123 protein-coding genes, 1 pseudogene and 1 riboswitch (1 of these 125 only partly in view) are annotated in these 109317 nt (G+C 62.4%); of the genes and pseudogenes, 68 read left to right on the top strand and 56 right to left on the bottom strand.

Annotation, left to right across the window (positions count from 1 at the left end):
* The 5 genes and pseudogenes from K3174_RS09860 to K3174_RS09840 form a co-directional block, all read left to right on the top strand.
* Positions 1-1426: the 3' portion of a recombinase family protein gene (locus K3174_RS09860; protein WP_221558099.1), read on the top strand. 194 nt of this gene lie to the left of the window's left edge; only the last 1426 of its 1620 coding nucleotides appear in the window; the start codon falls outside the window, past its left edge; it ends in the stop codon at positions 1424-1426.
* Positions 1416-1571 (top strand): hypothetical protein, encoded by a 156-nt coding sequence (locus tag K3174_RS09855; RefSeq protein WP_221558098.1) that lies wholly within the window; start codon positions 1416-1418, stop codon positions 1569-1571. The genes K3174_RS09860 and K3174_RS09855 overlap by 11 nt, the downstream gene beginning before the upstream one ends.
* 1700 nt (positions 1572-3271) lie before the next feature.
* Positions 3272-3946 carry a recombinase family protein gene (locus K3174_RS09850; RefSeq protein WP_221558097.1) on the top strand — a complete coding sequence of 225 codons (675 nt, stop codon included), beginning with the start codon at positions 3272-3274 and terminating at the stop codon, positions 3944-3946.
* Between the two features lie 541 nt (positions 3947-4487).
* Positions 4488-5252 carry a hypothetical protein gene (locus tag K3174_RS09845; RefSeq protein ID WP_221558096.1) on the top strand — a complete coding sequence of 255 codons (765 nt, stop codon included), beginning with the start codon at positions 4488-4490 and terminating at the stop codon, positions 5250-5252.
* 654 nt (positions 5253-5906) lie between these two features.
* Positions 5907-6788: pseudogene (locus K3174_RS09840) on the top strand (YifB family Mg chelatase-like AAA ATPase); the annotation flags it as partial.
* Between the two features lie 36 nt (positions 6789-6824).
* Here K3174_RS09840 and K3174_RS09835 read toward each other — a convergent pair.
* Positions 6825-7667, bottom strand: a complete 843-nt coding sequence (locus K3174_RS09835; RefSeq protein ID WP_221558095.1) for an ABC transporter six-transmembrane domain-containing protein — start codon at positions 7665-7667, stop codon at positions 6825-6827.
* Positions 7668-7938: 271 nt separating this feature from the next.
* Positions 7939-8289: a hypothetical protein gene (locus K3174_RS09830; protein ID WP_221558094.1), complete on the bottom strand. Its 351-nt coding sequence runs from the start codon at positions 8287-8289 to the stop codon at positions 7939-7941.
* Between the two features lie 288 nt (positions 8290-8577).
* On the opposite strand from K3174_RS09830, the gene K3174_RS09825 reads away from it, so the two are divergent.
* Entirely contained in the window at positions 8578-9324 is a 747-nt protein-coding gene (locus K3174_RS09825) for a hypothetical protein (RefSeq protein ID WP_247712062.1), read from the top strand.
* A gap of 42 nt (positions 9325-9366) precedes the next feature.
* Here the strand turns inward: K3174_RS09825 and K3174_RS09820 are convergent, their stop codons facing one another.
* On the bottom strand, positions 9367-9921 hold the full coding sequence (locus K3174_RS09820; protein ID WP_221558092.1) for a winged helix-turn-helix transcriptional regulator: 555 nt from the start codon (positions 9919-9921) through the stop codon (positions 9367-9369).
* A 182-nt stretch (positions 9922-10103) separates the two neighbouring features.
* Between K3174_RS09820 and K3174_RS09815 the strand changes: the two genes are divergently transcribed.
* Positions 10104-10448: a DUF8200 family protein gene (locus K3174_RS09815; protein WP_221558091.1), complete on the top strand. Its 345-nt coding sequence runs from the start codon at positions 10104-10106 to the stop codon at positions 10446-10448.
* Positions 10449-10521: 73 nt separating this feature from the next.
* On the opposite strand, the gene K3174_RS09810 is transcribed toward K3174_RS09815, so the two are convergent.
* The 9 genes from K3174_RS09810 to hisB all read right to left on the bottom strand — a co-directional run bounded on the left by K3174_RS09810 (position 10522) and on the right by hisB (position 15169).
* The gene (locus tag K3174_RS09810) at positions 10522-11127 is read right to left on the bottom strand and encodes an HAD family hydrolase (protein WP_221558090.1); all 606 of its coding nucleotides are present in this window, start codon (positions 11125-11127) and stop codon (positions 10522-10524) included.
* A gap of 89 nt (positions 11128-11216) precedes the next feature.
* Positions 11217-11342, bottom strand: a complete 126-nt coding sequence (gene ykgO / locus K3174_RS09805) for a type B 50S ribosomal protein L36 (RefSeq protein WP_050599643.1) — start codon at positions 11340-11342, stop codon at positions 11217-11219.
* A gap of 127 nt (positions 11343-11469) precedes the next feature.
* Positions 11470-11865, bottom strand: coding sequence for a histidine triad nucleotide-binding protein (locus K3174_RS09800; protein WP_221558089.1), 396 nt, complete (start codon positions 11863-11865; stop codon positions 11470-11472).
* Complete coding sequence (locus K3174_RS09795) at positions 11865-12179, bottom strand: phosphoribosyl-ATP diphosphatase (protein ID WP_221558088.1); 315 nt, start codon at positions 12177-12179, stop codon at positions 11865-11867. The genes K3174_RS09800 and K3174_RS09795 overlap by 1 nt, the downstream gene beginning before the upstream one ends.
* A gap of 33 nt (positions 12180-12212) precedes the next feature.
* Positions 12213-12374 (bottom strand): hypothetical protein, encoded by a 162-nt coding sequence (locus K3174_RS09790; RefSeq protein ID WP_221558087.1) that lies wholly within the window; start codon positions 12372-12374, stop codon positions 12213-12215.
* A gap of 73 nt (positions 12375-12447) precedes the next feature.
* On the bottom strand, positions 12448-13218 hold the full coding sequence (gene hisF / locus K3174_RS09785; RefSeq protein ID WP_221558086.1) for an imidazole glycerol phosphate synthase subunit HisF: 771 nt from the start codon (positions 13216-13218) through the stop codon (positions 12448-12450).
* Positions 13219-13231: 13 nt separating this feature from the next.
* Positions 13232-13960: a 1-(5-phosphoribosyl)-5-[(5-phosphoribosylamino)methylideneamino]imidazole-4-carboxamide isomerase gene (gene hisA, locus K3174_RS09780; RefSeq protein WP_221558085.1), complete on the bottom strand. Its 729-nt coding sequence runs from the start codon at positions 13958-13960 to the stop codon at positions 13232-13234.
* The gene (gene hisH, locus K3174_RS09775; RefSeq protein ID WP_221558084.1) at positions 13957-14583 is read right to left on the bottom strand and encodes an imidazole glycerol phosphate synthase subunit HisH; all 627 of its coding nucleotides are present in this window, start codon (positions 14581-14583) and stop codon (positions 13957-13959) included. Before hisH ends, hisA begins: the two co-directional genes overlap by 4 nt.
* Positions 14576-15169, bottom strand: a complete 594-nt coding sequence (gene hisB, locus K3174_RS09770; protein WP_221558083.1) for an imidazoleglycerol-phosphate dehydratase HisB — start codon at positions 15167-15169, stop codon at positions 14576-14578. The genes hisH and hisB overlap by 8 nt, the downstream gene beginning before the upstream one ends.
* Positions 15170-15281: 112 nt before the next feature.
* On the opposite strand from hisB, the gene K3174_RS09765 reads away from it, so the two are divergent.
* From K3174_RS09765 to gmk, 3 genes are read left to right on the top strand one after another with little or no spacing between them, the layout of a single operon-like run.
* Complete coding sequence (locus K3174_RS09765) at positions 15282-15785, top strand: SspB family protein (protein ID WP_221558082.1); 504 nt, start codon at positions 15282-15284, stop codon at positions 15783-15785.
* A gap of 33 nt (positions 15786-15818) precedes the next feature.
* Positions 15819-16268 (top strand): hypothetical protein, encoded by a 450-nt coding sequence (locus K3174_RS09760; protein WP_221558081.1) that lies wholly within the window; start codon positions 15819-15821, stop codon positions 16266-16268.
* Positions 16269-16323: 55 nt separating this feature from the next.
* Positions 16324-16971, top strand: a complete 648-nt coding sequence (gene gmk, locus K3174_RS09755; RefSeq protein ID WP_221558080.1) for a guanylate kinase — start codon at positions 16324-16326, stop codon at positions 16969-16971.
* A gap of 40 nt (positions 16972-17011) precedes the next feature.
* On the opposite strand, the gene K3174_RS09750 is transcribed toward gmk, so the two are convergent.
* The 4 genes from K3174_RS09750 to K3174_RS09735 all read right to left on the bottom strand — a co-directional run bounded on the left by K3174_RS09750 (position 17012) and on the right by K3174_RS09735 (position 21407).
* On the bottom strand, positions 17012-17968 hold the full coding sequence (locus tag K3174_RS09750) for a hypothetical protein (RefSeq protein WP_221558079.1): 957 nt from the start codon (positions 17966-17968) through the stop codon (positions 17012-17014).
* A gap of 159 nt (positions 17969-18127) precedes the next feature.
* Positions 18128-18922, bottom strand: coding sequence for an SDR family NAD(P)-dependent oxidoreductase (locus tag K3174_RS09745; RefSeq protein WP_221558078.1), 795 nt, complete (start codon positions 18920-18922; stop codon positions 18128-18130).
* Positions 18923-19075: 153 nt separating this feature from the next.
* The gene (locus K3174_RS09740; RefSeq protein ID WP_221558077.1) at positions 19076-20215 is read right to left on the bottom strand and encodes an acyl-CoA dehydrogenase family protein; all 1140 of its coding nucleotides are present in this window, start codon (positions 20213-20215) and stop codon (positions 19076-19078) included.
* A gap of 4 nt (positions 20216-20219) precedes the next feature.
* The gene (locus K3174_RS09735) at positions 20220-21407 is read right to left on the bottom strand and encodes an acyl-CoA dehydrogenase family protein (RefSeq protein ID WP_221558076.1); all 1188 of its coding nucleotides are present in this window, start codon (positions 21405-21407) and stop codon (positions 20220-20222) included.
* A gap of 177 nt (positions 21408-21584) precedes the next feature.
* On the opposite strand from K3174_RS09735, the gene K3174_RS09730 reads away from it, so the two are divergent.
* From K3174_RS09730 to K3174_RS09685, 10 genes are all read left to right on the top strand, one after another.
* Positions 21585-22445, top strand: coding sequence for an SDR family NAD(P)-dependent oxidoreductase (locus K3174_RS09730; RefSeq protein ID WP_221558075.1), 861 nt, complete (start codon positions 21585-21587; stop codon positions 22443-22445).
* Positions 22445-23920: an MFS transporter gene (locus K3174_RS09725; RefSeq protein ID WP_221558074.1), complete on the top strand. Its 1476-nt coding sequence runs from the start codon at positions 22445-22447 to the stop codon at positions 23918-23920. Before K3174_RS09730 ends, K3174_RS09725 begins: the two co-directional genes overlap by 1 nt.
* An 80-nt stretch (positions 23921-24000) precedes the next feature.
* On the top strand, positions 24001-25338 hold the full coding sequence (locus K3174_RS09720) for an acyl-CoA dehydrogenase family protein (RefSeq protein WP_221558073.1): 1338 nt from the start codon (positions 24001-24003) through the stop codon (positions 25336-25338).
* Positions 25339-25477: 139 nt separating this feature from the next.
* A complete protein-coding gene (locus K3174_RS09715) occupies positions 25478-26563 on the top strand; it encodes a Zn-dependent alcohol dehydrogenase (RefSeq protein WP_221558072.1) in 1086 nt (361 codons plus the stop codon).
* 14 nt (positions 26564-26577) lie between these two features.
* A complete protein-coding gene (locus K3174_RS09710) occupies positions 26578-27648 on the top strand; it encodes a phosphotransferase family protein (RefSeq protein ID WP_221558071.1) in 1071 nt (356 codons plus the stop codon).
* Between the two features lie 49 nt (positions 27649-27697).
* Positions 27698-28522: a 2,3,4,5-tetrahydropyridine-2,6-dicarboxylate N-succinyltransferase gene (gene dapD, locus K3174_RS09705; RefSeq protein WP_221558070.1), complete on the top strand. Its 825-nt coding sequence runs from the start codon at positions 27698-27700 to the stop codon at positions 28520-28522.
* A 76-nt stretch (positions 28523-28598) separates the two neighbouring features.
* Positions 28599-28910, top strand: coding sequence for a hypothetical protein (locus K3174_RS09700; protein WP_221558069.1), 312 nt, complete (start codon positions 28599-28601; stop codon positions 28908-28910).
* A gap of 19 nt (positions 28911-28929) precedes the next feature.
* Positions 28930-29157 carry a hypervirulence associated TUDOR domain-containing protein gene (locus K3174_RS09695; RefSeq protein WP_221558068.1) on the top strand — a complete coding sequence of 76 codons (228 nt, stop codon included), beginning with the start codon at positions 28930-28932 and terminating at the stop codon, positions 29155-29157.
* Positions 29157-29348: a DUF3008 family protein gene (locus tag K3174_RS09690; protein ID WP_221558067.1), complete on the top strand. Its 192-nt coding sequence runs from the start codon at positions 29157-29159 to the stop codon at positions 29346-29348. Before K3174_RS09695 ends, K3174_RS09690 begins: the two co-directional genes overlap by 1 nt.
* Positions 29329-29772 carry a DUF1810 domain-containing protein gene (locus K3174_RS09685; protein ID WP_221558066.1) on the top strand — a complete coding sequence of 148 codons (444 nt, stop codon included), beginning with the start codon at positions 29329-29331 and terminating at the stop codon, positions 29770-29772. Before K3174_RS09690 ends, K3174_RS09685 begins: the two co-directional genes overlap by 20 nt.
* Before the next feature lie 39 nt (positions 29773-29811).
* Here K3174_RS09685 and K3174_RS09680 read toward each other — a convergent pair whose 3' ends face one another.
* Positions 29812-31044, bottom strand: coding sequence for a dipeptidase (locus K3174_RS09680; protein WP_247712061.1), 1233 nt, complete (start codon positions 31042-31044; stop codon positions 29812-29814).
* A 110-nt stretch (positions 31045-31154) separates the two neighbouring features.
* Here K3174_RS09680 and K3174_RS09675 point away from each other — a divergent pair, with 110 nt between their 5' ends.
* From K3174_RS09675 to K3174_RS09665, 3 genes are read left to right on the top strand one after another with little or no spacing between them, the layout of a single operon-like run.
* Positions 31155-31445 carry a DUF427 domain-containing protein gene (locus K3174_RS09675; RefSeq protein WP_221558064.1) on the top strand — a complete coding sequence of 97 codons (291 nt, stop codon included), beginning with the start codon at positions 31155-31157 and terminating at the stop codon, positions 31443-31445.
* On the top strand, positions 31442-31879 hold the full coding sequence (locus K3174_RS09670) for a cupin domain-containing protein (RefSeq protein WP_221558063.1): 438 nt from the start codon (positions 31442-31444) through the stop codon (positions 31877-31879). Before K3174_RS09675 ends, K3174_RS09670 begins: the two co-directional genes overlap by 4 nt.
* Positions 31876-32274, top strand: a complete 399-nt coding sequence (locus K3174_RS09665) for a DoxX family protein (protein ID WP_221558062.1) — start codon at positions 31876-31878, stop codon at positions 32272-32274. Before K3174_RS09670 ends, K3174_RS09665 begins: the two co-directional genes overlap by 4 nt.
* A gap of 6 nt (positions 32275-32280) precedes the next feature.
* Here K3174_RS09665 and K3174_RS09660 read toward each other — a convergent pair whose 3' ends face one another.
* Both K3174_RS09660 and K3174_RS09655 read right to left on the bottom strand, forming a co-directional pair.
* The gene (locus tag K3174_RS09660; RefSeq protein ID WP_221558061.1) at positions 32281-32532 is read right to left on the bottom strand and encodes an SWIB/MDM2 domain-containing protein; all 252 of its coding nucleotides are present in this window, start codon (positions 32530-32532) and stop codon (positions 32281-32283) included.
* 25 nt (positions 32533-32557) lie between these two features.
* Positions 32558-33142, bottom strand: a complete 585-nt coding sequence (locus tag K3174_RS09655) for a YbhB/YbcL family Raf kinase inhibitor-like protein (RefSeq protein WP_221558060.1) — start codon at positions 33140-33142, stop codon at positions 32558-32560.
* Between the two features lie 241 nt (positions 33143-33383).
* Here K3174_RS09655 and K3174_RS09650 point away from each other — a divergent pair, with 241 nt between their 5' ends.
* A complete protein-coding gene (locus K3174_RS09650) occupies positions 33384-34799 on the top strand; it encodes a S41 family peptidase (RefSeq protein ID WP_345719620.1) in 1416 nt (471 codons plus the stop codon).
* Positions 34799-35134 carry an Mpo1-like protein gene (locus tag K3174_RS09645; protein ID WP_221558058.1) on the top strand — a complete coding sequence of 112 codons (336 nt, stop codon included), beginning with the start codon at positions 34799-34801 and terminating at the stop codon, positions 35132-35134. Before K3174_RS09650 ends, K3174_RS09645 begins: the two co-directional genes overlap by 1 nt.
* On the opposite strand, the gene K3174_RS09640 is transcribed toward K3174_RS09645, so the two are convergent.
* From K3174_RS09640 to K3174_RS09625, 4 genes are all read right to left on the bottom strand, one after another.
* Positions 35131-35583 (bottom strand): DUF3429 domain-containing protein, encoded by a 453-nt coding sequence (locus K3174_RS09640; protein WP_221558057.1) that lies wholly within the window; start codon positions 35581-35583, stop codon positions 35131-35133. The genes K3174_RS09645 and K3174_RS09640 overlap by 4 nt on opposite strands.
* Positions 35576-35929 carry a hypothetical protein gene (locus K3174_RS09635; RefSeq protein WP_221558056.1) on the bottom strand — a complete coding sequence of 118 codons (354 nt, stop codon included), beginning with the start codon at positions 35927-35929 and terminating at the stop codon, positions 35576-35578. Before K3174_RS09635 ends, K3174_RS09640 begins: the two co-directional genes overlap by 8 nt.
* Positions 35929-36375 carry a COG3650 family protein gene (locus tag K3174_RS09630; RefSeq protein ID WP_221558055.1) on the bottom strand — a complete coding sequence of 149 codons (447 nt, stop codon included), beginning with the start codon at positions 36373-36375 and terminating at the stop codon, positions 35929-35931. Before K3174_RS09630 ends, K3174_RS09635 begins: the two co-directional genes overlap by 1 nt.
* 202 nt (positions 36376-36577) lie before the next feature.
* The gene (locus K3174_RS09625) at positions 36578-36967 is read right to left on the bottom strand and encodes a hypothetical protein (protein WP_247712060.1); all 390 of its coding nucleotides are present in this window, start codon (positions 36965-36967) and stop codon (positions 36578-36580) included.
* A 365-nt stretch (positions 36968-37332) separates the two neighbouring features.
* On the opposite strand from K3174_RS09625, the gene K3174_RS09620 reads away from it, so the two are divergent.
* Genes K3174_RS09620 through K3174_RS09610 form a run of 3 tightly spaced genes read left to right on the top strand, consistent with a single transcriptional unit; the run spans position 37333 to position 38661 of the window.
* On the top strand, positions 37333-37830 hold the full coding sequence (locus K3174_RS09620; RefSeq protein ID WP_221558053.1) for a helix-turn-helix domain-containing protein: 498 nt from the start codon (positions 37333-37335) through the stop codon (positions 37828-37830).
* Positions 37831-37882: 52 nt separating this feature from the next.
* Positions 37883-38230 (top strand): hypothetical protein, encoded by a 348-nt coding sequence (locus tag K3174_RS09615; protein ID WP_221558052.1) that lies wholly within the window; start codon positions 37883-37885, stop codon positions 38228-38230.
* A gap of 5 nt (positions 38231-38235) precedes the next feature.
* Positions 38236-38661 carry a hypothetical protein gene (locus tag K3174_RS09610; protein ID WP_221558051.1) on the top strand — a complete coding sequence of 142 codons (426 nt, stop codon included), beginning with the start codon at positions 38236-38238 and terminating at the stop codon, positions 38659-38661.
* Between the two features lie 67 nt (positions 38662-38728).
* Here the strand turns inward: K3174_RS09610 and K3174_RS09605 are convergent, their stop codons facing one another.
* The 3 genes from K3174_RS09605 to K3174_RS09595 form a co-directional block, all read right to left on the bottom strand.
* A complete protein-coding gene (locus K3174_RS09605) occupies positions 38729-39316 on the bottom strand; it encodes a fasciclin domain-containing protein (protein ID WP_221558050.1) in 588 nt (195 codons plus the stop codon).
* Between the two features lie 168 nt (positions 39317-39484).
* Entirely contained in the window at positions 39485-40039 is a 555-nt protein-coding gene (locus K3174_RS09600) for a hypothetical protein (RefSeq protein WP_221558049.1), read from the bottom strand.
* Between the two features lie 13 nt (positions 40040-40052).
* Positions 40053-40397: an HPF/RaiA family ribosome-associated protein gene (locus K3174_RS09595; protein WP_221558048.1), complete on the bottom strand. Its 345-nt coding sequence runs from the start codon at positions 40395-40397 to the stop codon at positions 40053-40055.
* Positions 40398-40780: 383 nt separating this feature from the next.
* Here K3174_RS09595 and K3174_RS09590 point away from each other — a divergent pair, with 383 nt between their 5' ends.
* Positions 40781-41023, top strand: coding sequence for a DUF2061 domain-containing protein (locus tag K3174_RS09590; RefSeq protein ID WP_221558047.1), 243 nt, complete (start codon positions 40781-40783; stop codon positions 41021-41023).
* Positions 41024-41190: 167 nt separating this feature from the next.
* Positions 41191-42228, top strand: a complete 1038-nt coding sequence (locus K3174_RS09585) for an endonuclease/exonuclease/phosphatase family protein (protein ID WP_221558046.1) — start codon at positions 41191-41193, stop codon at positions 42226-42228.
* A gap of 30 nt (positions 42229-42258) precedes the next feature.
* Here K3174_RS09585 and K3174_RS09580 read toward each other — a convergent pair whose 3' ends face one another.
* Positions 42259-42765: a 2'-5' RNA ligase family protein gene (locus tag K3174_RS09580; RefSeq protein WP_221558045.1), complete on the bottom strand. Its 507-nt coding sequence runs from the start codon at positions 42763-42765 to the stop codon at positions 42259-42261.
* Positions 42766-42874: 109 nt separating this feature from the next.
* Here K3174_RS09580 and K3174_RS09575 point away from each other — a divergent pair, with 109 nt between their 5' ends.
* A complete protein-coding gene (locus K3174_RS09575; protein ID WP_221558200.1) occupies positions 42875-43348 on the top strand; it encodes a YaiI/YqxD family protein in 474 nt (157 codons plus the stop codon).
* Between the two features lie 56 nt (positions 43349-43404).
* Here K3174_RS09575 and K3174_RS09570 read toward each other — a convergent pair whose 3' ends face one another.
* From K3174_RS09570 to thiC, 4 genes are read right to left on the bottom strand one after another with little or no spacing between them, the layout of a single operon-like run.
* Positions 43405-43671 (bottom strand): hypothetical protein, encoded by a 267-nt coding sequence (locus K3174_RS09570; RefSeq protein WP_221558044.1) that lies wholly within the window; start codon positions 43669-43671, stop codon positions 43405-43407.
* Positions 43672-43675: 4 nt separating this feature from the next.
* Complete coding sequence (locus tag K3174_RS09565; RefSeq protein ID WP_221558043.1) at positions 43676-44662, bottom strand: caspase family protein; 987 nt, start codon at positions 44660-44662, stop codon at positions 43676-43678.
* A gap of 8 nt (positions 44663-44670) precedes the next feature.
* Positions 44671-45042, bottom strand: a complete 372-nt coding sequence (locus tag K3174_RS09560) for a toll/interleukin-1 receptor domain-containing protein (RefSeq protein ID WP_221558042.1) — start codon at positions 45040-45042, stop codon at positions 44671-44673.
* Between the two features lie 54 nt (positions 45043-45096).
* Positions 45097-46998, bottom strand: a complete 1902-nt coding sequence (gene thiC, locus K3174_RS09555; RefSeq protein WP_221558041.1) for a phosphomethylpyrimidine synthase ThiC — start codon at positions 46996-46998, stop codon at positions 45097-45099.
* A 33-nt stretch (positions 46999-47031) separates the two neighbouring features.
* A riboswitch (TPP riboswitch) is annotated at positions 47032-47144 on the bottom strand.
* A gap of 158 nt (positions 47145-47302) precedes the next feature.
* On the opposite strand from thiC, the gene K3174_RS09550 reads away from it, so the two are divergent.
* From K3174_RS09550 to K3174_RS09535, 4 genes are read left to right on the top strand one after another with little or no spacing between them, the layout of a single operon-like run.
* A complete protein-coding gene (locus tag K3174_RS09550; RefSeq protein ID WP_221558040.1) occupies positions 47303-49468 on the top strand; it encodes a TonB-dependent siderophore receptor in 2166 nt (721 codons plus the stop codon).
* A complete protein-coding gene (locus K3174_RS09545; RefSeq protein ID WP_221558039.1) occupies positions 49468-50043 on the top strand; it encodes a hypothetical protein in 576 nt (191 codons plus the stop codon). Before K3174_RS09550 ends, K3174_RS09545 begins: the two co-directional genes overlap by 1 nt.
* Positions 50040-51356, top strand: a complete 1317-nt coding sequence (locus K3174_RS09540; RefSeq protein ID WP_221558038.1) for a PepSY-associated TM helix domain-containing protein — start codon at positions 50040-50042, stop codon at positions 51354-51356. The genes K3174_RS09545 and K3174_RS09540 overlap by 4 nt, the downstream gene beginning before the upstream one ends.
* Positions 51357-51409: 53 nt before the next feature.
* Positions 51410-53464, top strand: coding sequence for a S9 family peptidase (locus tag K3174_RS09535; protein WP_221558037.1), 2055 nt, complete (start codon positions 51410-51412; stop codon positions 53462-53464).
* A gap of 73 nt (positions 53465-53537) precedes the next feature.
* Here K3174_RS09535 and K3174_RS09530 read toward each other — a convergent pair whose 3' ends face one another.
* The 5 genes from K3174_RS09530 to hutI form a co-directional block, all read right to left on the bottom strand.
* A complete protein-coding gene (locus tag K3174_RS09530) occupies positions 53538-55325 on the bottom strand; it encodes a DUF885 domain-containing protein (protein WP_221558036.1) in 1788 nt (595 codons plus the stop codon).
* A gap of 100 nt (positions 55326-55425) precedes the next feature.
* Positions 55426-57105 carry a urocanate hydratase gene (gene hutU, locus K3174_RS09525; protein WP_221558035.1) on the bottom strand — a complete coding sequence of 560 codons (1680 nt, stop codon included), beginning with the start codon at positions 57103-57105 and terminating at the stop codon, positions 55426-55428.
* Entirely contained in the window at positions 57102-57890 is a 789-nt protein-coding gene (gene hutG, locus K3174_RS09520; protein WP_221558034.1) for an N-formylglutamate deformylase, read from the bottom strand. Before hutG ends, hutU begins: the two co-directional genes overlap by 4 nt.
* Complete coding sequence (gene hutH / locus K3174_RS09515) at positions 57887-59419, bottom strand: histidine ammonia-lyase (protein WP_221558033.1); 1533 nt, start codon at positions 59417-59419, stop codon at positions 57887-57889. Before hutH ends, hutG begins: the two co-directional genes overlap by 4 nt.
* The gene (gene hutI / locus K3174_RS09510) at positions 59412-60629 is read right to left on the bottom strand and encodes an imidazolonepropionase (protein WP_247712059.1); all 1218 of its coding nucleotides are present in this window, start codon (positions 60627-60629) and stop codon (positions 59412-59414) included. The genes hutH and hutI overlap by 8 nt, the downstream gene beginning before the upstream one ends.
* 65 nt (positions 60630-60694) lie before the next feature.
* Between hutI and K3174_RS09505 the strand changes: the two genes are divergently transcribed.
* The 3 genes from K3174_RS09505 (at position 60695) to K3174_RS09495 (ending at position 63742) form a co-directional block, all read left to right on the top strand.
* Complete coding sequence (locus K3174_RS09505; protein WP_221558032.1) at positions 60695-62065, top strand: formimidoylglutamate deiminase; 1371 nt, start codon at positions 60695-60697, stop codon at positions 62063-62065.
* A complete protein-coding gene (gene hutC / locus K3174_RS09500; RefSeq protein WP_221558031.1) occupies positions 62062-62754 on the top strand; it encodes a histidine utilization transcriptional repressor HutC in 693 nt (230 codons plus the stop codon). Before K3174_RS09505 ends, hutC begins: the two co-directional genes overlap by 4 nt.
* A 151-nt stretch (positions 62755-62905) precedes the next feature.
* On the top strand, positions 62906-63742 hold the full coding sequence (locus K3174_RS09495) for an alpha/beta fold hydrolase (protein WP_221558030.1): 837 nt from the start codon (positions 62906-62908) through the stop codon (positions 63740-63742).
* 130 nt (positions 63743-63872) lie between these two features.
* Here K3174_RS09495 and K3174_RS09490 read toward each other — a convergent pair whose 3' ends face one another.
* A complete protein-coding gene (locus K3174_RS09490) occupies positions 63873-64403 on the bottom strand; it encodes a TetR/AcrR family transcriptional regulator (RefSeq protein ID WP_221558029.1) in 531 nt (176 codons plus the stop codon).
* A 134-nt stretch (positions 64404-64537) separates the two neighbouring features.
* On the opposite strand from K3174_RS09490, the gene bdcA reads away from it, so the two are divergent.
* Both bdcA and K3174_RS09480 read left to right on the top strand, forming a co-directional pair.
* Entirely contained in the window at positions 64538-65251 is a 714-nt protein-coding gene (bdcA, locus tag K3174_RS09485) for an SDR family oxidoreductase (protein ID WP_247712058.1), read from the top strand.
* A gap of 149 nt (positions 65252-65400) precedes the next feature.
* The gene (locus K3174_RS09480; protein ID WP_221558027.1) at positions 65401-65859 is read left to right on the top strand and encodes a nuclear transport factor 2 family protein; all 459 of its coding nucleotides are present in this window, start codon (positions 65401-65403) and stop codon (positions 65857-65859) included.
* On the opposite strand, the gene K3174_RS09475 is transcribed toward K3174_RS09480, so the two are convergent.
* On the bottom strand, positions 65856-66467 hold the full coding sequence (locus tag K3174_RS09475) for a TetR-like C-terminal domain-containing protein (RefSeq protein ID WP_221558026.1): 612 nt from the start codon (positions 66465-66467) through the stop codon (positions 65856-65858). The genes K3174_RS09480 and K3174_RS09475 overlap by 4 nt on opposite strands.
* 53 nt (positions 66468-66520) lie before the next feature.
* On the opposite strand from K3174_RS09475, the gene K3174_RS09470 reads away from it, so the two are divergent.
* On the top strand, positions 66521-66985 hold the full coding sequence (locus K3174_RS09470) for a nuclear transport factor 2 family protein (protein ID WP_221558025.1): 465 nt from the start codon (positions 66521-66523) through the stop codon (positions 66983-66985).
* 37 nt (positions 66986-67022) lie between these two features.
* Complete coding sequence (locus tag K3174_RS09465) at positions 67023-67415, top strand: RidA family protein (protein WP_221558024.1); 393 nt, start codon at positions 67023-67025, stop codon at positions 67413-67415.
* A gap of 204 nt (positions 67416-67619) precedes the next feature.
* Here the strand turns inward: K3174_RS09465 and K3174_RS09460 are convergent, their stop codons facing one another.
* Complete coding sequence (locus tag K3174_RS09460; RefSeq protein ID WP_247712057.1) at positions 67620-70163, bottom strand: glycoside hydrolase family 3 protein; 2544 nt, start codon at positions 70161-70163, stop codon at positions 67620-67622.
* A gap of 244 nt (positions 70164-70407) precedes the next feature.
* Between K3174_RS09460 and K3174_RS09455 the strand changes: the two genes are divergently transcribed.
* On the top strand, positions 70408-73413 hold the full coding sequence (locus K3174_RS09455) for a TonB-dependent receptor (protein ID WP_221558023.1): 3006 nt from the start codon (positions 70408-70410) through the stop codon (positions 73411-73413).
* A 108-nt stretch (positions 73414-73521) separates the two neighbouring features.
* Positions 73522-75075, top strand: coding sequence for a tryptophan halogenase family protein (locus tag K3174_RS09450; RefSeq protein WP_221558022.1), 1554 nt, complete (start codon positions 73522-73524; stop codon positions 75073-75075).
* A 12-nt stretch (positions 75076-75087) separates the two neighbouring features.
* Here the strand turns inward: K3174_RS09450 and K3174_RS09445 are convergent, their stop codons facing one another.
* Positions 75088-76110 carry a LacI family DNA-binding transcriptional regulator gene (locus tag K3174_RS09445; RefSeq protein ID WP_221558021.1) on the bottom strand — a complete coding sequence of 341 codons (1023 nt, stop codon included), beginning with the start codon at positions 76108-76110 and terminating at the stop codon, positions 75088-75090.
* An 859-nt stretch (positions 76111-76969) separates the two neighbouring features.
* Between K3174_RS09445 and K3174_RS17110 the strand changes: the two genes are divergently transcribed.
* The 12 genes from K3174_RS17110 to K3174_RS09385 are packed head-to-tail and all read left to right on the top strand — an operon-like array spanning position 76970 to position 87851.
* The gene (locus tag K3174_RS17110) at positions 76970-77704 is read left to right on the top strand and encodes a lytic transglycosylase domain-containing protein (RefSeq protein ID WP_221558020.1); all 735 of its coding nucleotides are present in this window, start codon (positions 76970-76972) and stop codon (positions 77702-77704) included.
* Positions 77701-79674, top strand: a complete 1974-nt coding sequence (locus K3174_RS09435) for an FHIPEP family type III secretion protein (protein WP_345719619.1) — start codon at positions 77701-77703, stop codon at positions 79672-79674. Before K3174_RS17110 ends, K3174_RS09435 begins: the two co-directional genes overlap by 4 nt.
* Positions 79671-81524 (top strand): type III secretion system outer membrane ring subunit SctC, encoded by a 1854-nt coding sequence (gene sctC, locus K3174_RS09430; RefSeq protein ID WP_221558019.1) that lies wholly within the window; start codon positions 79671-79673, stop codon positions 81522-81524. Before K3174_RS09435 ends, sctC begins: the two co-directional genes overlap by 4 nt.
* Positions 81521-82804, top strand: coding sequence for a SctD/MshK family protein (locus tag K3174_RS09425; RefSeq protein ID WP_221558018.1), 1284 nt, complete (start codon positions 81521-81523; stop codon positions 82802-82804). Before sctC ends, K3174_RS09425 begins: the two co-directional genes overlap by 4 nt.
* The gene (locus tag K3174_RS09420; RefSeq protein ID WP_221558017.1) at positions 82801-83097 is read left to right on the top strand and encodes a hypothetical protein; all 297 of its coding nucleotides are present in this window, start codon (positions 82801-82803) and stop codon (positions 83095-83097) included. The genes K3174_RS09425 and K3174_RS09420 overlap by 4 nt, the downstream gene beginning before the upstream one ends.
* Position 83098: 1 nt before the next feature.
* On the top strand, positions 83099-83536 hold the full coding sequence (locus K3174_RS09415) for a hypothetical protein (protein ID WP_221558016.1): 438 nt from the start codon (positions 83099-83101) through the stop codon (positions 83534-83536).
* A 5-nt stretch (positions 83537-83541) separates the two neighbouring features.
* Complete coding sequence (gene sctJ, locus K3174_RS09410; protein WP_221558015.1) at positions 83542-84303, top strand: type III secretion system inner membrane ring lipoprotein SctJ; 762 nt, start codon at positions 83542-83544, stop codon at positions 84301-84303.
* Entirely contained in the window at positions 84296-84820 is a 525-nt protein-coding gene (locus K3174_RS09405) for a hypothetical protein (RefSeq protein WP_221558014.1), read from the top strand. Before sctJ ends, K3174_RS09405 begins: the two co-directional genes overlap by 8 nt.
* On the top strand, positions 84817-85413 hold the full coding sequence (locus K3174_RS09400) for a FliH/SctL family protein (protein ID WP_221558013.1): 597 nt from the start codon (positions 84817-84819) through the stop codon (positions 85411-85413). The genes K3174_RS09405 and K3174_RS09400 overlap by 4 nt, the downstream gene beginning before the upstream one ends.
* Complete coding sequence (locus K3174_RS09395; protein WP_247712056.1) at positions 85410-86756, top strand: FliI/YscN family ATPase; 1347 nt, start codon at positions 85410-85412, stop codon at positions 86754-86756. The genes K3174_RS09400 and K3174_RS09395 overlap by 4 nt, the downstream gene beginning before the upstream one ends.
* Positions 86749-87201, top strand: coding sequence for a hypothetical protein (locus tag K3174_RS09390; protein WP_221558012.1), 453 nt, complete (start codon positions 86749-86751; stop codon positions 87199-87201). Before K3174_RS09395 ends, K3174_RS09390 begins: the two co-directional genes overlap by 8 nt.
* On the top strand, positions 87180-87851 hold the full coding sequence (locus K3174_RS09385) for a hypothetical protein (RefSeq protein ID WP_221558011.1): 672 nt from the start codon (positions 87180-87182) through the stop codon (positions 87849-87851). Before K3174_RS09390 ends, K3174_RS09385 begins: the two co-directional genes overlap by 22 nt.
* Before the next feature lie 3 nt (positions 87852-87854).
* Here K3174_RS09385 and K3174_RS09380 read toward each other — a convergent pair whose 3' ends face one another.
* From K3174_RS09380 to K3174_RS09350, 7 genes are all read right to left on the bottom strand, one after another.
* Entirely contained in the window at positions 87855-88598 is a 744-nt protein-coding gene (locus tag K3174_RS09380) for a DUF6683 family protein (RefSeq protein WP_221558010.1), read from the bottom strand.
* A gap of 153 nt (positions 88599-88751) precedes the next feature.
* Positions 88752-89528 (bottom strand): DUF6683 family protein, encoded by a 777-nt coding sequence (locus K3174_RS09375; protein WP_221558009.1) that lies wholly within the window; start codon positions 89526-89528, stop codon positions 88752-88754.
* A 117-nt stretch (positions 89529-89645) separates the two neighbouring features.
* Positions 89646-90422, bottom strand: coding sequence for a DUF6683 family protein (locus K3174_RS09370; protein WP_221558008.1), 777 nt, complete (start codon positions 90420-90422; stop codon positions 89646-89648).
* Positions 90423-90448: 26 nt separating this feature from the next.
* The gene (locus tag K3174_RS09365; protein ID WP_221558007.1) at positions 90449-91192 is read right to left on the bottom strand and encodes a DUF6683 family protein; all 744 of its coding nucleotides are present in this window, start codon (positions 91190-91192) and stop codon (positions 90449-90451) included.
* A gap of 167 nt (positions 91193-91359) precedes the next feature.
* On the bottom strand, positions 91360-91974 hold the full coding sequence (locus K3174_RS09360) for a cyclin family protein (RefSeq protein ID WP_221558006.1): 615 nt from the start codon (positions 91972-91974) through the stop codon (positions 91360-91362).
* Positions 91975-92143: 169 nt separating this feature from the next.
* Positions 92144-92572, bottom strand: coding sequence for a helix-turn-helix domain-containing protein (locus K3174_RS09355; protein ID WP_345719618.1), 429 nt, complete (start codon positions 92570-92572; stop codon positions 92144-92146).
* Positions 92569-93033 carry a hypothetical protein gene (locus K3174_RS09350; RefSeq protein WP_221558005.1) on the bottom strand — a complete coding sequence of 155 codons (465 nt, stop codon included), beginning with the start codon at positions 93031-93033 and terminating at the stop codon, positions 92569-92571. Before K3174_RS09350 ends, K3174_RS09355 begins: the two co-directional genes overlap by 4 nt.
* Positions 93034-93225: 192 nt before the next feature.
* Between K3174_RS09350 and K3174_RS09345 the strand changes: the two genes are divergently transcribed.
* The 7 genes from K3174_RS09345 to sctT all read left to right on the top strand — a co-directional run bounded on the left by K3174_RS09345 (position 93226) and on the right by sctT (position 98517).
* On the top strand, positions 93226-94077 hold the full coding sequence (locus K3174_RS09345; protein WP_221558004.1) for a DUF1521 domain-containing protein: 852 nt from the start codon (positions 93226-93228) through the stop codon (positions 94075-94077).
* Between the two features lie 96 nt (positions 94078-94173).
* Complete coding sequence (locus tag K3174_RS09340; protein WP_221558003.1) at positions 94174-95328, top strand: EscU/YscU/HrcU family type III secretion system export apparatus switch protein; 1155 nt, start codon at positions 94174-94176, stop codon at positions 95326-95328.
* Between the two features lie 14 nt (positions 95329-95342).
* Positions 95343-95729 (top strand): flagellar biosynthetic protein FliO, encoded by a 387-nt coding sequence (gene fliO / locus K3174_RS09335; protein ID WP_221558002.1) that lies wholly within the window; start codon positions 95343-95345, stop codon positions 95727-95729.
* A complete protein-coding gene (locus K3174_RS09330; protein ID WP_221558001.1) occupies positions 95722-96699 on the top strand; it encodes a FliM/FliN family flagellar motor switch protein in 978 nt (325 codons plus the stop codon). The genes fliO and K3174_RS09330 overlap by 8 nt, the downstream gene beginning before the upstream one ends.
* Positions 96699-97391: a type III secretion system export apparatus subunit SctR gene (sctR, locus tag K3174_RS09325; protein ID WP_221558194.1), complete on the top strand. Its 693-nt coding sequence runs from the start codon at positions 96699-96701 to the stop codon at positions 97389-97391. Before K3174_RS09330 ends, sctR begins: the two co-directional genes overlap by 1 nt.
* Positions 97392-97421: 30 nt before the next feature.
* Positions 97422-97682, top strand: a complete 261-nt coding sequence (gene sctS, locus K3174_RS09320) for a type III secretion system export apparatus subunit SctS (RefSeq protein ID WP_221558000.1) — start codon at positions 97422-97424, stop codon at positions 97680-97682.
* A gap of 7 nt (positions 97683-97689) precedes the next feature.
* Entirely contained in the window at positions 97690-98517 is an 828-nt protein-coding gene (gene sctT / locus K3174_RS09315) for a type III secretion system export apparatus subunit SctT (protein ID WP_345719617.1), read from the top strand.
* Position 98518: 1 nt separating this feature from the next.
* Here sctT and K3174_RS09310 read toward each other — a convergent pair whose 3' ends face one another.
* The 7 genes from K3174_RS09310 to K3174_RS09280 all read right to left on the bottom strand — a co-directional run bounded on the left by K3174_RS09310 (position 98519) and on the right by K3174_RS09280 (position 103234).
* Entirely contained in the window at positions 98519-98929 is a 411-nt protein-coding gene (locus tag K3174_RS09310) for a hypothetical protein (RefSeq protein WP_221557999.1), read from the bottom strand.
* A 294-nt stretch (positions 98930-99223) separates the two neighbouring features.
* Positions 99224-99697, bottom strand: coding sequence for an SMI1/KNR4 family protein (locus tag K3174_RS09305; protein WP_221557998.1), 474 nt, complete (start codon positions 99695-99697; stop codon positions 99224-99226).
* A gap of 57 nt (positions 99698-99754) precedes the next feature.
* On the bottom strand, positions 99755-100147 hold the full coding sequence (locus tag K3174_RS09300; RefSeq protein ID WP_221557997.1) for a hypothetical protein: 393 nt from the start codon (positions 100145-100147) through the stop codon (positions 99755-99757).
* A gap of 93 nt (positions 100148-100240) precedes the next feature.
* The gene (locus K3174_RS09295; protein ID WP_221557996.1) at positions 100241-100546 is read right to left on the bottom strand and encodes an antitoxin YezG family protein; all 306 of its coding nucleotides are present in this window, start codon (positions 100544-100546) and stop codon (positions 100241-100243) included.
* A 12-nt stretch (positions 100547-100558) separates the two neighbouring features.
* Positions 100559-101032, bottom strand: coding sequence for an SMI1/KNR4 family protein (locus tag K3174_RS09290; RefSeq protein ID WP_221557995.1), 474 nt, complete (start codon positions 101030-101032; stop codon positions 100559-100561).
* Positions 101033-101171: 139 nt separating this feature from the next.
* Complete coding sequence (locus K3174_RS09285) at positions 101172-101651, bottom strand: SMI1/KNR4 family protein (protein ID WP_221557994.1); 480 nt, start codon at positions 101649-101651, stop codon at positions 101172-101174.
* 11 nt (positions 101652-101662) lie between these two features.
* A complete protein-coding gene (locus K3174_RS09280; protein WP_247712067.1) occupies positions 101663-103234 on the bottom strand; it encodes an HNH endonuclease in 1572 nt (523 codons plus the stop codon).
* Positions 103235-103406: 172 nt separating this feature from the next.
* Between K3174_RS09280 and K3174_RS09275 the strand changes: the two genes are divergently transcribed.
* The 3 genes from K3174_RS09275 (at position 103407) to K3174_RS09265 (ending at position 105760) form a co-directional block, all read left to right on the top strand.
* Entirely contained in the window at positions 103407-104834 is a 1428-nt protein-coding gene (locus K3174_RS09275) for a hypothetical protein (protein WP_221557992.1), read from the top strand.
* Complete coding sequence (locus tag K3174_RS09270) at positions 104785-105309, top strand: hypothetical protein (RefSeq protein WP_221557991.1); 525 nt, start codon at positions 104785-104787, stop codon at positions 105307-105309. Before K3174_RS09275 ends, K3174_RS09270 begins: the two co-directional genes overlap by 50 nt.
* A gap of 79 nt (positions 105310-105388) precedes the next feature.
* A complete protein-coding gene (locus tag K3174_RS09265) occupies positions 105389-105760 on the top strand; it encodes a hypothetical protein (protein ID WP_221557990.1) in 372 nt (123 codons plus the stop codon).
* A gap of 186 nt (positions 105761-105946) precedes the next feature.
* Here K3174_RS09265 and K3174_RS09260 read toward each other — a convergent pair whose 3' ends face one another.
* A complete protein-coding gene (locus K3174_RS09260) occupies positions 105947-107113 on the bottom strand; it encodes a phytanoyl-CoA dioxygenase family protein (protein WP_221557989.1) in 1167 nt (388 codons plus the stop codon).
* 103 nt (positions 107114-107216) lie between these two features.
* On the opposite strand from K3174_RS09260, the gene K3174_RS09255 reads away from it, so the two are divergent.
* Both K3174_RS09255 and K3174_RS09250 read left to right on the top strand, forming a co-directional pair.
* On the top strand, positions 107217-107897 hold the full coding sequence (locus K3174_RS09255; RefSeq protein WP_221557988.1) for a TetR/AcrR family transcriptional regulator: 681 nt from the start codon (positions 107217-107219) through the stop codon (positions 107895-107897).
* Complete coding sequence (locus tag K3174_RS09250; protein WP_221557987.1) at positions 107894-108679, top strand: HpcH/HpaI aldolase family protein; 786 nt, start codon at positions 107894-107896, stop codon at positions 108677-108679. Before K3174_RS09255 ends, K3174_RS09250 begins: the two co-directional genes overlap by 4 nt.
* 24 nt (positions 108680-108703) lie before the next feature.
* Here K3174_RS09250 and K3174_RS09245 read toward each other — a convergent pair whose 3' ends face one another.
* Positions 108704-109111 (bottom strand): winged helix-turn-helix transcriptional regulator, encoded by a 408-nt coding sequence (locus K3174_RS09245; RefSeq protein WP_221557986.1) that lies wholly within the window; start codon positions 109109-109111, stop codon positions 108704-108706.
* Positions 109112-109317: the final 206 nt, after the last annotated feature.

Raw genomic sequence — 109317 nt, 5'->3', positions numbered from 1 at the left:
CCGAGGCCAAAACGCCGATGCGGGCCGACTAGCCTACTTTGTGGAAGCCGTCCGAAGCGGCCAAGTGCCGCAGGGCTCCCTGCTTCTTGTGGAACAGCTCGACCGCCTGAGTAGATTGACCGCGCTGCGGGCTCTCGACGTACTTCGGGGCATCACCTCGGAAGGGGTGGGGGTAGTCACCCTCAACGATGGGAAAGTCTACACTCAGGAAAGCCTTGAGGGCCTCCCCATGGACCTTATCCTCACAATCCTGACGTTCACGCGGGCGAACGAGGAAAGTGCCACGAAATCGAAGCGCCTGAAGGCTGCCTGGGAGCAAAAGCGCATCGAGCTGCTGAAGGGCAAACCCATCACCGAACGCATTCCGGCATGGCTTGAGGTGTCCGAAGACCGCCAACGGTTTTCTGTTATCGAAAAGAGGGCGGCGATTGTGCGCGACATCTTTGAGCGAACCCTCGGAGGATGGGGCCAACACAGGATAGCCAGCCAGCTCAATCAGGACAATGTGGACCCTTGGGGGCGAGGGCAGTTCTGGCACAGGTCCTACGTGTCCAAGATACTGCGCAACCCAGCCGTCATTGGCACCTTTCAGCCCCACCTGAGCGAGTACGACGGCACGAAGAAGCGCAGGGTGCCCCTGGACCCCGTTGAGGGATACTATCCAGCCGTGGTGGCGGAGGAGACCTTTCGGGAGGCCCAAGCCCTCCGCGAAGTCCGGAAGGCTCCCCAGAGAGGTCGACACGCTCATACCCCAATCACAAACCTGCTAGCGGGTCTTGCGGAGTGCCCTAAGTGCGGCGCGACGATGACTAGAGTGAACAAGGGGAAGCGCTCAAAGCCCTCACTCGTATGCGCACGGGCAAAGACAGGGGCGGGCTGTGAGTACCGCTCGGTACCATATGCCCAGGTTGAGGCTGCGCTAGTTCGCGCTCTTCCTCCTCGCTTACGAGACCTAGAGGGAGCCACGGGAGCTGACAGCCAACTGGACGATGAGATTGGCGACACGGAAGAGCGCGTGGATCAGCTACGGGAGCAGGCCAGGAACCTTCTCGATAACCTGAGCCACGGGCACTCCCCCATGATTGCCCAGGAAGCACGGGAAAAGGAGCAGGAGCTGGAGACGGCCCTGGCGGACCTGAGGGGCCTCCTGGAGCGAAGGGAGGCCGCAACAGGCCTCACTGTCCAGGCACGGGTTGACAAGGCCCTAGAGGCGCTTGAGGTGCCCCTTGAGGACCTGGACGTGGCCGTCGCAAACCAGCGGCTGCGGGCGCTCTTTAGCAAAGCGGTAATCGATTACGAATTAGGGGACGTGGAGCTTGCGTGGACCCACGGCGGCTACTTGAGCCTGCCCTATTCTCATAACTTCACCAAGTGGCCAGAGCCTGGCTGGCAATGGCAAGCAGAGGAACCAGAAAATGCCGACTGAAGTAAAAATGTTGGATGGCCTTGCGCAGCCAATGGGGGAAGGAGTTTTCGTCCTCTGCCAGACTGACGCCGAACGGGGACCGCAGAGCGTGGTGGTGACGCTGGAAGACTTGCAGCAAATAATTGATGCGAACGAGGGTGCCTAAGGAGGGGATGCTACAGGTTGTTGAAACAGGCCTAGAGCCTGACGACGAGTACGAGATACTTGATGCTGCTCTAACGGAGCTGCTTGAGCGAGCAGGCGTCGACGTAGACGAAGAGGAGATTATTGGTCTCCTCCTCGCCTACAATCGACAACTTAGGATCGCTCTCGGGCTACCAGTTGAAGTACCAAGCTAGTCGTCACTTTTTGCGGACCAAGCGATATGGAACGGATTATCGAGAGCGGGCTTACAGCGGAAGAGCACTACAATGCCATTGACGCAGCCCTAACTAATGTCCTCCGGGCGGCGGAAGCCCAAGTGTCGGCTCAGCTTGTCGAGCACCTAATAGTGTACGACAGGTGCCTGCGGTCTGCGCTCGGATTACCCGTAAACCTGGCATCATAAGGCGTCCTTCTCGACCAAAAAATACCCCCCAAGTCCCGCGCGGGACCCAGGGGGTATTTTTGGATAGGTTAGGGAAGCGACGGCGGACGTCCGTGCCTGAAACGAGGAGTGTAAGTCGCGACAAAGCTTTCTTTCAGGTCGATCCACTCTCGTTTTCGTCCCGAATATCTCAGGGGGTACGGCGGGAGAGCGCCATCGGCTGAAGCGCGTAGGTAGACGGCAGGGTCCCCAGGCGCTGGGTTGGATTTAAGCGCCTCGCGTTTGGCCCACGCAGCTAGTCTTTGGCCACGGGCTGGGTTGGTGTAATGGGTCCACCACCAAACGCCGACAGGCGACAGCAGGGACACACTGCACGGCTCTCCCGGTATTCCAGGATCGTCGACCTCATCGGCTTTCAACAAAGCATCTGGAGGAAACCCCTCCACCGCCACAGCGTCCGCAGCACTCTCTGCGAAACCCAGGACGTCCACAAGGTCTGGCAGGGCGAACCAAGGCACGCCACCGATAGGCACAGCGCGGACGACGGAACCATTGAAGGCCAACTCGACAGACGGCCCCCACTCAACAGCGTAGGTCATTCTGCTATGACATTCCCGTCAAGGTCAGCCACAGCGCACCTCCAATGAAGCGCTCAGTCTGAGCGAGGTAGCTTGCGGGGGCTGCATGGGGTGAGAGGACGGGGAAACCGCCTGTATTACGATTTTCAAATTGTTTCTTTCATGAAAGGGGTTTGGAAGCTCCACTACCCATTCCACTGACCGTTGCAGGCAGTCGTGGAGTTCTTTGGGCAGGAATTGGTTATCCTATATTAGGCACTAAAGGCCGCGTATCCGCCCCCTTGTGTGGGACCCCCGAGAGAAAAGCCCCTCCCCCCTCTTCGCGGCGCGAGACCGCTGCCCCGTCAAAGCCGCAGCGCCAATAAGGGACCCAGATATTTTCCAGGGAAACACGTGCTGGCGTGAAGGTCCGATGTAAATTTACAGCGGCGCAGCGAAGCCGCCAGTTTCGAAACGTGATCGAGCGGATCGCTGTGGTACCATCACTGCCGGGGAGGAGGGACCCGCGATCCCATTCCACATTGGATATCGCGCCGACGTTATCCAGAGTCCTACAGAGATGCTCTCTCCCGCAAGCACCCTCCCCCTCAATCGGGCCAGCCGCAGGATCAGGCGAGCAGGCCGACATTCGCTGACATTCGACAGCCTTGGCCATCGCTTTGAACCGGACATTTGCCGATTGACAGGTCCGTACAAAATAGCCTAACCAACGTTACTAGATTTTGTACAGGCGATTGGGCGATGAACGCGGTCCTCTATTTTCGTGTCAGCACCACGGCCCAAGGGCGCAGCGGCCTCGGTCTGGCTGCCCAGCGCACGGCGGTGGAGCAGTTCTGTAAGACCCGTGGGTGTGACGTTCTTGCGGAGTTCACCGAAGTCGAGAGCGGCAAGCGGAATGACCGCCCCGAGTTGGCCAAGGCAATCCACCGAGCCCAGGTCACCGGAGCTACCCTCGTGATCGCCAAGCTCGATAGACTGAGCCGCAACGCGGCCTTCCTCCTCCAGCTTCAGGAGAGCGGCGCACGGTTCGTCGCTGCGGATATGCCAGACGCTTGCCACCTTACGGTCGGCATCCTCGCTCTTGTGGCCCAACAGGAACGCGAGGCCATCTCAGCACGGACCAAGACGGCACTTGCAGCGGCGAAGGCCAGAGGGCAGCGCCTAGGGAACCCTAACGGGGCCGAAGCGCTCCTCAGGGCCGCGAAGGGCAACGGAGCCGCTGTGGACGCCATCAAGGGTGCAGCGGACGACCACGCGGCCCAGCTTCAGCCGGTGGTGGATGAGCTGCAAGAGCGGGGTATCACCACCCTCGCAGGGATGGCCAAAGAGTTGAACGAGATGCAGATGCGAACCCCGAGAGGCGGCCAGTGGCATCCCTCCTCAGTTCGCAACCTTCTGGCGCGGCTGGCAGCATAGTACGATCCAAGATATTCGGGTGTCAAAGAGAGTGTTTCCGGCGCAGTTTTCGATATTTAGGACGACCGGAGTCGGCTCTTTCAGTGGAGTAGTCCCCAATTGTGTTTCCCAGCGAGCCACACCAGCGGCGGACCTGAAGGCTCAAAGGCCCCTCGGTTAGCGGAAGGGACGGTTTGCAAGGGGGCTACCCTACGCCCAGCCCCGGCGTCGAAGGCCCTCTGGAGAGACTTACAGCCCAGTATGATGCCTTAAGAAGCCACGCGGTGCCTGAGCGAAGCGCAAGGAGCCTGCGGGCACTTCCGCGCGTCCTTCAGTCCACGCTCTGGACCGTGCGGACCGGTAGATGCCGATAGGACCAAAAGGCCGCTTGCCTATGCACGGTGCATATGCCTAATGCACAGCGATTGATGCTAAGAGAAACGAAACCAGCATGACGTCCCCGCTCTATCCTCCCGACCGAATGAGCACTCCAGTCCGCAGGAAGGCGATGGCAGAGGCCGCGATGAGCCCCCCGCGCCCCGACGTTCCCACCAGGGTACTGTTGGCAGACATCAAGGAAGAGCGCAGCCTGTTCCAGCCGCGTCATGACAGCATTGCCTATGCCCCAGGGCGCAGCGAAGCCCACGTCGCCAACCTCGCGAAGATTGCGAAAGCGGGCAATGCGCTCGACCCGCTCACCATCACGGCGTTTGGCTCCCACTGGTATCTCTTGGATGGCCACCATCGCCTTCAGGCCTACCATCAGGTCGGATGGGGCGTTCCCGTTCCCGTGAATGTGCTCCAGTCCGACCTTGACGGAGAAGCGCGGGTCACATGGGCGGTGCAGGAGAGCGTGAGGGACAACAAAAAGAACCGCCTCCCGATGAGCGACGCCGACAAGATCGACGCGGCATGGTCCTCTGTCGCGCGACGTGACAAGCTATCGAAGAGCGCGACCGCTGAGCTGCACGGTGTGAGTGAGCGCGTCATTGGCAACATGAGGGCCGCGAGGAAAGCCCTAGAAGCGGCGGGCCACGACTGCACCCTAATAGTCTCTTGGAGCGCCGCCAGGCGGATGGCCGAAGCCCTGACCGGCGGTGAGCGTGACAGCGGGGCGAGCGACTGGGAAGAGCAGCAACGTCGGCGGGCGTCAAAGAAGGCGAAGGGCGTCATGGAGATGGACTTATCACCACTGCTCTTGGGCCAGATACTGGAAGCATACTCCCCAGGCATCGTTGAGAGCATGGCCCTGGCACTTAAGGCCGAACAAGAGGATACAGAAAAGTTCTCAGCATGGTGGCAGTCAGACGATGAAGCCGACGATTAGATTGTGCCGCTACGGGACGCCACGACACCACAGCCCTAGCGACCCCAAGAATGCCCATTTTCACCGCAATTCCGCTCGATGGATGCCATAGCGTCCTCAGCGGAGTGCTGCCCCGTGCGCCAGCGCTCCACGTTAGCCTGGATGATTGCGCGGCAGTTTTTTGGAAGGCCAGTCGTCCCGTAAGTGGGGGTTGCATTTGGGTCGCAACCAGCCAGCATCAGGAAGACAGCAGACATTAAAGTAAGCCGCATAGGGTAGGCCCGTTTGGCTCTCGAACATGCCCGCTGCATGCGAGCCCCTGCTCTCCAACCTGTCGCGAATAACACAATCGCCTGAATCCGCAGCATTTCGCCCCCTTAATGTATCCCTATCCACCTACTTCATTGGTGATTAAGAAATCCGCAACAGGCTGTATAATCACAAGGAGACTCAAGGCGTTAGCGGAACACTTGCCCTCGTCTGCCCCATGGCCCATGGCGTGAGCATGACGCGGCGTAGGAGCAAGATCGGCACCTATATCGAATTTGCAATGGTCAGCGCATTGATACTGTTTCCTTGGGTTGTGTGGTTGATTTACGCAAGCCTCTAGCCAGCGCGGAACAACGACAATCTCGCGCGATATTTCCCGGTGACTCTATACACGGGTCTTGACGAAACAACCTGCTGTTGATCGGACCTCCCGGCGCAGGCAAGAGCCTGCTGGCAAGCTGCCTTCCCGGCATATTGCCGCCGCTGTCGCCGGCCGAAGCGCTGGAGGTCAGCATGGTGCAATCGGTCGCCGGGACGCTGGAAGAAGGCCGCATCAACCGCGCCCGCCCGTTCCGTGCACCGCATCATTCGGCCAGCATGGCGGCGCTGACCGGAGGCGGCCTGCGCGTGAAGCCGGGCGAAGTCAGCCTGGCGCATCTCGGCGTATTGTTCCTCGACGAACTGCCCGAATTCCAGCGCGCGGTGCTGGACTCGCTGCGCCAGCCGCTCGAGACGGGCAAGGTCGATGTCGCGCGCGCCAATGCCCACGTTACCTTCCCCGCGAACGTCCAGTTGATCGCGGCGATGAACCCGTGCCGGTGCGGCCATCTGGGCGATGCCGCGCTCGCCTGCAGCCGCGCGCCGAAATGCGCCGCCGATTACCAGAGCAAGGTGTCCGGCCCGATGCTCGACCGGATCGACCTGCATGTCGAGGTCGATCCGGTCAGCGCCGCCGATCTCGCTTTGCCCCCACCCGCCGAGGGCAGCAGAGAGGTCGCCGCGCGTGTGATGGCCGCCCGCCAGCGCCAGACCGCCCGTTGCGACGCGACCGGCGCGCGTACCAATGCCGATCTGGACGGCGATGCTTTGGAGCAATTTGCCACGCCGGACGACGCGGGTCGCGAACTGCTGATGCAGGCCGCCACGGCCATGCGTCTGTCGGCCAGAAGCTATACGCGCATGCTACGCGTGGCGCGCACGATCGCCGATCTCGCAGGTGCCGAAACGGTTGGGCGGATACATGTCGCCGAAGCGCTATCCTATCGCCGCCAGCCTCCGCGGGCATAAGGATGCGCTAAGGCCGATTTTCGCGGAAAAGTTCGGTTAAGCGACGACGGAAGCGAGACGTCGGTTCAGATCCTTAAGCTTGGCAATCTTCTGGATCAGTATCGGTATTTGATCGAGGCTTTCGACAAATCGCCAGAGATAGGAGAAAATCGCGAAGACATCGCCGGCCTGAGGACTCTTGTCGGCCGTTCCGACCTGCCAAAGTGCAATGACGAAGAGCACGATGACGAGGATCTCCATCAGGCCGAATGCGGTGGACTCCGCATCAGAAAGCTTGATCCGCCACCCCGCCAAAGCCGTGAAATGACGCCGGACCTTGCTTTCGCTACCATGCGCCAAGAGGCCGACTTCATTCTCCAAACGGTTGTTGAGCCCCTTGTTCAAAAAGCTGGACCTGCGTCCTAGCCAACGACCAATGAGCAGCAATGGCAAGCCCAGAGCCAGGCAGGCCAAAGCGAGCGAGGGCTCCAGGAACGCTAGCGCCGACAGCGAAACGATCAAGGCTATCCCCGCATAGAGAATTCTCGGCACATCTTCCTCGAGGAAGACCGTATACTCACGCGAAAGCGCAACGCGCGCGGCAACACGCGCGGGTTCCAACCCATCTGTACGAGACCTGTCGACGATATCCGAAGCAAGTGCACCGTATATCCGCGTGTACACTCGGGTATCGTAGCGTTTGGATGCAACCGTCAGCACAAGCTGCGCAGCATGGCAGCCAACCAGCCAAAGCACGGCAATGTAGGCCCCGGACAAGACGCCATTAATGGCAAGCCCGGTAGCCAGAGGATAAAGCAGTGCCGCGATCAGGCCACCGGCGGTAAGGCAGTAAGCGGTCAGGAGGCGTCCGCGATGAACGCGCACAAGTTCGAGCAACATGGGAGGTCTCAATCGGTCGAATCAGGAGAGGGCCGCACGAAACGCCGTACGGGTTGGGTCACATGAATGCGCCGCTAAGCGGTAAGTTTTGACCTGACCATTTCGACCTCGGAACCGGTGTCCAGTTGGAGGCGTGCGTTATCCGAAAACGATGTGATGAGCAATTCGGTTTAGAAACGCCGAAGTGATCGGCGAACGGGCTGGTTCAGACCTGTTTCGACCGCAGAAACATATCGGCAATCGGGTACTGTAACTGCAAAGCGCCCGATCTTCAGACGTCCTCGCTCATATCGAGGTTGAGTTTGACCGTTTCGTGCTCATGCTCGCCCTCGAACTTCTTGAGGAAATCCTCGATGGGCATTTGCTGGGCCTTGTCCACCAGCGGGTTCGCCCCGGTCATGTCGATTGCCCGGAGCTCTTCGGGCGTCATGCGAACATGGATATAGGGCACCCAGATTTCGCCGAATTCGGCCTGCTGGTACCAGACGTCGAGGATATCGTAGGACGCCCATTGGCCGTTGGGCTCCTTCAGGCGGATGCCCTCGCCGATACGCGGCACCGTCATCGCCTTGATACGGTGCACGTCCTGGTGCGTTTCATTCTGGACTTCGATTTCGATCACTATGGCAGTCCGGCTCTGCAAGATGGATTCGCGAATATCCGTTTTGTGCCAGCGACGTGTTGAGATCGTTTTAACGATGACGTCACGGTGGCACTGCGCCGAATTCAGGGGCCCTGTGCAGGCTTTTCTTGTAACCGGAGCCGGTTTCGCCCATGCCACTGCGCGTGGGGCAGGGATAAATTGCCGGCATGTGTCGGCAACCGGCGAGACGCAGAAGCTTCAGAGCACTCTTCATCCGTGAAGTCCCCCAGCACCCCAATCGATTCGCTCCGTCGGCGTTACGAGGAATTGAGCCCGGAACTACGGCAGCGACTGCCCGCGCTGGCGCTGGCGTTGGCGCTCGAGGTGCTGCTGATCCTCATCCTCTTGTCGCTCGGCTCGGTGAAGCGCGAAGTTGCGGAGATGAGCGAAACGCTGGTGGCCTTCACCGCCAGCACGCCCGAGGAGGAGGATGAGACCGAGGAAGCGCCTGCTCCTTCGGCAGCCGAGGCACCCGAGATCTCGCCCGAGCAGCCGGCACCGGAACAACCCGCGCAAGTCGACCGGGAAAATCCCAAGCCGCTTTCGCCGCCTGCGCCCGCGCCACGCCCGATCCTGCGCAACGACTTTTCACTTGAGAGCGTGCCGAAGCAGGGGCCTTCCGCTCCAGCTCAGGCAAAGCCAGCCTACGGTCCCGCATACACGCCTGCGCCCGGCGATACGCCCCAGATAGCGGGTAGCGGGCCGAATGGCGAACCGCTCTATGCCGCGCGCTGGTATCGCCGGCCATACGACAGCGAACTGGCCGGGTATCTGTCCACCGCGCAGGGCCCCGGCTGGGGCCTGGTCAACTGCCGCACGGCAGCCGATTTTCGGGTCGAGGATTGCGTTATCGTGGGAGAGTGGCCGCAAGGATCGGGTATCGCCGCAGCGGTTCAGTCGGCCGCCTGGCAGTTCAAGGTCCGTCCGCCACAGAAAGGTGGCCGCCCCCTGGTTGGCGCATGGGTGCGGATCAGAATCGACTACGGGATAGAGCGGGGGCCCGGAGGGCAATAGCGCCGCGGCGAACTGGGCTTTGTGCGATCCGGCGGGTTTCGCTCAGGCCGCGCTTCTCGCCTTGCGTGCACCGGCGATGTCGACAACGTCGCCGCGTATCAATGCATCGCCGGCCTGTGCCCTCGAACCGTCTGCACGGATGCCCAGATTATTGCGCTCGACAAGATGAAGATCCGCCGGGCCTAGGATACGGCCATCATGACTGAGAATGGAGGTCGGCCCGATCGGCAAACGGTCGCGCTCGTCGACGAGCACGGGATTTTCGACGACTTCGGCACCGTATTTCTGGCCCCATTGACGAAGCGCGACCATGGCGGGGAGCAGGTCGAGCCCTTTCTCGGTAAGGCGATATTCGATCTTGCGCTTGTCGTCCGCGCAGGGGTCGCGTTTGAGAATGCCGTTCTCGACCAGCTTGGCGAGCCGGTTCGACAGGATGTTGCGCGCGATGCCCAGTTCCGTGAGAAACTCTTCGAAATGGTGCAGGCCGTTGAAGCTGGCCCGCAGGATCATGAACGACCACCGCTCCCCCATCGCTTCCAGCGCTTGCGGCAGGCCGCATTCGGTCAGTTCACGGAGCGGCTCGCGGATGTCACCCATAAATTCAGTCCTCTTCCAGAAACCTATCTAGCGCAAAAAACCGATTTGCCAAACCTGGAAAAAAGGGTTGCATTCCAAAACCTATAAGTTTAGGTAGCGATTCGCAACGGGTTGCTTAATGAAACTTAGTTGAAGAAATAGCAAGCCCCGTTGATAAAATTGCAACCAGGAAGGAATTTCACATGGCCTCCACTCTCCCCCGCTCGGTCAATATCGGCGCCATCGCCGCTGCCTTCGCCTACACTTCGCTGACCTTCGGTGCCGCAATCGCGCCAACCGCCGCCGAAGCCAAAACGGGCGGTGCTTTCTACACCGTCGAATTGGCACAGCCGGTTGCCGAAAAGACCACCACCATTGCCGGTGGCGTCGCCTGGGCCTGCCAGGGCACGACCTGCGTCGCCCAGAAGGGCAATTCGCGCCCGCTGCGCGTCTGCCGCGAACTGCAGCGCGAACACGGTCAGATCGCGTCGTTCACGGCCAAAGAAGAGGCGCTCGACGCCGACAATCTGGCGAAGTGCAACGGCTGACCCGTTTCAACTCCCACCCCTCTCCATCGGGTGGCCAACTGGGGCCCTGGCGATAGTCCGCCGGGGCCCTTTTTCATATCAGCGCACGCGCCTCGAGGTCTGTTGCAAGTGCGCCCGCATCGGTGAAATGGTGGACCTGCCAGCCGGATGCGGCAGCGGCATCGACATTGGCGCGGTTGTCGTCGATGAACAACATGGTCTCGGCCGGATAGCCGAAGCGCCGCTCTGCCAGAGCGAATATCGCAGAGTCCGGCTTCGCCAGCTTTTCCTCGCCGGAGACGACGATATCGCGGAATCGCTCGAAGACCGGCGCCGTCGGCCGGAACCCGGCCCAGAACTCCGCCCCGAAATTGGTAATGGCGAACAGCGGCACCCTGTTCGCATCCAGACGCCCGACCAGGGCGAGGCTGCCAGGGACCGGTCCGGGAATGGTTTCGTTGAAACGTTCGGCATATGCGCGAATCTCGGGTTCGAATTCGGGATAGAGCGCCACGCGTTCAGGCACCATTTCGCCCAGCGGCTTGCCGCGATCGTGTTCGAAATGCCATTCTTCGGTCACGACCTCACCGAGCAGCTTCTGCAGCCGTGCAGGGTCTTCGACGATCCGCTCGAACAGATGGCCCAGCCGCCACTGATACAGCACCCGCCCGACATCGAACACCACCGCCTCGACCCGCATCGCACCACCTCAAACGCGAACGGCCCGCACTCCTCATCGGAGCCGGGCCGGTCGAACAACACTTCCGCCGTCAATCGGCGGCGCCAAAATCAGCCCTGACGAGCCTTGAAGCGGCGATTGGTCTTGTTGATGACATAAGTGCGCCCGCGGCGGCGGATCACGCGGCAATCGCGATGGCGGCCCTTGAGCGACTTGAGGCTGTTGCGGATCTTCATGATGTCTCTCGTCAAATAAATGCGCGCCGGAGATGGAGCCCCGACGCGCCGAAATCAAGTGGCCCGTTAACGGCCTGCGGGGATTCGGTCAACCTTTTTCGGGTGCGATTGGCAGCTCCGCGTAACGTTACCGCCCCGCCTCGCGTCCCTTCCAGATCATCGGCCCAAGGGGCTGACCGCCGAAAATATGGACGTGCAGATGCGGGATCTCCTGTCCACCATGCAACCCCACATTTGCCATCATCCGATAGCCCGGCTCCACCAATCCCTTGTCGCGCGCGACCTTCCCGACCGCACGGACAAAACCGGCGATCTCCGCTGGCTCCGCCTGCTCGCTGAAATCGTCCCAACTGACATAACGCCCCTTGGGAATTACGAGCGTATGCACTTCGGCCTGCGGACTGATGTCCTCGAAGGCGTAGGCCCATTCATCCTCGTAGACCTTCGTGGACGGAATTTCTCCGCGCAGGATCTTGGCGAAGATATTGTCGTCGTCATAAGGTTGCGTGGGATCGATCGGCATCATTCGCTCCTGCTGGCTTTTTCCTCGATCCCCGAAGTCCCTTCGCGCCTTTCCAGTTCGGCAAGGACATCGGCAAAAGGGATATGGCGCGCATTCAGGGCAAGGATAAGGTGGAAAAGCATGTCCGCCGCCTCGCCGACGAGCTCCTCATCGCTACCCGAAAGCGTGGCAATGGTGGCTTCGACGCCTTCTTCGCCCAGCTTTCGGGCGATCTGCGGCAGGCCCTTGGCGTGAAGGCTGGCGACATAGCTTTGCGATGGGTCCGCGTCGCGCCGCTGCGCGATGATCTGTTCGAGGCGGGAAAGCGTGTCCATGACCGGCGCTATGCACGGCCCGCACGCACAGCGTCAATCGGAGTTGCGGCCCATCAGGAAGCGCCCCACCAGCACGCCCGCCAGGCCTACGGCAACCAGCGTTAACGCGCTCGGCTCAGCCAGCCGCGCGCCCAGGCCTATGGGCCCGCCGATATCCGCGAACTGCGCAGCCAGCGAAACGAACGGAAGCGTCATGAGCTACATATAACAAAAGGTATGTTTCACTGCCGTGGCTGAAGTAGTGCCGTCCCGCTGCGGGACGGCCGATCTAGCCGCGCGCAGGCAGCCCCGCAGCGCGCAGGGCCGCGTGTGCTTCGGCAATGGTGTGCTCGCCGAAATGAAAGATCGAGGCGGCAAGGACCGCGCTGGCCTGCCCGCGCGTGACCCCCTCGACAAGATGGTCGAGCGTACCGACGCCGCCGCTGGCAATGACCGGCACCGATACGGAATCTGCAATCGCTCGCGTAAGTTCGACGTCGTAGCCGTTCTTCGTCCCGTCGCCGTCCATCGACGTCACGAGCAATTCGCCGGCCCCGAGTTCCGCCAACCTGATGGCATGTTCGACCGCGTCGATCCCCGTTGGCTGGCGCCCGCCATGGGTAAAGATTTCCCAGCCGCGCACCGCGCCGCTGGTGGCCGCTCGGGCATCGACGCTGGCCACGACACACTGACTGCCGAATTTCTCGGCAATGTCGCGCACCAGTTCGGGCCGCGTCACGGCAGCGGAGTTGACCGCGATCTTGTCCGCCCCGGCGAGCAGCAGGGCGCGTGCATCTTCGACGCTGCGCACGCCGCCCCCTACCGTGAGCGGCATGAAACACACCTCCGCCGTGCGCCGCACCATGTCGAGCAACGTCCCGCGCCCTTCGTGGCTGGCGGAAATATCGAGGAAGCACAGTTCGTCCGCCCCGGCTGCATCGTAGGCTTGCGCCTGTTCGACCGGGTCGCCGGCATCCTTGAGATCGACGAAATTGACCCCCTTCACCACGCGTCCGTCACGAACGTCGAGACAGGGGATGACGCGAATGCGGACGGTCATGTCGGCTCTCTCATCACGGCCGGCCCGCCACGGCCAGCGCTGCGGCAAGATCGAGCCGCCCATCATAAAGCGCCCGCCCGGTAATCACACCCTCGATGCCTTCCCTGGCATAGAGTGATAGAACGTGAATGTCGTCGACACCCTTCACGCCGCCGCTGGCGATCACCGGAATGTCGACTTGGCGCGCAAGGTCCACGGTCGCATCGATGTTCACACCCTTGAGCAGCCCATCGCGCCCGATATCGGTGAACAGCAAGGCGGCAACGCCCGCATCCTCGAACCGCCGCGCCATGTCGACGATGGAAACATCCGACACCTCCGCCCAGCCGTCCGTCGCGACCATGCCGTCGCGCGCGTCCACCGCAACGACAATGCCGCCTTCGTACTCCCGCGCCATGTCCTTGACGAATTGCGGGTCCTTCAGCGCCGCTGTCCCGATCACGATGCGAGCCACGCCGGCTTCGAACCAGCTTTCGACATCGACAGGCGTGCGGATACCGCCGCCGAGCTGGACGTAACCGGGAAAGGCCGCAACGATCGCCTCCACCGCCTCCCGGTTCTGCGCCGACCCGGCGAAGGAGCCGTCGAGATCGACCACATGCAGATGCTCCGCCCCGGCCTGGGCGAACAGCTTCGCTTGCGCGGCAGGATCGTCGCCATAGACCGTCGCGCGATTCATATCTCCCTCTGCCAGGCGGACGACGTCGCCGCCCTTGAGGTCGATGGCCGGGAATACGATCACGGCTTCCACTCCAGAAACTTGCTCAGAAGGTCCAGCCCATAGGCCTGACTCTTCTCGGGATGGAACTGCACGCCGACGAGGTTGTCGCGCCCTATAGCCGCCACCAGCCCGCCGCCATGATCGGTCATGGCCAGCACGTCTTCATGATGGCGGGCCTTGAAATGGTAGGAATGCAGGAAGTAGGCCTCGCCCTCGGCAACCACGTCATGCCGGCGCGCGTGGGGCAACGGGGCGACATCGTTCCAGCCCATATGCGGAACCTTGACGCTGATGTCGGTCGGCTCGATCAGCCGGACGGTGCCGTCGATCCAGCCAAGACCCGGCGTCTCGCCATGCTCGAGCCCACGCGTGGCGAGCAGTTGCATGCCCACGCAGATGCCGAGAAATGGAGCGCCACCTACAAAGACGCGCTCGTGCATGGCCTCGACCACGCCCTTTTCCGCATTGAGGCCTTGGGCACATGCCCTGAAGGACCCGACGCCGGGCAGGACGATGCGATCCGCCGCACGCACGACATCGGGATCGGCCGTGACCTTCACCTTGGCGCCAACCTTGCGCAGCGCGTTTTCGACCGAATGCAGATTGCCCGCGCCATAGTCGACGAGAGCGATGATCTCAGCCACCGAGTTGCCCCTTCGTGCTCGGAATGGCGCCGCCCTTGCGGGGATCGATGTCAACCGCCGCGCGCATGGCGCGCGCGAAGCCTTTGTAGATCGCTTCGCAGATATGGTGGTTGTTGGTCCCGTAAAGCAGCTCGACATGCAGCGTCAGCCCGCAGGTCTGCGCCACCGAGTGGAACCAGTGTTCGATCAGTTCGGTGTCCCACTCGCCCAGCTTTTCCTGGCTGAACCCGGCTTTCCAGACGAGAAAGGGCCGCCCGGAAATGTCGAGCGCCACGCGGGCGAGCGTTTCGTCCATCGGCGAGTAAGCGCTGCCATAGCGCGCGATTCCACCCTTGTCGCCCAGCGCCGCGCCCAGGGCCTGACCCAATGCCAATGCGCTATCCTCGGTCGTATGGTGCTGGTCGACATGCAGATCGCCATCGACCTTCATCGTTACGTCGATCAACGAGTGCTTGGAAAACTGTTCAACCATGTGATCGAGAAATCCGATGCCGGTTGCGACATCGTAGTGCCCTGTCCCGTCGAGATCGACCTCGACGAGGATGCTGGTTTCCGCAGTGTTGCGCTCGATACGGCCTGTACGCATGGCTGCTCCGCTAGAGCGGCAGGCGGCGGGGCGCAAGGAATTGCACATATCGGAAGGGTAAAGACGCGCTTAACGCTTGACCCGTGCGGCGCGTCGCTCCACCTAACGACGCATGAGCGACGAGACGCCCGACAGCCTGATCCCCTACGACTCCATCGTGCAGGAAGCTCTGCGCGCCGTGGTGGGCCGCGTGCTGGGCGAAATCGAAGATGGCGGGGGCGAACTGCCCGGCGCGCACCATTTCTACATTACCTTCAAGACCCACGCCCCCGGTGTCTCCATCCCGGCGAACCTGCGCGAACGGTTCCCCGACGAGATGACCATCGTGCTCCAGAACAAGTTCTGGAATCTGAATGTGCGGGAAGACGGTTTCGCTGTCGGCCTGTCGTTCAATCAAGTACCTGCCGAGCTCGACATTCCCTATGCCGCGATCACGCAATTTGTCGATCCCGCAGTCGATTTCGGGCTGCAGTTCCAGGCGACCGTCGCCGACATGGCCCCCGCCCCCACCGAACACCCCGACAATGACGGAACGGAACAGGGCAGCGACGAATCCGTTAAAGGGGGGGATGACGGTTCGAATGTGGTCACGGTGGATTTCGGCCGGAAGAAATAGGCGCCGGGCCAGCCCGGCCAGAGGGGGCAGGACATGGCGAAGCGTGGGCGGACAAATCGGGACGAAACCAGCCCCATCGAGGGCGCGACCGGCGACAAGTTGGAGCGCGCAGCCGATCCTGCCGACAGGCGCAACGGCAAGGTAGCCGGGCCCAGCACCAATCCCGCGACCAATTTCATCATTCACGATATCGTGCTGCGCAGCGCCGGCCGGCTGTCGCGCATGGCGGTCGAGAAAGCGCTTCTGGGGCGGCAGTATGGCACAGAATTCGCCAAGGACGCGGTGGAGAACCGTTCCGTCCTGCATACGCTCGCTACCTACGGTGTGACGAAGGTGGCGACACGATCGCTGCCCGGCGCCTTGATCGTGGGCACCGGCATCGCGCTGAAGGTGCTGTTCGACCGCAGCCAATCCAAACGCAAGGCGCGGCGCGATGGCTATCGCGCATTGCGCAAACAGGCCCAGCGCGACGACGCAAACTGAGACTTATCGGCAAGCGGGGCTTGATTCGCCCCCGCCCGATGCGCCAACAGCGTGCATGGCCGATTCCACTGTTTCGCACGACAAGCTTGCCCGGCGGGGCCTGTTGTTCATCCTCTCTTCGCCCAGCGGGGCGGGCAAGACGACCATCAGCCGTATGCTGCTGGACGCCGACGAGGAGATCAGGCTGTCGGTCAGCGTTACCACGCGCCCTCCGCGCCCGGGCGAAATCGACGGCGTGCACTATTATTTCGTCGGTGATGCCGAGTTCGACAGCATGGTCGAAGAAGACGATTTCTACGAATGGGCACCTGTCTTCGGATATCGGTACGGCACGCCCAAGGGCCGGATCCGCGGCGCGCTGAAAGAAGGCCAGGACTTCCTGTTCGATATCGACTGGCAGGGCACGCAGCAGCTCTACCAGAAGGATCAGCAAGACGTGGTCCGCGTGTTTATCCTGCCGCCGAGCATCGCCGAACTCGAGCGCCGCCTGCGCAGCCGGGGGACCGATGCGGACGAGATCATCGCCGCCCGCATGGAACGCGCGCGCGCCGAGATCAGCCACTGGGACGCCTACGATTACGTGGTGATCAACGAGAATGTCGATGCGTGTTTCGCCAAGGTGCGCGAAATCCTCGACGCCGAGCGGATGAAGCGCCAGCGGCAGACCGGACTGATTCCCTTCGTGCGCGAATTGATGAGCTAGCGGACGGGCGGGCCAATCGCCCGGCCCGTCCAGCCGTGAACTAATTGGCGATCAGCGACCCGATATATTTGCGCTGATCCTCATCGTCTACATTGCCCTCGTCGTCCACTTTGACAGCGAAGAAAACGACGAAAATTTCCTCGCGCTCCGGCCCTGCGAGAGCCCCCACGAAATTGCCTTCGAAGCCGTTGGTCTCGTCCTCGATCAGCCCGTTGAACGAACCGCTCGAGCCCACCTCCGCGGTAAGCGGCAGGATGGCTCGCTCAACGGTCGCTCCGTTGACGCTTTCCAGGATACGGATCGTACCGTTGATCTCGATGTCGTCGCCATCGGGACCGACAACCAGAGTGGTATCCGGCGAGCTTATCACGCCGACCGCCGTGATCCCGGCTTCGCCGCCGGCAACTTGGGGCGTTCCGGTATAAGACAGATCGGCCGTTATATCGTCGTCGGTCGTGACCGGATTGAAGAACAGGGCATAGCGGAAGCTGCGCAGCGTTCCGGGCACCGTCTCGCGAATGAACGACTGCGATTTTTCGTAGACCACCCGCAGCACATGCTGAAACGGCAGTTCCATTTGCAGTCCGTCGCTATTGCCCTTGCGATAGGTCCGGATCGTCGGCGATGAGTTCAGCAGGTCGGCAGCCGTGAAGGTTTCGAGCTCGAGCGTGTCCGGCCAGACATATTCGACGCTTTCGGGCGAAACCTCGTAAGTGATCTGGCTCTGTCCGTTGCGGCGCGAACCGTCGCTCCAAACTTCGGTCCCGCCTTCGGGCGCGAAATAGGCGAAGGCATAGGCCGAGTTCGAGATGCTCGAGGTAAAGTCCGTCGAGAAATCGAAATCGACTTCGGTGGGCGTCGATGTCGGCGTGGGAGTGGGGCTTGGCGTCGGGCTTTCCGTTGGCGTGGGTGTAGGCGAATCATCGCCTCCACCGCAGGCAGTAACGAGAACACAGCAAATGGCTGCACTGATGGCACGGATGGAAACGCTACGCACTTTATCGACCCCTCACCGCTGGCGAATGCCAGCTGACTGAATTGATTAATCGGGCCAGTTAGCGTGGCCGCGTCATTCCCGGCAAGGAAATTCGGCCCGTCTTTTACGGCTCTTGGCGGCAGTCGATCGCGCTTGTCGGACCAGCGGTCCCGGTCGTCGTCAGGGCTCGGCGAAATGGCTTGGGAGGTGCGCATTCACGATGCCGCCATCGACGGTCAGAGTTTCGCCGATAGTGTAATTGCCTGCTCGGCTGGCGAGATAGACCGCGGTGCCGCCCATATCGAACTTGTCGCCGACCCGTTTGTTCGGGATACCTGCCGCCGATTGCTCCTCGTGGTCGCGCGCAGCGCGGTTCATGTTGGAGGGGAAAGCCCCCGGGGCAAGGCTGGTGACATAGATATGATCCTTTACCAGACGCGCCGCCATCCGGCGGGTCAGGTGGATCAGGGCGGCCTTGGAAGCCTGATAGCTGTAGGTTTCCCATGGATTGACGCGCTGGCCGTCGATCGAGGTGATGTTGATGACCTTGCCGGGCTTGTCGGCGCTGGCTGCGGCAGTCAGCAGCTTGTGCAGCTTCTGCGTAAGGAAGAACGGTGTCTTGACGTTGAGGTCCATGACCTTGTCCCAGCCCGCTTCCGGGAATTCGAGATAATCGACGCCCCACGCAGCACCCGCGTTGTTGACGAGGATGTCGAGCCTGTTCTCGCGGCTCGACAGCTCCTCCACCAGCGCGTCGATACCGGCAATCGTCGACAGATCCCCCTGGATGCCGATCACCTTCTCACCCAGCTCGGCGCAGGTTTCCTCGATCTCGTCGATCTTGCGCGCGCTGATATAAACGCGCTCGATCCCGGCGGCGAGAAAGCCTTCCACGATCATCTTGCCGATACCGCGGCTGCCGCCGGTTACCAGGGCGACACGGCCCTTGAGGCTGAAAAGGTCTTCGAGGGTCATTCCGGTCTATCCTCTCTCAATTCGTCATTGCGAGCGGAGCGGAGCAATCCATGGGCCCGCCCCCTCGTTCATCGCGACCGTTCGCGCCTTCAAGGCCGAACCATGGATTGCCGCGTCGCCTTCGGCTCCTCGCAAGGACGAGAAGCGAAGACATCAATAACCGCTCAGCTCCGCCACACGGCCCGCATGATAATACTGGTCGCCCAGGAACTCCTGCAGCGCGCGATCGCGCTTCATGTAGAGGCCGATATCGTATTCGTCGGTCATCCCGATGCCGCCATGCATCTGGACGCCTTCGCGCACGGCAAGCCCCGCGACCTTGGCGACCTTGGCCTTGGCGACCGAGGCCATGAGATCGGCCTTCTCGCTGCCTGCATCGAGCAGTTGCGCTGCCTTGATCGTCACCGCGCGGGCGATCTCGACTTCGGAATAGAGGTGCGAGGCGCGATGCTGGAGCGCCTGGAACTCACCGATCACCTTGCCGAACTGTTTGCGCTGCTTGAGATAATCGACCGTCATGTCCATCGCCCCGCGCGCGACGCCGACGCCTTCCGCGGCGGAGCCGACACGGCCCGCCATCAGCATGGCGTTGAGCACGTCGCGGCCGCCATCGACCTCGCCGATCACGGCATCGCCGTCCAGTTCGACACCGTCGAAAGTGATGTGGCTGGCCATCGAGCTGTCGACCAGACGGACGCTGTCATGGCTCATGCCCGCGGCATCCTGCGGCACGGCGAACAGTGTCACGCCGTCCACGTCGCTATCGCTGCCCGAAGTGCGCGCAGCAACGACGATCATCTCGCTGCTGGCACCATAGACAACGAAGTCCTTCCTGCCGGTCAGCTTGAAGCCGTTGCCCGACTTCTCCGCCTTGCAGGCGATCTTTTCGGGACGGTGCTTGCGGCCTTCGTCCACGGCGACCGAATAGACCTTATCGCCCGAAACCAGTTCGGGCAGCCAGCGGCCCTTCACATCGTTGCTGCCGTGATTGAGCGCGGTCGCGGCCAGCACCGAACTGCTCAGGAAGGGCGACGGCGTCAAATTGCGGCCGATTTCCTCGAGCACGATGTTCGCCTCGACCTGGCCCATGCCGAGCCCGCCATCCTCTTCGCCCACCAGCATGCCGGTGAAACCCATTTCGGCGAACTGCTTCCACAGGCCGTGGCCGAAACCGTCCTTGCAGTTGCGATCCCGCCAGTGGCGCAGTTGTTTCTTGGTCGATCCTTCTTCCGCCATGAACTGATTGGCGGTCTCGGCCAGCATTGTCTGGTCGTCGTCGTAATAGAGAGGCATTCGATCAGGCTCCCGGCAGGTCGAGAATACGTTTGGAAATGACGTTCAGCATGACTTCGGAGGTACCCCCTTCGATGCTGTTCGCCTTCGTCCGCAACCAGCCGCGCGACGGCTTGCCACCTCCGGTTTCCTCGCTCTCCCATTCGAGCGCGGTCGAACCGCCCGCCGCCATGATCAGCTCGTGGCGGCGCTTGTTCAGTTCGGTCCCGGCATATTTCATCATGTTCGGCTGCGCGGGATGCGCCTTGCCGACCTTGATCTCGTCGAGGAACTTCTCGCCCATCGCGGCATAGGCCAGCGCATCGACATCGAACTGCGCCAGCTCTGCGCGCAGCACGGGATCGATCTCGCCATTGGCGCGCGTCAGCGCAGCACCGATCGCGCTGGTGCGGTCGCCGCCATCGGCACCCGAAATCATCTCGCGCTCGTGGCCGAGAAGGTATTTCGCCACATCCCAACCGCGATTTACCTCGCCGACATAGGCGGGCACGTCCTCGCCATAGCTCTTGGGCACCTCGACATCGTCGAAGAAGGTTTCGCAGAACGGGCTGTTGCCGGAGATCAGCAGGATCGGCTTGGTCGAAACGCCTGCGCTCGCCATGTCGTAGAGCATGAAGGTAATGCCCTGATACTTGTTCGCCTTGTCGGTGCGAACGAGGCAGAAAATCCAGTCGGCCTTGTCGGCATAGGACGTCCAGATCTTCTGTCCGTTGACCACCCAGTGGTCGCCCTTGTCCTCGCCGAAGGTCTGCAGGGATACGAGGTCTGAGCCCGAGCCCGGTTCCGAATAGCCCTGGCACCAGCGGATTTCGCCGCGGGCGATTTCGTTGAGGAATTTCTGCTTCTGCCCCTCGGTGCCGAAATGCAGTAATGCCGGGCCGAGCATCCAGATGCCGAAGCTGGAGAGCGGCGGGCGGGCGCCGATCGCGCTCATTTCCTCGCGCAGCACCTTGGCTTCTGCCGGCGAAAGGCCCGCACCGCCATATTCCTTGGGCCAGGCAGGCACGGTGTAGCCCTTGTCGCGGCAGGCCTCGAACCACGCCTTTTGCGCATCGCTCTTGAACGTCGCGTCACGGCCGCCCCAGTACACATCGTCCTCGTCGCGGACGGGTTCGCGCATCTCGGTGGGGCAGTTGGCTTCGAGCCACTCCCGCGTCTGGGCGCGGAAGGTTTCCAGGTCGCTGTCGGACATGTGCCGAATCCTCTCTTCTAAAACAGCGGTATGTTGACGCTTACGTTAGGGTGATTCGCATGACATGCGCAAGACCACTGGCGACGGCCCGCATTGCCGTAACGTCAGCCGGAATTCGTTGACGCCAAGGCGTGCTCCCCTAAGCTGGAAACGGAGAAATTCGGGGAGAGAGTAGGCATGCGATTCTCGGGCAAGACCGTGGTCGTCACGGGTGCCGCGTCCGGTATAGGCGCGGCGGCGACCGCGTTGTTCGCCGGCGAAGGTGCGATTGTTTTCGCAGGCGATATCGATGTCGCCGGCGGCGAAACGCTGGCCGCCAATACGGCCGGCGATGTCCGTTTCGTAAAGTGCGATGTGTGCGAATCCGCCGCCATCAAAGGGCTGATGGATCGCGCGGCGGAAGAGACGGGCGGGATCGACGTCGTCTTCAACAATGCCGGTGCGGGCGGCGCGCGCGCCGACATTTCCGAGATCGAGCCCGACGAATGGGATCGCACGATGGACCTGCTGCTGCGGTCGGTGGCGATGGGTATCCGGTACGCCGTCCCGCACATGATGGGCCGCAAAGGCGCGAGCATCGTGAACGTATCGAGCGTGGCTGCGGCCGGCCCGGGCTATGCGCCGACGGCCTATGCGGTCGCCAAGGCGGGCGTATTGCATCTCACCAAATGCGCAGCGACCGATCTGGCGCAGCATGGCATCCGGGTGAACGCGGTGCAACCGGGTTTCATCAACACCAATATCTTTACCGCCAGTCTCGAGATCACCGGCGAAATGAAGGCCATGGCCAAGGCGGCCATCGCGCAGATGTCGGCCAATGCCCAGCCTGTCGCACGCAGCGGCCAGCCGGTCGATATCGCCAGTGCAGTCGCCTTTCTGGCGAGCGAAGAGGCGAGCTTCATGACTGGAGCCTCCCTCATCGTCGACGGCGGGATCACGCTCGGCCCGCGGCATAGCTGGGATCCGGAAGAGCCGCGTATGTTCGCTGCGCTCGAAGCGATGGAAGAGCAGGCGAAAGCAGCCATGCAGACGGCCTGATGCCTCTCGTTCACGGCCCCCTTCCCCAGCGCCTGAAGCTGGTTCACGGCTTCGGGGCCGTTGCCTTCGGCGTGAAGGATTCGGGGTTCAGCTTCTTCCTGCTGCCGTTCTACAATCTGGTCCTCGGCGTCGATGCCAGCACCGTGGGGGCGGCGCTGGCCACGGCGCTGGTCGTCGATGCGATGATCGATCCGCTGATCGGCCACCTGTCCGACCGGACCTATACGCGCTGGGGACGGCGCCTGCCCTGGCTTTATATCGCGCCTGTTCCCCTGGCGGTGCTGTGGACGATGCTGTGGTCGCCGCCCTTCGTCGGGTCGCCCGGATTCTGGGACATCGTCGCCCTCGCCGTCGGAGTGCGCCTGCTCCTGTCCGCCTGCGAAGTGCCCTCTGTCAGTCTCGTGCCCGAAATCACCGACGATTATGACGAACGCACCACGCTGTTCCGCTACCGCTTCCTGTCGGGATGGCTCGGCGGGCTCTTGATGATGGTGCTGACCTTCACGCTGTTCCTCCCGACACCCGAATCGCAACTGCAGCCGGAGGGATATGCCGAATACGGAATGTTCGGCGCGGCGCTCATAGCCTTCGCCGTGATCGGCTCGGCCGCAGCGCAGCACCGAATCGTGGCCCACCTTCCTCCACGCCGCCCGCCGCCCTTTTCCATCCGCGGTGCCTTCGCCGAGATATTCGATGCCTTCCGCGAGAAGGCCTTTGTGATCTTTGCGCTGGGCGGATTGGCCGCCTACGTCCTGCAGGGCATGACCTTCTCGATCACGCAATACGTCAACCTTTACGTATGGCAGTTCAGCGACCTCGCATTCCGGCTGTACCCGGCGGTTCTGTTTCTGTCGGTGGTGGTGATGTTCCTGATCGTCAGCCCGATCCATCGCAGATGGGGCAAGCCGAAAGCGGCCGCGGTCGCCGCGCTGATCGGACTGACATTCTACTGCGGGCCTTACGTCTTGCTGCTTGCCGGAGCCTGGCCCACACCGGGAAGCACCGCTTCGACGGTATTGCTTTTCGCCCTGTTGATCGTGGCCAACACGGCCAGCGTCGTCTCGATCATATCCGCGACTTCGATGGTGGCGGAAATCGTCGAGGCGTTCGAAGAACGTACCGGCAAACGCGCGGAAGGGACTTTCTATTCGGGCAACTGGCTGGTGCAGAAATGCGCCACCGGCGGCGGTATCCTGCTGACCAGCCTGATCGTGCAATCGATCGATCTCGCACCGGGAACGCCGCAGGCCGATGTGGGCCCGGAAACGGTGGAGCGGCTGGTTTTGCTGTTCGTGCTCGCCGCCAGCGCATTGGCGCTGTTCGGGGCATACTGGCTTTCGCGCTTCCCGATCACCCGCGCCCAGCATGAGGCGCGCGTGGCAGCGAGGCTTTCCCGTCAACCTGCATCAGAGGCTCACGACCCTCTGGACGATGCCGTGCGCGCCGACCCCGATGCGCATTCGATAACCCCCTGACCGGCCAGGCAGGCTTGGCTTGGCACCAACCTTATGCCAGTTTCATGGCGAAACCGAATTGAGAGAAGAGGATAGAGACGATGGATTTCGAACCGACAGAACGGCAAGCTTACTGGCGCGACCGGGTGAAGAACTTCATCGAAGATCACGTTCGCCCTGCCGTTCCAACCTACAAGCAGCAGGATGCCGAAGGCGACCGCTGGAAGGTCATCCCGGTGGTCGAGGAACTAAAGGCCAAGGCCAAGAAGGACGGCATCTGGAATCTCTTCATGCCGCCGCGCAATGACGGCCACCATCATGTCGAGGAAAGTTTCGAATTCGAAGGCCCCGGTCTCACCAACCTCGAATATGCCCTGTGCGCCGAGGAAATGGGCCGCGTCGGTTTCGCCTCCGAAGTCTTCAACTGCTCCGCTCCCGATACCGGCAATATGGAAGTGTTCCATCGCTACGGTACCCGCGCGCAAAAGGATAAGTGGCTGCGCCCGATCATGAACGGCGAGATCCGTTCCGCCTTCCTGATGACCGAACCGTTCACGGCTTCGTCCGACGCGACGAATATCGAAACCCGGATCGAGCGCGACGGCGACGAATATGTCATCAACGGCCGCAAATGGTGGTCCTCCGGCCTTGGCGATCCGCGATGCAAGGTCGCGATCGTCATGGGCAAGACCGATTTCTCGGCCGGGCGCCATGCCGCACAGTCGATGCTGCTCATGCCGACCGATGCCGAGGGGGTGAACGTGCTGCGTCATCTCCCTGTCTTCGGCTACGACGACGCGCCGCATGGCCATATGGAAGTCGAACTGAAGAACGTTCGCGTACCGGTCGACAACATGCTGCTGGGCGAAGGCCGCGGCTTCGAAATTGCCCAGGGCCGCCTCGGCCCGGGCCGCATCCATCACTGCATGCGGACCATCGGCGTCGCCGAAGAAGCGCTGGAGAAGATGTGCAAACGCCTGCAGGAGCGCGAGGCTTTCGGCAAACCGATCTACAAGCATTCGGTCTGGGAAGAACGTGTCGCGCGGGCCCGCATCGACATCGACATGACCCGCCTCCTCTGCCTCAAGGCGGCCGACATGATGGACAAGGTCGGCAACAAGGCGGCCAAGCAGGAAATCGCCATGATCAAGGTGCAGGCGCCCAACATGGCACTGCGGATCATCGACGATGCCATCCAGGCCCATGGCGGCGGCGGCGTGAGCGAGGATTACGGTCTCGCCAGCGCCTATGCCCACCAACGCACCTTGCGCCTTGCCGACGGCCCCGACGAAGTCCACGCCCGTTCGATCGCGCGGATGGAATTCGCCAAGCATCTGCCGGAAAAAGGTCCCAGCGCCAATGCGCTGCGCGACGGCAAGGCACCGATTGGCGGCAACGACAACAGCTTCAGCTCGGGCGACATGGGCGCGACGCGCTGACCACCCTCCCTCGCGTTTGCAAGAGAGATGCGGGGGTGGGCCGGTCGCGCCGCACCCACCCCGGCGACATGGTTCTGCTGCGCAGCGCCCGGTGTCACTACCCCTCCTGCAAGCGGAAGGGGGTTCAAAGGAGTAGTTCATGGCGAAAGCCGCAATTCTTGAACAGGTCGGCGGGCTGACGATCGGCGAGGTCGAACTCGCCGATCCCGGCCCGCACGAGGTCTTGATCGATACAAAGGCCTGCGGTCTGTGCCATTCGGACCTGCACTTCATCGACGGCGCCTACCCGCACCCGCTGCCGGCCATTCCGGGCCATGAAGCGGCGGGCGTGGTGCGCGCGGTCGGCAGCGAGGTGAAGACCGTCAGGCCGGGCGACCATGTCGTCTCCTGCCTGTCCGCTTTTTGCGGTCACTGCGAATTCTGCGTCACCGGGCGCATGGCCCTGTGCATGGGAGCGGACACGCGCCGCGACCAGACCAAGCCTCCGCGCATCACCCGCAATGGGGGCGAGGCGGTCGCCCAGATGCTCAACCTTTCGGCCTTTGCCGAACAGATGCTGATTCACGAGCATGCCTGCGTCGCGATCGACAAGGACATGCCGCTCGACCGGGCCGCCGTCATCGGCTGCGCGGTGACGACGGGTGCGGGGACGATCTTCAATGCCTGTTCCGTCGTGCCGGGCGAAGTCGTTGCCGTGGTCGGCTGCGGCGGCGTGGGCCTGGCGGCGATCAACGCCGCCAAGATTGCGGGCGCGGGCAAGGTCATCGCCATCGACCCGATCCCCGAGAAGCGACAACTGGCCGAAGTTCTGGGTGCCACCCACACGGTCGATGCCATGGCCGACAATGCCGTCGAGGAGGTGATGAAAATCTCCGGCGGCGGCGTGCATCACGCGATCGAGGCTGTCGGCCGCCAGGCATCCGCGGACCTTTGCGTCAAGATCCTGCGCCGCGGCGGCACGGCGACGATCCTCGGCATGATGCCGCTGGACTGCAAGGTCGGGCTCGGCGCGATGGATCTGCTGTCGGGCAAGAAGCTGCAAGGCGCGATCATGGGGATGAACCACTTCCCGGTCGACCTGCCACGCCTCGTCGATTTCTACATGCGCGGCCTGCTCGATCTCGACACGATCATCGCCGAGCGTATCCCGCTCGATAAGATCAATGAAGGCTTCGAGAAGATGAAACAGGGCACGTCCGCGCGCAGCGTGGTGGTGTTCGACTGATGGGGAATACCGGCATGCCCGAGATCGATTTCGACAAGGAAATGGTCGGCACTATCGAAGTGCCGGAAGCCGATCGCATGGATATGGACGCGCTCACCGCGTGGTTCGCAGCCACTGTCGAAGGTTTCGCAGGGCCGATCCGCTACACCAAGTTCAAGGGCGGCCAGTCGAACCCGACCTATCGCATCGACACGCCAAATCGGTCCTACGTTCTCCGCCGCCAGCCTTTCGGCAAGCTGCTTCCGAGCGCGCATGCGGTGGACCGCGAATACAAGGCAATGCACGCCCTTGGGCCGACCGGCTTTCCGGTGCCCAAGACCTATGGCCTGTGCGAAGACCCCGAAGTCATCGGGTCGAAATTCTTCGTCATGGGCCTGGCCGACGGTCGTTCGCTTTGGAACGGTTCGCTGCCGAACAACACGCCCGAAGAACGCCGCGAAATCTACAATGCGATGATCGACACCTTCGCCGATCTGCATACGAAGAATCCGGATGAAATCGGCCTGAGCGATTACGGCAAGCCGACCGACTATTGCGCGCGGCAGATCAGCCGCTGGGCGAAGCAGTACAAACTGTCCGAGACCGAGCACATGCCGCAAATGGAGCGGCTGATCGAATGGCTGCCCGAGACGATTCCGCCGCAGCATGAATCGAGCGTCGTTCATGGCGACTACCGGCTCGACAACATGATCTTCCACAAGGACGAAAACCGCGTGATCGCAGTGCTCGACTGGGAGCTGTCGACACTGGGCGATCCGATCGCCGATTTCAGCTATCTCATGCTCAACTGGCACAATCCGCATGACGGGCGCGCGGGCCTGCTCGGGCTCGACCTAAAAGAGCTCGGCATCCCGACGCAGGACGAGGCGGTCGAGCGCTATGTTGCGCGCACCGGCTATCCCGTGCCGCCGATGGACTGGTACTTCGCTTACAACCTGTTCCGCCTCGCCGGGATCATGCAGGGCATCAAGAAGCGCGTGATCGACGGAACGGCTTCGAGCGCGCATGCGAAATCGATGTCCGAACGCGTCGCCCCGCTGGTGGAGCGCGCCTATCACTTCGCCAAGGAAGCGGGGATGGACTAGCACGGCGGTCCTGCTAACGAGCGCTCCGAGAATGCATATGGAGACCAGCATGAGCGCCGACCTCGAAACCGCAATCGAAGCCGCTTGGGAAGATCGCGCCAATGTCACGCCGCAATCGGGCGACGTGCGCGATGCGGTGAATGCGGCGCTGGCCATGCTGGACAGCGGTACTGGCCGCGTTGCCCAGCCCGACGGCAAGGGTGGCTGGACGGTCAATCAATGGCTCAAGAAGGCTGTGCTCCTGTCATTCCGCCTCAACGACAACCGTGTCATGGATGGCGGCAGTGCCGGCCATCCGGCCTTCGACAAGGTGCCGAGCAAGTTCGCCGGATGGGACGATACACGCTTCCGCGAAGCCGGTTTTCGCGTCGTACCCGGCGCGATCGCCCGCGAAGGCGCCTATATCGCACCGGGCTGCGTACTGATGCCCAGCTTCGTCAATATCGGCGCTTATGTCGGCAAAGGCACGATGGTCGATACCTGGGCGAGTATCGGCAGTTGCGCGCAGATCGGCGAGAACTGCCATATCTCTGCGGGTGCCGGGATTGGCGGCGTGCTCGAACCGATGCAGGCGAACCCCACCATCATTGGCGACAATTGTTTCATCGGCGCCCGCAGCGAAATCGTCGAAGGCGTGATTGTCGGCGAAGGCAGCGTCGTAGCCATGGGTGTCTTCATCACCCAATCGACCAAGATCGTGTATCGCGACACGGGCGAAGTGATCCGCGGCCATATTCCACCCTATTCGGTCGTCGTGCCCGGTTCGATGCCCGGCAAGGATGGCGGCCCGGGCCTCGCCTGCGCGGTGATCGTCAAGACCGTCGACGCGCAGACCCGCGACAAGACCGGCATCAACGAGTTGCTGCGCGACTGAGGAACATTCGTCGCGGGCGAGCGTAAATCACCCTGACAGGTATAAGCGCAATGGCGTAACCTTAGGGAGATGTTCGATGCATAGACATGGCGATGAAATCCATGTGACCGATACCGAAGCTAGCGGCGGCTCGAAAGAAGGCGTCGTCCGCTGGATACTGGCAGGCGGATTGCTGCTGGCGATCGTTCTTTTGTCGATTACCTGGATTGTTCCTGCGCTGACCACCGGCGATGTCGAGGAAGAAGGCACGGTCAGCGGCCAGATTTCTTCCATGGAGGATGATGGCGACGATACCGACAGTATCGTGACCGATCTGGGTAACGACGAGGTGGCAGCGCCAGCCGGCGAAACCACCGAGGAAGACGGCCTGGAAGTCGTCGAGAACTGATCACCTGCAGAGAAGCCTTATGAACAATCCCAACAGCTTCAGGACAGACCAGTATGTCGAGTGGAACTGGGGCAACGGCAAAGGCACCGGCCAGATCAAAGAGCGCTTCGAGCGTGAGGTTTCGCGTACGCTGCAGGGCAGCGAAGTGACCAGGAACGGCGATGAGGACAATCCAGCCTATCTGATAAGGCAGGAGGATGGCAGCGAGGTGCTCAAACGCGGTTCGGAACTGGAGGCGCGAGGATAATGCCGGCACAATCCAAGGCGCAGCAGCGCGCCGCAGGAGCAGCCCTTTCCGCCAAACGCGGTGAGACCAAAGTCAGCGATCTTCAGGGCGCATCCAAGGACATGTATGACAGCATGAGCGAGGAGGCGCTGGAAGACTACGCCTCGACCAAGCTCGACGGACTTCCCGATCATGTCGACAAAGCCGACTGAACAGGCCGACTTTGCACTCTTCCTGCAAGCTCAAGGCGGCGGCGTATACGAGCGCGCGCTGGATGAAATTCGCGAAGGGACGAAAACGAGCCACTGGATGTGGTTCGTCTTCCCGCAGATCGCAGGCCTTGGCAAAAGCGCCAAAGCGCAGAAATTCGCTCTCTCCGGAAAGGCAGAGGCAAACGCATATTGCGCGCATGAGGAACTCGGCCCACGCCTGTTCGAGGCCACCGAAGCCATGCTCGACTGGGCCGGAACGATGACCGCCAAGGATATCCTCGGCCCGGTCGATGCGATGAAATTCCGCAGTTCCATGACCCTCTTCGAAGCCGCCTGCGACGACGAGGATTCACAGGTGTTCGCCGATGCGCTGGAGCAGTTCTTTGCCGGCGAGCGCGATCCGCTGACGCTGGAGAGGCTGTGACGAAAAGCTGATCGCAGAACTGGCGCCCGGCTCGAGCGCCTATTCCTCGCCGTCCCGAGCTTCACCTGCCGGATACTCGATCGGGGTCATCGACGCGACACTGGCAACATACGCTTCCGCCGCCCGCATCACCCGCATCATGTTGCGCGAGGAAATCTTCTCGAGATCGTCCTGCGAATAGCCACGTTTGGCAAGTTCCACGAACAGCGCCGGATAACCGGTGACGTCCTCCATGCCGACCGGCCCGGTCGGCATGCCGTCGTAATCGCCGCCAATGCCGATATGGTCGATTCCCGCAACATCGCGAACATGGTCGATATGATCGGCCATGTCGGAGATGGTCGAAACCGGCGCGCGGTTTTCCGCGTCCCACTTTGCCAACTGCGCCTCGACCGTGTCGGGAAGTCCAGGATACAAGGCCTTCAGACGGGCTTCTTCGGCAACCCGGTCTGCCGCATGCTGACGAAGATCCTCGGTGATGAACCACGGCAGGGCGACGACCATCACAATGCCGCCATTTGCGGGAAGGCGGGTCAGAACGTTGTCCGGTACGTTGCGCAAATGGCCGGTAACAGCGCGCGCACCCGAATGGCTGAAGATCACCGGCGCCTGCGCAACGTCGAGCGCATCCATCATCGCCGCCTCGCTCACATGGCTCAGATCGACCAGCATGCCGATGCGGTTCATTTCGCGCACCACATCCATCCCGAATGCGTTCAGGCCATCGTGCTTCGGCGCGTCGGTGGCGCTGTCGGCCCAGCTCAGCGTCTTGCCGTGGGTCAACGTCATGTAACGAGCGCCCAGATCGTACATTTGGCGCAGCACGGCGAGGCTGGAGCCGATCGAATGTCCGCCTTCCATGCCCAGAAGCGACGCGATCCGGCCTGCCGCCATCGCTTCCTCGACATCGTCGGCGGTCAGGGCGAGCTGCATGTCATCGGGATAGCGCGCGATCAGCCGCTTGGTGACGTCGATCTGTTCGACCGTTGCCTGCACCGCCTCAGGCTCCGGCAGATCGGCGCTGACATATACCGACCACCATTGCGCCCCGACCTTGCCTTCCCGCAGCCTGACAAGGTCCGAATGCATCGCCGATCTCCCGGCAGTGGCCGTATCCAGCGTGTCGCGGAAATCGAAACCGTCGATGACATTGCCGACGCGCGAACGCAGCTGGATCGGCACGTCATTGTGCCCATCCCACACCGGCGCCGCATCGAGCGCTGCGGCCGCCGTGCTTTCGGCGCTGTCTTGAGCCATTGTCGGGCTGCTCATGACGAGGGCGGTGGTGGCGGTCGCAAGCAGGAAACGGCGCATAAACAGGAACCCCTTGTTATCTTGCGGACTGTCCTAGCAAAGAGATGCGACAAGGAAAGGCCCTAGTCATGACGATCATAGCCCGCTGGAATGGCGAAATGCTCGCGCGCAGCGACGACACGATCATTGTAGAAGGCAATCACTACTTCCCCGCGAACGATGTCGCACGCGGTGTGCTGGTGCCTAGCGAGACCACCAGCGTGTGCCCGTGGAAGGGCACGGCAAGCTATCACTCGATTCAGGCAGGGGGCAAGATCAACGAGGACGCGGCTTGGTACTACCCGGCACCCAAGGAAGCTGCCGCCGAAATCAAGGGCCGAATTGCCTTTTGGAAGGGCGTGGAAGTGACCGAAGAGTGAGCGAACCGAAGGTTATCATCGAGCGGCTTGGGCTCGAACCGCATCCCGAAGGTGGGTGGTATCGCGAAACCTGGCGCGCGCCCTCCGCCGAGGGAGAGCGGGCCAGCGCGACCGCGATCCTTTTCCTGCTCGAACAAGGACAGCACTCCCACTGGCACCGGATCGATGCCACCGAAATCTGGCTTTGGCACGCAGGCGATCCTCTGGAACTGTCGCTGGCAGCGGGCGATGCAGGGCCTGTCGAACATGTCGCACTCGGCCCGGAGGTTATAGCGGGTCAGTCGGCCCAGCACGTCATCCCGCCCTATTGGTGGCAAGCTGCTCGCCCCTGCGATGGCGAGGCGGGCTATACCTTGCTTTCATGTGTCGTGTCACCCGGCTTCGAGTTTTCCGGTTTCGAACTGGCACGTCCCGATTGGCATCCGGGCAAATGATCAGGGCTGGCATGCGCTGGCTGCTGGCAGCTTTCTATGCCATCGCAGGTGTGGCGCATCTCCTCAGACCTGCGCCCTTTCTCTCGATCATGCCGGAATGGGTGCCTGTCCCGGAGGCATTTGTCTTCTGGACGGGTATCGCCGAACTTTTCGGCGCCGTGGCGCTGGCACAATGGTTCAGCCAGCCGCTGCGCCGCGCGGGCGCCGTGGGGCTCGCGCTATATGCAGTCTGCGTTTTTCCAGCGAATATCCACCATTTTGCGCTCGATATGACGCGGCCCGATGGTGGCCTCGGCCTCGGCTATCACGTGCCGAGGATGTTTGCGCAGCCCCTGATCGTATGGCTGGCTCTGTGGACCGGCGGCGTCACGGACTGGCCGTTCCGCCGCCGATAGTCCGGATCAACTCATGTGCTTGGAGACGGCGCCCGTCATCTTGAACATGGAGATCTGGTCCTTGCCGATCACCGCGCCAAGCTTGGCATCGGGATTGATCATGCGCTTGTCCTTGGAATCCTGCAGGTTGTTCGCCTTGATGTGATCCCACACCTTGGAGGTGACCTGGGCACGGGTCATCGGACCCTTGCCCACGACATCCTCAAGCTCCGGCGACAGATTCACCGGCTTCTGCAGTGCGTTGTTCTTGCCAGCCATGATTATTCCTTTCCTTGGCTATGCTTCAATCTACGTCGTCGAGGTCCTCGACATCCAGTTCCTCGACCTCATGGCCTTCGAACCGGGCAGTCAGGACCGCGGCGGCGGTCACGTGTCCGTCCAGATTGCGGACGAGTTCTTCATGCGTCGCCCCCGGCATAAGTGTCAGCGGGAGGTCGATCGCGAAAAGCTGGAAAACATAACGGTGCTCTTCGCCCAGCGGCGGATCGGGCAGCAACCACTCCGAATTGCCATGCGCGTTCTTGCCGGTACGCGGCGGGGTTTCGCCCTCCATCAGCTTGCCCTTCTGCGGCGGAAGACCCCAAACGGTCCAATGAACATGTCCCTTGTCGGCATCTTCGGCGACGAGCACGAGTTCCTGCGCACCCGGCGGTGGCGGCGTCCATTCGAGCGGAGGTGCAACGGCATCTTCCTCGATCGCAGTAAATGACGGATCGAGTTCTCCACCGTGCCGAAAGGCTGCGCTGGTCAACGCAAAACCACCGCGACCAAGTACCCGCTCGTCAGCCACCTTCTCCAGGGTAAGAGTATGGCCGACACGACCTCCGCCGACTGCATTCAATACCCAAGGCGCAACGTCGCTCGCCATGAAATCTCCTCTTTTCCGCAATCGCGGACATCTCTCGGTCTGCCTTTAAGGCATAGCTCGCGACGGCAGACCATCCCGCAAGGCGAAATTTGCACCGATTTAAGGGGAAACGGGCCTTGCAGGCGGTTATTCGCGCTATTGCTCAGTCCCGATTAAGCCGTCATGATCCTACTGGCGTTCCGCATAGAGGGGTTTTGCGGAAATTCTTGGGAGCAATCATATGGGGCTGGGTCGCACTTTTTTGACGGCAACACTGGCATTCTCGCTCGCGGCGTGCGGCGGCGGCGGGGGAAGCAGTTCGGGCGGCAGTACCGCGGGGGGCGGTGCGAGTAGCGGCGGTGGCAACACCGGCAGCACCGGGAGCTGCTCGCTCGGGAGCAGGCAGGACTGGGTGCTCTCTCAGCTCAACGAATGGTATCTCTTTCCCGACCTGCTCGATCAGACCGTCAATCGGACAAACCATTCTACGGTCCAGAGCTATATCGACGCGGTGGTTGCCCCGGCCCGGGCGCAGGACCGTGATCGCTTTTTTACCTTCCTCACATCCATCGCCGAAGAAAATGCGCTGATCAGCAGCGGATCGAGCGCAGGTTTCGGCATCCGTCTGGCCTACGATCAGGCGGCAAATCGGGTCTTCGTGGTCGAAGCATTCGAAAATGGGCCGGCATTTGCCGAGGGCATCGATCGTGGCAGCGAGATCGTTGCGATCGGCGGGCAGAGCGTCGCTTCGCTGATGGCGAGCGGCGGGCCGCAGGCGGTCGTCAATGCACTTGGCCCGAACGATTCAGGCGTTACGCGCAGCCTGACGGTCCGCCAGCTGGACAGCAGCGAATTCACGGCCTCCTTGGCCAAGGCCGAATTCTCGCTCGATCCGATCTCCGACCGCTACGGCGCGAGAATCCTCGATAATGGAGGGACCAAGGTCGGCTACGTCAATCTGCGTACATTCATCGTCGAAGATGCCAATCGCCAGTTGCGGGAGGCATTCGGCACGTTCCGCAACGAAGGCGTGACGCAGGTCATCCTCGATTTCCGCTACAATGGCGGAGGTCTGGTTTCGGTCGCCGATTTGCTGGGCGATCTGCTGGGCGCCAACAGAACCGGTCAGATTTTCAGCAAGACGATATACCGCGATTCCAAAAGCGCGCTCGACGAAACCCGACTGTTCGCCACCGAACCCCAGGCTATCGCTGCGAGCCGGATCGCGGTAATCGGCACCGGAGGAACGGCATCCGCCAGTGAGTTGGTGGCCAACGCCTTCATCCCCTATCTCAATAACAATCTCGCGCTCGTCGGCACCGACACGTTCGGCAAACCGGTAGGTCAGATCGCGCGCGACCGCTCGGCTTGCGACGACCGTCTGCGCCTGGTGGCCTTTCGCACGGTCAATACAAATGACGGGGGCGATTACTATTCGGGCCTGGCCGCCGTGATGCCGAAGACCTGCGAAGCACCGGACGACATCACGAAACAGCTGGGCGACCCGACCGAAGGCTCAATCGCGACCGCGCTCGATTTCCTCGCAGGGCGGAGTTGCACCGCAATCGCAGCGGTGCCCGGCACGACTGCGGCCAGCAGTGCGGCACCCGAACGACGCGAACTCATGATGCCCAACGTACCCAGCCCTGCGCAGATCGAGATCCCGGGATTGCAGTGATGGTCGAACGCTACAACACTTTTGCAGCGTTCTGGCCATTCTACCTGCGCGAGCATTCGCGGCCCGGGACGCGCGCTCTGCATTATATCGGCACAAGTCTGGTTGTAGCGCTGGCTGTCGCAACGCTGGTGACTGGCAAATGGGGGTTGCTCGCCGCGCTGCCGGTCGCGGGATACTTCTTCGCATGGGTCGCGCATTTCGGGCACGAAAAGAACCGGCCCGCGACCTTCACTTATCCCTTGTGGAGTTTGCGGGCAGACTTTCGCATGTGGTGGATGTGGCTCACCGGGAAGCTTGGTCCCGAGCTGGAGGCGGCAGGCGTTATCGAAGACTAGGCCAGCGCAGCCGCCATGGTCAGCAGACCGAGGCCTATCGAAAGCGGCGCACGTAACGACATCCACCAACGCGGGGCCAAAGGGCCGAGTCTGGCATCGACGCCAAGGCTGACAAGCAGCGCGCCCGCCAACATGACCAGCGATGGCTCGGGCGACTCCCAGCCGAAGATCGCGGGAAAGAAACAGGCCAACCCCGCCAGACACGGCAGAACGGCGGCGACCCACAACCAGCCCAGCGCTCGCCGACGCTCGGCCGCTGGTGCCATGGCAGCGAACCCCCACCATGTCCCGCCCAGGAATGACAGGATAAGCGCGGCATAGGCGAGGCTAATCGCTTGCGCCGACTGGCGCCATTCGGGCGGGCCGACATACAATATGACTACGCAGGCGAGCTGGGGCAGCAGACCCGCCAGCCCGAGCCAGCGCGGCAGGGTCGGCACGCTACCCATGGAGACGGTACCGGGCCAGATAGGCCGCGAAACCCAAAGCGAAGATCAGGTCGCCAGCGACAATAGTGCCAATAACAGGGTCGCCTCCCTCGCTCCAGTTCGGCGGGCCGAGCATGACGACAACCAGCCCCTTGCCCAACAAACCCGCGAGAAGCACCGGAGCGAACCGCCGCGGCTGGCGGGCAATGAGAGCGTAGAGAATTCCGAAGCAGAAGATCAGCACCGCGCTCACCGCATCCGGACTGCCCCATTCCGCCAAGACAAAGGCGCCGAGGCCGATCGTGAAGTTATACGCCGCCGCTGCCCAGAAGAACATGCGCCAGCCGCGCTCTGCCGGTATCGCCATTATGGCGCTTCCGGGCCGCTGAAAGGCTGACTGTCTGTCCATGCGCATCCTTGCCGCTGCTCTTCGCCAAGCAGCAGTGTAGCGGTGAAGGGATAGGTACGATCGCTCATGGCGTCCGAACATTCGCCCGGCGTTATCGTCAGATCGAATGGCTCTCCGTCGATTTGTCCGCTGATCCCGAGGCCGTTATTGCCAGCAAAACGTTCGACCGGAAACTCCGTACCGTCCGGGTTTTCGGGCGTCGAATAGGTTGCCACGCCCCCTCCGGCAGCACCTCCCCAGAATGGTTCCGTGCCGGTATAGTGCACCACCTCGCCCTCGGCGATCGCATCGAATGTGCCGGTACCGGGACCTTGCGATGCATTCTCCTCGCTGGCTGTGTCCTCGTTGGCTGTGCACGCCACCAGCAAGGCAATCGGAGTGATGAGCGATAGGCGAAGTTTCATGCTGCTTTCCTGTGACTGCGGATAAAGTCGACCGTTTCTGCCCGGATGCTGTCTGTCCTTCGGCGGCAACCGTTGCGTCGAGCCATGGCGTATCGAGCACCAAGCTGCCCGGCAAAGGGCCACGATAATTGCACGAGAGCAAGCGCCAATTCGCTCGCGGGCGAAGGGGTGTTCGGCGAAGCGCCGAACACCCGAACAAAGCTCAGGCACAGCCTTCGACAAAGCCGAGTTCCGGCATCAGTCCGACATGCACGATCGACACCCTGCCGTCGGGATCGATCTCGAACCGGAGTCGCGGATCGTCGCCGGGCTGCGTCAGATACTTGCCCTCTGGTCCGGTGTACTTATGCGGCTCCTCGCGAAAGCTGGGGAAGGCTTCACGCACCTGCGCGATGGTGGAGCCAGGGCCGACCCCTTCGAGCAGCGCTACATCGCTGCCATCCGATACCGAGATGCGACGGACATCATCCCCAACCCGGATGGCATATACACCTGGCCAATCGGGAGAAGTGAGCGTTTCGCATCCATTTCCGATCTGTCCTTCGCCGGCGACAAAGCCGCTGCCTTCGGGTACCGGTTCGCCGATCGTCAATCCGCCCAATCCCTCGAGAGACAACGTCTTGCTTCCCGGTGAGGCAATGGGATCGGGCGGAGGTGTCGCGACAGGGGCGGAACGTTGGTCCGCAACCGAGGTTGACTCATCATCGGTCGGGGACGAACAAGCGGCGACCAATGCCAGGACGAGGGGGATAGCGACGCATCTCATGTCGACACAGCGCGTGTGAAAGGCGCAGGTTCCTTGCGACCACCTGAAAATTGTGTCCACAGACTTTCACAAACCGAAAATAAATATTAGTGAAGTCTGCGAACAATTCTGCTATATAAATGCTGTCAACCAGGGCGCAGGAAACGGAAATTTCTCGGTGCTGAAAGTTTAGCATCAGAACGGATGAATCGATGTCGCCGGTTGTTCAGCCTTCAGGTAGTCCGCTCACTGGACGACAGAAAGAGTGTCTGTTGTTGCTTAAAGGTGGACTGTCGTCGAAGCAGATTGCCCGCGAACTGAATATCTCTCCACGCACTGTCGATCAGCATATCGCGGTTGCTCTGGAAAATCTGGGCGTCAAGAACCGCCTCGAGGCCATCTCCCGGTTGCATGAAATCGACCGCCTCGATCCGTCTGCTGCCGCCGATGTTGCCCTTCCTCGTGTGGCAACCGGTTCGGTGACAGAGTTTTCGGCTCCCGATCGTACGAACCGCTCGGTCGAACTCGACTCCCTGACTCCAGCCTCCCTGCCCCTGCTCCCGCCGATTGGTGGATCTTCGAACACCGCTTCGGTCAGGGACCGCATATCCTGGATTGTGAGGCTCGCGACTTTCTGCTCGATGCTAACCTGCCTCGTTCTTCTCTCCATTTTGGGTCTTTCTGAGATAGTCAGCAGTGCCGCCAGATGACTTAATCCATGGGTCGGGTCCGCTTCCGGACGCGACGAGAAAGGATGGACCCATGCATGAAATCGAAACGGCGGCAGGCCGGGTGGTAGCCAACGACACGCAGAAATCGATCGACGCTGTCGATCAGGCGGTGATGTCGATCGCGCATCTCTGCGCAAGCATCGTGGAAGTCAGCAAGGCTTCGCGCCTGCCGGTCGGCACCGCCCAAGGCGCGCTATCGATGGCCGGAACCGGGCTGACGAATGCGATCGAGAGCCACGAGGATATCGGCCGCGCGACGCGCGAACTGATCAAGATCCAGAAGGCATCGAACCTGGAGACCGTGGGCTTCGGATGTCCACCGCTCCATGAACCGAGTGCCCGTACGGACGGCAAGGTCTTCGCCAACCGGGCCGCCTAGACACGATGAACGCGATCTTCCTGCTTGCCTTCTGGTTGTTCCTGCTCGCAGCGCTGGCGATCGGATGGCAGGCAGGCGATTGGCACGATCGCAAGGCGATACTGGCGATCGCCGCGGCGGCGGCGCTCAGCGCCGCCACGCACATGTTCTTCCCTGAAAGCATCGCGCTCGCCCTGGTGGCGCTGGTCGACGTCGCCCTGCTGGCGGTGATCGTGCGATATGCTCTTTCGAGCCGGAAGTACTGGCCGATCTGGTTCTCGGCCTGCCATGCGACGACGCTGCTATTCGAACTTGCCGCCCTGTTCCTGCCGGGCGACCAGCACATCATTGCCGAGCGGGTTGCCGCGTTCTGGTCGATCCCGGCCCTGCTCGTCATGGTGGCCGGGCTGATCGCCGACCAGCGCCGCGGCGTGACCGGCCCCAAGCCCTGACGACACCCCCGAAAGAGGAAGGGCGACCCGTGCGGACCGCCCTTCGCTTCAATCTATGCCGTTCCTCTTAGGAAGGCATCAGAACGGTGTCGATCACATGGATCGCGCCGTTCGAGGCTTCGATGTCGGTCGCCGTGACGGTCGCCTTGTTGCCCGCCGCGTCGGTCAGCACGACATTGCCGCCTTCCATCGTCGCGGTCAGCGTGCCGCCATTGACGGTCGTGATTTCGTAGCCTTCTTCGCCCGCCCCCTCGATCGCCTGCGTCAGCGCCGCGGCGAGGGTTTCACCTTCGACCACGTGATAGGTGAGGATACCTGCAAGGTCGGCCTTGCCAGCTTCGCTCATCAGTTCGTCGCGCGTGGCCTGCGGTATCTTGTCGAAGGCCGCGTTGTTCGGTGCGAAGACCGTGTAAGGCCCCGGGCCCGACAGGGTTTCACCCAGATCGGCCGCAGTTACGGCCGCAACCAGCGTGGAGAAATCGGGATTGCCCTGAGCGACCTCGACGATCGTGCCGGCTTCGGTGGCGGTATCGTTCGCCATCTGGTCGGCCATGGCGGCATCTTCGTCAACGGCGGTGGTATCGGCCGGTTCCTCGGCGCAGGCGGCAATGGCCAGCGAGGCGGCAGAGGCGAGCGCAATCGTGATCTTGTTCATGTTCAGACCTTTGTGAATCGAGTTCCAACATTGCCCAAACCGGCACACCCGGCTTGCGCGTCACGATTCGAACGAGCACGCCCACCAGATGTGCCCAGATTTCGCCGCAATGTGGCAGGACGGGCGCGACATGCGACGAGCCGCGCTGCGTCGCCCGCCCATCCCGCCTCAGTCGGTGCAGCCCGCCACGAAATCGCGTGCCATGGCGGCGGGAACGGGCGGTAGCGGGCCGATATCCTGTGTCCCGTAGCGCACGGCCACGCCGCCGGTCAGCACCACACCGAGATCGGTGGGCACCTCACCCTCGCCGCTCACGCCGCCGCGCAGATCGTCCCCGGCGGGATCGGCGACCAGCGTGACCGCATCGGCACCGGAGCCGAAGGTCATCCGCTCCTCGCTGGCGATAGGGCGGAAAGCGTTCACATTGACCAGCACGCCGCCGCCGGACGGGCAGAAGACATGCACCCTCGCCGGCTCACCCTGGGCCGCGGCAAAGAACAGCCCGTCCCCCTCGCCGCTGGAGGTCATGTCCCAGGCCCCCGCCATGTCCGGCGTGGGCGCGGCATCGGCGGGCGGCGCGGCAGTCGCGCTGCCCGAGGTGCTGGCGCTGGCCGAACCGATGGGCAGGCCGGTCGTTTCGCCGGCCGCATCCGGCGCGGGCTCCGAACCGCAGGCGGCCAGGCCCAGGGCCAGCGGCATGGCAGTGATCGCGAGGTACCTCATCCTCCGATCGCCCTCACAGGACCTTGTCGGGGCGCGGGTCGTGCCCGTGGCGGCTCTCCTTGCCGAACAGCCGGGTCAGCCGCTGGGCGAGCGTGCTGGCGGCCTTGCGCGCCGCATCGTCCACCGTGGCACCGTGCCCGGTCACGCCGACCGGCTTGCCGCCGCGCGGGCGCGCTTCGATGGTGCAGGCCTTGTCGTCATGGCCGTGCGTGTGGCGGTGATCGTTATGGATATGCACTTCCAGCCGCGTCAGCCGTTCGGAGAACCGCCCCAGCTTCTCGCGCACGCGCGCTTCGATCCGCTCGGCGACGTTGTCCGTACCCATCACGCTGCTGTCGGAATTGAACTGGACCTGCATGGCTTTTTTCTCCTTTTGCCGTTCCATCCTCTAACGCCCGAGATGGGGATTGCGCTCCGCATGTCCAGCGCAACCCGGCCACGCTCAGCCCCGGTTTCGCGGCGGTAACGGGCGAGACATGGACCGCATGTTACACTGTCCAGGCGCAAAAACAGCCGGCTTGTGCGGATCGGCGTCGGCTTGCGGGCGGGAGGCTGGGAGGACCGGGCGGTCGGTGCGGGTGTGCTGTCGGTCATCCGGCATGATGAGCCACAGACGGAGGTGTGTAGGAAAGTGGAATCGCCGGGTGCCGTTGCAAGGACGCGCCAAAAGAGCGAGAACCCGATTACTGTATCCCACAATCATCGCTTTATTCGATGAACCGGCAGCACCATCATGGCGGAATGACACGCGACCTGTCCAAGACGCTGAGCTTCCTCGCCCTCCATCTGCTGGTGGGCTTCACGGTCGCCTACATCTTCACCGGATCGATAGCGATCGCCGGGGGTATCGCGCTGGTCGAACCGTTGGTGAACGCTGTGGTGTTCTTCTTCCACGAGCGCGCGTGGGAACGCAAGGAACGCCCCGCAATGCTCGACGTGCTGCTGCACCGCCACGGGGCGGAGGAACGCTCGGCGGCGGGGTGACGCCAGCCGGTTCGGCGGCCTGCGGGCAATCCTGAACGGGCATCGCGGATCCGTAGCTCGCAGAAAACGGCCGCTGCCCGCCTCGATCGCGGGGTATCATAAAACGGACCAAACTTCGGGCTAATCGTCCGGCGAGCAAAGGCGGCTTGGCGGCAGGGGCGATAATCATGTCCGATTTGAGTGTGGCAACGTTCAATCTCTACAATCTCAACCTGCCGGGCCTGCCGATGTACCGGGACAGCGACGGCTGGTCGCAGGCGGAATACGACCGCAAGATCGACTGGATGGCCGGTCAGCTTGCCATCCTGAGAGCGGATGTGTTCGGCTTTCAGGAGCTGTGGCACGGACGCGCCCTGGAAGAGGCGTTCGCGGCTGCGGGCCTCGGCTCGCAATACGACCTGCTGGTGCCCGGCAACGAGGCAGCGGTTCCCGCCGACGGAACGAAGATCGTCTGCGCCGCGGCAGTTCGCAAGGGGCTGCTCGTCGATGGCGAAGCAGCCGAATGGATCGCGCAGTTTCCCGACGACTTCCTGCTGCAGGCCGACGGGGACCCGCAATCGCCGCGCATCAAGGTGGAACTGTCGGGCTTTCACCGCCCCGTCCTGCACTTCCAGATCCGCCCCCATCCCGACGAGGCTGCGGTCCACCTCTATGTCTGCCACCTCAAATCCAAGGCGCCCGCGACCATCTGGTTCGACGATTGGTACAAGGATGCGGAAGACACCTTCAAGCCGCACGCCTCCCATCTTGGCAGTGCGCTGTCGACCCTGCGACGGACGGCGGAAGCGACCGCGCTGCGATGGATGCTGACCGAGCGGATGAAGGGCAACGACACGCCGACGATAGTGCTCGGCGATCTCAATGACGGGCAGGATTCCAACACGCTCAACATCATTACCGAACAGCCCAAATTCCTCACCGCGCTCAGCAGCGGAGGCCGCGACAATGCGCTCTATTCGGCCCAAGCGATGCAGCAACTGCGCTCGCTGCGGGACGTCTACTACACGCATGTATACCAGGACGTTCGGGAAAGCCTGGATCACGTGCTGGCGAGCGAGCAGTTCTACGACATGTCGAAAAAGCGGATCTGGGCATTCGACGGACTGACGATCGAGAACGACCACCTCAATTTCGACAATCACAAGGAAAACGGCACGGGCGATCACGGCATCGTGATGGTGAAGTTCCGGCACAAGCCTGCTTGAACTGTGGTGGCCGGGGGCGCGCCGGTCAGGCTATCGCGATAAGACCGTTAATCGGGACGCGCCTTCGCGGAGCGCCCAGCGGCCGTGTTCGACATGGGTCGTCTTGCCGACCACGCTTTCCACCAGGACGATCTCGTCGACCAACCAGCCGATCGGTGCTATTGTCTGCGCCCCGAGGCGGTCCCCGCGATAATTGATCGTGACATGCGGTTCGGGCGTGGTGCCGTCCATGATCGGCGCTTTCGCCGCCAGCAAATGGTTTACCAGCGCCTGCTGAAACGCCCGCGCCTCGGCCAGCGACTCGCGGCTGCGCAGCGTCACTGCCTTGCGGTTCTCGATCCGGTCGAAGCGCAGCGGAAACGATGACGCGGCAAAACCGTCCAGCGCGGCAATGGTCGCAGGCAACCAGTCGGGCGGCGCATGGTGCAGATCGTAGAGCGAGATCAGCGTGACATGGAGCAGATGCGGCCCGCGCCCCGGATCGTTGCGCGGCAGGGCGACGATCCGCTCCTGCACCTCCGGCGGCGGCTTGGCCATGATGTAAAGGGGGTTTCGAGCACGCATGAGCGGGGTGTAGCATGGTGTGGACGCGAGGGGGACGGGTAGACGCTGGTGCGAGTCCCCTGGGGCCGCTACGCCAACTGCCATGGCCGAGCCCGTGACGATCCTGATCGATGCCGATGCCTGCCCGGTGAAGGAAGAAGTGTACCGCGTGGCCGAGCGCTATGGCGCACAGGTCCGCGTGGTCAGCAACAGCCCCTTCCGCGTGCCCGTCAGCGAGCGGGTCAAGCGCGTGGTGGTCTCGGACGGGACCGGCGGGCCCAAGTTCGACGCAGCGGACGACTGGATCGCGGAGAATGCGGGGCCGCGCAGCGTAGTGATCACCGCCGACATATTGCTGGCCGAACGCTGCCTGAAGGCTGGCGCGACCGTGCTGCGCCACGACGGCAAGCCCTTCGACGCCGCCAGCATCGGCAGCGCCCTCGCCACCCGCGCCATCATGGAAGACCTGCGCGCCGGGATGGACGGGGTTGGCGGCGGCCCGCCGCCGTTCGGCAAGGCGGACCGGTCGCGGTTCCTGCAGGCGCTGGACCGGGTGCTGGTGGGGATGGGGAATTAGAATTGTGCCCCCAAGATTGCTCGAACTGAATGTTGTTTCCGAGAACTGCTGACAGGCTAACTATTCAAGATGAGCGGTAAATATCGCCTGACCTGGTCCCGATCGCTTTCTTTCTCCTTTTCACTTAAGGCCTCATAAGGTGTTGCAATTTGCAACTCCCATTTTTTCACAAGATGCGAAGGAATTCGGAGTGATCCGTCTGACATTAGTTCGCACTGTTCGTGAAGATATTTTTGCCAATGCGCCCATCGCTCGTGCTCTAAGCTTGCCAATTCCTCCACAAGCCTGTGATCTTCGTTTTGATGGTCAGCTATTTCGGTCATCGTTTTATATAAGGCCTTTGGACGCGAGGCGGCGGTAATGCTCCCCTAGTGCTGTTAGCCGGACGCTTTTGCTTTGCATTGCTGCGTGCCACATATGTGGTGCGCCATCCGGCACAAGCAGACCAACACGATTAAAGTCCTGCAATATCGCAAAGACAGCATTCTTTTCGGGACACGGCGCTGGTAGATTAGGCGCGTCCGCCGATTTGAATTCTGGGCGCTCAGGTTCGAATGATGGATCTAGCGCAAATTCAAATCCCGGTTCAGGGAAGAACTCAGAGATTCTTCGTAGGTGCTCAACGTGGACCTGAGGTTTAACTTTCCGGAGCGATATGAACCGCTCAACATTCGTTTTGAAAACCGGTCTCTGGCCCCAAGTTCCTAATGATTGGTCGACATGCGCGTATACGCCGCCTGGTGTTACATCTCCCACGAGATTTGCGGCTGCCCCACCAAGAGCGTCGACCATCAGATTAGTGAAGATGCCTTGGCCGTTCTCTTCCTGCGCATACTGCTCGGCCGTCGAGGCGGTTAATATCGTCACGCCGTCTGCGATTTCAGTCATTGCAGGTTGAGCTGGGTGATCGCCAGCGATTCCGCTATGACAGCTATCGAGAACGATGACACGATTGAGAAACTTGGACTTGTTCGCCAAAATCAAAATTTCAGACAACGAAACGCCATCGTCGCCAGTCTTACAATCACCAGCGCATAGATAGCCGCCAGTCGCTTCAATATATCCGTGCCCAGCAAAATAAAGGAACGCGACCTCGCCTTTACCCGCGAAGAGTTCTCGAATTGCTTCCTTTGTTTGGTGACGGGTCAATAAATTCTTTTGATCGGTTCCAACCAAAAGATTCGTCTGAAAGTTAATCGAACCGTCTGTATGGCGGTCCAACATCGTTTTAATAGAATGGGCGTCGTTCACCGCACCGAAGAGCGGTGATATGTATTGATAATGATCAATTCCGACTACAAGGGCCCGACGCATTATCTGCCTCAAAGTGAATCGATAAAAGCGGTTATGTTGTCCCAAGTCCAAACTTTGGTGTTCACGCCTTCTACGTTCGTTCGGTCATCTGTGTAGGCCCAAAACCCCCGGAGCGGCACACCCTCGTCCTTGGCACATGAAATTTCCCACTTTTGGCCGCTCGATGTCAGCGAATTCTCACTTATCAGAGCGATAACGCCATCAGAGCGACGAATGCGGGTAGCCACGCGCTCCTTCCAATCCTTATCGTAGGGCTCCTTAACCGACATATCGATATACTCGAAAGGGCAATCAGTATTGAGTGACTGCCCCCGCAACAGGTCACGCTGCGCTTTGTCTTCCATCGCGAACGCCACGAAGATGGTTTTCTTATCTGCCATAATATATCTCCCTGCAACCGGCTGCAAATGGGGCTGAATTGACAGTTGTCAATACTATTCGCCCGGCAAATACAACCGCTCCCCCTTCTCACGATACACCTTGCTCATCTCCTCCATCCCCTCGCGCGCTTCCTCGGCCTCTTCGGCTGAGGTCTCGCGCTTGATATTCTCGCTCGCGAGGTAGCTGTCCGAGTTCTGCTTCGCCGCGAAGTCGCGCACTTCCTGCGTGATCTTCATCGAGCAGAATTTCGGCCCGCACATCGAGCAGAAATGCGCGGTCTTGGCGCCTTCCGCGGGGAGGGTCTGGTCGTGGTACTGCTCGGCCGTGTCGGGGTCGAGGCTGAGGTTGAACTGGTCGCGCCAGCGGAATTCGAAGCGGGCTTTCGACAGCGCATCGTCGCGGACCTTGGCGGCGGGGTGGCCCTTGGCAAGATCGGCGGCGTGGGCGGCGAGCTTGTAGGTGACCACGCCCACCTTCACATCGTCGCGGTCGGGCAGGCCGAGGTGCTCCTTGGGCGTGACGTAGCAGAGCATCGCGGTGCCGTACCAGCCGATCTGCGCCGCGCCGATGCCGCTGGTGATGTGGTCGTAGCCGGGCGCGATATCGGTTACCAGCGGGCCGAGCGTGTAGAACGGCGCCTCGCCGCACGCCTCCAGCTGCTTGTCCATGTTCTCCTTGATCTTGTGCATCGGCACGTGGCCGGGGCCTTCGATCATCACCTGCACGTCCTGCGCCCAGGCGCGCTTGGTCAGCTCGCCCAAAGTGTAGAGTTCGGCGAACTGGGCCTCGTCATTGGCGTCGGCGATGGAGCCGGGGCGCAACCCGTCGCCCAGCGAATAGGCGATGTCGTAGGCCTTCATGATTGCGGTGATCTCGTCGAAGCGTTCGTAGAGGAAGCTTTCCTTGTGATGCGCCAGGCACCATTTCGCCATGATCGAGCCGCCGCGGCTGACGATGCCGGTGACGCGCTTGGCGGTCATCGGCACGTAAGGCAGGCGCACGCCGGCGTGGATGGTGAAGTAGTCGACACCCTGCTCGGCCTGTTCGATCAGCGTGTCGCGGAAGATTTCCCACGTCAGGTCCTCGGCAATGCCGCCGACCTTTTCCAGCGCCTGGTAGATCGGCACGGTGCCGATGGGGACGGGGCTGTTGCGGATGATCCATTCGCGCGTGTCGTGGATGTTGCGGCCGGTGGAGAGGTCCATCACGGTGTCTGCGCCCCAGCGGATCGACCAGACCATCTTGTCGACCTCGCTCGCCACGTCGCTGGCGACCGCGGAGTTGCCGATATTGGCGTTGATCTTGACGAGGAAATTGCGCCCGATCGCCATCGGCTCGGTTTCGGGATGGTTGATGTTGGAAGGGATGATCGCGCGGCCGCGGGCCACCTCGTCGCGGACGAATTCGGGAGTGACGTAATCGGGCAGCTCGGCACCCCAGGGCTGGCCGTCGTTCCGCGCGATCAGGCGGGCGGCTTCGTCGCGCAGCATCTCGCGGCCCAGGTTCTCGCGCTCCGCCACATATTCCATCTCAGGCGTGATGATGCCGCGGCGGGCATAGTGCATCTGGCTGACATTCGCGCCGGCACGCGCGCGCAGGACGCGCTTGGCGACATTGGGGAAGCCGGGGACGCCGCCCGAGCGATCCGGGCCGAGCTGGCCGTTATCTTCCGGCTTCACTTCGCGCGCGTCATATTCCTCGACATCGCCGCGGGCCACGATCCATTCGCGGCGCTTCGCTGCGAGGCCCTTGCGGATGTCGATCTGCGCATCCGGATCGGTGTAGGGGCCGGACGTGTCGTAGACGCGCACGCTGGGTTCGCCGCCCTCGAGGTCGATCTCGCGCATGGCGACACGCACGCCGCTGCCGCTTTGCGCCCCGACATGGACCTTGCGGCTGCCGCGGATCGGGCCGGTGGTGACACCGATGTCGAACTTGGAATTGATGTCGGCCATGCGAAGTCTCTCCTCGAGGCGGAAGGCGGACTTCTGGCGATCACCAGCCCACTCCCTCCGCCGATGCTAATCGGTTCAGGTTCGACGGGTCGGGCGGCGCTTATCCCGCCCCTCTCAGCCAGTAGCTGGCTCCCCGGGGATGGGGCTGCAATAGGCGCGAATGGCGGGCGCGTCCAGTCAAGCAGGATCGATGCACCACCCACGCCCACTACCCCGCAATTATTGCGAATGATTATCATTCTCCTTGACTCTTGCGATTGGCTCGCATTAGCGGCACGCAAAAGTTCAGACGAGGAAATCATTCATGCCCATCGCTTCCCCCGCCGCACGCCTGCTCGCCTGCAGTGCGCTGGCACCCTGCCTGTTCGCCGCCGCGCCCGCGCTTGCCGAGGATGCGGTCGACGACAGCGAGCAGCGCACCATCGTGGTAACCGGCGCGCGGGACGAAGGCAGCACGGCGACCAAGACCGATACCCCGATCATCGAAACGCCGCAGCCGATCACGGTGATCGACGACGAACTCTACCTGGCGCAGGGCGCGGTCAGCATCGGCGATACGCTGAACTACGTGTCCGGGGTGACCGCCAATCCCTACGGTCCCGACAGCCGGGTCGACGGGGCCTTCGTACGCGGGATCAACGCGCTGCAGTTCCGCGACGGCATGCGCGACATCTTCAGCTTCTACGCCAGCATTCGCGCCGACCCCTATAATTTCGATCAGGTCGAACTGGTGCGCGGGCCGGCGTCGGTTCTCTTCGGTCAGGGCGCGCTGGGCGGGATCGTCAACCTCGTCTCCAAGCGCCCCGAATTCGACGCATCGGGCGAGGTTTCCCTGCGCTATGGATCGTTCGATCGCAAGGAAGCGCTGGTCGACGTGACCGGTCCGCTGGGCGATACGGTGGCCGCGCGGCTGGTCGCCCGCGTGCGCGATGCCGATACGCAGACCGATTACGTGCCCGACGACCGCGTGATGATCGCGCCCTCGATCACCTTCAAGCCCTCGCCCGACACCGATTTCACGCTGATCGGCCTCTATCAGGAGGATGACAGCGGTTCGACCTCGCAGTTCCTGCCGCTGGTCGGGACGATCCTGCCCAATCCCAACGGCCGGCTGCCCAACGATCTGTTCGTCGGCAAGCCCGGATGGGATCGCTACGATGGCCGCCTGCTGCAGGGGACCGCACTGTTCGAACACCGCTTCGGCGATAGCGCGCGGCTCAACCTCAAGGCACGCTATATCGACAGCGACCTGACCTATTTCACGCATTACGCCGACAGCTATTCCAACCCCGCGAATCCCTACATTCTGCTCGACCCCGTGACGGGCCAGCCCGTGCTCGATGGCGCGGGCGGTTTCGTGCCCGATCCCGAACAGCGCACGATGAGGCTCTATGTCGACGGGACGATTGCCCGGATGGAGATTTTCTCCACCGACAACAACGTCCAGTTCGATTTCGACACCGGGTCGGGCATCGAACACACGGTTCTGGCGGGCATCGATTACAGCTTCAACTCGGTCTACAAGACCGGCGGCTTCGCAGTCGAATATTTCGACATCTACGATATCGATTACGCCGCGCTGTCGGATTACGGCGGTGGCCTGCCGAGCCCGACTTCTGTCAACGAGGATGTCGATCAGGATCAGGTCGGCATCTATGTCCAGGACCAGATCCGCTTTGCCGACCGCGTATCGATCGTCCTCGGCGCGCGCCGCGACTGGACCAGCGCGCAGAGCATGGGCGGCGCGACGCGGCGCGATTCCGCAACGACCTTCCGCGCGGGCATTATCGGCGAAGTGGTCGACGGCATATCGCCCTTCTTCAGCTATACCGAAAGCTTCGAACCTATTGCGGGCACGGCGAGCGACGGCAGCGCCTTCGTCCCCAAAGCGGGCCGCCAGTTCGAAGCGGGGGTCAAGTTTCATCCAACCGACACCATCCTTGTCACCGTCACCGGCTACGACATCCAGGAAAGCAATCGACCGGTGTCCGACGACAGCACGGCAGATCCGTTCGACCAGATCCAGATCGGCGAACTGAATTCCAGGGGGATCGAACTGGAAGGCACTGCGGCACTGCCCGGGCGGCTCAACATCATCGCCAATGCGAGCTATAACGAGGCCGAGATTGCGGGCACCGGGCGCCAGCTCGACAACGTGCCCAAATTCAACGCGTCGCTCTGGACCACCAAGGGCTTTGCGCTTGGCGGGGATGCCTCTCTCCTGCTCGGTGCCGGCGTGCGGCACGTGGGCAAGAACCGGTCCTTCGGCGCGGCCTTCCCCGACGGCATCGTCACCCCGTCCTTCACCCTGGTCGATGCGCTGGCCGAGGTCGAGTTTGCCAACTGGAGTCTGGCGCTCAACGCCACCAACCTGTTCGACAAGCGCTATTATTCGGCCTGCCTTGCCCGCGGCGACTGCTTCATGGGGAGCGAGAGGAACATCATGGGCACCGTGAGCTACCGTTTCTGATGGCCGGGGACGCCGTCATGTTATCGGGCGCAGGGGCGGCGATCCTCGGGGTTGCGGTCCTGCGCCATTCATGGGGCCGGTCGGTCCGGTCGGTCCCGCTCAACACCGCCGGATGGCTGCTGCTGGCCATCGGTGCCATAAGCGGCTGGGCGGCCGCCGGGGCATGGGGTCTCGCGGTCGCGGCGCTGGTGGCGACGGGGACGGCCTGCCTGGCGCTCGCCCTGGCCGCTTTCGACAGGCCGAAGCATGCACGACGGATCAGGAACGGCCAGAATGGCACGGTGTCAGCCACACCGGGCGGCTGGCGCCGCGGCCTGCTGACCTTTGTTCTGACCGGACCGCTGGCCCTCGCCGTATCGGTTGCCGTAGCGCTAGCCGCGCGTACTCTGGCCATAAGCTGGCCGCTGGCGGAGGCCGATGGCAATGTCATGGTGCTGGGGCTCGTGCCGCTGGTCTGGCCGCTGCTCGCCTGCGCCATGCTCATGAACACGACGCGCCGTCCGCAGATCGCCCTGTTGGCCGTGCCGCTCGCACTCGCACTCCTGCCGCTGGTCGTATTGGGAAGCCGATCATGAAACCGCTATTCGCCAAGGACACCGTCCGCCAGGGCATTTCCGCGCATTCCGCGATCGGCCTGATCTGCTGTGCGCTGCTCTATCTGATCTGCGTCACCGGCACGGCGATCGTGCTGTACGAGGAATTCCAGCGACTCGAACAGCAGGGCGCGCCCGAAATGGGCGGCATCGCACCGGAGGCGGTCGACACGGCGATCGCCAATGTGGTGGCGTCCGAAGCAGGCAAGCAGCCGACCACGCATCTCTACGTGCATATGCCGACCGAAGCGCTGCCGCGCACGACCGTCACCACCGATAGGCAAGCCTTCCATGTCGACGCCGCCGGTGCCATCGCCGTGCCCGAGGAGAATGCCTGGGCGGAATTCCTGCTGGCGCTGCATTATCGGCTCAACCTTCCGGCGATCTGGGGGATGACGCTGGTCGGGCTGTTCGGGGCCATGATAGTGGCGCTGGCAGTGTCCGGCATCATCGCCCATCCGCGCATCTTCCGCGACGCCTTCCGGCTGCGCGCGCGGCGCAACGACGAGGTATCCACGCTCGACTGGCACAACCGGCTGGCGGTGTGGACCCTGCCCTTCGCGCTGGCAATCGCCCTGACGGGATCGATGATCGGCCTGTTCTACATCTCGGGCTACAGCCTTGCGGCGACAGCCTATGACGGCGACACCGAAGCCGCGCTCGCCCCGGTGTTCGGCGCGGAACCTGCCGGGGACGACACCCCGGCACCGCTGCCGAAAGTGGCGCCGGCGCTGGAATATATGGCCCGCGAATATCCCCATATCCGCGTGTCCTATGCCATCCTCCACGATCCGGGAACGCGTGGACAGCATCTCCAGATCGTCGGCGTGCACGGGCAGCGCCTGATCTTCGGCGAATATTATGCCTTCGGCGCGGACGGGACGTTCAGGGGCACGGCCGGACTGTCCGACGGAACGACCGGCCAGCAATTCGCCGCGTCGATCTATAATCTCCATTTCGGCAATTACGGCGGGTTGCCGGTCAAGCTGGCCTATATCCTCTTCGGGATCGCGCTCAGTATCGTGGTGTCGACCGGAACCTTCATCTGGCTCAACAAGCAGGAGCGCAAGGGCAGCCCGCGTCCCGTCATCCGTGCAGGCTGGTGGGGCGTCACCATCGGCATGCCCGTGGCGATTGTCGCCACGCTGCTGGCGCGGCTGGGGGTTGGGAACGAGGCGCCCTTCGTCGCCATCTTCTGGCTCGTCGCCCTCGCGGCGGTGGCCATGGCCATCGTCCTGTCGCGGCGCCCGGGAGCGCGCGATGCGGACCCGGCGGTCCCGGAATTTGCGCCCTAGCGCAGCATCGGTATAGCGGCCCTCACCAAGTTTCAGGAGAGGACCGTAACACTATGACCCTTCGCGTGCCGCTTACCGCTGCCACCCTGCTCGCCTCCGTCTCGCTCGCCGCACAGGCGCAGGCCCGGCCGATGACGGCGGAAGACGTCGCCCGGCTCGAAGGCGTGGGTAGCATCGCCGTTTCGCCCGATGGCAGCCGGATCGCCTATACCACCGCCAGCCTGCCCGACGTGACCGACGGCGAGGAAAACGGCGCGACCGAAGAGCGGCTCAACCTCGCCTATGGTCCGAACAGCGCCCGCGCCTTCCTGCCCGAAGATATCGACGTTTCGAACGTGACCTTCTCGCCCGATGGCCGGATGGTCGGTTTCGTCTGGGCCGACGAAGACGAAAAGGCCGCGGTCTGGGGCATTCCAGTCGATGGCGGTGCGCAGCGCAAGCTGGCCGCGGTCGAAGGCGCTGCGGTGCGCAGCTACGCCTGGTCGCCCGATGGCGGCACGATCTGGATGCTCGCCGGTGCCGACGAGAACGAGGTGCGCGAGAAACAGTCGAAAGCCGGTTTCGATTCGATCGTTTACGAGGAAGAGGCGAAGCTCAACCGCCTGTTCTCGGCCCGGGCAGGCGATGAGGTCGATGCCAAGCCGAAAGCCGTCACCATCCCCGGCTATGTCAGCGCCTTCCGCGTCGCACCCGACGGCCGGCTTGGCGTTGTCGACAGCGCGCCAACGCCGCAGATCGACGATGAGTATACCTCCAAGCGCGCCCACATCCTCGATCTCGCCAGCGGCAAGGTGGTGCGCGTGGTCGAAACGCCGGGCAAGCTTGGCGATATCGAAGTCTCGCCCGACGGCAAGCAGCTTTCGATGATCGCGGGCGTCGACATGAACGATCCGGCGGATACGACGCTGCATCTCGTCGATATCGCCACCGGCGAATACCGCGCCCTGAATGCGGGCGCGCCCGAGGCGGCGATCGATGCCGAATGGCTACCCGACGGGCGGCTCGCGGCGGTGATCCACAAGGGCGCGCAGAGCGCGCTGCGGATCTACAATGCCGACGGCACGGTCGCGGCCGAACACGATGGCGGCGCCCTGATCCTCACCGCCGTCGAGGCGGGCGGCGGCACCATCGCGGTCGAAGCCAACAGTCCGCAGCACCCGACCGAACTGTTCGTCTGGTCGAACAACGCCTTCCAGCGCTGGACGACGCATAATCCATGGCTGTCGGAGATCGATTTCGGCAAGCAGCGGGCCTTCACCTATACCGCGCGCGACGGCCAGCAGGTCGAAGGCGTGCTGATCGAGCCCGTGGGCCGCATTCCGCGCGGCGGCGCACCGCTGATCCTGAACGTCCATGGCGGGCCGGAAGCGCATGACAGCAATGGCTGGCAGACCGCCTATTCCAAGCCCGGCCAGGTCGCGGCAGGGCAGGGCTATGCGGTATTCCTGCCGAACTATCGCGGTTCGACGGGGTACGGCACCGCCTTTTCCAAGCAGCATACGGGCAATTACACCGATCCCGAATTCACCGATCTGGTCGATGCCAAGCGCGCGCTGGTCGCGGAAGGCATTGCCGATGCGGATCGCACCGGGATCACCGGTGGATCCTATGGCGGCTATGCCACCGCGTGGAGTTCGACCTTCGCGAGCGAGGAATTCGCCGCGGGCGTGATGTTCGTGGGCATTTCGAACCAGATCAGCAAGTTCGGCACCACAGACATTCCCTACGAAATGTACAATGTCCATTCGGGCAAATGGCCGTGGGACGACTGGCAGGGCATGCTCGAAGTCTCGCCGATCTACCATGTCGACAAGGCGAACACGCCGCTGCTGATCATGCACGGCGCCGACGATACCCGCGTCGCGCCGAGCCAGAGCTATGAACTGTATCGCAGCATGAAGGTGCGCAAGCCCGATGTGCCGGTACGGCTGGTGCTCTATCCGGGCGAAGGGCATGGCAACCGCAAGGCGGCCGCGCGCTACGAATACAATCTGCGCATGATGCGCTGGTTCGACACCTATCTGAAGACCGGCGACCGCGACGCACCGCTTCCGCCAGCCCGCCCCGATCTGCCAGCGGGCACGACGGGAACCGCCAGCGAGGAATAGCTTCCCGACGGACAAAGGAGAGGGCCGCCCGGCGATTTGTCGGGCGGCCCTTTGTTCGTGTCGAGACTGTGCCTTACTGGCCGCCGCCGGCGATCCAGGCGTCGATCTTGGCCTCCAGCACCGGCAGCGGCATATCGCCGGTATCGAGCACCTGTTCGTGGAATTTGCGCACGTCGAACGCGTCGCCCAGTGCGGCAGTGGCTTTCGCGCGCAGTTCCTTGATCTTCAATTCGCCCGTCTTGTAGGCCAGCGCCTGCGCCGGCATCACGATGTAGCGCGCGGTTTCGCTTTCCGCGAAGTCGCGTGCCTGGCCGTTGGCCACCATATATTCGATGGCTTTCTCGCGGCTCCAGCCGAGCGCATGCATGCCCGTATCGACCACCAGCCGCACGGCCCGCAGCAGCTCCCCGCCCTGAAGCGCGTCGAGCCGGTGGATCGGATTGTCGTACAGGCCGAGTTCGTAGCCGAGGCTTTCGGCATAGAGCCCCCAGCCCTCGCTGAACGCGGTGAAGCCGCCGTAACGCATGAATTCGGGCAGCTCCTCGTTCTCGATGGCGAACATCGACTGAAAGTGATGGCCCGGATTGCCCTCGTGCATGTAGAGCGCGATCGAGGTGCCGAGCTTGCGCTCTGCGACATTGTAGCCGCTGAAATAGAATATGCCCGGACGCGATCCGTCTGCCTTGCCGGACATGTAGCTGGCGGCGAGATTGAATTTCTCGCGATAGGGTTCGTAGGGTTCGATGCGCAGCTCGGTCTTGGGCTGGCGCAGGAACAGCCGGTCCATCAGCGGATCGACCTGTTCGGCCACATCGTACCAGGCCGCCTGCAGATCGGCCTTGGTGGTGTAGGTTTCATCCGTGCGGCCGCCCGCCTCGGCCTTGGCTTCCTCGATCGCGGCATTGATGCGGGCGACTTCCGCCAGACCGGTTTCGTGGACCTGCTGGGCGGTCAGCGGCAGGGTGGTGTTGTCTTCGATCCGGTAGGCGTAATAGGCCTCGCCGCCCGGATTGTCGGTCGCCGCGATAGTCGTGCGCGCCTGCGCCAGATATTCGTCGGCGAGGTAATCGCGCAGCTTTTTATAGGCGGGCATCAGCGTGCCGGTCAGCACTTCGCGATGCTCCTGCGTCAGCCGGTCCCGTTCGGCCTGCGGAATGCTGTCGGGAAAATTCGCAACCGGCGCCCAATAGGGGCTTTCCTCGATCGGTGCATCCAGTTGCACCCCCAACTGTTCGATCATCAGCTCGACCGACATGCGCGGCAGGGTGATGCCCGCCGCAGCCCCGGCCTCGAAGCGGGCGATAGCCTGATCGACGACCTTCGCCATTTCGCGATGCCGGCTAAAATTGTTCTCGTAATCTTCGACCGTGTCATACGGCATCAGGGCACCGGGGGCGGAGAAGCGCGGGTAGAAGACATGCAACCCGCGGAAATGGTCGATCGGCAGCGCCAGCACGGTCGGCAGGACGTCGGCGGAGGTCATCGCCAATGTGCGCTGCTGGGTGTATTCGAAAACGTTGTAGGCGATCCGGTCGGTCTCGCTCAGGGCATCGCGGTCCACACCGGCGAGCTCGGCCAGATTGGCCTCGGCAGCCGCACGCTCGGCGGCATAGCTGGCGGGAGAAAAGTCGCCCAGCCTGTCCGCGTCCGAAAAGTCGTCGCGGAAGAAAGCGGAAATCGGGTTGCGGTCGAGCGCTTCGGCTTCGCTGCGTTCGAACAGCGCATGGAGCTTGGCCGTCTCGTGCTCGCCGGCGGACATGCCCGCGTGATGCCCGGAATGGTCCTGCGCGACAGCAGGCGTGGAAACCGTGGCGCAGGCGATGGCGATCGCCGATGCGAGGCGGGTGTAATTGCGGTTCATCGATGTGTCTCCCCTGAGATGCGGCGCGGAGGCTAGCGGTACTCGGCGTCGGCGCAAAGCCCCATCGATCAACGGTTTGCTAATGTCCGCGAACGGCGTTTTACGGCTCTTCGCCCAGGATGGCGGGCAGGCGCAGACCTTTCTCGCGGGCACAGTCCACCGCTTCGTCGTAGCCCGCATCGGCATGGCGCATGACGCCGGTGGCCGGATCGTTCCACAGCACGCGCTCCAGCCGCCGCGCCGCGTCCTCGGTGCCGTCCGCGACGATCACCATGCCGGCATGCTGGCTGAACCCCATGCCCACGCCGCCGCCATGATGCAGGCTGACCCAGGTGGCCCCGCTGGCGGTGTTGAGCAGCGCATTCAGCAGCGGCCAGTCACTGACCGCGTCGCTGCCATCTTTCATCGCCTCGGTCTCGCGATTGGGGCTGGCGACCGAACCGGAATCGAGGTGGTCGCGCCCGATCACGACCGGGGCCTTGAGTTCGCCGCTCGCGACCATCTCGTTGAACGCCATGCCCAGCCGGTGGCGGTCGCCCAGCCCCACCCAGCAGATGCGCGCGGGCAGGCCCTGAAAGGCAATCCGCTCGCGCGCCATGTCCAGCCAGTTGTGCAGGTGATGGTTGTCGGGCAGCAGCTCCTTCACCCTGGCGTCGGTCTTGTAGATATCCTCCGGGTCGCCCGACAGCGCGGCCCAGCGGAACGGGCCGATCCCGCGACAGAATAGCGGGCGGATATAGGCGGGCACGAAGCCGGGAAAGGCGAAGGCATTCTCCAGCCCCTCTTCCAGCGCGACCTGCCGGATATTGTTGCCGTAATCGAGCGTGGGCACGCCAGCGTCCCAGAAGGCGAGCATCGCCTCGACCTGCTTGCGCATCGAGGCGCGCGCGGCTGTCTCGACCGCCTTGGGATCGCTTTCGCGCTTCGCGCGCCATTCGCCCATGGTCCAGCCGAGGGGGAGGTAGCCATTGACCGGATCGTGCGCGCTGGTCTGGTCGGTGACGATATCGGGCCGCACGCCGCGCTTCACCAGTTCGGGAAAAATTTCTGCGGCATTGCCCAGCAGGCCGACCGATTTCGCTTCGCCCGCGGCGGTCCAGCGCTCGATCATCGCCAGCGCCTCGTCCACAGTCTGGGCTTTCTCGTCGAGATAGCGGGTGCGCAGGCGGAAATCGATCGACTCCGGATTGCATTCGACCGCCAGACAGCAGGCCCCCGCCATCACCGCGGCGAGCGGCTGCGCGCCGCCCATTCCGCCCAGCCCGCCGGTGAGGATCCACTTGCCCGTCAGATCGCCGCCATAATGCTTGCGGCCCGCCTCCACGAAGGTTTCGTAAGTGCCCTGCACGATGCCCTGCGTGCCGATATAGATCCACGATCCGGCGGTCATCTGGCCGTACATCATCAGGCCTTTTCTATCGAGCTCGCTGAAATGGTCCCAATTGGCCCAATGCGGCACCAGATTGGAATTGGCGATCAGCACGCGCGGCGCATCGGCATGGGTGCGGAACACGCCCACTGGCTTGCCCGACTGAACGAGCAGCGTCTCGTCGTCGGCGAGCGTCTTGAGGCTGGACAGGATCGCCTCGAAATCGCCCCAGCTGCGCGCCGCCCGGCCGATCCCGCCATAGACCACCAGTTCGTCGGGGTTTTCCGCCACCTCGCGGTCGAGATTGTTCTGGATCATCCGGAACGGCGCCTCGGTCTGCCAACTGCCGCAGGTGAGATCGGGCCCGGTCGGCGCCTTGATCTCGCGGGCGTTGCGGCGGTCGATACTCATGCAAGCTCTCCGAATGTGCTTTCGATACCCGCAAAGACTTCCGCCAGCGTATCGCGCAGGTCGGCGGCCTTGTCGGGCGAGAAGGCGAAGGGCGGTTCCTCCGCTTCGAGATAGGTGGATTGCGCGATTTCCATCTGGATCGCGTGGATGTTCCGGTCCGGCTCTCCGTAATGCCGCGTGGTCCAGCCGCCGCGGAACCGCCCGTTGACGACATAGCTATAGGGGCCGTTGGCGCAGGCCATGGCCACTTCGCGCTCGATGGCCGGGGCGCAGGTCGCGCCGTTATCGGTGCCGATATTGAGATCGGGCAGCCGACCTTCGAACAGGAAGGGCAGGCACGACTGGATCGAATGGCAATCGTACAGCACGGCGAACCCATGCTGGCCGCGCACCCGGTCGATCTCGGCACGCAGCGCCGCGTGATAGGGTGCATGGAAGGCTTTGCGCCGCCGCGCGATCTCCGCTTCGTCCGGCTCCTCCTGCCACAATGGATGGTTCTCGAAATCGACCATCGGCACGAGGCCGGTCGTATTCTGGCCGGGATAGAGGCTCGCTCCGTCCGGCGGGCGATTGGCGTCGATGACGTAGCGGTTGAACTCGGCGCGCACGATAGTCGCATCGGGCAGAAGCCCGTCGTAAAGCTGCGGAACGTGCCAGTCCGTATCGGCCAGCATCCCGCCCCGCGCGGTCAGGGTCGCCCGGATATCCTCCGGCACGAAAGTGCCCGAATGCGGCTGCGCCAGCACGATGGGCGAGCTGCCGGGTATGACGGTAACTGGGTTCATGGCGCAAACCCGGCAATAGTCTCTGCCGCAATGCCGTCTGCCAGCGGCGCAGAGCCGAGCAGTGTTGCCATGGCGTCGATGTCCGGTTCCATCAGCCGATCCTCGGTCAAAGCGGGCGAGGCCTGGCGAATTCGGCCGATGGCCTGCTGCAAAACGCCACTGGTCTCCAGCGGAGCGCGACATTCCACGCCCTGCGCGGCGGTCATGGCCTCGATGCCGAGAATGGCGGCAAGATTGGCGTTCATCTCCAGCAGACGGCGCGCGCCGTGGCAGGCCATCGACACGTGATCTTCCTGATTGGCCGAGGTCGGCGTACTGTCCACCACGCGCGGATTGGCCAGCGCCTTGTTCTCGCTCATCAGCGCGGCGCTGGTGACTTCCGCGATCATCAGGCCCGATTGCAGGCCCGGCGACGGGGCGAGGAAAGCCGGCAGGCCGAAACTGAGCGCCGGATCGACCAGCAGCGCGATCCGCCGCTGGGCGATGGCGCCTATTTCGGACACCGCAATGGCGATCCCGTCCGCCGCCATCCCGACCGGTTCGGCATGGAAGTTCCCACCCGACACGATCGACCCGTCGGACAGGACCAGCGGATTGTCGGTCGCGGCATTGGCCTCGATCCGCAGCACATCGCCCGCATGGGCAAGCTGGTCGAGACAGGCGCCGATCACCTGCGGCGCGCAGCGCAGGCAATAGGGGTCCTGCACGCGCAGATCGTCTTCGCGGTGGCTTTCGCGGATCTGCGACCCGTCCAGCAGATCGCGAATGGTCTGTGCCGACACGATCTGGCCGCGATGGCCGCGCAGGGTGTGAATTTCCTCGTGGAAGGGCGCGGTCGATCCCATCGCCGCGTCGAGCGAGAGGGCCGTCGTGACCAGCGAATTGATCGCCAGCCGCCAGCTGTCGAACAGCGCCGCCAGCGCCAGCCCGGTCGAAACCTGCGTGCCGTTGAGCAGCGCCAGCCCCTCCTTCGCTTCGAGCACCAGCGGTTCGAGCCCCGCACGCTGGAGCGCCTCGCCCGCAGCAATGCGCTCGCCCCTGTAGAATGCGTCACCCTCGCCGATCAGCGTGGCGGCGACATGGGCCAGCGGGGCCAGGTCGCCCGATGCCCCGACCGAGCCTTTCTCCGGCACGACGGGCGTAACGCCCGCCTCGACAAGCTGTTGCAGCCGCTCGACCACGACGGGCCGCACCCCCGAAGCTCCGCGCCCCAGCGAAAGGCATTTGAGCGCGATAATGAAACGCACGATTTCGGGCGCGAGCGGTTCGCCGAAACCGGCGCTGTGCGACAGCACCAGATTGCGCTGCAGAGTGCCGAGATCGGTGTTGCCGATCCGCACGCTGGCGAGCTTGCCGAAGCCGGTATTGACGCCGTAGATCGCCTCGCCCGATCCCACGGCTGCGGTCAGCCGGTCCGCCGAAGCCGCGACGTCTGCCATCGCCGCATTGTCGATCCGGAAGGGATCGGCGCAGCGATACAGCGCCTCCAGCTCCGCCAGGCCGAGCGTTCCGGGCGACAGATCATGCATCGTGATACGTTCCTGCGCCAATCCGGCCGCGCAGCAAATGCCCGCCGATCCAATAGCTGAGATAATCGGGATGGGGTGCGTCCCATATGGCAAGATCGGCGCGCTTGCCCGGTTCGATCGTGCCGTACTCGGCCTCGAGCCCCAGCGCCTTCGCGCCGTTGCGGGTCGCGCCAGCGAGCGCTTCTTCGGCGGTCATGCGGAACAGGGTGCAGCCCATGTTCATGGCGAGGCGCAGCGAGGAGAGCGGCGAACTTCCCGGATTGCAATCGGTCGCCAACGCCATCGCCACCCCCGCCTCGCGCAATGCATCCATCGGCGGCAGGCGCGTTTCGCGCAGGGCATAGAAGGCGCCGGGCAGAAGCACCGCCACCACGTCTTTTTCCGCCAGCAGTAGCGCATCTTCCGGGGCCAGCCATTCGAGGTGATCGGCCGAGAGGGCGTCGTATTCCGCCGCCAGCACGGCGCCCTTGAGGTCGCTCAACTGCTCGGCATGAAGCTTGACGCGAAGTTGCAGATCGAGCGCTTGATCGAACACCCGACGCATCTGTTCGGGCGTAAAACCGATGCCTTCACAGAACCCGTCAACCGCATCGACCAACCGTTCGGCAGCGGCAGCCTCGAGACCGGGGATCGCCACTTCGTCGATATAGCGATCGGCTTCGCCTTCGAATTCGGGCGGCAGGGCGTGGGCGGCCAGCCAACTGGTGCGGATGCGCACCGGCCGCTTCGCTTCGATGGCGCGGGCGACGCGGAGCATGCGCAGTTCGTGTTCGATGCTGAGGCCATAGCCCGACTTCACCTCGATCACGGCGACGCCATCGGCAATCAGATCGTCGACGCGGCGTAGCGCGCTGGCGAGCAGTTCCTCGTCCGACGCGTCGCGCGTGGCGGACACGGTCGATCGGATGCCGCCGCCCGCGCGGGCGATTTCCTCATAGCTGGCGCCTTCAAGCCGGAGCGCGAATTCGCGGCTGCGATCCCCGCCGAAAACCAGATGCGTATGGCAATCCACCAGCGCCGGCGTGACGAGCGCGCCGCCGAGATTGTGCTGCTCCACCCCGGTCCAGTCCTGCGGCAGTTCCGCCCTCGCGCCGACCCAAGCGATGCGCCCGTCGGCCACTGCAATCGCGGCATCCCGGACAAGCCCATAGGGCGCCCCGCCCGTCACCATCGTCGCAGCGCTGCAATGGGTGAAGACTCGACCTGCCATGCTCTTGCGCGTCTCCTCGCTCTGTGATTATGTATGCACATAATATAAGAAAGGCGCAACGGCCAATGGCTGGCATCATCTCGGCACGGCAGGTCCTCACGCCCTCGGGCTGGCTGGCCGATCATGCGATCCATGTCGACGATGGCGGGACGATTGCCGAGGTTTCGCCGCGCGGTTTCGATGCCGCTGCGGCAGTCGGCACCGCCCTGCCCGGTATGGCCAATGTCCACACCCACAGCTTCCAGCGCGCCATGGCCGGTCTGGCCGAAGCGCGCGGGCCGGAAGGGTCGGACGATTTCTGGACCTGGCGCAAGGTCATGTACCGCTTCCTCGATATCCTCGCGCCGCATCACATCGAAGCAATCGCCGCACAGGTTCAGCTCGAAATGGCAGAGGCAGGTTACACCGCGTCGGCCGAATTTCATTACCTGCATCACACTTTCGGCGGCGGAAAATTCGACGATCCGGCCGAAATGTCGAACGCCATCTTCGCCGCGAGCGAGGCCAGCGGCATCGGCCTTACCCATTTGCCGGTGCTCTATACCTATGGCGGGCTGGACAAGCGCCCGCTCGCGGGGGGGCAGTTGCGGTTCGGCAATTCGATCGACGAATTCGAGACGCTCCACGCAGCAATTGCCAGCAATATCCGTAACTTGCCCGCAGACTTCCGCCTCGGCGCCGCCCCGCATTCGCTCCGCGCCGTCGACCGCGAAGGGCTCGAAGCCTGCCTGGCGCTATGCCCGGACGGCCCGATCCACATCCACGCCGCCGAGCAGGTGAAAGAGGTCGAGGAGGTCGAAGCGCACCTTCGGGCACGCCCGGTGCGCTGGCTGCTCGACAACATGCCGGTCGACCACCGCTGGTGCCTGATCCACGCCACCCATCTCGAGATGGGAGAGGTGGCCGATCTCGCCTCTTCGCAAGCCGTCGCCGGCCTGTGCCCCACCACCGAAGCCAATCTCGGCGACGGGATATTCGCGGCTCGAGAGTATCTCTCCGCCGGGGGGCGCTTCGGCATCGGCTCGGATTCGAACATCCGCCTCTCGGTTGCGGAAGAACTGCGCATGCTCGAAGTTTCGCAGCGCCTGAAGCATCGCCAGCGCGCCGTGCTGACCGACAATGCCACCCGTTCGAACGGTCGCTATCTCTACGAACGCGCAGCCGAAGGCGGAGCGCAGGCGATCGGGCGCCAGGCGGGCGCGATCGCGCCGGGCCAGCTTGCAGACATTGTCGCCCTGCGCGACGATCTGCCGTTTCTCGACTGGCCGCAGCCCGACCAGCGGCTCGATGCGTGGATCTTCGGCGTGGAAGGCCCCGCCGTGAGCAATGTCTGGTCCGCCGGTCGCCACATCGTGCGAAACGGCGAGCATATCCGCGCTGCCGATATCCGCGCCCGCTTCGCCAGCACTATTCGCGAACTGGGCGCTGCGCTGTGAACGCCATCAGCCATAGCGGCATTCGCGAGGCGATCCGGGCACGCATCGTCGCGGGCGAATGGAAGCTGGGCGAACTCATTCCCGGCGAAGCGGATTTCGCCGAGGAGTATGGCTGCTCGCGCACCACGGTGAACCGCGCGCTGCAGGCACTGGCCGATGAAGGCATCGTCGAGCGCAAACGCAAGGGCGGCACGCGCGTTCGGCCATTGCCGCTACCGCCGGCGCAACTGCGCATTCCGCTGCTGCGCGAACAGGTCGAGGAAAGCGGCGCGGGATACCGTTGCGAGATCCGCGAGCGGAAGCTGGCATCGGTGCCGGCAGATCTGCGCGGGCGATTGAAGCTGGGACGCGGCGACCGCGCCGTCTATCTTGAAACCCTTCACCTTGCCGATGATCGCCCCTTCGCGTTCGAGACCCGCTGGGTGAACCTCGCCACGGTCCCCGAATTCGAGCATGCCGAGTTCGGCGACCTCAGCGCCAATGAATGGCTCGTCCGCAGGGTGCCATTCACGCGCGGCGAAGTCGCCATCTCGGCCAGTGCCGCCACCGCGGACGTCGCCGCGATCCTCGGTGCGACCGAAGGCGCCGCCCTGTTCACCATGGAGCGGACGACCTGGCTAGACGATCGCCCGGTCACGGCCATGACGCTGATATATGCGGCCGGCTACCGGCTCGAATTCACGATCTAGCGGTGGTGGCAAAGGGTGGCGCGGTGCGCCGATGCGTTCGCAAGGAGCGCCCAGCCGTGCGGCATGCCACGAATTCGGCAAAAACAGGGCGCATGGCGAGAGCCGGGTCGCAGGAATCGGCACGCACAGCCTATCCGAAGGAGATGCAAACATGAGCTTCGTTACCACGAAAGACGGCGTCGAGATCTTCTACAAGGACTGGGGCCCCAAGGATGCGCAGCCGATCATGTTCCACCATGGCTGGCCGCTGAGCGCCGACGACTGGGACGCGCAGCTGCTGTTCTTCCTGGCGGAGGGCTATCGCGTGATCGCTCACGACCGGCGGGGACATGGCCGCTCGAGCCAGGTCGATAGCGGTCACGATATCGAGCATTACGCCGCCGATGCCGCGGCCGTCGTCGAAGCACTCGACCTGCGCGGAGCCGTCCATATCGGCCATTCGACGGGCGGCGGCGAAGTCGCGCGCTATGTCGCGAAGCATGGCGAGCCGGCAGGCCGGGTGGCGAAGGCCGTGCTGGTCTCCGCAATCCCGCCCCTCATGCTGCAGACCGCCGACAATCCCGAGGGTACGCCGAAGGAGGTCTTCGACGGTTTCCGGTCCGCGCTGGCCGTGAACCGCGCGCAATTTTTCCGCGATGTCCCTTCCGGCCCGTTCTACGGCTTCAACCGCCCGAATGCGGAAGTCCATGAAGGGATGATCCAGAACTGGTGGCGACAGGGCATGATGGGCAGCGCCAAGGCACATTACGACGGCATCGCGGCGTTCTCCGAAACCGATCAGACCGAAGACCTCAAGGCGATCAGCGTGCCGACGCTGGTGATGCACGGCGATGACGATCAGGTGGTGCCCATCGGACCTTCCGCCCACAAGGCGATCAAGCTGCTTAGCAACGGCACGCTGAAGGTCTATTCCGGCTATTCGCACGGCATGTTGTCGGTCAATGCGGATGTGCTGAACGCCGATCTACTGGCCTTCGTCGCGAGCTGACGGCCGATCAAAGCTACCTTCAAACTTCCGGTTTCGGTGTGGGCTGGAGGTCGGCTCTGAAGGAGCGCAAACGCAAGCGGAGTGGGAGCGGCCAACCTGGATAAAATCGCCGAGTGAGGGTGGGCGTCGCCTAGTCCGTAAGAACACGCGAAATCGCGAGGCCTGCCGTCTCCGCGACTTCGAGCAGTCGATTACGGTCCAAGCCATTGCGAGCCTGAGCCGAGAGGCCCACCATGGTTGTACAAACGTAGTCCGCCAGTAGGTCGGCGCTTTCAGGGTGCCGCTGTGCGATATATTCGCGGATCGCTTCTTGCGCTGCCACGCTGTAGGCGCTGGCAGCCTGTCGCGCATCTGCGTCGTTGCTGCGAGTTCCCTCGAGCACAAGGCATCCGGTGGCATCGGGATCGGCCGCATACTGACGTGCCGCTTCCGTCAACAGATCGACAAGCGATGCCTCGACCAATCGGTCTGTGCGCAAGATGTCCTGAAGGGGAATGGCTCCCGTGCAGGCCCAGCGTTGGAGAACCTGGTCGTACAACCCGGCCTTGCTGCCGAAAGCCGCGTAGAAACTGGGTGCATTGATGCCTATCGCGCTGGTTACGTCGGCCACGCTGACCCCGTCATAACCGCGCGAATGAAAGAGGCCCTGGGCAGTCGCCACCGCCTCGCCAGGGTCGAAACTCCGCGGGCGGCCTCTTCGTCGGGATATATTTTTATCGCTCACTACAAAATCTCTTGAACGGTGTCGGTCGCCTATTATGTAGTGCGCCCTATATTAAACATCAAGGAAGGCAGTTGGCCATGTTTCAAGGTAAACGCGTACTCGTCCTCGGCGGTAGCCGAGGCATTGGAGCCGCGATCGTGCGGCGTTTGGCAAACGACGGAGCGAAAGTGATTTTCACCTACGCCGGTTCGCCGGAAGCCGCCAAGACGCTGGCGGACGACACGGGCACGACGGCGGTCCACACCGACAGCGCCGATCGCGACGCGGTTATAGACCGTGTACGGGAAAGCGGACCGCTGGATATCCTGGTCGTAAATGCCGGTTTCGCCATATTCGGCGATGCGCTGGAACAGGATCCGGACGAGGTCGACAGGATGCTCAGCGTCAATGTCCACGCACCCTACCACGCATCGGTGGAGGCAGCGCGCCAGATGCCGGAGGGCGGCCGGATCATCGTGATCGGATCGGTCAATGGCGACCGCATGCCGCTGCCGGGAATGGCGTCTTATGCGCTCAGCAAGTCCGCGCTGCAGGGCATGGCGCGCGGTCTGGCGCGCGATTTCGGGCCACGGGGGATCACGATCAATGTGGTTCAGCCTGGTCCGATCGATACCGACGCCAATCCCGAAGACGGGCCGATGCGCGATCTGATGCACAGTTTCTTGGCCATCAAGCGCCACGGCCGGCCCGAGGAAGTCGCCGGCATGGTCGCCTGGCTGGCCGGACCCGAAGCCGGCTTCGTGACCGGTGCCATGCACACGATCGATGGGGCCTTTGGAGCCTGACAACCGGCGGCGGCCATGGCGAAAATGCCTCGGCCGCCGCGTCCGGAGCTGCGATCCAGATGCGAAGTTGAGATAAATTTGGACGGAACGCTTGCGTTCCGTCCACTTGCACCCATATGCCGGCCCGTCTTTCAACAAAGGAACTGGACATGGCATATCCTGACGTTTTTCCGCCGCTTACCAATTTGCTCCGCAACAGCATCGGCGATCTTCTCGACCCTGCAGAAAGCTTCGCCGACATGTGCGCGAAGGACGTTGCGTTCGAAGCACCCTATGCTCCGGGCGGGGCCAACCAGCTTGTGGGGCGCGACACCGTGGCCGAATATATGCCCGTCGTCCCCGAGTATTTCGATATCGAAGAACTGGTCGAAACCGCGCAATATCGGGCTACCAATGGCGAAACGGTCATCCTCGAATTCCATGCCAAGAACGCCACGGGCGTAAAAACCGGGCTGTCCTACGATCAGCGCTACATCAATGTCATTCGCGTCCGTAACGGAAAGATCGCCGAATATCGCGACTACTGGAATCCTATCGTCGCCTTGACCGCTGCGGGCGGTGCGGACGCCTTGCCCGACAATGTCAAAGGCCCCGCGGCACGGACCTAGCAGACCCTCAATGCGGCGACGAGAGCGGTCACCTGGCGATCCAGTTCCGCCCTGCTGATCGGTCGGCCACGGATAATCATCCGCCAGTAGAGCGGCGACGGTATCAGATCGAGGGCCAGTTCTCGGTCAATCGAGGCGGACAACTCTCTGCGTTGGACCGCCCGGTCGAGAAGTCGTTCACCGTTTTCGCGTCGCACTTCCGCGATCTGGTCCACCACGCTTGTCAGCTCGCCCGCACAAAGGCGTTCGGCCAGAAGATCCGGCAGGACTCGCCGGATCAAAGGATGCCGAAACGCCCTACGATTGGCGGTGAGGAACGCGCCGATATCCGCCTCCAGCGATCCATGATCGGAAAAGTCCGATAGCGATATGCCAGCGGCATGGACTGCCCCGGCGGCAAACTCCCGCTTCGAAGGCCACCGCCTGTAGATGGCCGCCTTACCGGCTCCTGCGCGCGCGGCGACGCGCTCTAGGCTTATTCCGGCATAGCCATATTCGGCCCATTCCTCGAACAATGCGCGATGGAGGGATCTCGTCAGATCGCTCCGGATAACGGCGGCGCCACTCGGCTTACGACGAGATTTTTGGTCGGTACTCTTGCGTTCCATCCAACGCCCTCCATATCGCCCGGGTTACCTAATGGTCGGTCGCGAGTGAAGGCATGAGCAAGAAGAAAATGGAATTTCCAGGCCTGCAGTCCCTGCTTGTGTCCGCTCTGGGTGATGCGCTGGCTCCAACCGAGGGTGGCTTTCTGGATCTGATGTCCGACGATATCTCCTTCGAGTTTCCCTATGCACTGCCCGGCAGTGTCACCGAGCTGACAGGCAAGGTCGCGCTGGCGGACTATCTGCCGCGTGTCGGTGAGCTGATCACGGTCGAAACTTTGATATTGCTCCGCGCGATTGTGGCGCCCGACAAGAGGTCGGCTGTGCTGGAATTCGCAGCGAAAGCATATGCGAACGAGACCGGCGCGCGCTACGATCAGGACTACATATCGGTCATCGAGCTCCGCGACGGGCGGATCAGCCGCTATAGAGACTATTGGAACCCCCAGGTGCTGATCGCGGCGCTCGGTGATGCCGCAATCATACACGCCACACCAAAGAGCCAGCTCGCCGACCGGTAAAGGCGACCATACCCTCCGCATAAAGGACAATACTATCATGACCAAACGTAACGCTATCTTCCCCGCCGACCGGCACGCCCTTTACGAAGAGCACGGCTATTCTGCGGCGATCCGCTCGGGCGATCTGCTGTTCGTCTCCGGCCAGGTCGGCAGCCGCGAGAACGGCGAGCCGGAACCCGAGTTCGGGGCGCAGGTCGAACGCGCCTTCGCCAATCTAAAGGCGGTACTGGCGGCTGCCGGGTGCAGCCTCGACGATATCGTCGACATCACGACTTTCCACACCGATCCGGAAAACCAGTTCGATACGTTCATGGAGGTCAAGAACCGTCATTTCCCTGAAAAGCCCTATCCGAACTGGACCGCGATCGGCGTGAATTGGTTGGCGGGCTTCGACTTCGAGATTAAGGTGATCGCGCGCATTCCCGGATGACCGAACAAACGAGCGCCGGTGTAACGCGGCCGAACGGCGCTCCCGGTGCGATCGAGGCTGACCATCAGCTATCGACGTAAAACCCGCCGATATCACGATGGACGCTTCGATCGCAGCTTCGGCGCGGACATCCACCGCAAGACATGTGCGTCGGCACCGTTCTGCGGGTTGAGGGGATACCCCCAAGGCACACCGCCCACCGGCTCAATCGGTCGGGCAATCGGCAACCACATGCGCTTCGGACAGGCTTCCCAAGGCAATCCGCGCAATACTGAATTCTGCCGCGCCCACGCTGGTCATGCGAAAGGGCGAGGTGATGGCGTTCATTTCGGCGCCGGCAGCGCTGAAGCATTTGAGGGGAATGCCGACCACCCGCCACTCGCCCGACGAAAGATCGCCGAATTCGGCAATCGGAACCTCCTGGCCGCAACGCTCACCGCCGCAGCGCACCGACATACGCAATGGCTGCGTGAGAGCCGCATCGATCCGGACCGTGCTGAGCAGCAGCAGGTCGCCATTGGTTTCGCGGGTCAGATCCGTCGAATCGAATGCAGCAAGTTCGATGGCCGTACCTCTGTCGTTCGCGTCGATGGCAAAACTGCGCGCTCCCTCCTGTACACCGTAATCGGTGGCGGTAACACGGACGCGGCCCTCCAGCGCCTCTGCCGGAATCGTGGTTATTCGCAGACTGTCGCTACCATCGGCGTGCGATATGTTGAGCGACCATGAGGATGCGGGCGTGCCGCGTTCGAAAAACACGCGCCCGTCGCTACCGTCGTCATCGACACCGCTGTCTTCGGGAAGCGTGATCCAACCCCGAGGACCGTCGGCGTAGCGCAGGCCGTAGCCGAACGGGAACAGGGTCTTGCCGCCGTGCAGGGCCGTGGCCGGCCAGCTCGCCGGGAGCAGTCCCCGAAATTCATGGGTCGGCAAGCCGTCCGCGCCGGAGAAGAGCATATCGGCCACTCCGCCACCCTCCGATCCGGGCAGCCAGGCAGTGACGAAAGCATCGGCGGCGTTGAGCGCCTCGTTAATATAGAGCGGCCGACCGGTGATCATGACCGCGACCACAGGAATGCCCTGCTCTTTCAGACGCCGCATGGTGGCGATCGGGCCGCGCAGTTCAGGGCGCAATTGCAGCGTGACGATATCGCCTTGAAATTCGGCATAGGGCGTCTCGCCGAAGACGACGATGGCGGCATCGGGTCGCTCGGCAAACTGGCCGTCGATCGCCAGCTCCGCGCTGCCCCCGGTGGCAGCGGCGGCTTCTTCGATCCCGCGCCAGAGCGAAGTTGCGCCGGGGAACAGATCGTTGCCGAGCCCGGTGCCCTGCCAGCTAAGCGTCCACCCGCCCGACTGGCGTCCGATATCGTCGGCCGCATCGCCCGCAACCAGTATCCGTCCACCCGGTTTCAGCGGTAGCACGCCCGTATTCTTCAGGAGTACCATCGACTTGCGCACAGCCTCGCGCGCGACCGCGCGGTGGTCGGCTGAACCTAGCAGTTCATATTGGCCGGACAGTGCCCGCTCGGAAGGTTTGCCCATGTCGAACAGGCCAAGACGCAGTTTGACACGCAATACGCGCGCGACGGCATCGTCGAGCCGGTCCATCGCGATCGTGCCGTCACGCACCTGCGCCAGGGTAGTGTCATACAGGCTGCGCCAGCTATCGGGCGCCATGAACATGTCGATCCCCGCATCGACCGCGCGCGGACAGCTGGCATTGCTGCAGCCCGCAACCTGGCCATGTGCATTCCAGTCGGTCACGACCAGGCCGCCAAAATTCATCCGGTCCTTGAGCACGTCGGTCACCAGCCCGCGATGGCCCGCCAGCTTGACCCCGTTCCAGCTGGAGAAGCTGGTCATCACCGTAGCGACGCCGTTTTCCATCGCGGGGATATAGGGCGCACCGTGGATCAGCCGGAGTTCCAATTCCGAGATCGCTGCATCTCCCTGATCGCGCCCGTCGGTGGTCCCGCCATCGGCGAGATAGTGCTTGGTACTCGCCGCGACATGCGACCCGGCGAGGATCGGCGTTGTCGAGGCCGGACCCTGCAGCCCGCGAATCATTGCTCCGGCATAGGCGGCAACCAGCGCCGGGTCGGACGAATAGCCTTCGTATGCGCGGCCCCAGCGGTAATCCTGCGGCACAGCCACGGTGGGCGCAAAGGTCCATTCCTGCCCGGTTACGCGGATTTCCACCGCGGTCACCTGGCCGATGCGTTCGATCAGGGCGGGATCACGCGCCGCGCCCAGGCCGACATTGTGCGGGAATATCGTGGCGCCGACGATGTTGCTATGGCCATGCACGGCGTCGGTCCCCCAGATGATCGGGATCCTTGGTTCATTTGGCGGCACATCAATCGATGCTTCGTAAAGGGCATCGGCAAGTTCGAGCCATTTCTCGGCCGGAGCGAAATCGTCGCCTCCGGGGCCCGAATTACCGCCATTGAGCACGGAGCCGAGACGATAACGGCGCACGTCGTCGGGAGTGACGCTGGCAATGTCGGCCTGAATGATCTGGCCGACCTTTTGCTCCAGCGTCATCCGCGCAAGGATCGCTTGCACCCGCGTTTCGCTCTTTTCGGTCAAAACGATCGGAAAGGCCACTTCGGGCCATTGTTCGGGATGTACCTGCGCGGCGACCGGATAGTCCGGCCGCTGCGCTGTATCGGCCAGCGCGGGCAGTGCCGACGAGGCGAGTATGGCAACCGACGCCATTGTCGGAAGAAGCGTTTTCGCGATCATATACCCCATCCCATTCGACCGGTGCCGATTTATCTTCGGTCACAACAAACCTGACAACCTTGACATAAATACCGCGGAAATCGACGCTCCAGCAGTAAAATCACACCATTGTTTGACAACGTTGACAGAAATATGCAACCAGTAAAGTCGCGTCAGGGGCACCGCCTTCCGAGTCGGAGCGACAGGGGTCTCGCGCAACCATGAGAGGTCCGCACGGACGATGCGGTTTGGGAGGGTTACGAGAATGGACAGCGGGATTTTGCGCAATCGGTCAAAGTTGCTGATTGCCTCGTCGACACTGGCTTTAGGCATCGGTGCCGCACCGGCTTTCGCACAGGAAACGACCGACAACGGCCAGCAAGTCGGCTCCGCTGAGGGCGCGGAAGACAATGTCATCGTCGTTACCGGGTTTCGCGCATCGCTCGAAAACGCGCTGAACGCCAAGCGCGAATCTAACCTGATCATTGAATCGGTCACCGCCGAAGACATCGGCAAGTTCCCCGATCAAAACGTCGCTGAATCGCTGCAGCGGCTACCGGGCATCCAGATCGACCGCGAGAATGGCCAGGGCTCCAAGGTTCGCATCCGCGGCCTCGAGCAGAACGTCACGCTGCTCAATGGCGAACTCTTCGTCAGCGGGCTGGAAGTCTACAAGGTCGGCGAAGGCAATTACAACCGCAACGACAGCCTAGAGGGCGTGCCGTCCGAACTTATCGGCGGAATCGAAGTGTTCAAATCGCCCAATGCCTCGCTGCTCGAGGGCGGCCTCGGCGGGATCGTCAATCTCAAGACGCGCAACCCGCTCGACCTGAAGGACGGGCTGACGCTGGCGGGCAACGCCAAGATGAGCAAGGGCAGCGAGATTGCAGGCTGGGAGCCTGCGGGCGCCGCGGTGCTGGGCTATAATTTCAACGACCGCCTCGGCGTGATTGCCTCGTTCAGCTACGAAAAGACCAACAACCACGTCAACGTGCTGGGCGGCGACAATCGCGGCAACTGGGCCTTCAGCGAAGGACGCCGCGACACTGCGACTGTGCCGACCGATTATTACGCGCCCGAATACCGCTACATCACCGACCGCGACCAATATCGCCGGCGCTGGGGTGCCTCGCTGGGTATCACTTACCGTCCGACCGACACGCTCGAGGTCAGCGCGCAGTATTTCCATTCGGACCTCAAGATCGATACGCGCGAAGCGTCCGTGAAATTTCCGTTCGGCCAAGGCGAATCGCAGGGCCTGGTCGGAGATTACTCAATCAACGAAAATGGCGTCCTGACACAGGGAACGGTGCGCGCCCAGTCGGCGGAAGCGATTTCCTTCGTCGACGTGTCGAACATCAAATCGGACAACCTCCAGTTCGGGCTGGAATGGGACAACGACACCAATTTCCGCGCCTCGGTGATGGCGAACTATGCCACATCGAGCATGGAGCGCGAAGTCGCCAACAACGACGTTCGCTACACCGCCTATAGCGTACGGGGACCGGGCACCTCCGGGTCGCAGCCCGGCTTTGTTCCCAACTCGGACGCCCCGCCGACATTCGACTTCACCTATACCAATGGCGAGTTCCCGAGCTTCGGCCTGGCTCCGAACAGTCCACAGGATCTATTCAACAACCCCGATTACGGTTTTTTCAAGTCGCACTGGGCGTTCGGCGACCGGTCGGACATCGACGGACATTCGATCCGCGCCGATTTCGCCTATGACGTCGACGACAATTACGAAAACACGATCACGCTAAGCGCGGGTTTTCGCTACGGCCAGCGCACGGTCGATTTCACCTCGGGCCGCTATCTCGCCGACTACAGCGGGAAGGGCGAACTCGATGCGACTGCGATCCCCGAATCCGAACGCGTGGACGGCTTTTCATACAACTGGACGCCTTTTGGCTTTTTCCAGGACGGCGCGATCGGTTACAAGATCTGCGACTTGCCGGAAGCGAACAAGCCCGCCGCATTCGCGGGTTGCAGCCGCTTCGGCAACTCCCCTGCGCTGATCACGCCCTATGAAACCTTCTTGAGCAATCCTTCGCGCGTCGAAGCGATCGCCAATTTTGCCGGGGGCGGCCGCGTCCAGGGCGATACGGTGCTGGTCGCCGACCGCTCGCAGATGACCGATGCGCTTGCATGGATCCAGGCACTCTATCCCGACACGCCTTTCGCTTTCTTCGAGGACCCGCTGCAAACCTACCGCGTGAAGGAGGAAACCAAGTCCGGCTACATCATGGCGGATATGGGCGGCGAGGACGATCCCTATCACGTCAATATCGGGCTGCGGATCGTCAACACCGACCTGACCGTCGATCAGAACCAGCCGTCCAATGCCGATCCCAGCTATTGGGGGACCGACAGCTGGAACGGTGTTCTGCGCGATTTCACCACCAATACGATCATGCGCAGCTATACCGACTTTCTGCCCAGCGCGAATGCAGTGTTCGACGTCAACGATGGCACCAAGGTGCGCTTCTCCGCCGCTCGGGTTGTCGCGCGTCAGCCGCTGGTATCGCTGGGTCAGGGCTTCTCGACCAATTTCACCCGCGATGCGGCAGACGATCTGTTCAAGTTCACCAGCGGCGCGCGCGGAAATGCCGAGCTCGATCCGTTCCGCGCCTACCAGTTCGATCTCGGCATCGAGCATTACTTCGGTGACCAGGGGCTGCTTTCGGCGGGACTGTTCTGGAAGGAAGTGGACAGCTTCATCGTCAATGAGACGGTGACGGTCTTCGTCAACGATCAGGCCGGCGGTCGGCTGGGTCCGGTATCGCAACCCGCCAACGGGTCGGGCGGCCGTGTCAAGGGCTTCGAGCTCGCCACGCAATATGCCTTCGACTTCGGCCTCGGCTTCACCGCAAACTACACGTTTTCGGATACCGAGACCGACTTCAGCACCGACTTCACCGACAATCTGCCGCTGCCGGGCGTATCGAAGCATTCGGCTAACGGGCAGGTCTATTTCGAACGCCACGGCTTCGCCGCGCGCGCGAGCTATAGCTGGCGGTCGAAGCAGTATCTCGGCAATTTCGGTTTCGCCGACGGGTCGGTCACGCGGACGCTGGGGATCTACGAGAAGGCCTATGGCCAACTTGACGGGCAGGTCAGCTACCAACTCACCGACAATTTCGAGATTTTCGCCGAGGCGATCAATATAACCAAGGCCGATACCAGCGTGTATTTGCAGTTCCCCGAGCTGCCCTTCCGCTTCGAATCCGGTTCGCGGCGAATTTACGGCGGGGTCAAGTTCACCTTCTGATTTTCGTGTTCCTCACCGTAAATGGATGGCGGCCCTTGCATGCAAAGGCCGCCACCGCTTTTTCGGATATGGTGACAGGAGGGGTTCAGCATTACGCAGCATCGGAATATGGGCAGTAGGGCTCAGCCGCTGCGTTCGATCTGCATCGTCGGCGGAGGCACCGCGGGCTGGTCCGCCGCGGCCTTGCTGTCGCGTGTGCTGCAGAACAGCGGGTGCCGCATCACGCTGGTCGAATCCTCCGCGATCCCGACAGTCGGCGTGGGCGAGGCAACGATCCCGCCAATCTTCGATTTCCTGCGCAATATCGGTGCCGACGAACTGGAATTCATCCGTCGCTGCCAGGCCACCTTCAAGCTGGGCATCCAGTTCCGCGACTGGCTGCACCGTGGTCATAGCTATTGGCATCCCTTCGGCAATCTCGGGGTGACGATCAACCAGCGCCCCTTTCATCACTACTATTGCAAGAACCGCGCCGAAGGACATGGCGAAACGCTTGCCGACCTTTGTCCTTCGGTCGCGCTGGCGGAAGACTGCAAGTTCGCCTTCCCCTCGCTTGACGGCAACTGGCCAGGCGGCGCGATCGCTTATGCGCTGCATTTCGATGCCGGGCTGGTGGCCGCTTTCCTGCGCCAACATGCCGAGGCGGCTGGTGTCGAGCGGCTCGACCGGCGAATTGTGCGCGCCGAGCGCTCGGACAAAGGCATCGATGCGGTGCACTTCGACAATGGCGAAAGTCTGTCGGCCGATTTCTACATCGATTGTTCGGGCTTTCGCGGGCTGCTGATCGAAGAGACACTAGGGGCAGGCTTCGAAGATTGGCGCCATTGGCTTCCCTGCGACAGCGCCATTGCCGCTCCAACCGCTGCGCAGGTGCACCGCGCACCGTATACCGTCGCCAGCGCGGGCGCGGCCGGCTGGCAATGGCGCATCCCGCTGCAGCATCGCACAGGCAACGGGCTCGTCTATACCAGCGAGTTCATTTCCGATACCGATGCGCATAAGGAACTGCTCGGGGCGCTAGAGGGCGAGCCGTTGGGCGATCCGCGCCTGCTGCGCTTCACCGCCGGACTGCGCAGGCGTGCCTGGGTCGGCAATTGCCTCGCGATCGGCCTATCCGCTGGCTTTCTCGAACCGCTGGAATCGACCAGCATCCATCTGATCCATACCGGCCTCAACCGGCTTCTCGACCTGTTTCCAGATCGCAATTTCGACCCCGCGCTAATCGCTGCCTATAACGGCGACGTACACCGGGAATATGCGCATATCCGTGACTTCCTGTTGTTGCACTACGCGCCCAACCGGCGCATGGGCGAACCGTTCTGGGATTACATGCGCAATCTCGAACTGCCCGATACGTTGACCGAGAAGATCGAACTGTTCACCCGCACCGGGCGGATCATGTCCAAACGACGCGAACTGTTCGCAGATATCAGCTGGTTCTATGTCATGCATGGGATGGGGCTGCAGCCCGCCACAACCGATCCGCTGGTGGATCTCGCTGCTTTTGGCGAGGTACGCAAGATAATCGGCCAGTTGAGCGCAACGATGCGGGCGTTCCGCGCTGCCGCCCCCACGCACGATGCGATACTCGATCGGCTGCTCGACCCCGCCGAGACGCGCCGACCCAACTTCGGCAATGGCGGCGGCTGGTCCGGTCGTTGAACCCGCGTTCGGTCAGACGGGCGGCGGCGCGACCGTAAGCCGTTCGATGAGGCTGTGCGTGTGGACCACCGTGGGACCGGGGTCCTCACCAGCCAGTTCGCGGAGCAACATGTCCGCGGCAGTACACGCCATTTCGACCACCGGCTGGCGCACCGTAGTAAGTCGCGGCCAGACCACGCGCGCGATTTCGGAATCGTCGAAGCCGACCACGCTGAGATCGGCAGGCACGTCGAAACCCAGTTCGCGTGCGGCCGAGATGGCCCCCACCGCCATATCGTCATTCTGCGCGAGGATCGCGGTCGGACGCAATTTGCGCGAGAGGATCCGCTTGGTCGCTTCGTAACCGGACTCGAAGCTGAAATCGCCGGTCTCGACCAGCTCGGGCATGTATTCGATATTCGCATCGTCGAAAGCGGCGCGGTAGGCCGTAAGCCGCTGCGCGCTGACCGGGTGGTCGGGATCGCCCTTGATAATCGCGATACGCTTGTGACCGTAGCCGATGACATGTTCGGCGATCTCGCGACCGGCGGCGATATCGTCCATGGTTGTCGCCAGGCCCACGCCCAGGTGCGATTTCGGCGTAATCCGGGCAAAAGGGATGCGGGCCTGCGCGAGCCCGTCAAGCACAACGGCATGATCTGCTGCGGGAGGGGCAAGGATGGCACCGTCGAGTGCCGCCGAGCGGATGGTCGACACAACGTCGCCTGGGTGATCGCTGACCGATTCCACCGGCAACACGATCAGCCGGTAACGTTCGCCATGCAGCCGTTCCAGTACACCGCGCTGCAGTTCCACGACATAGCTGGGACTGGGTTTTTCATAGATCAGGCCGATGAGATAGGACTGTCGGCGCACCAGCCCCTGCGCCATGACATTGGGGTGATAGTTCAGCTCTTCCGCTGCGCGCAGAACCTTTTTACGCAGAGCAGGAGTGATATGCGGTTCATTGTTGAACACGCGTGAAACGCTTTTGGGCGAAACCGCCGCCAGCTTGGCGACGTCAACAATCGTCGAACGCTTCTTTCCGCGGGTCACCGGCAATTTCGTGACGCAATTGTCTTACGCTGTCAATATGCTGCAGGGCGCCGGAGCGAGCGCTGACGCATCATGTGGGGTACCATAAAACCGCGCGTGGTCCCGGACAATCTCCACCGGCCGTACAACCGATATCGCTTTACCTGATTTGGCCGACCCGCGTTGAAATCCAAGCCAACCCCGAATGTCGTCCTCAATGGTCAGAACGCGAACCAAGCTCGTAACAAGGACCAAGGGCACGGAACGGTATTCGAGTTCGTACCACTCATTAATAGTTCCTAACAGCGCCACTTAAGTAAAATCCCTGAATGCCCCGGATCGCCAAGAATGACGCATAACTGTTAGAAACCCGTCGTAAACTTAATGCTTTATTGATCAAGCGTGTCGAATTGTCGCAATCCTACCACTGTTCGTCGTTTCGCCACCCAAGTCGGCAGCCTAGCGATTCCCAAGGATTCTGCGGATTCGCGGAGATATTTTCCGTCTATGCACACTGTCCCGCCGCCAGAATGTGCTTGAGAACTCTACGCGAACTGTAATATTTCGTTTCTAGCAAACAAACATCGCGGTCGCCTCCCGATACTTGGCTGCGCTTAATCATTGTCGCAATTCGCGCGTGGAATCGAGTAATCGCGATTCTTACGAAGGATGAGGTATGTCAAAAGGAAAGCAGGCTCTCAAAGATCCTGTCAGTTTTGCCATTGCAGCGTCTATTTTTGTTCTGTGGCCTCTCCCGGTCGAGGCGCAGGCATCGGCGGACGGCGTTCAGCACGGCGCGGCGAGCGACGAGCGAATTGGCTCGAGAGCGCTTCATACCTGCCCCGTCGCAAATTCTTTGCGGGTTGCAGAAGGCCAATCGGTGGAACGGTTCGCCGCGCTGAACAGCTGTGTCGACAGGGTGGTGAGCAATGCTCTTGTCACACCTCCGGCCGCCAAACCGGTCGTCATTCCCGGCACTGCTGAAAACGCGGTTACTGCGCGGCCTTCGCGCAAGAATGCACCCAAAGCGCAAGAGATACAGGCCGAACCCGTTCCCAACGCACCGATCCGCATCGCGCCGGAGCGCGACGAAGAGCCTTCCGGACGGCTTTCCTCTGCGCTCGAACAACTTGCAGTTCCCGGACTTGCAATGGCCGACGGCTGGCTGACCGCGCGCGCGCCACGCTCGTACCGGACCCGATACGACAACCAGATCGCCAGCGCGGCGCAACGCCATGCGATCGATCCGCTCTTGCTGCACGCGATTATCCGTCAGGAATCGAACTATCGTAGCAATGCGCGCAGCCATGCCGGGGCGATCGGTCTGATGCAGATTATGCCGGGCACAGGCGCACGCTTTGGAACGGCGACTACGCAGCTCTACGATCCGGTCAGCAATGTCGACACCGGCGCACGGCTGTTGCGGACCCTCAACGCGCGCTATCGCGGCAACCTTGATCTGATGCTGGCCGCCTACAATGCCGGCGAGGGCGCGGTTGCCCGCTACGGCAATCGTATCCCGCCCTTTCGCGAAACACAGGACTATGTTCGTAAGGTGAAGCTGCACTATTCGCGCCTCGCCGCCGAGAACGGATTGGCGGGTCTGCCGCTGTGATTGCACTGCGCAGGCTTGCGACCGGCCTTCCGATACCGACTCGAGCAGCCGATGCGCTGCTGGTGTCGATGCTCGTTCTGGTGGTCGCGCTCCTTATCCTGCCGATGCCCCCGGCGGCACTCGATCTGCTGATCGGTGTCAACATAGCCATCGGCATTCTCCTGATTCTGAGCGCACTCTACGTCGTAAAGCCGCTCGATTTCAGCACTTTCCCGACCGTCCTGCTGCTAGCAACCCTGTTTCGGTTGGCGCTCAGCATCGCCACGACGCGGCTGATCCTGACCGAGGCGGAAGGGGGCCAGATTATCGAGCGTTTCGGGCGGATGGTCTCGGGAGGCAATCTCGTAGTCGGGTTGGTCGTCTTCATTATCATCACCCTGGTGCAGTTCATTGTCGTATCGAAAGGCGCCGAGCGCGTCGCCGAAGTGGCGGCGCGCTTCAGTCTCGATGCGATGCCAGGCAAACAGCTTTCAATCGACAGCGATCTGCGTTCAGGCATCCTGTCCAAGGACGAGGCCCGCGCCAAACGGCATGAGCTCGAACAGGAAAGCAAGTTTCACGGCAGCCTCGATGGAGCGATGAAGTTCGTCAAAGGCGATGCGATTGCAGGTCTGGTGATCGTCATCGTCAACCTGTTGGGCGGATTGGCGGTCGGGATGCTCTACCATGACATGGACATGGCGACAGCGGTCACGACATTCTCGATCTTGACCATCGGTGACGGCCTTGCTGCGCAAATCCCGGCATTGTTCGCAGCGATGGCCGCAGGGTTCCTCGTGACCCGCACGACCGATGAGACTTCCGAGCGCGACCTTGGGCCTGCCATCGCCAAACAGGTCGCGGGCAAGCCGCACGTGCTGTTCATCGCGGCCGGTATGTGCCTGCTCATGGCACTGATTCCCGGCTTCCCGGCGTTGACCTTCCTTGCCATCGCGACCGCAATGGCGGTGGGCGGCGCTTTCCTTGTTCCGTCGATCAAGGAGCGCGCGCTGGCCTTTGCCGGCATCGAGCCGGCCTGCGAGGACGCCGATGGAGTGTTCGATATCGAACAGCCCAGGCTTGAAGCCGCGATGCCGCTGGTTATCAATCTGAGACTTGCAGCCGATGTCGACCCCGCGCGCTTTGGCCGACTGTCCGACGCGGTGCGCGAGGAATGTCGCGCCATCGTTGAGGAGTACGGCCTGCGGCTTCCCAATGCCCGAATCGTCCGGTTGGCTGCCGAACCGGGGCAGAACGAAGGCTGGAGCATCGATGCCCACGGTGCGCCCTTGAGCGGAGGTCCGCTACCGGTCGACCAGACGGTGGACGAAGCCGAACATGTGCGCCCGATTGGTCGTGAACTCCGCCGCCATCTGCCGGTGTTCCTCGGCCTTCAGGAAGCGACCGACCTGCTCAACTGGCTGGGCGAGGATTATCCCGAAGTGGTCAAGGAAGCGGTGCGCAACCTGCCGACCGCCGTCATCGCCGAAGTGCTGCGCATGCTACTCGATGAAGGGGTTTCGCTGCGCAACCACTTGGGCGTGGTCCAGGCGCTGGCAAACGCCGGCCAGCAGAACCGCGATCCGGGCGCGCTGCTCCAGGCGGTCAGGCCCGCGATCCGGCGCCAGATCGTCGCTCCGCTGGTCAAGGACGGACGCCTCGCAGTGATGATGATCGGCAGCGAAGCGGAAAACTCAATTCGCCAGACACTGACCGAGGTCGAGGGAACACCCCGACTGGCCATAACCCCGGTCGAAATGCGCAACCTGATCGACATGATTGAGCGCGAGATGGCGAATTGCGGCGCAGCCACGTTGCTGACCGCGCGCGATCTGCGGCGGCCGCTGCGGCTGCTGCTGGCGGCGGACCTGCCCGATCTGCCCGTGCTCTCGTTCAACGAACTCGTTCCGACCATCCCGCTCGACGTAGCGGCGGAACTGCGGTGGGCGCCGTCTTTGCAGGAAGAGAAAACGGGGATGATCTCTGCATGAAAATTCGATTGCGTAACTTTAGCGGCGTAGCCGCGACCCTTGCTATTCTTCTGATTGCAGCAACCGGAGCGCCGCACAGCTCTCGAGCCGCCGACGTGCCTTCCTCCGATGCTTCGGTGAACATCACCGCTCGCGGCACCGCGCTGCCCGATTTCCTCGAGAGGCTCTTCTCCGAAGGCGGTTTTCGGGTGCAGGTCAGCAACTCGTTGCGCGGACAGCAGGTCAATGGCCAATTCCGCGGGACGGTCTCCGAAGTGTGGCAGCAGGTCAGCACCGCCTTCAACCTGGTGGGCTACTACGACCGTTCGGTCATCCGGTTCTATTCCGCGCGCGACATCTCGACCCGGCGCTTCGACGGCATCAACGCTGCGGCAGTCGCGGGCGAAGCACGGCGATTGGGAATGCTCGACCGCAACAATTCGATCTCCGCCAGTGGCGGCGGGATCAGCGCGACCGGCGTTCCGGCCTTCCTTCAGCAGGTCGCCGACATCGCCGGGCGCAATCGCGCTCCGTTCGCCGATGGTTCGGAGGACGGCGTGATTTCGCCGATCGACCCCAACTCGCGCCAAGGCACCAGCATGGCCGTGGTGCAATCCGAAATCCTGCGTCGTGCGAGTGTCCGCGAGCCGTACGAGGTACGTATCTTTTTTCTCCGCTATGCCTCGGCCAACGACACTTTCATCCGTGTCGGCGACACCCAGTCGCGCGTGCCCGGGATTGCCAGTATCCTGAGCGGGATCATGGGCGATGGTCAGTTGCCGCAGACGGTGCGCACCAGCGGCGATATCGTCGACCGCTTCCGCGGCGGCTTGCGCCCGACGCTCGATCTGCTCGGTGACGATGGCATTGCTCTGGTTCCCACCGACCCGGAGCGTGATCTCCGCGAGGAGCGCGTCGTTTCGGAAATCCCGCGCGGGGTCAACGGCCCCCGGATTGAGGTCGACGACACCCAGAACGCGCTGATCGTACGCGACCGACCCGAATCTATGGAGGTCTATGAAGGGATCATCACCGCGCTCGACCAGCCGCCGCAAATGGTGGAGATCGAAGCCGCGATTATCGACCTCAATGTCGATCGGCTCGAAGATCTCGGGATTGATTTCGACATTTCGGTCGACGGGCTCGACTTGCTCTTCGGCGGTCAATCGTCGGCTCCGGTGCCCGATTTCTCCGATCCCAACATCGCGGGGAGTTACGTGACGGGATCGGGCAACACCTTCATCGCGCGTCTTACCGCGCTAGAGCGCAATGGCGCGGTCAGCGTCGTCTCGCGCCCCCAGCTCATCACCCTCGACAACCGCGCTGCACTGTTCGACAGCATGCAGGAAATCTATGTCGAGATCGAAGGCACTATCAGCCGGCTCGAGCGGATCAATATCGGCACAATGCTGCGCGTGACACCGGCCATAGTCTATCAAGACGGCCTGCCCAGCGTGCGCCTCAGGATCGATATCGAGGACGGCTCGCCCACCACCCTATCGGTCGACGGCCTGCCCGTTCTGCGCCGCTCGCGGGTCGCCAGCCAGGCGGTGATCAACCAAGGCGAAAGCCTGTTGATCGGCGGCATCACGATCGATTCCGACTTCGAATATCGCAGCAAGGTTCCGATCCTCGGCGACATTCCCCTGCTCGGCCAGATCTTCCGCAAGCGCCGCGAAGGGTCGACGCGGGTCGAGCGCCTGTTCCTGCTCACACCGCGAATTGTCGGACAGGGCGAAGCCGGCACGGCGATTGCCCGGCGCGATCCGATCCCGCTTGAGCAATTGCAACAACTGGGCGGAGACGAAGACGAGATCGAGCAGCGCCGCAAGGCCCGGCTCGAACGCGGACGGGAGCAAGCTCGACCGTGAACAACCCCGTGCCCATCCTCGATCGCACCAACGACTTCGTCCTGCGTGTGTTTGGAGGACGGCTCAACGGTGCACAGTTCACGCTTCCGCCCGGGCGTCTGCTGACACTGGGCCATGGGCTCGACAACGATATCGTCCTGCGCGGCACGAACACGCGCGGCTGCCGGATCGAACTGCAGACCGAGGATGGACGCCTACGTATCAGCCTGAAGGCAGGCGAAGCGCACCTTCTGGGCCAGGCTCTACAACCCGATCAGCCGCTCCTCCTGCCCGCCTTCGTCCCGCTGGCGCTGGGCGAATATCGCTTTGCAGTGGGAGAGGATGGGCATGCTCGCTGGGATGAAGCCGAAGAGCTTGCCGGGCAGCTGGTTCCGTTCCACGCGAGCCCCCCGCCGGTTCAAAGCGAGCGCATGGCTCCGGTCGAGCAGGCGCGCAGCCGCGCCTATTCGCTGAGCCGCTACATTCCCGGATGGGCCAAGCACCCCGCCGCCATGCTGCTTCCGGCGCTTCTCCTTGCCTTCTTCCTCGCGCTGGGGCCGATCCGTGACTATACGACGCGCGGCCTTCAAGGGCCCGAAAGCGCGAAGGCAAGCCTTGCTGCCGCCGGCTTTATCGGTGTGACCGTCGCTCCTGATCCGACCGGTGAGTTTCTGGTTTTCAGCGGCGCAGTGGCCGACGATATCCGCTTGGCCGAACTGCGCAAACTGGTCGCGGACAAATTTCCGCAGGCGCGGCTCGATGTCGACACAAACGAGGCGCTGGCGCGCGCAGTCACCGATATTCTCGCCGCCGAGGGCATCGACGCCGAGGCGCGTGCCAAGGGACTCGGCGCTGTGGCGATAGAATCCGAGTATCTTCCCGTCGACCGCCAGGTCGAGCTCGAAGACAGGCTCAAGTCCGATTTGCCTGCCCTGCGCCGCGTGCGGTTCGAACTGACGCACACGCGCGGCCCCAACGACCTCGCCTATTTCTTCAATTCGGAACGTTATGGTCTGGCCACCTATGTCAACGGCAATCCCGGCTATCTCGTGACCGCCGACGGCTCGCACTGGTTCGAAGGCGCGGTGCTGCCCACAGGCCATGAAATTCTCTCGATCCGTAACGGCAATATCTCGCTCAGACGCAACAACCAGATCGAACGGCTGCTGGTCGATCCCGGAGCCGCATCGCAGGTCGAAAGCGCCCCGGAAACCACGTCAACGCAAGGCGAAAACTCCGCTGCGCGCGCGCCTACGCAACCCGCAACCACTCCCATAGTCAACCAAGGAGACAGGACATGACCGACGTCAACACCCAGCTCGGCAATCTCGCTGCCGCACCGGCGACCGGACAGACGCGCCGGGCCACTTCGAACTGGTTCGAAGCCTTTGCCTCGGCCTGGGGCAGCGCGCTCGACAACCAGGCGAGCAAGATCGAAGCGCGTGCTGATCAGCTGACCGAAGGTTCGGATACGCCATCGCAGATTACGATGCTGACCGCCGACAGCATGCGCATGAGCTTCATGTCGCAAAGCTCGCACACCTCGCTCGATAGCGTATCCAAGGCGCTCGAGACCATGGCACGGAAGAACTGATATGGCTGACCCCCTCACTGCAATCGCGGCAGCCAGTGCGGCGGCATCCGGCGGTGGCGGCGCAGCGACCGCGCGTCCCATCGAACTCGGTGCCCCTGGCGGCGGTGCGGCTGGAGGCCTCCAGCCGCAGCCCGTGGCTCAGGCCCGCTTCGATGCCGCGCTTCAGGCTGCGGGACACGCCGCCCCGTTGACCGGCACCGGAGAGGTCTCGAAAGTGATGAACGGTTTGTTCGACACGCTCGACAGCGTCGACGCGCAGGCCAAATCGGTCGCCGATTATGCCCGCTCTGCGGAGGCGAGCGATGGCCAGCTGACCCCAGGAGAAATCGTCAACCTCACGATGCGCTGTCAGGAATTCATGTTCCAGTGTCAGCTCACCAGCAACATCGCCAATCGCAGCGCGGATGGCGTTCAACAGCTGTTCCGGCAGCAGGGATAAATCCCATGACCAAGCGCCTCTGTTCTCTCTTCCCGCTCGCCGCAGCGCTCGCTCTTGCAGCTTGCGGCGAGCAAGAGTTGCATCGCGAACTCAACGAGGAGCAGGCGAACGCCATTGTCGCCGCGCTTGCCGAAAACGGGATCGACGCCAACAAGAGCGGCGGGGACGAAGGCACCTGGACCGTGGGCGTTGCCGATGGAGACTTTGCCGAATCGGTGTCGATCCTGCGCGAACAGGGCTTGCCGGGAGAGAACTTCGTCTCGCTGGGCGAGGTGTTCGAGAAGGAAGGCTTCACCTCCTCCCCGCTCGAGGAACGTGCTCGGCTGATCTTCGGACTCTCGCAGGAGCTTTCGCAAACCGTCTCGGCGATTGACGGCGTCGTGCAGGCGCGGGTCCACCTGACCTTGCCCGAGCCCGATCCGCTGTCGAACGAGGCCCCGCCCTCTTCGGCATCGGTCTTCGTAAAGTACCGCCCGGGCTTTCAGGTGGAGAACCAGACCGGCGCGATCAAAACCTTGGTCGCCAACTCGATAGAAGGGATCAGCTATGACCGCGTTTCGGTCGTGATGGTCCCGGCCGCCGCGCCGGTTGCCCCGCCAGAGGCCGACGGGCTCGCGCCGGCCGGCTGGATGCGGGTGCTCGTCGCCGTACTGGCGATCTTGCTCGCGCTCGCAGGCGGCTGGCGCATGTGGCAGGTGCGCCGAAGCCGGGGCAAAGCTGGCCATTCGGGCAGTTTAGCCACCCGGTTCGGGAGGTCCGATGGCTGACGACGTTCTGGCGCGAACACCGCGCGCGCGGCTGCACGAACGTTATCTGGCTTTGCGGCAGCGGGGTGCGACCGCGCGCGCGCGCGCTGCAGGTATCGCAATGACCGCTCGCGCCGGACGCTATGTTGCCAGGCGCTGCGGCTGTGACATGACCTTTGCACAGCTGGCCACCATGCCCGAATGGGAGTTCGACGAGATGCTCGACCGGCGGCGGCTGGCGGCGATTGCCGGTCTCACCGCCGCTGCTCCCATCCTCCTTCACACGCTCGATGGCGCCAAGATCAGGCGGCTGGCGGATCAATTCGGCGATGGCCTCGTCGATCGCGTTCTCGATGCGTGCGGCGATCAGTTGAAGACAAGGTGCGAACCCGAAACGCTCACGGCATCGGCGCTGCGCGAATACGGCGCGCAATTGCTCGAAGATGCGCAGGAAAGATACGGCGAGGCCCGCAGTGTCTGTGATCTCGCCTGGCGGTTCTACGGCGAGGAACGGCAGAACGAGCAGGTGTCGTCATGACCTATCGCCTTTTCACCACCGGCGAGGCGAGCGCGCTTTTCGGGCAATCGCGGATCATTCCTGCCAGCGAAACGCGCGAACTGCGCAAGGCGGGCGATGTACTCGAGGAAGCTGCCGCGATCCTGGCTGGCGCAAAATCCGCGCGGGCCATGGCGATAGTCGAAGGGCGGAACGAAGCCCGCGCCCAGGTGCTCGCCGAACGCGATACCTTCGCCGCCGGGCAGCTCGCGCCCGCCATCGAGAAAATCGCCGCAGCGCAGAAAGAACTGCGCGAGGATATCGGGCGGCTGGCGTTTATGGCCATCAAGCATATTCTGGGCGAACTCGATGATGATGTCAGTGTCGCGGCGCTTGCGCGCAAGGCAATGGACCGCATGCCCGTTGAAGCCGTCGAGCGCATCCTGGTCGCTCCCGCTCTTGCCGAAACGGTCGCCGCACGCTTGCCCTCGGAGATCGCCGCTCTGGTGGTAGCCGACGAGGCGCTCGAACCGGGCGACTGCGTGATCGAAGGCAGTGCGGGGCGGGTCGTCGCCAGTCTCGAGCTTCAGCTTGAGCGGCTTGCCGAGCGCTGGCAGGTAGGGGAAGCGGCATGAACGACCCCGCCCGAATGCCCAATGACCGCGTCGCCGCATTGGCCGAAGCGCTCGAAGCAGCGCCGCTAGTCGAGCAGCGCGGCAGGCTCGTCGAAGTGGTGGGCACGACCTTGCGGGTCGAGGGCCTGCGCGCGCGAATTGGAGATATCTGCGAGATCGGCCGGTTCGGCGGTTCGTCGAGGTCCGGACTGAGCGCAGAAGTGGTCGGCTTTGCCGGAGAGATAGCCGTTCTCACCCCCCTCGGTCCCGTGCGTGGCCTCGCGCCTTCGGACGAAATCGTTCTGGCACGCAGCGAACCGCGCGTGCCCTATGGCGATCATCTGCTAGGCCGGGTGGTCGACAGCGCCATGCAACCGCTCGACGGCCAGGGACCGATCGCCGCCTTTCCCCAGCGCGCGTTGCACTCCGCTCCGCCCAGCCCGCTCGAACGCAGCCCGATCGATCGCCAGGTCGAAACCGGGATCCGCGCGATCGATGCGCTGATGCCGCTCGGCCAGGGCCAACGCATCGGCATTTTCGCCAGCGCCGGCAGCGGCAAGAGCAGCCTTTTGGCGATGCTCGCGCGGCATGCGGAGGCCGATGCCTTCGTGATCGCGCTGATCGGAGAGCGCGGACGCGAAGTGCGCGAGTTTATCGAGGATGCGCTTGGTGAAGAGGGTCTGGCCAAGGCGGTGGTGGTGGTTGCGACCTCGGACCGCCCGGCAAAGCAGCGCGTCCATGCCGCCGAAGTCGCCACTGCCATCGCGGAGGGTCTGCGCGAAGACGGTCGCCATGTGGTGCTGATGATGGATTCGATCACTCGCTACGCCCGCGCGCAGCGCGAGATCGGTCTGGCGGCGGGCGAGCCTCCGGTGCGGCGAGGCTATCCGCCGTCGCTATTCGCCGAGCTCCCAGTACTCTTTGAGCGCGCCGGCACCAATGCAAGAGGCGCGATCACGGCGATCTACACCGTCCTGCTCGAAGACGAGGAAGGCGACCCGGTTGGCGAGGAAGTGCGCTCGCTGCTCGATGGGCACATCCACCTCAACCGCAAGCTTGCAGGCGCGGGCCACTATCCGGCGATCGATGTCAATGCGAGTCTCTCGCGACTGGTCGGCCGCATCGCCCCGCCCGAGATCCGCGCTGCGGGTGCAGGACTGCGGCGCGCTTTGGCACGGCTCGCGGATATCGAATTGCTGGTTCAGATGGGCGAATACAGTCCTGGACAGGATCCGCTTGCCGATGCCGCGCTCGGCGCGCGCGGCACAATCGAGGACTTCCTGCGCCAGGACCTTTCCACCGCCACCCCGCTGGCGGAGACCACCGCGCGTCTTCGCGCACTTTCGGAGATGCTCGATGGCTGAACATGATCTCAAGCGCCTCGAGCGGGTCGGCATGATGCGCCGTCAGGCAGACGAAATGCGCCTCGCGCGTACCCGCCGTTCGCTCGGCGAGGCGATGATGCTGCGTGAATCCGCCGAAGAGCGTTCGGAAGCCGAAGCGAGGATGGAACGCGCGCTGATCCGGCAATGCTACGAAAAACCGGGCAGCGAGCAGGCCTGGATCGCCAGAGCGCATCAGGCGCAGCTCGCGAACAAGAGTGAGCAAGAGGCGGAGGCGCGCAGAGCCGAAGAATCCGAACTGGCCGCGCGCAAAGCCGCCGAGGCGAAAGCAATACTGCGCGATGATGCCCGGCTTGGCGCTGTTCGGTCGTGGCTCACGCAGGCGCGGATTGCGGCGGTGCGCAGCGAGGAAGAAGCCGCTGCGGAAGAACGACAGGACAGCCAATGCGGTCAGACAAAGCCATGATTCAAGGCACCGAAAGCGCGCGACCGCCGCAAGTGGAGTCGCGGCATGCTACGCCTCAGCGCGATCCCCGGACCGCGAGCAATGCGGGAAGCGCGGAGCGTTTCGGTCAGGCGCTCAATTCGGCTTCGCGCAAATTCGGCAGCGAGCGCGATGCAAGCCGGGAGAGCGGCGAAACCCGCGAGCCGGAAAATGCGCAGGCGGGCATGCGCGATGCCATGCAGAGATCGCCTGCTCCAAAAGAGGCGACCAAGGATTCGGGTATAGTGGCAGTCTCGGGCTTCTCGGCCCAGGGCGACAGAGCGCTTGTCCAGACGCAAGGTCCCCAAACCGGGAGCGCGGCGTTTGCCGGGAGCGTCGATGCCGGCACCTTGCAACGCCTCGCCGCAGCGCTCGAAACTCCGCTGGCCGGACTTCAATCGGGTGCGCACTCAACCTTTACGGTAAGCGTCTCAGGCACAGCGGGTCCGCTTTCGGCGCAGGTACAGATGGGCGCAGACGGGAGGCTCACAGTGGCGCTCGCTCTACCGGGGCTGAGCGCGCCGCACAAGGAAGCGCTCGCCCGTGACCTCAGGCGGCACCTGACGAACAAGGGTTTCGCCGACAACCTTGTGCGACTCGAAGAAACCGTTGCACATCAGGAACAGCGCTGAAGCTTAGCGAGGCTCAAACCCACTTTCGGTCAAGACCATCTGGTCAAGGTCCATGCCTGACTTGAGAGCCCCCTGCTTGATCGCGTCGGCCACCTCGCTTTGCTTCGAAGGGTTTGCCTTCACGTAATCAAGATAGGTCAAATTGATAGAAGTGTAGAGCAGGTAGGCTTCCGCCAATTCCTGTTTCTGCGCATTGCTCAGATTGCCAAACTCGGGAATGGCCAGCATGGCGTTTGCGGACTGACGCGACACCGCTAGTATCTGAGCCGCCGTCGCTTCCGCAGTTGGATCGAAGTTAACCACGCCCCAGGCTGTGATCCACCACACCGCATAGGCGTCAGCCAGATTGTATGCCGATGCTCCATACTGCTTCAAAGTTTCGTGCATCTGCGGAATTATCTCAGGCTTGACGTTGGCCGCTAAGTCCGCTGCGGCTTGCGGGTCAACGCGGCGGGTTCGCTCGACGAAAGCGGCGAAGTTGGCGCGGCGTAGTTCCACCGAAGGATTATAGCTGAGTACCGATGCCGAGAGGACCGGCGCAGCGGCCGTTGGCGCAGTCAAAAAGCGCAGCATCGGAGCCTCGGCACGCCGTTGCACGGATTTGACATTGTGGTCCTGCGAAACCGTATTCGTCAGCATACCCATGTCGAATACCGGCACGACAGCCTTGGCGGGTGTCGGGGGAAAGGCGAACATCGCGGTCAGCGCAATCACAACCGTCAACGCAAAGGACGAAACGTACTTCATCAATCTACTCCTTGATGCCCCGCTGACCGGGCTTTGGACAAGCGCGCACTCGGCCTTTACGGTGAGCGTCTCGGGCGTTGCCGGGCCGCTAGGCGCGATGGCGCTCTGGACCGTATTTCACATGAACTCGCCAACTCCCGACATGCGCGGATATCAGCGCAGTTCGAAACCGCTTTCGGTCAGGACCATCTTGTCGAGGTCCATGCCCGACTTCGAAGCCCCTTCCTTGATTGCCTCCGCGACAGCCCGTGTCTGCACGGGATCGCCTTGATGATGCGCGACGGTCGCAGCAATCTGCGCCGCTTGCACGAGATAAACCTCGGCCAGTTCCTGTTTTTGAGCATTGGACAATTCGCCAAACTGCGGAATGGCAAGCATGGCATCTGCAGACTGGCGCTTGACCGCATCGACTTGGGTATCGCTGAAATCAACAGTGGGATCGGAAACAGCGCTCCAGGCGGTTATCCACCAATACGCATAGGCATGAGATACGTTGGTGATCTCGAAGCCGTAAGGCGCTATGGCGCGCTCCATGTTGCCGATGATGTCCTTGGTTGCGAAATCCCGCTCCATGATCTCGGCGCTGGCGGGGTCTACGCGGCGGGTCTTCTCAACGAAAGAGGCGAGGTTATCGCGACGTTCCTCGATGGAAGGCCGATAGCGCAGCACCGAGGGCGAGAGTTGCGGTGCCGATGACGCCGGATCGGGACTCAGAAGCGTGGGTGAGCCCGCGGCGGCCCGGCGCTGCTCGGATTTCACATTGTGATCCTGCGACACCGTGTTGGTGAGCAGGCCCATGTCGAACACCGGAACGACGGCCTTCGCGGGCGCGGCGGGGAAAACAAACATCGCGGTCAGCGCAATCGCCACAACCAGCATGAACGAAAAAACATATTTCATCGTCAACTCCTTTGTGCCGTCATCAGACATCGTCCGAGCCCGGATCGGACTTCCTGATGCGCCAAACTCTTTGTTTTTAAGAAAGAGTCCTGTCGCACAGATGGAAAAGGCTGCGGGGGTCGGCCGCGTGCTCAGCACGCAGCCAACCTAGCGCGGTCGAAATCCCTCCTTGGTCAACCGCATTGCCGACATGTCAAAGCCGCTTGCCCGCGCTCCTTGGCTGACCATGTTCTGTACCTGCGGCCACTGTTCGCGATTGGCTTCGGCCGCGAAGATGAATTGCGAAACCAAGAAAGTCTGGATCAGGAAGGCATCGGCCATCTCTTGCTTTTGCGCTGCAGTCATCCCGGCTATGCCCGGTGCGCCCAGAAGAGCTGCTGCGGCCTGCTTCCTGACAGCGCGAGACTGATTACTGTCATAGTCCGGCGTTTCGCCGTTGGTCGCGCTCCAAGCATACATCATCCATATCGCCACCGCGTCGGCGAGATTATCGGTCGACAACCCCTGGATGCTGAGACCCTCTTCGATCATGCCGAACAGCTGGCCGCTCGAATGCAGCCCGCGAAGCATGTCAGCACCTTCGCGGTTCTGCCCCGGGGTCCGCGCGATAAAGGTCTCGACATTTTCGGTGCGTCGCTGCTGCGACACTGCAAAGCCAAGTTTTTCGACCAGGGGCTCGGTTGCGCGCACCGCGCTGTTCCGCACCGAATTGGTAATCAGCTCGCCAAAGCCCCGTCCGTCGGATGCGGGTGGCGCAGTGCCTTCGCGCTGCGTTGGGCCGCATCGCCCGCCGGTGCACATGTCGGTTACGACCGGCCCCATGACGCCGAGCGTCTGGGATACCGCAATGCTCGATTGCGCGTGGGCGAGCGATGGCCCCCCTGATAACCACAGCAAAATCGCGCAAATGAATGCACCCTTCATGTGTCGCATTCCTTGGTTTGCGAGCATCAACGCGGCTGGAACCCTCCTTCGGTGAGAACCATCCCGTCAAGGTCCATGCCCGATTTGAGCGCACCCTGCTTGATGTTCGAGGCGACCTCGCCCTGCTTTTCAGGGTTGGCTTGCGCGTAGTCGATATAGGTCATGATGATCGAGGCGTGCAGCAGATAGGCTTCCGCCAGTTCCTGCTTCTGTGCATTTGTCAGATTGCCGAATTCGGGGATCACAAGAATGGCGTTCGCAGCCTGACGCCTGACGGCCTGCATCTGGCTGCGGGTCGCCTGATTGGTAGGGTCGAACACCGCGTCCCAGGCCGTGACCCACCACACCGCATAGGCATCGGCGAGGTTGTAAGCGGAAAGACCGTATGGCTGAATGCTTTGGTCGATCTGCTGAATGATCTTGGGGCTTACGTTTTGTTCAAGGTCGGCCGCGGCTTGCGGATCTGTGCGTCGGGTCCGCTTGACAAATGAGGCAAAATTGGCCGTGCGTTGATCTACCGATGGATCGTAGCGCAGGACTGTTTCCGGCAGTCGCGGGGCCGAAACGGCGGGATCGGGACTCAATAGCAATTTCGACGCCCCACCGGCACGCCGCTGTTCGGATTTGACGTTGTGGTCCTGCGAAACGGTATTGGTCAGCATTCCCATATCGAACACCGGAACGACCGCCTTGGCGGGCGCTGGAGGAAAGGCGAACATGGCAATCATAGCGATAGCCACGACCAGCGCGAAGGACATCACATACTTCATCATCTACTCCTTGTTACCCCCGGACCGACACACCCGGTCATTCCGACAGCGGCCTGACCGAATTGTCTCGTTTTCTTAACCGCTTAACTTTTAGCGGGTGAAATTGTCAGTCCCATGAAAAGGGCCGCGCGAAGCAACGCGCGGCCCCATTTTCGTGTCGGTTCGTCTTACTGCTTGCGAGCCATATTGCTCATCGCTTCGCCGATGGCCTTGATCGCGGTGCTGGTGGCGTTGAACATCATGCCGAACTGCTGCGAGAGGGCGCCGAATCTGGCCGTTTCACTCGGATCGTCCTTGCTCAGGTTACCGGCCATTGTCTCGAGGTCGCCGGCCATCTGGTCAAGTTCCTTGCCGAGCGTCTCGGCGATGGCCATCAGCCAGCCGCCGCCGCCGCGTGATCCGCCGGCGCGCGCTTCTTTCATCTCCCGGCTTTCGGAAAGCGAGGAGACGAAGTTATTGAGATCGTCCATCGCCGCGCGCTGAAGCTGGCCCTGCTGCATCGGGCTGAGGTTGAACTGATCGGCGAGGCCTGAAACAGCCTGACCGACCTCCTGGCGTGCAAGACCCGGCATGCCGGCCGAAGCGGCAAAGCTGGCCTGGGCCATATCGATCATCGACTGCGGCAGGCCGAGACTTTGGCCAAGCTGCTGGATCGTATTCATTCCGATCTGGCTGACAAGGGTCCTTGTTGCGATCGCGGCAAAGCCGGCAGGACCGCCAAGCGCCATCATTGCAAGATTGGTCGGGTTGATTGCTGCGCGAATTAGACCACCGATGGGCATGATATGTGTCCTTTCAAAACTTCCTAGCGGATTTCACACGAAGCGGTTCAGACAGCTCTCGTCCTTGTCGCCTGCCGCAGTTTATGGTCGAATTTGTCGGGCCGCGCGCTCGGCAGAATGGCTAGCAGGGGTCATCGAAATGCGTAGGCCGGCTGCATAGCAAGCGGGTTCAGACCGGGTGAAATAACAGTCCGGCAAGGCACGCGAGGCCCCGCGAGCCATCCACCTCAAGCTTGCCGATCGCGTTATTGATATGAGTTCGCACCGTGTTCTCGTGAATGTTGAGCAGGCTCGCAATATCCCCGTTGGAGCGGCCCCAACCCAGGAACCGCATCACCGCGACTTCGGTGCGCGAAAGCGATTGCAGCGCTTCGATCCGGTCCTCGGGAACGCGCCAGCCCTCGACGATGAACTCGCCCAGTTGCACCTCGCGCTGCGCCGCGCCGCGCTCGGCCTCGCGTTCACGCAGGTCGGCTATCAGGTTGGCGAGACTGTCGATGTCGGCACGGTCCAGCGAGGGACGTCCGTCAGCGGCGCGGCGCGCACTCTGCGCCGCCGAGGCAATGCCCCCTGGGCGTTCGCCTAAACGGCCGTTCACCACCGGGCCTCCTCGACCGCACGGCTGGCATGCTCGATTGCGGCACAGGCGCTCTCGGCGTTCTCGGCTGCGCCATTTGCGCCCTGCTCTTCGACAACCGCCCGCACCCGCTCCACCGAGAATGCCGCAGGCTGAGCCGCAATCAGCGTGGCGCAGGCCTCTGCGAAGCGATCCAGCGCGCGGTTGAGCCTGGCGGACTGGGCTGCATCCGCACCGAGCTCTCGCGCCAGTTCGTTGGACTGGCGACGCACATCATATAGGTCGCCCGGCTGAATGAAGTTGCGCCCACGCGAGCCGCCGTCGCCTGATCCGCCAAGCAATTCAAGACTATGCGCCACCTGCTCGGCGACCCGCCCGGCCAGCGATGTCAGCGCTGCATGGGTCTGACCGCGGCCATTGCCTGCCGAAATACGACCGGTGGCGCCGACGCCCGATAGCCTTGCTCGGATATCATTGCTCATGGCTTCTGGTTGTACGCATACCGCCCACCGCTGCCAAGCGCGCCGACCTAGTCATTTTGCGCACCCCCCTTAACCGTTTCGACGAGCGCGCATGTGCAGTGAGAGTGCCATTGTCATGTCAGTTAACGACGAAGCGAAACGCTCTGCCGCTCAATCTGGCGAGCGGAAAGTAGCGATTTGGAGGAACAGGACATGATCAATTCATTCAACCTAGGTGCAACCGTCGCTGCCAGTCTTGGGCTGACTCCGGCGATGAATTCCCACCAGCACGGCAAGGTTGCCACCGGAATCATCGGCACGATGTTCAGCCCGCTCGGCGCATCGCCCTTTGCCTTCGGCGCGTTTCCGCAGACGATGCGGATGCTCTGCTTCTGCGGCCTGCCCGACACCGGTTGCATTCCGCCGGGTCGGACGCCGGAAGGGCAGTGGACCGCCGAGCTCACCGGTCAAAGCACCGCCGAAATCGACCTGGGCGATGGCTACACGCTCCAGCTCGACGAGCGCAGCAGCGAAATCTACATCCGTAATTCGGACACCGGCGAGACGACCCGTATCTGGGGCGATCCGCATGTCGATGTCGACGGAAAGCGTGCCTTCGATTTCTGGGGCACCACCACCTTCACGCTTGAGAACGGCACCAAGGTCACGATCAACACCGAACAATGGGGCGGCAATCCCAACGCCTACGTGGCCAGCCAGGTAGTCATTACCAAGGGTTCCAATGCGATTGTCGTCGATGGGATCAGCCAGAACAAAATCGGCGACCTGAACGTTTCGATGTCGAACAATGGCTATGCCATCGATGCCCAACACCGCGATGGTTTCGTGCTGCATGAGAACGCTACCGGCACAGGCTGGCGCTCCGAGTTCACCGGCGAAGTCGCGACCCAGGCCGACCTGAATGCAACTCGAGTGGGCAGGGAATACGGGCCGGGAAGTGAGACGTTGAGCTTGGGCGAATCGGCCGAAATGATGAGCAGTTTCCTGGTGCTTGGATCGTTCGCCGCGATGCTTGGAGCGTCGGTTTCGCTCGAGCGTGACTGATCTCTCACAGAACTCGTCGCTATCCGCGCCCAAGAGTCGCAATCACGACACAAATGTCTGATCCAACTCACGTAATAGCGTGAGATGTAAAGGCCTATGGGACAAACGAAGGATAGTGGCGACAAAACGGAAAAGCCGACTCCGAAGAAGCTGAAGGACGCGCGTAAGAAGGGCGACGTTGCCAAATCGAAGGATATCGGCGCGGCGTTCACGACGCTCACTTTCTGCCTGCTGTTCGCCGTTGCAATCGGATACGGCGCACACCTTGTCGCCGAGTTTGCCGAGCAATCGGTCGACTTGGCGACCAAGGGCGAATTCGCAACGCTTGCCGACAGGCTCGGATCGCGCGCGCTGTGGCTCATGGTCGGCCTGTCCGCGCTGATCCTCGCTCCGCTTGCCGCCATAGGGCTCGCGGTCGAGTTCCTCCAGACCGGTCCGATCCTGACCGGAGAGAAGATCAAACCTTCGCTCGATAAGCTCAACCCGATCGAAGGGCTCAAGCGGATGTTCGGCAAGGACGGGCTGGTCGAGCTCGTGAAGATGCTGATGAAAGTGATCGCACTCACCGCGGTTACGGCCATCGTCTTCGCCACCACGCTCGAAAGCGTGGGCGAACTGACCCGACAGGCCTTGTTCAGCGAAACTGCCAATGGCGGCGTGATCGCCGGCGAACGCACGGCGAGTTATTTCTACTCGGTGACCCTACAGCTTCTGGTCTGGTGCGCCTTCCTGTTCCTTGCCATCGCGCTGCTCGACCGAATTCACCAGCAGCACTCGTTCATCAAGAAAATGCGCATGAGTCGGCGCGACATCAAAAAAGAGCACAAGGACGAGGAAGGCGACCCGATGGTCCGGTCGGAACGACGCCAGATGCACCAGCAATGGGCCGAGAACAACGCTGCCGGAGCCACCGCCGGAGCTTCGGCCCTGCTGGTCAACCCGACCCATATCGCGATTGCGCTCGACCATGATCCCGACAGCTCGCCGATTCCGGTCATCGCGGCGAAGGGCATGGGGCCGCTCGCCCAGCTGATGCGTGAGGTCGCTCGCGACGAGGGCGTGCCGATCGTCCGCAATGTCGCGGTGGCACGCTCGCTGAACGGGCGTTGCGAAGTCGGCGAGATGGTGCCCGAGGACATGTTCGAAGCAATCGCGGAGATCATTCTTTGGGCCCGCCGTGCGCGCGCCAAGGAAGCCCCGATGGAACAGGAACTGGGGCGTGAGCCGCTGGCCTTCGAAGATATTCACTGAGGAACTGGACATCTATGAGTACCGGGACGATCTTCTCATCGCTCCTAGCGATCGTGCTGGCCCTGGCCATCGTGCTGGGGCTCGCCTTTACGGTTATCTGGCTGTTGCGCAAACTGCAGGACAGCCGCCTTGGCACGGGGGACGAGGCGGTCAGCGGCCGCTCGCTTCGTTTCGTGCGTGCGCTGCCGCTGGGCCCGCGCGAGAGGCTGGTCATGGTCGAGAGCGGCGGAGAACAATTGCTGCTGGGCGTAACCGGGGGCGTGGTGACGCTTGTGGCGCATTGGGATGGCGACGGACGCCTGCTCGGTAAACCCAGCGAAGAGGCCGCCGTGCGGCAGCGACTATCGCCGACCATGCTTGCCGCGATGCGCGAGCGGCCCGGATCGGCGCATGATGGCTGAGGCCGGGAACCAACAGCCCGAACCCGCCGCGACTTCGCTGCGCGAGGCAGACGCGGAGCATGCGCGCTTCGCCAATAGCCTGCATCGCCTGCTGACGGCAGCGCCCGGAATGCAGGTGCTGCGCGGCTGGCACGAGCGCGATCCGGCACTCCAAGTCTTCGCGGATGGTTCGGGCATGCTGTGGTGCCCACTCGGCGAGTGCAACGGCATAGGCGAAAACCTTGACGCGCAGATGGAACTCTTGAGCCACTACGACGCCGCGTTATGCGCTTTCGAGCGCGCGACCGGGCTGGCTTTCGATCCCGCAACCGTGACGACCGACTGGCGCGCTGGCGCACGCTGGGTCGAGCTGCGCTACGGCGAACACCGCTTTGCTTTCGGGTTCGAGCCGCAACGGATCGATGCGGCGAAGCTGCCGCCGCTAGAGCCCGAGCCGGCCGTATCACGGACGCCGTTTCCGGTGGTGCTGTCGTTTCGCACTGGCAACGCGCCGCTGACGGAGGTCGAGGCGCTTTCGTCGGGCGGGCTGCTGAGCCTTTCCGCCGGACCTTATCCAACCATCCTCGAAACCCCTTTGGGCGCGCGTCGCCTGCCCGGCCATTGGACCCCCAAGACCGGCGTATTCGCCCCTGCCACCTGCCAAGGAGAGCAAGCCATGAGCGAACCCAAACAAGGGGCAGCGCCCGCTGGCCTCCATGTGCCGTTGACCATTCGCCTTCCGCAAATGGCGGTTCCCGCCGCCGAGATCGAAGCGCTCGCCGAAGGCGGCACCGTCACGCTGACCCCGCTGAGCGAGGGGTTGGCCGCCGAATTGCTGGTAGCCGGGCAAATCGTGGCGGCTGGAGAGATTGTACGGCTGGGCGGTTCCTTCGCCTTTCTCGTGGACGCGATGAACGCGCCGCCCCGCGCAGCCGAGGATCCCGCTATTGTCGAAGGACCAACTAATGCACCAGCGGGAGACGGTGCATGATGGAGTTCGAGGCCTTCACCCCCGGCTCGGCGCTCGTCACGGTCCTGATGATCGCACTGGCGCCGTTCTTTGCGGTGATGGTGACGAGCTTCACCAAGATCGTGGTCGTGCTCAGCCTCCTGCGCTCGGCCATGGGTTTGCAGCAAGTGCCACCCAACCTCGTTCTCAACGGCCTCGCGCTGATCCTGTCGCTTTATGTCATGTATCCGGTCCTCTCCGATATGACCGATGCCGCGGGCTATGGCGAACAAACCGTCGGGATCGAGGGCGAGGCCATCGAGGAATCCAGCCCGCTCGACGATACCGGTTCGATCTTCGCCGCCGCCGACCGCGCCAAGGAACCGTTGCGCGAGTTCCTGATGAAACATTCGACGTCAAGCGAGCGCGCCTTCTTCCTGCGCACGCAGCAGCGCATCAGCGGGCCGGAGCGCGGGGCGGAACTGACCGAGAGCGATTTCATCGTGGTGATGCCCGCTTTCGTGGTGCGCGAACTGACCATAGCGTTCCAGATCGGGTTCCTGATATTCCTGCCTTTTCTGATTATCGACATGGTCATTTCCAATATCTTGCTGGCGATGGGTATGATGATGTTGTCGCCAGTGACAATATCGTTACCTTTCAAGATATTATTATTCGTCTTGATAGATGGATGGGTCAAACTCGCCCATGGCTTGGTTTTATCCTATGTGTAGCTCCATCCGCTCTTTGGGAGCCGCAACATAATGGATCCGATTGCGCTCACCATTGAATCGCTGTGGCTCATCCTGCTCCTGTCGGCTCCTCCGATCATCGCCGCTTCGGTGGTCGGATTGCTCACCGCCATCGTTCAGGCGGCGACGCAACTGCAGGAACAGACGCTGCAATTCACCCTCAAGTTCTTCGCCATCATCCTGACGATCTTCCTGACCGCCTCGTTGCTCGCGGGAAGCCTCATCGCATTCAGCGAGAACATCTTCAGCCGTTTCTACAGCGTCGTCGGATAGCGCGGGCGTGAATTACGTCACCGACACCGGCGGCGCACTTGCAGATTTCGCGCCGTGGATGGGGCAGGCGGTGCTCATCGGGCTCGCCTCGGCGCGGTTTGCCTTTGCCATCCTGTTCATGCCGCTGTTCGGTCGCGACACGATGCCGCCGCTGGTGCGCAACAGCCTGATCGTGACCTTCGGCCTTATCATGCTGAATGCCCAGGCCGAACTTATCCCGCGCGACTTGTCGGCGATGGACCTCCTGTTCATCTTCGCCAAGGAGGCGGGTGCGGGGACCGTGATCGGCTTCTTCTTCGCGACGATCCTGTGGGCGATGGGCGTGGCTGGCGAGATTATCGATAATAAGGTTGGCGCCACGATGGCGCAGATCGTCGAACCGGGCAGCGGGTCGATGGCCTCGCTCACCTCGAACCTCCTGACAAGGCTTGCAGGCGTGCTGTTCGTGACTGCAGGGGGGATGACGCTGCTGGTGGGCACGATCATGGCGAGCTACGCAATCTGGCCGTTAGGACTGGGCGGGCTGCAATTCGATCCCGAGACCGTGGTTCTGTTCGAACGCGAATTCGGGCGGCTGTTCGTGCTCGCCTTCCTATTCGCAGCGCCGGTGATTGTGCTGCTTTACCTTATCGACGCAGGGCTTGGCCTGCTCAACCGTATCGCGCCGCAGTTCAACGTCTTCATCCTGTCGCTGCCGATCAAGAGCATGGCGGCGAGTTTGATTCTGGTGATGACGCTTCCGCTGCTGGGAGAAGCCGTCCTCAGCGATCTCTCCTCGCGCAGCGAAACGGCCGAAGCGGTGATGGAGCTGGTCGGCGGAAGCGCGGAGGAATAGCCTATTGCGCGCCGACCTCTGCGCGATAATGCTCGAGGTAATTGTCGAAATAGGCCTGACGTTCGGCATCCCATACGCCGCTCAGACGCTTGGGTTTCTCATATCTGAAATCGAAGCGATAGCGGCCCGGATGGTCGATCCTCAGCACGAAGCCGCCGAATTTGTCGCCGGCTTCTTCCTTGCGCTGGCGGTACAGCTTGGCGACCGCATCCCGCGTCGGCTGGCTCAACTGGAACTGGCGGCTTGCAAGCTGGCCGTTGTCTCGCGTGATCAGAATCGCTTGGACGTCGATGTCGTAGCCGTCGGGAAACTCGAGTATCTCGAGATCGACGATGGCGTGGACCCAAGTGTCGGTGGCAAAGTCGGTGGCGACACTCTGCACCACCTGGATCTGCGCGGTTTCGAAAGTCATGGCGGCCTGGCTACCTGTTGGCGAAGGTCTGGCTCATCCAGTTTCCGCCGTTGACACTGTACTCTGCGACAAAATTGTCAGGACGAGCGCTGGTACTACCCGGAGCGTATTCTGCCGTGATTCTTACTTCAACCCGGTTGCCCGGTTGTTCTGCACGATCTGCGTCTCCGTAACCAATGCCGGAGCTGCGCCGTCGAAATCCACGGGGATCATATCGATCATCATTCCACCGTAAACCTCGCTAAAAGGCGCTGAGGCAGACTTGGAATCGGGAATTCCGCCCGATCGCCGCGTTCAATGCAGTTTTGAGACTAGGTCAGCCCAGTTTTCCGCCACGGGCAAGACCGCTACTTTTTCGGCAAAGTCGTAGCTGATGTCGACGAAAACGATGGGGGGATTTGTTAGTTGATCGCGATAATCGAAGCAGAAATAGCCGGTAGCGGTATTCGTCGCGAAAGGTAACAATTTGAGCGAAGCCAAGCCGTCGCATTTCGACCACTGGGCGAGAGTCTCGACCGCCCATTCAACGGAATAGGTGTAGTCGGCGTGCGCTTTCTGCCCACCGACATAGAGGATGGGGCCAAAAGCGGTTCCACTCTTCGATCCGATCGGAATGCGATCAGGGCTTGCGGCATCTCCGCCATGTTCGAGGAACACAGCACGAAACTCGTCGGGGATACGGATATTCATCGTGCACTCCAGATTGGCGACTGCGGCCTCTTCCTGAGGTACGGGTGGTTCGACATATGGCGTCCAGCTTGTTTTCATGGCGCGACCCTCATGGAAGCCCAGCACGGCGCGTCATGACTGGACACAATCGACAGTTCACGCGCCGTTCGGCCGCAACTCCTTTGCGAGAAGGTCAGGATGGGCCGCGGATACAATCCAACGGTCGCCCTCATAGTCGAAGTCGATGTCGATCTTTCCAGTCGCGCGCACGATCGTGATCAGCGCTTTCTTCCAAGGATCTTTCCCGGGGACTTGCGTTACCTCTCGCAACTCTTCGGCGATGCCTAGTGTAACGGGCCCCGGCGTTCGCGCCTCCCAATCATCGCGAGTATAGACATACCCGAACTGGCTCCGTTGCTCGTCAAGATTGATTACCAGACTGATAGCGACCCAATCATACTCCGCGTACTTCGGCGACGACACAATCTCATGGCCGATCTGGTTCAAAACCTCATCCGCGCGCGCTTGATCGAAAATCGGCTGGGTCAACGATGATACTCCTGAAATGATGAGGACCCATTCGAGCATCACTGAGCCATTCTTCGCCTGATCTGCTGACGAATCGTCGACCGGGAAGCCGGCTTACTCGGGATAGCTTACATCGAAGGTGAAGCTCCCATCGCGCTTCATGAGGAAGCTGCACTTCGCCCAGGGTTCACGCCCCTCCTGGCGCATCATACCCCTTAGCGCATGAAGCGCATCGTCCACTTCGAAGTCTAGATCCGCGGGCACGGACTTGCCGTTCGACCAGATGCCACCGACCTTGCAATAATAGCCCTTTTGCGACCAGTCGCCTTCAAGTTCGGCGTCAACCCGCGCCTCATCGAACCCGTCGGGACAAATCGCCACCAGCGCCTTGGCGAGGGTTTGGTAAAGCTCGTTATTCATTGCATCGAAGGTTTAAGGCAGCGCATTTATGAAGTCGCCAAAGCTCGGGGCGATCGGCCGTGCATCCGGCGCGAAATCTTCGGAGCTTTCGTGGAACCAGATGGATACCTTCGGCACCACCGCGCCCTCGCCGCGATAATCAAGCACAAGGAAATCGCCGCCGAACAAAGCCGCAAAAGGCACGAGTTCAAGGCCTATCCCGTCTTCCGACGATGACAGGCGCGCATCGAGCTGGGTGGCGACAACAGCCACATCGGCCCACCCGCCGACATCTTCCGCAGGGTTGCCGACAATGGGCAAAAATCGCTCGATTACAATTTCACGAACCGGAGTGCTGACAGTCGGCTGGGCAAGTTTCGATCCGTTATGCTCGCGGACAAAAGCGACATAATCATCGGGCAATGACCGCGCGAAGCTCTCTTCTATGCGCTCGATCCTTTCGGGCGGGGGTGGCGGTAGCGGTAGGTCGTCACCGAAGACTGGCATTATAGCTCCTCGGCGCTCTGCGTGCGCCCACTGTCCTGGCAAATGTTCTCCAATGTCATTGGTGATGCGGTGCCCAGCAAGCGAAACCAGCTCTATTCTACTCGGAGTTTAAGTATCACGTCGCGCGTGGCGAGCAGGCTCAGTCGTGCAGTTTGGCGAGCATGGCCTCCCAGTCGGAGGCGACAGGCAGAATCGCCGTGCTTTCGTCAAAATCGTAGTTTAGATCGACGAAAACGATGGTGGGTGCCGCTGGGTCTTCCCGATAATCGAGGCAGAAATAGCCTGTCGCGGTGTTGGTGGCAAAAGGGAAAAGCTTGAGCTGCGAAGCGTCGCTCGCACCGCTCCAGCGTGCGATCGCCTCCACCCAGCGTTCGATCGAGTAGGAATAGCGCGCCTCATCCTTGGTGCCGCCTGCATAGAGCACCGTGCCAAAGGTGGTGATCGACTTGTCGCCGACCTGAATACCCGAGGGTTCGGGCGCCTCGCCCGCATGATCGATGATGGTCCGGCGAACCGACTCAGGGAGTTTCACATCGAGCCGGGTTTCAAGCGCGCTGACGGCGCTCTCATCGCCCTTCACCGGCACATCAATGTAATGTTCCCACACGATTTCAGCCATTCCCAATTCCTTTAGCGGCCACCGCCCCAGATACGCATACCCCCGGTGTGTCCTCCCGAGAAGTGGTCATGGACATCCCGATCGACAAGCTGGATCCGACCGGTGTCCTGATGATGGTGCCAAGTCAGACCGGGGGGCGAGCTTCCCGCAGGCGTGTCGCGGGTCAGGAAGGCGACCTGATCGTTGTTGAGGCCCAGGCGCTGAGCCAGCGAGGGATCCGCGCGCAGGGCGTCGCGCATCATCTCGTTGGCTTCCTGGAAATGCGCACGGTCGCTCCGCGAATTGATCGCTGCCGGGCTGAGATAGAGGTCAGCTGTGGCCTCGAAGATCGGGAAACCGTTCTGATCGTAGGTCACGCTCTGCCCTTCCCGAGTGTAGGTGACCGTTCCGTCATTATTCACCACACGCGTATCGTAATTGTCCTGACTCGGACGGCGCACAATAGTCTGTTCGCCGTTCACGTCGGTCACCATTTGCCGCCCATCGGCGCGCGGGGCAACACTCGGCGTGTCACCGATCGCTTGGGTGCGGCCCCCGGCCTGGAACGTTGCGCCGCGATTTGTATCGAGCACTAATGTGCCGTTGGCGGTGATCCGCCCACCCGCGATCGCCTCGTCGGCATTGCGCGCGCCTGCGCCGAAGAATTCGTCGAGTTGCGTCTTCATTTGCTCGACCGATTCGCGTGCGCTGGATGGCAGGGCATCGAGCGCACTTTGTGGAATGCGGTCCAGATTGGTCCTGATCTCGCGCAGCAGCGGTTCGACGGTGCGGGCCACCGCGGGGCTGTCCGCTGCGGCGCGCACGGCGCTGGAAATCGTGTCGGCCCACTTGCCGATCTTGCCCGCCTTGGCAAGGTCGCCCAGCGGCAGGATGCTGACTGCTGAAAGCGCACCATTCCCGATATGGCCGAGCGCTTCGCTACCCTCACCATTCCACAAAGCCAGCCCCGCGCGGCCCAGCGAAATGATGGCATTCGCGCCATCGGCGATGCCGGTCGGGTCGACAATACCGACGACATCGATACCCATCTGTGTCAGGTCGGCGATCAAGGTGGACGTGTCGATCGCATTTTCGTTGGCGGCAGCAGGTGTGCCAGTGGCGGCCTCTAGCTGCGCCAGCGTCAGGCCGCTGGCGCTGAGATCCCGAAGGCCCTGCTCAATGGAGGCCACATCATTGGTTGCGGGATTGCCATCGCCCCAGATGCGGTCGAACCGATCATATTGTTGCCGGCTGGGGCTGCCTTGTGGCGATGCAAACTGTTCCGCCACGGTGATGCCATCTTCGGCAAAGGCGATGGCGCCGCCATCGGGTGCATCGATCGAATAGCTTGCGGAGGCGAGCTGTCCGCGCTGCACCGGCGTAAGTCGAGCCTCGACCGCAGTCTGTACCTCGGCGGCGAAATCTGTGTCCTGCGCGGCAAGCGCCGCAAGGTCGCGCCTTACGCCTTCCATGTCGAGACCGGAAGGATTGGTGTTGCGGTCTATGATTGCTGTGGCAGCGGTCTGCGGGTCCGCGCTCGTGCCCGCATTGCTTGCCACGGAAATCGATCCCTGCGCGCCCTGTGCCGATGCTGTTTCGACCATCTTCAAAGCTCCGACGAATTTGAACTTCCTGGATGTTTGGCAAGCTACCTCCGGCCCTGTCCGTCGAGCATAGTCAAAACGACTAGCAAGCTTGCTCGATTTGCGGAGTTCGCCCTGGCACGGCTTCGGGCATTACACTGAGCGATCAATCCCTGATTTCTTGGAGTTCCAAATGACCGATCCCGTCCAAGACACCATCAGTCGCACACAGGAACGCCTTTCTTCCGGCCTGTTCAATCCGGTAACCCCCGGCGAACTGCGCAGTATTGCATCCGACCTCGATGCACTGCCGCCGGCGCAGCGTCAGGAGGTCATTGAAGGCCTGTCCGACGACGACCTTCAGAAGCTCGCCGGTGAAATCATGCAGTCCCGTCCGATCATTGGCGGGTTAGGGAGTGCCGAGCGGCAGGAACTCTTCGCCGACCTGGCGCGCGGACTCGATGGAACGCAGCTTGCCCGCGTCGCCGAGGCTTTCTCCACTACCGGTGGCGACAGCGATGGCTTCACTCCGATAGGCGAACTGGCCGCTGCCGTTGCGACCCATGGCGGCACCCAGCAGAAGCTGGACTTCATCGCCGAGATCGCCCCGTTGACGACCGACAGCAGTGGCTTCAGCTCCACTAGCATCGGCTCCTCGACGTCGACTTTTGCGGACGCCGAAGCCAACGCGGTCGGCACGGTTGTCGCCAGCATGCGCGGGCAGGCCGTGACCGAAGCGTTGAGCCTGCTTGACGATACCGAGTTGCAAGCCGTGATCGACAGCTCGATCGAGAGCAACATCACCACTTCAAGCATGGGCATGGCAAGCGCAAGCAGCCTGAGCTGGGATACCGAAAGCTATACCGCGATCATGGAGGCGGTAGCCAGCGCAAGTTCGGTGGGTGGAACTTCTCCGATCGACAGCGTGGAGCAGCGCGCACGCGCCTTTGATGCTGCCGGCACGAGGCTTGCCGAAGTCGATGATGTCGGCAGCCTCCCCGGCTTCACCGTGATCGGCAAGTCTGACACCATCGCCGCGGTCGTCGATGACATGAGCGATGTGCTAGGAAGCAACACGACCGGGATCACGCTCGAACTGTCGCAGGACGGCCGCTTCGATGATGGCGCAGCGATGATCGCGTATGCCAAAGGTATGCTTGAGAGCGGGCAGGCCGACGCGCTCGGCGAGACCATGGCGCGTCTTCAGCTGGGCAATGACCTGACCGGCAATGCGGTCGACCAGCTCGAAAGTCAGATCACTCTGGCCGATGGCACCGAGCTATACGCAACGGCGGAGTCGCTGGGCTATTTCATGGCCTCTACCTATACTGCAACCGAACAGATCACAGCCGACGTTGAGGCGCAGCGTCAATTGGCCGCCGATGTTGTTGGCGGGCTCTTGAAATTCATTGATACCGGACCCGCTGGTCCCGTCGTTGATTTCGTGTCAAAGCGTGTCATCAGCGCTTCGGTTGACGCGGTAATTGGTGATCCGACTTCGGACGCTGCGGATATCCTGCGCGATACGGCTCTTCCGCTTAATCCGGAGACCAACAACAGGATGATCAGCAGTGAAGCCTTCCAGGCCTTTACCAGTCAGATTACTTCGGTGCGCCCATAGGAGCATGACAACGGGCGCATTCGCAGGAATGTGCGCAACGTTGCTGATGGCCTGTTCGCAGTCGCCCCCGGAAAGCGTAGCAATGGAGCTGCCTCCTGCTCTGTCCAACGACTTTCCGGGAAACAACCGACCCTTCGGCAGCCGCGAATTCGGCCGCCTGACCTACGCGTCAAAAAGCGTTCAGGATCGCTTCTTTGGCGATTTGCCCGATCGCGAAAAGTATCTTGCCATGCTCGACGCCGAGACAAATCTGGCAGACCTTGCGCCGGAATTCGCGCAGGCTTTGGGAGAAGATTGGATTCGCGACCCCGATGTCATCGACAGTCCCGACTTCGAGGCCATGTCTTTTGTGTACGAGGATCTTGATCGACCAACCGCCAGGATCGCCATTGTCAGCGTTCCTACCAGACCTGGCACTCGCGACCCCAAACCAGCCCAAATCATTTCCTCGATTCCGATCGAAGGGCTGATCTAGGAGGGCTTCAACAGGGCCAGATGACGCCTAATCGTTTTGCGCAGTGACAAGCGCGCGAGGCGGGCCCACTGCAAATAGTATGGCGATATCCGTATACTCCGGCTTGCCGCGCGTTCGCCTGCCAGACAGTGCTACCGCGCCCCTCAAGCGTACCTGGACGCAGGCCCCGGCGACCAACGCGCCGGCTTCGCCACGCCGCGCCACGCGTTCAGATCGAGCCGTTGGCCACGCACAATTGCTCGTGGCATTGCTCGCGCAACTGGCTGCAGCCGGCAAGGACCCGCGCGACCATCCGGCGTTTGCCATCCTTGAGACGCTGAAGCAGAATGCGGATGTCGAAATGATGGCTTCGCCGCTATTCTGGCGTGACGCCCCACCCGAAGTGCTTGCGGCGGCCCAAGATGGCGGGCGACAAATGATGACGAGCTTGCTGGCAATCTATGCGCGCTGAATGCGCCCAAATCCCTGTTCGACTTCGGGACCGTCTCTGCAGGCCGTTCTCGCCGGAATATCTGGAAACGCCAATACGCGTGTTTGATCGATCAAGCATTTCGGCTGTGCCAGAATTGGTCCGACGACCGCGATGAAGTCGTCTTTGGCAAAGTTCTGGATCAGTGCGATCTATGAGATGCACGGCCTAGATGCTAAGGTCGCGCAGATTGTAGTCGTGGAGGCTCGCTCTGGCGGCTGCATCATAGACAAAAGTTTCGCCTGCAAGCGGCTTGTATTCGAATGCCGCCTCCTCCGGAAACCGCGCCCGACGCGCCGCGATTGCAAGACCAAGTGCGCGTGAACGTTCGCGGATGTGGGCATCGTCATAGACTGCCGCTTCGCTGTGCATTCCGGCACCTTTGATATTGAGAACCGAAGCGCGGCGGTGGAAACCGTAATTGATCGTCAGCCGCGGTTCGAAGCCGGTGTTAGCGAATGAGCCGTGGACCAGCTGACGGTTGCATATCACGACGTCGCCGGCTTCGCAGACCAACGGAACGGCATCGGGCAGCCGTTCCGATCCAGCTTCGGCGATCATCGCCTTGATGTCCATCTTGCCGAGCTTGTGCGTGCCGGGCACGACCCAGACTCCGTTGACCGCAGTCGAACCGTATAGCTGGAGCATGAAATTGAACCCATGGATGTCCTCGTCGAACGCGGGGTGATCCCAGTGCGTATCGCCATCCTGGTGCCAAGATACCGCCGCGCCCAACCCGGGATCCTTGAAGAAGATTACGTCGTGAAACGGCGCAAAGTCCTCCCCGTTGATCGCCGCCGCGACGCGCAGAAGCTGTGGATGGGCATAGGCGCGCAGGCACTCGTCGGAGAACTGGACATGCCCCATCAGCACGAAGGGTGCGAATTCGGGCGCATCCTGCGCGGCCTGCGGTTCGAACAGCTTCACCTGATGGCGACCGTTCCACAGTTCCGTGCCGCCAAGCGGATCGGATAGCGGCCTGACCCATTGCAGCGTTGGCGCGCGATTGCCCGCGCCCACTGCCGGATTGCCCTGCGCGTCGGTTTCGCCGCCCGGCTGAAGCGGGAAGCGCGAGCGCAGATCGTCGATCCCGGCTTCAAGATCGGCCAATTCCTCCGCCGAAACTGCACCTTTGAAAACATAGAAGCCGTAAGCCGAATAGGCCGCGCGGATATCGGCGGCGAGCACACCTTCGTCATCGAACCGGATCGGTCCGCGATTGAGCAGCGCCAGAGCGCGTTCCTGGCCTGCGACCAGATAGGCGCGCATGGCCTCTGCATCCTTGCCGTAATGCGCCGCGCAGACGTCGATCGAAGCGGAAATGTCGGTAACCATCGCAGAAGCTCCTCAGTGGATACGAATCGGCAATTTTTATTCTTGATAAAATTTTATGCTCATGCAAATATGTCAGTCAAGCTAATTCGAGGTGCAATTCTTCATGGCCAGCCAGCCACAGGCGCGCGGACAGGCAACACGGCTTGCGAACAAGCTCCAGAGGCGCGACCATATCCTTGGCTGCGCGGCGACCATGATCGCCCGCGAAGGGATCGACGCACTGACCCTGGCCCGGCTAGCCGAGCGCGCCGATGTGACCGTACCCACGGTCCACAACCTGCTCGGCCGCAAAAGCGATTTGCTGGAAACGCTGGTGGTGGAGCGCATGCGGGCGGTGATGGATGCGGGAACCGACCTCGATCACACCGATCCCATCGCCACGGTCGAAAGTTTTGCCACCTCGCTGCTCGCGCTGCTGGCCTCGGACGAACCGCTCTATCGCGCTGCGTTCATTGCGGGCGAGCGAATCGGCTTCTTCGAGCAAAAATCCGCCTCCGGCATCTTCGCGCGTTCGGTCGAGGAAGCGATCCAAGTGTGTCGCGATGCAGTGGACCAGGGCCTGCTCGAAGGACGGATAGATCCGGCCCGGCTCGCCACACGCCTGTTCGCCTCGCAGCGCCTCGCGCGGCAGGACTGGATGAACGGCTATATCCAGCTTGCCCAGTACCGCATCCAGATGATGGGCGGGATGTTCATCACCCTGTGCGCCGATGCCGGCCCAGCGTTCAAGGACCGGCTCATCGCCCGGCTCGACGCACTCGAAGAAAAAGGACTGGAGCAATGACGGCCAAGACAGTGCGCGCGAAACTTGGCGGCGGGGAGGCAGTGTTCGGTGTGTTCACTCCAGGCAGCAGCATGGCCCAGGCGGAAATTCTTGCCCGCGCCGGTTTCGATTTCCTGATATTGGACGCCGAGCATGGAACCGTCGGCCCCGAGCAGGTCGCTGCCCTTGCGATGGCTTGCGAGGCGCACGGCTGCGCGCCGCTTGTGCGGGTACCTTCGCTCGACCGGCGAGCGATTGGAAAGCCGCTGGATTTCGGCGCAGTTGGGATCGTTGCGCCGATGATCAATTCGCGCGCCAATGGTGAGGCATTGCTGACGGCCGCGCTTTACCCGCCGCATGGCTCGCGGGGACTGGCTATGACGCGCAATCTCGGCTTCGGAATGGGTCAGGGCGACGTTGCTGCAAGGATCAACGCGGCCAACGAGGCCGTGCTGACCATCGCGCAGATCGAAACCCGCGAAGCGATCGCCAATCTCGACGAGATCATGTCGCTCTCGCGTATCGACGTCATCTTCGTCGGCCCTGCCGACTTGTCCTCCAGCCTCGGTATCCCGCTGCAGTTCACACACCCCGATTTCCTTGGCGCGATGATGCAGGTGGCGACCAAGGCGCGCGAGCACGGCAAGCATCTGGGCGTGCTGGTGAACGAGCCGGAACAGATCAAGCGGCTTTACCCGCTCGGCTTCCGGTTGTTCGCGGGCTATCTCAACATGATGCTGGCGAAAATGGCGCGCCGCTTTGTGGTCGAATGCGGCGAAGCAGCGGGCGGGACTGCCGAATAGCGCAATGCGGAAGCGAACCGGGCACTACGGGTGATCGTTGCGGTGCGCATCATAATTTCGTCTTGCGGAATCGATAGCCGGAAGGTTTTCGAGCGCCCAAAGGCCCATCGCGCTGACCGGTTCGCGAAACGACTCGCCCATTGCGGTGAGCGAGTATTCGACCTTGGGCGGGATGGTCGGATAGTGCTTGCGGTTGACCAGTCCGTCGCGCACCAGTTCGCTCAGTGTTAGGCTGAGCATGCGCTGAGAAATGCCGAGATTCCGCTTAAGCTCGTTGAACCGCAGCGTCCCGTAACGGGCGAGCGAGATGATGACCAGTACACTCCAGCGGTCGCCAACCCGCGTCAGCACCTCGTTGATCCGTGCGCATTCGGGGCATTGACCCGGTTCGAGTATGCAAGCCGCCTGACCTTCCGTTTGTCGCGTCGCCATAGGCTGGTTCCTTCTTTGTTACCGAGGCTCAAACGTGTGCCTCCTTGCACACGATTGCGGTTCCGAATATTCATTAGGTAACAAATTTATACCACCAAGCTCCCCGCCGTTCAAACAGGAATGCACCATTGTCCGTCGTCAAAACATTTGGCACACTTCGGGGCGTAATTTTTCGGAGTGTGGGCCTCGTCCGGTTGGTGATATTA

Source organism: Qipengyuania qiaonensis, assembly GCF_019711515.1.
Classification (GTDB): domain Bacteria; phylum Pseudomonadota; class Alphaproteobacteria; order Sphingomonadales; family Sphingomonadaceae; genus Qipengyuania; species Qipengyuania qiaonensis.
The sequence above is the reverse complement of the archived record's forward strand: the minus strand, read 5'-3'. Positions and strand labels throughout refer to the sequence as shown.

What these genes read in the sequence shown, in the direction of transcription:
- K3174_RS09495 (WP_221558030.1), top strand. Translation starts at nt 62,906, where the DNA reads ATGAGCTTCGTTACCACGAAAGACGGCGTCGAGATCTTCTACAAGGAC.
- dapD (WP_221558070.1), top strand. Translation starts at nt 27,698, where the DNA reads ATGAGCGCCGACCTCGAAACCGCAATCGAAGCCGCTTGGGAAGATCGC.
- K3174_RS09480 (WP_221558027.1), top strand. Translation starts at nt 65,401, where the DNA reads ATGGCATATCCTGACGTTTTTCCGCCGCTTACCAATTTGCTCCGCAAC.
- hisF (WP_221558086.1), bottom strand. Translation starts at nt 13,218, where the DNA reads ATGACCGTCCGCATTCGCGTCATCCCCTGTCTCGACGTTCGTGACGGA.
- K3174_RS09375 (WP_221558009.1), bottom strand. Translation starts at nt 89,528, where the DNA reads ATGTCTGATGACGGCACAAAGGAGTTGACGATGAAATATGTTTTTTCG.
- sctS (WP_221558000.1), top strand. Translation starts at nt 97,422, where the DNA reads ATGGATCCGATTGCGCTCACCATTGAATCGCTGTGGCTCATCCTGCTC.
- hutI (WP_247712059.1), bottom strand. Translation starts at nt 60,629, where the DNA reads ATGGCAGGTCGAGTCTTCACCCATTGCAGCGCTGCGACGATGGTGACG.
- K3174_RS09275 (WP_221557992.1), top strand. Translation starts at nt 103,407, where the DNA reads ATGACCGATCCCGTCCAAGACACCATCAGTCGCACACAGGAACGCCTT.
- K3174_RS09605 (WP_221558050.1), bottom strand. Translation starts at nt 39,316, where the DNA reads ATGAACAAGATCACGATTGCGCTCGCCTCTGCCGCCTCGCTGGCCATT.
- K3174_RS09465 (WP_221558024.1), top strand. Translation starts at nt 67,023, where the DNA reads ATGACCAAACGTAACGCTATCTTCCCCGCCGACCGGCACGCCCTTTAC.
- K3174_RS09855 (WP_221558098.1), top strand. Translation starts at nt 1,416, where the DNA reads ATGCCGACTGAAGTAAAAATGTTGGATGGCCTTGCGCAGCCAATGGGG.
- thiC (WP_221558041.1), bottom strand. Translation starts at nt 46,998, where the DNA reads ATGGCCGACATCAATTCCAAGTTCGACATCGGTGTCACCACCGGCCCG.
- K3174_RS09590 (WP_221558047.1), top strand. Translation starts at nt 40,781, where the DNA reads ATGACACGCGACCTGTCCAAGACGCTGAGCTTCCTCGCCCTCCATCTG.
- K3174_RS09245 (WP_221557986.1), bottom strand. Translation starts at nt 109,111, where the DNA reads ATGGCGACGCGACAAACGGAAGGTCAGGCGGCTTGCATACTCGAACCG.
- K3174_RS09415 (WP_221558016.1), top strand. Translation starts at nt 83,099, where the DNA reads ATGGCTGACCCCCTCACTGCAATCGCGGCAGCCAGTGCGGCGGCATCC.
- K3174_RS09295 (WP_221557996.1), bottom strand. Translation starts at nt 100,546, where the DNA reads ATGAATAACGAGCTTTACCAAACCCTCGCCAAGGCGCTGGTGGCGATT.
- K3174_RS09610 (WP_221558051.1), top strand. Translation starts at nt 38,236, where the DNA reads ATGAACGCGATCTTCCTGCTTGCCTTCTGGTTGTTCCTGCTCGCAGCG.
- K3174_RS09835 (WP_221558095.1), bottom strand. Translation starts at nt 7,667, where the DNA reads ATGTTGCTCGAACTTGTGCGCGTTCATCGCGGACGCCTCCTGACCGCT.
- K3174_RS09560 (WP_221558042.1), bottom strand. Translation starts at nt 45,042, where the DNA reads ATGGCAGATAAGAAAACCATCTTCGTGGCGTTCGCGATGGAAGACAAA.
- K3174_RS09450 (WP_221558022.1), top strand. Translation starts at nt 73,522, where the DNA reads ATGGGCAGTAGGGCTCAGCCGCTGCGTTCGATCTGCATCGTCGGCGGA.
- K3174_RS09575 (WP_221558200.1), top strand. Translation starts at nt 42,875, where the DNA reads ATGGCCGAGCCCGTGACGATCCTGATCGATGCCGATGCCTGCCCGGTG.
- K3174_RS09720 (WP_221558073.1), top strand. Translation starts at nt 24,001, where the DNA reads ATGGATTTCGAACCGACAGAACGGCAAGCTTACTGGCGCGACCGGGTG.
- K3174_RS09405 (WP_221558014.1), top strand. Translation starts at nt 84,296, where the DNA reads ATGGCTGACGACGTTCTGGCGCGAACACCGCGCGCGCGGCTGCACGAA.
- K3174_RS09665 (WP_221558062.1), top strand. Translation starts at nt 31,876, where the DNA reads ATGATCAGGGCTGGCATGCGCTGGCTGCTGGCAGCTTTCTATGCCATC.
- K3174_RS09380 (WP_221558010.1), bottom strand. Translation starts at nt 88,598, where the DNA reads ATGAAGTACGTTTCGTCCTTTGCGTTGACGGTTGTGATTGCGCTGACC.
- K3174_RS09655 (WP_221558060.1), bottom strand. Translation starts at nt 33,142, where the DNA reads ATGGCGAGCGACGTTGCGCCTTGGGTATTGAATGCAGTCGGCGGAGGT.
- K3174_RS09505 (WP_221558032.1), top strand. Translation starts at nt 60,695, where the DNA reads ATGGCTGGCATCATCTCGGCACGGCAGGTCCTCACGCCCTCGGGCTGG.
- K3174_RS09550 (WP_221558040.1), top strand. Translation starts at nt 47,303, where the DNA reads ATGCCCATCGCTTCCCCCGCCGCACGCCTGCTCGCCTGCAGTGCGCTG.
- K3174_RS09545 (WP_221558039.1), top strand. Translation starts at nt 49,468, where the DNA reads ATGGCCGGGGACGCCGTCATGTTATCGGGCGCAGGGGCGGCGATCCTC.
- K3174_RS09305 (WP_221557998.1), bottom strand. Translation starts at nt 99,697, where the DNA reads ATGAAAACAAGCTGGACGCCATATGTCGAACCACCCGTACCTCAGGAA.
- K3174_RS09700 (WP_221558069.1), top strand. Translation starts at nt 28,599, where the DNA reads ATGCATAGACATGGCGATGAAATCCATGTGACCGATACCGAAGCTAGC.
- K3174_RS09580 (WP_221558045.1), bottom strand. Translation starts at nt 42,765, where the DNA reads ATGGCCAAGCCGCCGCCGGAGGTGCAGGAGCGGATCGTCGCCCTGCCG.
- K3174_RS09715 (WP_221558072.1), top strand. Translation starts at nt 25,478, where the DNA reads ATGGCGAAAGCCGCAATTCTTGAACAGGTCGGCGGGCTGACGATCGGC.
- hisB (WP_221558083.1), bottom strand. Translation starts at nt 15,169, where the DNA reads ATGCGTACAGGCCGTATCGAGCGCAACACTGCGGAAACCAGCATCCTC.
- ykgO (WP_050599643.1), bottom strand. Translation starts at nt 11,342, where the DNA reads ATGAAGATCCGCAACAGCCTCAAGTCGCTCAAGGGCCGCCATCGCGAT.
- K3174_RS09760 (WP_221558081.1), top strand. Translation starts at nt 15,819, where the DNA reads ATGGCGAAGCGTGGGCGGACAAATCGGGACGAAACCAGCCCCATCGAG.
- K3174_RS09290 (WP_221557995.1), bottom strand. Translation starts at nt 101,032, where the DNA reads ATGCCAGTCTTCGGTGACGACCTACCGCTACCGCCACCCCCGCCCGAA.
- K3174_RS09460 (WP_247712057.1), bottom strand. Translation starts at nt 70,163, where the DNA reads ATGATCGCGAAAACGCTTCTTCCGACAATGGCGTCGGTTGCCATACTC.
- K3174_RS09470 (WP_221558025.1), top strand. Translation starts at nt 66,521, where the DNA reads ATGAGCAAGAAGAAAATGGAATTTCCAGGCCTGCAGTCCCTGCTTGTG.
- K3174_RS09725 (WP_221558074.1), top strand. Translation starts at nt 22,445, where the DNA reads ATGCCTCTCGTTCACGGCCCCCTTCCCCAGCGCCTGAAGCTGGTTCAC.
- K3174_RS09420 (WP_221558017.1), top strand. Translation starts at nt 82,801, where the DNA reads ATGACCGACGTCAACACCCAGCTCGGCAATCTCGCTGCCGCACCGGCG.
- K3174_RS09765 (WP_221558082.1), top strand. Translation starts at nt 15,282, where the DNA reads ATGAGCGACGAGACGCCCGACAGCCTGATCCCCTACGACTCCATCGTG.
- hutG (WP_221558034.1), bottom strand. Translation starts at nt 57,890, where the DNA reads ATGAACCCAGTTACCGTCATACCCGGCAGCTCGCCCATCGTGCTGGCG.
- K3174_RS09390 (WP_221558012.1), top strand. Translation starts at nt 86,749, where the DNA reads ATGGCTGAACATGATCTCAAGCGCCTCGAGCGGGTCGGCATGATGCGC.
- hutU (WP_221558035.1), bottom strand. Translation starts at nt 57,105, where the DNA reads ATGAGTATCGACCGCCGCAACGCCCGCGAGATCAAGGCGCCGACCGGG.
- K3174_RS09585 (WP_221558046.1), top strand. Translation starts at nt 41,191, where the DNA reads ATGTCCGATTTGAGTGTGGCAACGTTCAATCTCTACAATCTCAACCTG.
- K3174_RS09790 (WP_221558087.1), bottom strand. Translation starts at nt 12,374, where the DNA reads ATGACGCTTCCGTTCGTTTCGCTGGCTGCGCAGTTCGCGGATATCGGC.
- K3174_RS09640 (WP_221558057.1), bottom strand. Translation starts at nt 35,583, where the DNA reads ATGGGTAGCGTGCCGACCCTGCCGCGCTGGCTCGGGCTGGCGGGTCTG.
- K3174_RS09310 (WP_221557999.1), bottom strand. Translation starts at nt 98,929, where the DNA reads ATGACTTTCGAAACCGCGCAGATCCAGGTGGTGCAGAGTGTCGCCACC.
- K3174_RS09730 (WP_221558075.1), top strand. Translation starts at nt 21,585, where the DNA reads ATGCGATTCTCGGGCAAGACCGTGGTCGTCACGGGTGCCGCGTCCGGT.
- K3174_RS09660 (WP_221558061.1), bottom strand. Translation starts at nt 32,532, where the DNA reads ATGGCTGGCAAGAACAACGCACTGCAGAAGCCGGTGAATCTGTCGCCG.
- K3174_RS09710 (WP_221558071.1), top strand. Translation starts at nt 26,578, where the DNA reads ATGCCCGAGATCGATTTCGACAAGGAAATGGTCGGCACTATCGAAGTG.
- K3174_RS09365 (WP_221558007.1), bottom strand. Translation starts at nt 91,192, where the DNA reads ATGAAGTATGTGATGTCCTTCGCGCTGGTCGTGGCTATCGCTATGATT.
- K3174_RS09345 (WP_221558004.1), top strand. Translation starts at nt 93,226, where the DNA reads ATGATCAATTCATTCAACCTAGGTGCAACCGTCGCTGCCAGTCTTGGG.
- K3174_RS09475 (WP_221558026.1), bottom strand. Translation starts at nt 66,467, where the DNA reads ATGGAACGCAAGAGTACCGACCAAAAATCTCGTCGTAAGCCGAGTGGC.
- K3174_RS09285 (WP_221557994.1), bottom strand. Translation starts at nt 101,651, where the DNA reads ATGGCTGAAATCGTGTGGGAACATTACATTGATGTGCCGGTGAAGGGC.
- K3174_RS09370 (WP_221558008.1), bottom strand. Translation starts at nt 90,422, where the DNA reads ATGAAGGGTGCATTCATTTGCGCGATTTTGCTGTGGTTATCAGGGGGG.
- K3174_RS09250 (WP_221557987.1), top strand. Translation starts at nt 107,894, where the DNA reads ATGACGGCCAAGACAGTGCGCGCGAAACTTGGCGGCGGGGAGGCAGTG.
- K3174_RS09330 (WP_221558001.1), top strand. Translation starts at nt 95,722, where the DNA reads ATGGCTGAGGCCGGGAACCAACAGCCCGAACCCGCCGCGACTTCGCTG.
- K3174_RS09255 (WP_221557988.1), top strand. Translation starts at nt 107,217, where the DNA reads ATGGCCAGCCAGCCACAGGCGCGCGGACAGGCAACACGGCTTGCGAAC.
- K3174_RS09540 (WP_221558038.1), top strand. Translation starts at nt 50,040, where the DNA reads ATGAAACCGCTATTCGCCAAGGACACCGTCCGCCAGGGCATTTCCGCG.
- K3174_RS09280 (WP_247712067.1), bottom strand. Translation starts at nt 103,234, where the DNA reads ATGGTCGAAACAGCATCGGCACAGGGCGCGCAGGGATCGATTTCCGTG.
- K3174_RS09265 (WP_221557990.1), top strand. Translation starts at nt 105,389, where the DNA reads ATGGCGATATCCGTATACTCCGGCTTGCCGCGCGTTCGCCTGCCAGAC.
- K3174_RS09850 (WP_221558097.1), top strand. Translation starts at nt 3,272, where the DNA reads ATGAACGCGGTCCTCTATTTTCGTGTCAGCACCACGGCCCAAGGGCGC.
- K3174_RS09350 (WP_221558005.1), bottom strand. Translation starts at nt 93,033, where the DNA reads ATGAGCAATGATATCCGAGCAAGGCTATCGGGCGTCGGCGCCACCGGT.
- K3174_RS09695 (WP_221558068.1), top strand. Translation starts at nt 28,930, where the DNA reads ATGAACAATCCCAACAGCTTCAGGACAGACCAGTATGTCGAGTGGAAC.
- K3174_RS09400 (WP_221558013.1), top strand. Translation starts at nt 84,817, where the DNA reads ATGACCTATCGCCTTTTCACCACCGGCGAGGCGAGCGCGCTTTTCGGG.
- hutH (WP_221558033.1), bottom strand. Translation starts at nt 59,419, where the DNA reads ATGCATGATCTGTCGCCCGGAACGCTCGGCCTGGCGGAGCTGGAGGCG.
- K3174_RS09360 (WP_221558006.1), bottom strand. Translation starts at nt 91,974, where the DNA reads ATGCCCATCGGTGGTCTAATTCGCGCAGCAATCAACCCGACCAATCTT.
- sctJ (WP_221558015.1), top strand. Translation starts at nt 83,542, where the DNA reads ATGACCAAGCGCCTCTGTTCTCTCTTCCCGCTCGCCGCAGCGCTCGCT.
- K3174_RS09630 (WP_221558055.1), bottom strand. Translation starts at nt 36,375, where the DNA reads ATGAAACTTCGCCTATCGCTCATCACTCCGATTGCCTTGCTGGTGGCG.
- K3174_RS09615 (WP_221558052.1), top strand. Translation starts at nt 37,883, where the DNA reads ATGCATGAAATCGAAACGGCGGCAGGCCGGGTGGTAGCCAACGACACG.
- K3174_RS09810 (WP_221558090.1), bottom strand. Translation starts at nt 11,127, where the DNA reads ATGCGGGTCGAGGCGGTGGTGTTCGATGTCGGGCGGGTGCTGTATCAG.
- sctC (WP_221558019.1), top strand. Translation starts at nt 79,671, where the DNA reads ATGAAAATTCGATTGCGTAACTTTAGCGGCGTAGCCGCGACCCTTGCT.
- sctR (WP_221558194.1), top strand. Translation starts at nt 96,699, where the DNA reads ATGGAGTTCGAGGCCTTCACCCCCGGCTCGGCGCTCGTCACGGTCCTG.
- K3174_RS09815 (WP_221558091.1), top strand. Translation starts at nt 10,104, where the DNA reads ATGGCCTCCACTCTCCCCCGCTCGGTCAATATCGGCGCCATCGCCGCT.
- K3174_RS09675 (WP_221558064.1), top strand. Translation starts at nt 31,155, where the DNA reads ATGACGATCATAGCCCGCTGGAATGGCGAAATGCTCGCGCGCAGCGAC.
- K3174_RS09385 (WP_221558011.1), top strand. Translation starts at nt 87,180, where the DNA reads ATGCGGTCAGACAAAGCCATGATTCAAGGCACCGAAAGCGCGCGACCG.
- fliO (WP_221558002.1), top strand. Translation starts at nt 95,343, where the DNA reads ATGAGTACCGGGACGATCTTCTCATCGCTCCTAGCGATCGTGCTGGCC.
- K3174_RS09735 (WP_221558076.1), bottom strand. Translation starts at nt 21,407, where the DNA reads ATGTCCGACAGCGACCTGGAAACCTTCCGCGCCCAGACGCGGGAGTGG.
- K3174_RS09800 (WP_221558089.1), bottom strand. Translation starts at nt 11,865, where the DNA reads ATGCCGATCGATCCCACGCAACCTTATGACGACGACAATATCTTCGCC.
- K3174_RS09340 (WP_221558003.1), top strand. Translation starts at nt 94,174, where the DNA reads ATGGGACAAACGAAGGATAGTGGCGACAAAACGGAAAAGCCGACTCCG.
- K3174_RS09570 (WP_221558044.1), bottom strand. Translation starts at nt 43,671, where the DNA reads ATGACCGAAATAGCTGACCATCAAAACGAAGATCACAGGCTTGTGGAG.
- K3174_RS09600 (WP_221558049.1), bottom strand. Translation starts at nt 40,039, where the DNA reads ATGAGGTACCTCGCGATCACTGCCATGCCGCTGGCCCTGGGCCTGGCC.
- K3174_RS09260 (WP_221557989.1), bottom strand. Translation starts at nt 107,113, where the DNA reads ATGGTTACCGACATTTCCGCTTCGATCGACGTCTGCGCGGCGCATTAC.
- K3174_RS09455 (WP_221558023.1), top strand. Translation starts at nt 70,408, where the DNA reads ATGGACAGCGGGATTTTGCGCAATCGGTCAAAGTTGCTGATTGCCTCG.
- K3174_RS09685 (WP_221558066.1), top strand. Translation starts at nt 29,329, where the DNA reads ATGTCGACAAAGCCGACTGAACAGGCCGACTTTGCACTCTTCCTGCAA.
- K3174_RS09530 (WP_221558036.1), bottom strand. Translation starts at nt 55,325, where the DNA reads ATGAACCGCAATTACACCCGCCTCGCATCGGCGATCGCCATCGCCTGC.
- K3174_RS09795 (WP_221558088.1), bottom strand. Translation starts at nt 12,179, where the DNA reads ATGGACACGCTTTCCCGCCTCGAACAGATCATCGCGCAGCGGCGCGAC.
- gmk (WP_221558080.1), top strand. Translation starts at nt 16,324, where the DNA reads ATGGCCGATTCCACTGTTTCGCACGACAAGCTTGCCCGGCGGGGCCTG.
- K3174_RS09690 (WP_221558067.1), top strand. Translation starts at nt 29,157, where the DNA reads ATGCCGGCACAATCCAAGGCGCAGCAGCGCGCCGCAGGAGCAGCCCTT.
- K3174_RS09565 (WP_221558043.1), bottom strand. Translation starts at nt 44,662, where the DNA reads ATGCGTCGGGCCCTTGTAGTCGGAATTGATCATTATCAATACATATCA.
- K3174_RS09595 (WP_221558048.1), bottom strand. Translation starts at nt 40,397, where the DNA reads ATGCAGGTCCAGTTCAATTCCGACAGCAGCGTGATGGGTACGGACAAC.
- K3174_RS09740 (WP_221558077.1), bottom strand. Translation starts at nt 20,215, where the DNA reads ATGCCTCTCTATTACGACGACGACCAGACAATGCTGGCCGAGACCGCC.
- K3174_RS09635 (WP_221558056.1), bottom strand. Translation starts at nt 35,929, where the DNA reads ATGGCGATACCGGCAGAGCGCGGCTGGCGCATGTTCTTCTGGGCAGCG.
- K3174_RS09645 (WP_221558058.1), top strand. Translation starts at nt 34,799, where the DNA reads ATGGTCGAACGCTACAACACTTTTGCAGCGTTCTGGCCATTCTACCTG.
- K3174_RS09620 (WP_221558053.1), top strand. Translation starts at nt 37,333, where the DNA reads ATGTCGCCGGTTGTTCAGCCTTCAGGTAGTCCGCTCACTGGACGACAG.
- K3174_RS09820 (WP_221558092.1), bottom strand. Translation starts at nt 9,921, where the DNA reads ATGGGTGACATCCGCGAGCCGCTCCGTGAACTGACCGAATGCGGCCTG.
- K3174_RS09535 (WP_221558037.1), top strand. Translation starts at nt 51,410, where the DNA reads ATGACCCTTCGCGTGCCGCTTACCGCTGCCACCCTGCTCGCCTCCGTC.
- K3174_RS09680 (WP_247712061.1), bottom strand. Translation starts at nt 31,044, where the DNA reads ATGAGCAGCCCGACAATGGCTCAAGACAGCGCCGAAAGCACGGCGGCC.
- K3174_RS09395 (WP_247712056.1), top strand. Translation starts at nt 85,410, where the DNA reads ATGAACGACCCCGCCCGAATGCCCAATGACCGCGTCGCCGCATTGGCC.
- K3174_RS09745 (WP_221558078.1), bottom strand. Translation starts at nt 18,922, where the DNA reads ATGACCCTCGAAGACCTTTTCAGCCTCAAGGGCCGTGTCGCCCTGGTA.